Consider the following 113,128-nt stretch of genomic DNA (forward strand, 5'->3'; position numbering starts at 1 on the left):
GCCTGCCCGGTCGAGTAATCCTCCCGCAGGGGCGCTGCCACGCGCCGCGCCCCCGCACCGCAGTTCGGATCGCGCACCGGTCCGAACTGCCCAAATTCTCATTGATACACCGCGCTTAGGCGTAAACCGGGGGGCGGCACATGAACCCGCGACTACTACCCTATTTCCTGATCTTGCCGGTCACGCTCTTTCTTTGCCTGTTTTTTCTCTACCCGTTCGTTCTGGTGGCACAGCAGGCGTTCAGCAACGGCTCCGGCTTCACCATGGACAATTTCCGGGACGTGACCACGCACTGGAAATTCCCGATCTCGCTCAAGAACACCTTCCTGCTGGCCCTGGCCGTTGTGCCCGTGCAGCTGGCCCTGTCGCTTCTGATGGCGACCATGGTCACGAAGATGAAAAAGGGCCGGGACATGATCCTGTATATCTGGACGATCCCGCTGGGGATCTCGGATCTCGCGGCCGGCATCATCTGGCTCGCGATCTTCGAGCAGTCCGGCTTCCTCAACTCGATGATGGGCGGTCTGGGACTGATCGACAGCCCGACGAACTTCCTCAGCTATACCAGCCCCGTGATGGTCTTCGTGGCGATCATGCTGGCCGAGATCTGGCGGGCGACCGCGATCATGCTGGTCATTCTCGTGGCGGGCATCGGCCTGATCCCCAAGGAATACTACGAGGCGGGCGAGGTCTTTGGCGCCACGCCCTGGCAACGCTTCCTGAAGATCACCCTGCCCATGCTGCGGCCCTCGCTGCAGACGGCGCTGGTCCTGCGCGTGATCCTCGCCTTTGAGGTCTTCGCGGTTGTCCAGGCCCTTGGCGGAACGCTGTTTCCGGTGCTCATGGGCGAGACCTATGCCTATCAGTTCGAGCTGCTCAATAGCGGCGCGGCGGCAGCCATCGCGTTGATCATCCTCGTGATCTCCATCGCCTTCACCCTCATCATCATGCGTGCGCTGCGCGTTCCGAAAGGAGCCACGATATGACCGCTGCAACCACAGATGTCGTCGAAAAGGCGGCGGATTCCAGGAAGGCGGGACGCTATGTCTATATCACGGCCGTGGTCCTGCTCTGCGCTTGGGTGCTTGTTCCGCTCTACTTCCTGCTGATCAACACCCTGAGTTCACCGGAAGCGGTGAACTCCTACCCGAAGGCCTTCGTGCCAGAGTTCGACCTGAGCAGCCTGACCTTCTTTGCCAATTTCGAGGGCATCCTGACGGCGCTCAAGAACTCGATCCTGGTGGCGGCGATGACCATGGTCATGTCCATCGTCATCGGGGCACCCGCAGGCTATGCGCTCTCGCGGTTCGAGTTTCGCGGCAAGGAGCTGTTCCGGCTCCTGATCCTGCTGACCCGGGCCTTTCCCCTGCCCCTTTTGGCGCTGCCGCTTGCGGTGATGTTCATCCGCACAGGGATCGACGACACGGTGTTCGGGCTCGCCCTCGTGCACACCACGCTCGCCATTCCCTTCGCGGTGCTGATCACCTTCTCGCTCTTCTCGGGGATCCCAATCGAGCTGGAAGAGGCCGCATGGACCCTGGGGTGCAACCGGCTGACGGCCTTCCAGAAGGTCATCCTGCCACTGGTTCTGCCCGGGATCACAGCCTCGGCGATCTTCGCCTTCGTGATTTCGTGGAACGAGGTCTTCGCGGCCGCCGTTCTGACCATCGAGAACCGAACGCTCACCGCGTTCCTTCTGCAGAACCTCGACACCTCGCCCCTGCACCTGAAATTCGCAGGCGGCTTCATTCTCGTCGTGCCGGCGCTGATCTTCATCTTCGCCGTGCGGAAATACCTCTTCGCGATGTGGGGCATCGCCAACCGCTGATTACGCGGTTGCCAGATAAAGGAGCCTAGAGACATGGCTGTTATCGAAATCAAGAACGTCGCGAAACGCTTTGGGGATTACCAGGCGCTGCATGACATCAACCTCACCATTCAGGACCAGGAGTTCATGGTCCTGCTCGGGGCCTCGGGCTGCGGCAAGTCCACCCTGTTGCGGATCATCTGCGGGCTGGAGACGGCCTCGGAAGGCGAGATCTGGATCGGGGGGCGCCGGGTCGATCACCTGGCGCCGAAGGATCGCGGGATCTCGATGGTGTTCCAGAACTACGCGGTCTTCCCGCACCTGACCGTGTTCGAAAATATCGGGTTCGGCCTGCGCATGCAGAAACTGCCCGATGACGAGGTCACGCGCCGGGTGGAGCGTACCGCCGGTCTGATGCATATCGACCAGCTTCTGAGCCGCTATTCCGGCGAGCTGTCGGGGGGTCAGCGGCAGCGTGTGGCCGTGGCCCGCGCGCTGGCGATGGAGCCGGACGTGATCCTGATGGACGAGCCGCTCTCGAACCTCGATGCGCTCTTGCGGATGGAGATGCGGGCCGAGCTCAAAGGTGTGCTCGCCGAGAGCAACACGACCGCGATCTACGTGACCCATGATCAGGTCGAAGCCATGTCCATGGCCGACCGGATCAGCGTCATGCATCAGGGGCGAATCGTTCAGGCAGCCTCCCCGATCGAGGTTTATCGCAACCCGGCTGCCGAGTTCGTGGCGGGCTTCATCGGCAACCCGCCGATGAACTTTCTTTCGGCCACACCGCAGGGCGGTGGCAAGTTCTCGGTGGCGGGTCATTCCTTTGACGGGCCTGCGGCGGCGAATGCCAACCTGCAATTCGCCATCCGTCCCGAGGATATGCGTCTGTCCGAGGACGGGCTGCCGGCAGTGGCCAAGGTGGTCGAACCCCTTGGCGCGCATCTGCTGGTGACCTGCGATCTGGACGGCAACCTCTTCCGGGCGATCCTCGACAGCGAGATGCAGGTCAAGCCGGGCGAGACGCTGAAGCTTTCGCCCATGCCGGACCGGATCCGCTGGTTCGACCCGGAAACCACCCTCGCGGTGGCCTGACCCTCAGGAGTGACATGAATAGCATGAACCATACCGACATGCTCCAGCACGCGCGGCAAGTGCTGAGCGACAATGACAGGGGCACCTATACGGTGCCCACCCACGGGCTCTACCCGTTCCAGTGGAACTGGGATTCCGCGCTCAGCGCCCTGGGGTTCGCGCATTTCGACGAACCCCGGGCCTGGGGCGAGATCGAGACGCTCATGGCGCATCAATGGGAAGACGGGATGGTGCCGCACATCATCTTTCACCAGCCCGATGATGGCTACTTCCCCGGCCCGGATGTCTGGGGGACCGGTCGCACGGTCCCCACGACGGGCATCACCCAACCCCCGGTCACGGGCTTTGCGGTCCGCCGCATCCATGACCGGGCCCGCGACAAGGCGCTGGCCCGCGCGCAGGCCCGCGCCCTGCTGCCCAAGATCCACGCCTGGCATGAGTGGTTCTATCGGGCCCGCGACCCGGAGGGGACCGGGCTAGTCGCCCTGCTCCACCCCTGGGAATCCGGGCGGGACAATTCGGTGGACTGGGACGCCGCGTTCGAACGCGTGCCCACCGAGGGCGTCGGCGCCTTCGTGCGCCGCGACACGACCCATGCCAACCCGGCCCACCGGCCCACGGATGAGCAGTACAAACGCTACATCTGGCTCGTGCAAAAGTTCCGCAGCCTCGGCTGGGACAATACGAAACTGCATGACGCCTCCCCCTTCAAGGTGGTGGATCCCGGCTTCAACGCGATCCTGATCCGGTCCTGCGAGGATGTGGCCGATCTGGCCGCGCGGCTCGGCATGGACGAGATCGCCGAGGCGTCCCGTGCGATGGTTGCCAAGGGCGTCGCCGCGATGGAGACGCTCTGGAGCGACGAGATGGGCCAGTACCTTTGCTATGACCGTTGTCAGGGCGCGCTGATCCAGAGCCCCTCGATCAGTGGGATCCTCGCCACCTTCGCCCCGATCCCCAGGGCACGGGCCGCGGCTCTCGTCCGCCGGATCGAGACACTGGCCGAAAGCTGCAACTACCTGATCCCCAGCCATGACCCGACCCATCCGGCCTTTGACGGGCTGCGTTATTGGCGGGGGCCGGTCTGGCTGATCGTGAATTACATGGTCGCCGATGGCTTTGCCCGGGCGGGCGAGACCGAGATCATCCCGCGCATCATCAATGACTGCCTGCGGCTGATCGAGACCAGTGGCTTTGCGGAATATCACGACCCGATCACCGCCGAGCCCTGTGGCGGCCCCCATTTCACATGGACCGCCGCCATGGTGATCGAGATCCTCAACACCTACGAGCTGGCCGCATGAAACGATCGCGTATCAACGAGGTCCTGACCGAGGGCGCGGCCTTCATGGCCAGCCATGGCGTTGTCCTGCCCCCCTTTGCCGACTGGGCGCCCGAGACCTTCCGCACCCGCACCGATATCGGTCGGATCACCGGGGCCCGGCTCGGCTGGGACATCACCGATTACGGTGCGGGCCGGTTCGACGAGATGGGGCTGTTCCTCTTCACCCTGCGCAATGGGGAGCTCGCCAATCTCGAACGCGGGCGCGGCATGGTCTATGCGGAAAAACTGCTGATCTCGCAGGCGGATCAGCTCTCGCCGATGCACACCCATATCGTGAAGACCGAGGACATCATCAATCGCGGCGGCGCGACGCTGGCGATCGAGCTCTATGGCTCCGACGATCAGGGCAACTTCGCCGAGGATCGCGGTGGCGAGGTGATCTGTGACGGGATCGCGCGTCGTTTTGCACCGGGCGAGGTGCTGAAACTGGCCCCGGGCGAGAGCATTACCCTGCAACCGGGCGACTGGCACGCCTTTTGGGGCGAGGGCGGACCGGTTCTGATCGGCGAGGTTTCGACCGTGAATGACGACCTGACCGACAACATCTTTCGCGAGCCCATCGGGCGTTTTGCCAAGGTGGAAGAGGACGAGGCCCCGCTCCGCCTGCTGGTCTCGGATTACGACGACTTGCCCAATTGATCGGTGCAGGCCCCCTGCTCGGCCAGAAAGCGCACGAACAGCATGGTCAGGTTCTCGCGGCGCGACTGGTCCGGCCAGACCGCGAAGATGCCAAGCGCCTTGAGCGACCAGTCCGGCAGGACATGCACCAGATCCCCGCGCTCAAAGCCGCGACAGGCCAGATGCTCGGGGATCGCCGTCACCCCCAACCCGCGCGCCGAGAACTCGTAAAGCGCATCCGCCGAACTGACCGTGACATGGGATTGCCCGGTCACCGAGACCACGGTCCCATCCTCGCCTGTCAGCTCGGTCTGGTCGGGGCGCACCGCGAAACGCACCCAGTCCCAGCTCTCCAGATCGCTGGGATGGGTCGGCGCGGGTTTCGAGGCGGCGTAGTCCGGGCTCGCCACCAGAAGGCGGTCCGCATCGCCGATCTTGCGGGTCAGATGCTCGCTATCGGACAGCCAGCCTGCGCGGATCGCCACGTCGAACCGGTCCTTGATCAGGTCATGCTGTTGGTCGGTGAAATAGAGCTCCAGCGCGACCTTGGGATAGGTCTTGGCGAAGGCTGCCATGTCGTCGATCAGCGCGGTCTGGGTCACGAAGGCCGGGGCCGACACCCGCAGCGCGCCGCTCGGCTCGGTCGAGAGCGGGTTGATCGCGTCAAGCCCGGTCTCGGCGGCGGCCAGCATCTCCTGCGCCTTGGCGTGGAGGATCCGCCCCTCCTGCGTCAGGGACAGCTGCCGGGTCGAGCGATAGAGTAGCGTCACCCCGAGATCCCGTTCCAGATCCGAGACCACCGCACTTACCCGCGAAGGGGCCAGCCCCAGATGCAGCGCCGCGCCGCGGAACGTCCCCTGATGCACCACGGTCGAGAAAATCGCGATACTGCGCAGCTTGTCGATCATTGTTCACCTCAGCGGAATAGTTCCCTCCGCAATCACTGTCTAATCCAGAACGACCCCCGTCAATAGATTGGCTCCGAGGCGCTAGGGACAAAGGCCCGCCGCGCCGTCGTTTCGACCTGTGACCCAGAACCGAACAAGATCGGAGTATCCGCGATGACACAGCCCTCTTCCCCTGACCTGTCCCGCCGGGACCTGTTGAAAGGCACCGCGCTGACCCTCGGGGCGGCGACGCTTCTGCGCAGCGCGCTGGTCCCCTCGGTTGCCCGCGCGCAAGGCGCCCTGCCCCCCGGGACCGTGCACAGCTTCGCCACCGGCGGCGTGACCTTCCACACCTATGTGTCGCCACCGCAAGCGGTGCATGTCACCTCCCATGTGGTGGAATTTGCCGACCGGCTGCTGGTGGTGGATGGCACGATGCTGCCCCCCACCGCGCAAGAGGTGTCGGCGCTGATCCAGTCCACCGGCAAACCCATCGCAATGGCCGTGCTCAGCCATGAGCACCCGGACCACTGGGGCGGCTCGCCCCTGATCGAAGGGGCCAGTTTCGCCACCCTGCCGCAGATCCGCGAAGCCGTGGCCGCCGAGGCCGCAGGCGGCCAGTTCGGCACCCCCTCGAGCGTGCTCGACGGTCCCGATCTCGAGATCGGGATGACCGAGATTGGCGGCGTTCCCGTGGAGTTTCGCCACTACGAGAACAACGAGGCCCCGCATATGGTCGTCACCGTCCTGCCCGAGCAGAAGGTCGCGATCGTGCAGGACCTCGTCTATAACGGCGTGTTCTTCGCCCCGGGCATTGATCGCAAAAACTGGATCGCGACCCTCGAAGGGCTGCGCGATGATCCGGCCTTCGACACGCTGCTGGTCGGCCACGGCCTGCCGACGACGCGCGGCGATCTCGACACGGCCATCGCCTATGTCACCAAGATGGATGAGGTGATCACCGCCGCCGCCACCCCGGACGACGCCATCGCGGGCATGAAGGCCGCCTTCCCGAGCTATGCGGGCGAGTTCCTGCTGTCGCTCATGGCGGACTACTGGACCAAGTAACAACCGAGCCGGGGCCGGCAGGTGATGCCGCCCCGGCTCTTCCCCCCACTGCCAGATGCGGAGATCCCCATGCAGCGCAGAACCCTGATCAAGACCACCCTCGGCGCGGCCCTGGCCCTGAGCCTCGCCTCCCATGCGAGCGCCCAGTCCATGGATGCCACCTCGCAGGCCAGCTTCGACACCGTCATGGCCTTCATGGGCGCCATGGGCAGCGGCGACATGGAGGCGATGTCCGCCCTCATGGCCGATGACATGGTCTGGCATAACGAAGGCGATACCAGCTTGCCCTGGATCGGCGAGACCGTCGGCAAGGAGGCGATCTTCGAATTCCTCGGCGTCTTCTCGGCCAATCTGCAGGTCACGAAATGGGAAAATCAGGATGCTTTCGCCTCGGGCGATACGGTCGCCGTGTTTGGCCGCATGAACGGCATCACCACCCATTCGGGTCAGGAGACCGGCGAGTTCACCTTTGCCCTGCGCGCCAAGGTGCGCGACGGTCAGGTGGTGCTCTGGAACTGGTTCGAGGACAGCTTCGCCCTCAGCCAAGCCTATCACGGCAAATAAGGAGAGCGGCAGACGGGCAAAGGGCTTAAGAACGTGCATCGGATCTATCTCGAGGGGATCGCGGGCGGCAATGCGCGCGAGGCGGTGCAGGCCTATACCGGGCATCGCTATACCCAGCACTCGACCGGCGTAGGCGACGGGGTCGAGGGGTTCCTCGCGTTCTTCGAGCCCTTCGTCGCCCGCAATCCCAAGCGCGACATCCGGATCCTGCGCAGCTTCGAGGACGGGCCCTGGGTGTTTTGCACCGCTTATCAGTCGCTCAATGACGGGGCCGCGCAATGGGTGACCATGGACATGTTCTACACCGATGCAGACGGGCTCATCCTCGAGCATTGGGACACCATCGCCGCCTATGAACCCAAGACAGCCTCCGGCGCGGATATGGTTGGCGGCGCGACAGAGGTCGATCCGGCGGCGGATACGGCGGCCAGCAAGGCGCTGGTTCTCGAATACACCAAGCAGGTCCGGCAGGAGCGCGGCTTTGACAAGATCGCCGAATTCGTCGCCGAGGATCTGATCCAGCATGCGCCCACCATCGGTACCGGGCGCGCCGGGCTCACGGATTGGCTCGGCTCGGACCAAGCCGGCCGCTACGAGATGCTGTTCCAGATTTTCGGACAGGGCGATTTCGTCGTGACCTATGGCAAGCGCCACGCCCGTGGCAAGGACATCGCCGTCTTCGACCTCTACCGCGTTGCAGGGGGGCGGATTGTCGAGCATTGGATGAACGAGGAAGAGATCAGCCCCCTGGAGATGTGGGGCAATTCGGGCAAATTCTAGCGGCGAAACAGGTACGAGAGCAGGAGATCGGAGATGGGCGTCTTGAGCGGTTTGAAACAGGCAGTGCAACAGGTCGCCAAGCGCCCGGGGCCGCGGATCCTCACGGTGGCGCGCGCCGGGCGGCTGACCCCGAACATGATCCGCGTGGTCTTTGCGGGACCGGCGCTGGACGGCTTTCCCGAAGGCCGCGAAGGGGCGAATTGCAAGCTGCTGATCCCGGAGCCGGGCGAAACGCGCGACGCGTTTGCCGCCCGTCTCAGCGCGGGACCGGCGCCGGTGAAGCGGACCTATACGGTGCGGGCCTATGATGCCGCGCGGCAGGAGCTCAGCATCGATTTCGTCGCCCATGGGGATGAGGGACCCGCCTCTCGCTGGGCGAGCCACGCGCAGCCCGGGGATTTCCTCGGATTTGCCGGGCCGAGCACGCCCAAACTCTCCCATTTCGAGGCCGATTGGTATCTGGTGGCCGCTGACCCCTCGGCCCTGCCCGTGGCCGCTGCCGCGCTGGAGGCCATGCCCCGCGATGCCAAGGGCGTGGCGATCTTCGAGATCACCGCCCCCGAGGACCGGCAGGAGATCGACATGCCCGCCGGGATCGAGGCCCACTGGCTGGTCCATCCCGATCCGCACAGCGCCTCGACCGCGCAGGAGGATCTGATCCGCAGTCTCGATTGGCCCGCCGGGCGGGTGCAGACCTGCATCGCCGGCGAAAGTGGCGTGATCCGGGCCCTGCGGGCGTTCCTCGCGCAGGAGAAAGCGCTGCCACGCAAGGACACCTATATCTCTGGCTACTGGAAGATCGGCCTCGTGGAGGATGAGCACCAAAAGGTCAAACGCGCCGAGGGTTGAACCCCGGCGTGCGCGTCAGCTTACCCGTGCGCCCCGGGACCAGACGCCCCGGATCAGGGGCGTGCCCCCCGGTGCCTGCACCCGCAGGACATCGCCCCGCAAGCCCGGCTCAAGCCCGCCGCGATCGGCGAGACGGGCGGCGCGCGCGGGCGTGCGCGTCACACAGGCCACCGCCCGAGGCAGATCCTGCCACAGCGCCGCCAGCCGGAAGGTCGACAGCAAAAGTGCCGAGGGCACGTAATCCGACGAGACGATATCCAGCAGCCCCGCCTCGGCAAGCTCCAACGCCGAGACATTGCCCGAATGGGAACCACCGCGAATGATATTGGGCGCGCCCATCATCACCGCAATGCCATGGGCGCGGCAGGCCTCGGCCGCCTCGACCGTGGTCGGAAATTCGGCAAACTGCACGCCATTATCCTTGGAGGTCTCCACATGCGCGGCGGTGGTGTCGTCATGGCTGGCCAGCGCGGCACCCAGCCGGGCGGCCTCAACCACCGCACCGGCCTCGTGCTTGGTGCCGTAGAGCCTCTGCAATTCCTTGAGATTGGCCATGTGCTCGATGAAATCGGCCTCGGTCATGCCCCGTTTTTTCGAGACATAGGTCCGCAGGGCCGAGACATCGCGGAACTGTCGCTGACCCGGGGTGTGATCCATCAGGCTGACAATCCCGATGCGATCCGCAGGACCGAAGGCGGCCAGTTCCTCCAACAGGGTTTCGGAACAGATTTCCGCCCGCAGATGGATCAGGTGGCTGATCTTGAACATGCCATCGGCCCGGGCGCGCAGCAGCTCATCCGCAAGACCGCGCGCATAGGGTTTGTAGCCTGATTTGGAATTGTGGATCGAGCCCACGCGCAGCGCGTCAAACACCGTGGTGATCCCGGTCGAGGCCAGCTCGGCATCATGGGCGATCAGCGCGGGCAGATGGGGCCAGCCCACGCCCGGGCGCGGCTCGATATGCCGTTCGAGATTGTCCGTATGCAACTCGACCAGCCCCGGCAGCACAAAATCACCGCCGCAATCCACGGCACCGCCGGGCACGCGATCCCCTTCGGTCACGGCGGTGATCACCCCATCGGTGATCTCGACCGCACCGAGAAGCACGCGATCCGGCAGGACAAGCTGCGCGTTGGCAAGACAAACGGAGTCTGCCATGGACATGTCGGATCCATCAGGCACAGGACTGGGCACGAAAGGGGAGTTCATGGGCTATTCTCGGTTTGCGGTTTACTACATAGCCCCGGAGGGCCCTCTTGCGAGCTTCGGCGCGCGTTGGTTGGGATGGGACGTGATCACCGGAACACCCGCGGATCCATTGGATCTTGCCGGGCGGGCGGAGGCGACCGAGACCCCGCGAAAATATGGCTTCCATGGCACCCTGAAGCCGCCCTTCCGACTGGCCGAGGGCATGGATCTCGCGGCGTTGCAGACCGCCATGGCCACGCTGGCGGCGCGGCAGGGTTCGGCCCGGTGCGATGGGCTGCAGCTCAGCCGCCTTGGCCGGTTTCTGGCGCTGACGCCGGTGGGAGAGACTGGCGCGCTGGCCGCGCTGGCCGAGGCCTGTGTGACCGAGCTCGACCGCTTTCGCGCCCCGCCCAGCGCCGAGGAACTGGCCCGCCGTCGCGGTGCCGGGCTGAGCCCCGCGCAGGAGGCGAACCTCGTGGAGTGGGGCTATCCCTATGTGCGCGACCAGTTCCGCTTTCACATGACCCTGACCGGGCGGCTTCGCAAACCCGACCTTCCAAGCTGGGAGGACACCCTCCGCGCTGCCCTGCCCCCGTTGCCGGCGCCCTTCGTGATCGACAGCCTCGGGCTTGTCGGCGAGCGCGCAGATGGGCGGTTCGAGCTGATCCAACGCTACGCCCTCACCGGTTGAAGAGCCGCCAGCGTGCGGGCCACGGTCTCGTCCAGCGCGCCATCATTGCTCAGGGTGATCACGTCGAGCCCCGGAGGCAGCGCCTTGTCCGCCTGCGCCAGCCGCTGCGCGATCACCTGCGGCGTCTCGCGCCCGCGTGTGGCGAGCCGCGCGGCGAGGGTTTCGGGCGACGCGGTCAGGTTCAGCACCGTGAGCGCCGGAAAGATCCGGGCCGCCTCGACCAGCGCATCGCGGGAGAAATTCGCAAGACACCACTGGCCTGCTCGGACCTGATCAAAGGCCGTCGACGGGATCCCGTAGCGCAGGGTATGCGCGCCCCAATGGACGCAGAACGCACCCTCTGCCACCATCCGCTCAAAGGTCTCGGGGCTGACCGCCTCATAGGCCTCGCCGCCCAGATCCGGCGCGCGGGTGATGACCCGGCGCAGCAGACACAGCTCGGGCCACTGCGCGACCAGTTCCGCCATCACGCTGTCCTTGCCCACCCCGGACGGGCCGACCACGGCGATGAGACGCCCGGCGCTCATGCGGCCCCGCCCTCCCGGCGGCGCCCGGGATACGTGACCTCAGCCGGATCAGACATCCGGACCGGTCGGCGGGCCAGCTCACCGTTGCACACGCGCAGAGCATCCCGCATCACAAGAGCCCCTGCGCCACCAGATCGGCCTCAAGCGCCTCCGGCGTGGTGAAGTGGACGGCATCCATACCCGCCGCTCTGGCCCCCGCCACGTTTTCATAGGTGTTGTCGATGAAGAGGCACGCGCGCGCCGCGACCCCGGCGCGGTGACAGAACAAGGCAAAGATCTCCGGCCCCGGTTTCAGTAACCGCTCGACCCCGGACACAATCAGCGTGTCAAAGACCTCCCCCAGCCGGGGATGGGCCCTGACCCCTTCGGGCCAGGTCTCCGCCGACCAGTTGGTGATGGCGTGAATGCCGTGCCCCTTGGCCGCCAGCCGGTCGAGCAGATCCCATGTCCCCGGAATGACTTCAGGCACCGTTCGTCCATACCGCGCGACATATTTCGCAAAGAGCGCGCGGTCCGTGGGGTCCGCAATCTCGGCGGCCAGATCGGCAAAGGACGCGCCCCCATCGGCCCGCGTGTTGCGCGCCATGAAATCGGTCCGGGCGATGAACTCGGCGACGGCGTCGCGGGATCCCAGATCTTCGATCCAGGCGAGATGGGGGTCCCAGTCCACAAGCACACCGCCAATATCAAAGACGATCTCTGTCGCGCTCATCCCGCACCCGCCCGCGGGGCTTCACGAAAGGACAGCGCGATGCCGCCACCCTGCGCGGTGCGCCCGGCGCCTTGGGGATCGATGGGGTCTTTCATCTCGACAACTTTCGAATTTACTATACAACTAGACACATCCTATCAGCACCCGAGCCAAGACCCAATACAGAAATGCAGGACAGGCAAGACTCTTTGCGCCGCAGCGGGCGCACACCGATCTGGAAAGCCATCGCCAGCGCCCTGCGCAGCGACATCGCCGAGGGGCGCTATGGCACCGGGGACAAGCTGCCGACCGAGGCCGCGCTGGCCGAGCGGTTCGGGGTCAACCGGCACACGGTGCGGCACGCGCTCTCGGCTCTGATCGAGGATGGTCTCGTGCGGACCCGGCGTGGCGCGGGGGCCTTCGTGGCGGCGCAGCCCACGGATTACCCGATCAGCAGCCGGGTGCGTTTTCACGAGAACCTGCTCGCTGCGGGCCGTCGGCCCGAGAAACGCATCCTTCACATCGAGGAGCGGGCCGCCACCGCAGGCGAGGCGCAGGCCCTTCAGGTGCCCGAAGGCGATCAGATCTGCGCCTATTTCGGCCTCTCCCTCGCGGATGCCCAGCCGATTGGTCTGTTCGAGAGCGTCTTCCCCGCCACGCGCTTGCCCGGGATCCAGAACGCTCTTCTGGCCGAGCGCGGGGTGACCGATGCCCTGCGCTCGGTGGGCGTCGAGGACTACACCCGCGCCTCGACCCGTCTGACCGCTGTGCTGGCGGATGCGACCCAGGCGCTGCATCTGCAGATGCGCGAGGGCGATCCGCTGCTGAAATCGACCGGGGTCAATGTGGATCCCCAGGGCCGGCCCATCGAGTTCGGGCGGGCCTTCTTTGCCGGAGACCGGGTGACCCTGACGCTGGATCTCTAGGCCCTGTGCGCCTGCGCCAAGGCCCATCGGGGGAACACGGGCGCTCCTAGACTTCCTCAAGCCGGTCCGTGGCCGGTGCCGGGCGCGGCGACAGGGCCGAGATCCGCGCATGCAGCGTGTCGGAGAGCGGGTAGGTCAGCGCCGCAAGCGAAGGGCGCAGCTGTGCCTCCGAGCGCGCGCTGACAATCGGGGCCGAGATCGCCTCATGCGCCATGACCCAAGCCACCGCCAGGGTCGCTGGATCCACGTCCAGTTCATCGCCGAGCGCGGCGAGCCCGGCTGCGGCCTCGTGCATCCAGGCCAGACCATAGCGCGCCGCGTAGCGCGGATCGGTCGAAAGCCGACCGACATCACCGCGCGCGTATTTCCCGGTCAACAGCCCCCCACCCAAGGGTGAATAGGGCAGCACCGCGATCCCCTCGGCGGCGGCCATGGGCAGAAGCTCCACCTCTGCCTGACGCTTGACCAGTGAATACATCGGCTGGATCAGGTCGATCCGCGTGCCCAGCGCCTGCGCCACGCCTTGCGCCTTCATCACCTGCCATGCGGCGAAGTTCGACACGCCGATATGGCGGATGCGGCCCGAGGATTGCAGGCCCGCGAGCGTCTCGAAGGTCTCTTCCAGCGGGGTCGCCCCGTCCCAGCGGTGCAGGTAGAGGATGTCGACCATATCGAGCCCGAGCCGCGCGCGGCTTTCGTCGAAGCTCGACAAGATATTCGCGCGCCCGCTGCCGCCCGTGTACCCCACCTTGGTGGCGATCAGCAGGGCGTCGCGCCGCGGGCCGATCATCTCGCCCAGCCAAGTCTCGGACCGCCCCTCGGTATAGAGATGCGCCGTGTCAAATATGTTGATCCCGGCGGCAGAGGCGGCGTCGAACATCGCGTGGCTTGCGGCGCGGTCCGCGGTGCCGCCGAACTGCATACAGCCGAAACACTGGCGCGACATGGGCGTGCCATCCAAGGTCATCAAACGGGTCATCTAAATGCTCCAAGCGGGGTCGGGACGGATGGCAGGGCCGGGCGAACACACAGGTCAGGCATCGATCATGCGCCGGATCCGGCCCGCACCGGGCGCAGCTCGACCCGTGCACCGAACCGGCTTTGACCGACGGAGAAGGGAAAGGCACCGAGGGCCGCCTCGGGTAGGACCGCGCTGGCATCGGTCAGGGCATTGAGCCCGGGCCAGCCATCGCGGATCCAGACCAAACCGGCCGGGATGCGCGGCGTGACCTTGGCCTGCGCCGTGAAACATCCGCGCGCATTGTGCATCTCGACCGCCGCGCCATCCTCGATCCCGCGCTCTGCCGCGTCCGTGGGCGCGATCCAGAGGGCGGGCGCGGCCTCCCGCGCGGCCAGGGTCGGCAGGGCGCGCGCATGGTCAAAGAAGGAATGGAAATGCGCGAAGGTCCGACCATGCGCGAGCACGAGCCCCCCCTCCTCCGCCGGGTCCGGCATCTCCGGCAGCGCGGGCAAGCCCATCTCGACGGCACGGGCGGAGGCGAATTCGATCTTGCCCGAGGGCGTGGTGAAGGCATGGGTCGGATAGGCCACATGGGAGACCGCGAGCGCCGCGCGCCCGCCCGCCGCCCGCAGGCTGTCAACCGTGGTATGGCCCGTGGCCGGATGGTCGAGCACCGCGTTCACCGCCGCCTCCTGATCCGTCCAGGGGTAGACATCCTCTACGCCCAGCCGCGCGGCCAGCCCGATATAAATCTCGTGCACGGGGCGGGCCTCTCCGGCGGGGGGCAGCACCCGGTCGCAGAGATGAACATGGGTGTTGGTGGATTTCGCCCCGATCTCTTCGAGCCAGATCGTCCCCGGCAGGACGATATCCGCCGCCTCCCGGATCGTCTGGTTGGGAAAGATGTCGTGTGTCACGACCAGCTCGGCCCGGGCCAGAGCCGCCCGCGTCCGGGCGGTGTCGGGAAAGGAGGAGAGCAGGTTCGAGCCAAGCGAGACGAGGACCTTGACCGCGCCGCTTTCCAGCGCTTCGAGGATCGCCTCCATCTGGTTAGGGATATAGGTGCCCGGCAGCCGACGATCCGCCGCCGAGACATCGACGAACCCGACCCCATGGCTGCGCCCGCCATGGCGCGGGCCGATCCCGCCCCCGGCGCGCCCGAAATTCCCGGTCAGCGCCGGAAGGCAACCGATGGCGCGCGCCGCCTGCCATGTGTTGTCGCCCTTATGCACCGAAGAGCCCCCCAGAACGATCATCGCCGCCGGGCTGGCCGCGTAGCGCCGGGCGAGATCGGCGATCTGCTCGGCGGGCAGGCCGGTCCGTTCCGCGGCCCAAGCCGGGGTGTTCCGGGTCAGGTGATCGGCGAGCGCGTCGACGCCCACGGTATGGGCGGCCACGAAATCGCGGTCCCAGAGCCCCTCGGCCAGGATCACCTGCATCATCGCCAGCGCCAGCGCCGTATCGGTTCCGGGCCGGAGCAGCAGGACCTCATCCGCCAGCGCTGAGGCCTCGGTCCGGCGCACATCGACCACGACCACCCGCGCGCCCCGGCGTTTGGCGATCTCCACATGGCGCAGGGTGTTGGCTTGGCTGACCGTGTTCGCCCCCCAGAGGATCACCATCTCGGAATGGGCGCTCAGATCCTCCTTGGTGGAGGTTTCGATCGCACCGGTCAGGCCCAACCCGAACGCACCCAGCCCCCAGCAGATCATCGCCGGGTTCCACGCCTGACAACCATAGAGGTTCGCGAAGCGGTCCATCTGGGCTCGTTTCAGCCCAAAGGCATAGTCATTGCCCCAATTCCCATGTCCCTGCCAGAAGCCCACCGCCTCGCGGCCCACGGCCTGCATCTGTGCGGCGATCCGGTCCAGCGCCCTGTCCCAGCTCAGCGTCTCCCAGGTGTCCGAGCCGCGCTGCGTCCGGGCCATCGGCTGCAAAAGGCGCTGGTCGTTGCCGACGATCTCATGGGCGGCCTTGCCCCGCATACAGAGAAAGCCCGCGCTGTCAGGATTGCTCTCGTCACCGGTGATCGTGACCGCGCCCGCCGCGTCCCGGGTCACCTCCATTCCGCACAGGGTCGGGTGACAGTTCATGGGGCACATGGTCCGAAAGGTCTGTGTCATGGCGGCTCTCTGCTGGCTCTTGCGGGGTCCAGTCTACGCAGGCAAGCCCCGCGCAGGCCAGTCCGCAGGGGTCAGAGGACATCGCTCCGAACGGCTATACGCGGTTTTGCCCGGCAAAGCGGCGCGCGGCGGGGTCAGCTGTTTTGTTGTCCGTGGACGGTCAGGGCCGATTCCCCGATGCCGATCACCAGCGTCTGTTGGGTCCAGTACCAGCGCCGGGTGGTCCATGTCCCCTCGAGCAGGATCGCGTCGCCCCGCACCGTGCCGTACCAGACCACCGTGTGGGGGGCTTCGTCACAGACGGTCGTCGTGGTGAAATGGACCACATCCTCTTCGAGCCATGTCTGGTAGTCGGTCCAGCCGAAATCGCAGTAGATCTGGGCGCGCGACGACTGAAACCGGCCGTCGAAGAACCGCAGCGTGTCATAGACCACCTCTCCGGTCTCATCGATCGTATCGCGGGTCACGAAGATACGACCATCCAACGCACCAGATTGGGCCCAGGGCAATGCAGGAACGGACAGATCCGGCAGATCATCGTTCATCACGCTCACCGTGCCCGCACCGGTGCCAATCACCACGAAGGCGACCCCGGCGGTCTTGAGGAAATCGGACATGGCATGCGCCTTCCTGTTCTGGCCCCGGCATACAGTAAATGCATGCATAGGTTGCACTCCACGCCCCGCTTAAACCCTAGTATACTTTTCAGGTTTGCGCACGCGAATTCGCGCGCAGGCCAAAGCGCTGCGCCGCGCATCAGGAATTTTGCAAAATCAGATGCCGGAGGCCGCCCGGGCCACATAGGCGCGCAACATATGGGCGTCGAACAAGGGCATGGCCACAACATCCCCGCCGATCTCGCTGGTGACTGGCGAGAGGTAGCGGACACCCGGGGCGTTGGTCTGGCACCCCGGTCCTACGCGGATGCCCCGCGTGGTCGGGCAAAGTGTGATCAACCCCTGGCGCAACATGTCTTCCGACAGCGGATCGAATCGCGAGTTTGGCCCTGCTCCGGCGCAGTTCACGACAAAGCCGGTCTCGTGGCGATGCTCCTGCCCCTGCGCGTCACGCAAGAGGACGGTGGCCCCCTCGGCGCCGGGTTCGATCGCGGAGACCATGGCTTTGATCACCCGCGCCGAGCCCGCCGCGACGAAGCGGTGCATATCCGCGATCGTGTCGCGCGTTCCGCCCCGCAGCCAGAGCCGCAGCTTGCCGGGTACATGGCGCGCCTCTTCCGGGTCGGGCACATAATCGGTCAACGGGTTGGCGAGGAAATGCGCCCGGAACCCGGCCCGGATCTCGCGCATCTCGTCGCCTGCCTCCGCAGCACGGGCAATCTCGGCGGCGACTTCGGCCAGAAAGGTCTCGGCCCGGGCATGGCCCTTGGTCAGACGCGGCTCGGTCAGCTTGCGCGGCAGGCGCGGGACCAGCGGCGCGGGGATCTCGCCATCGGGCGTGCAGGCCACGAAGCGCAGATCCGCCTCATCCCGCAGGCTCTGGCACAGGCGCAGCACATCGAGCATGGCCGCGTTCCCCCCGACGCAGAATATCTCGGCCCCGCGCCGAATATGGGCGGCGATCCGGTCCTCGTGACCAAAGACCGAGGGCGCGCTGAACGCGCTGTCATCCCCGGCGAACCGCATGGTCGACGGACCGCCCGGCGCCACGTCGAGCCTGCTGGCCACGATCTCGCGCCCGGCCTTTGTGCGCAGGGTGACACCCTTACCGCTGACCTCAAGGGCCAGCGCCTGATCATTGATCAGCTCGACCGTCGCGCCCTGCGCCGCGAGGCGCGCGATGGCGGCCTCGGCCCGTTCGGCCATGAAATCCCCGTAAAACTCCCGTGGCGCGTTTACACCGTAGAGATCTCCACGCGCGATCAGCGGTTGTGCCGCGCCCAGCCAGTCCGGCGCGCGCCCCTCCATGGTCTCGGTGATCTGGTCCCAGCGCGCCGCCAGCCATTTCGCGAAATCGGGATCGATATCGTCGGCGGGCGAATTCAACAGATAGGCGTAGCGCCAGGGCGTGCCCGGAGTGCCCTTGGCATAGGCCAACCCGCGGCCCAGATCCGAAGCGGCCTCCCCCAGAACCACCACCTGCTGTCCGGGCGCGGGTGCGCAGATTTCCAGGAAGGCCAGCGCCGTAATGCCATCGCCAACAATCACATGGGGTCGCTCTTCGGGCAGCACGCGCATCGCTTTCTCTGAGTTCGGGACATGCGAGCATTAGTCCCGCGCGCCCCCTCTGGTCAACTCGGCGCCGTGCCGCCGGTGCCCCGTGCCGCAGGATCGCGACAGGTGCCACCGACAACACGGCGCCCCACTCACCCCGGGAACAGGCGGATCTCGGCGATCTCCGCGTCCTTGGCCGGGGTCAGGGTCAGGGCCACCGGCGTCTTGGAGCCGAAGTGATCGAGACTGCCAAAGACGCTGTGGGACCGCATCTCAACCGGGACAGCGCGCCGCCGCCGGAGCGAGACCTTGCCCGTGGATCCGTCGTCAAAGCGCAGCTCGAGCCGCATGTCCTGATGCTTGAGGCCCTGGGTCACGATCTCGATCCCGCCCGGTGCGCCACCCGAAAGAGGGATGTCGACCGATTTACCCGGGGTCACGGCCACCGGCACAGCGCGTTGCGACGCCCCGGCGGCCTGCAACGCCCCCAGAAGCTGGCGCAGGAAGGAGGTCGAGTTGAAGCTCTCGGTATAGGGCAGCTCCCAGACGACCATGGCGTGGTCGCGCCGCTCCAGCGCACCCGAGAGGACATAGGCCTCGATCGCGCCGATCGGCCCGCCGCCAGACACCGACAGGTTCTCGACATCCGCGTCAAACGCCCGGGCCAGGGCATCGCCGAACCGGTAATCGTCGGACTTGTTGCGGTTCGAGAAGCTGCTGCCCAGCAGGGCGATGGACGGACCCGCCTGCGTGTCATCCAGCAGGTCCAGCGCCGTGGGCCGGGTCAGATCGTAGAGCTGGACCTCCTCGACCCCTGGATCCTGATCACAGGCCTTGCGCAGGATCTCGGCGAGCGAGCCCTTTTCACGATAGCTCTCATCAGCCTTGGCCGCAGGGACAAAGGATGCCGCCGCCGGAAACAGACCCGGACGCTGGGTCGCCGTCAGCGCCGCGAGGCGGGACGCGCTCGCCGCAGCCCCCAAGGGGGTCCAGTGGGTATCACGGCGAAAATAGAAGCGGTCGCGCAACGCCGGATCTCCGAGCGCCAGCGCCTGCAGGTCGGGGACAATCGCGCCGGTCTCGGACAGCTGGGCGAGCAGCGCGGCAAACGAGGCCTGCGCGGCGGCCACATCGTAGCGCTCGCCCCCCATGGCGGCATCGAGCTGCGCCTGCCCCGCCACGACGGGACGCGGCGGCGCGATCAGGATCGCGAGCGCCACATCCCGCGCCGCGAAGGCTTGGGCGATTTCCCCGACCAGCGTCGCTGCGCTGCGTTTCATGTCGTAGCGGTCCTTGAGCTGGTCGCGGGTAAACATCCAGCCGCTCTGCTGATCGCTGTAGATCGGCGCAACCTTGGCATAGCGCTTCGGCAGGCTCTCGGCCTCCAGCAGCGCGGAACAATAGGGCGCTGCCTGCGCGTGGGGCGCGGCCAGAAGCGCGGCGGCTCCGATCACCGAGGCGAGTTTGGCGCAGTATTTCGCGGTGTGTTTCAGGGCGGTTTTCATGATTGGGGGCTCCTGGCTGTGAGGTAGCGTTCCGGGATCTCCCAGAGCACGAGGGTTGGCGGGGTGCCGAGCGTATCGAGCTCGGCGAGAAAGGCGTCCATGGGGGCAAAGGGGCCCTGCCCCACGGCACTGGCATTGAGCAGATCGACCTGCAGCGCCTGGCTCAGGAACCCGGCGAAGTGGAAGGCAGGCTTGGCGGAGAAGCTCGTGCCCACCAGCGCCACGGGGATCTCCGCCGCGCCAAAGAGGCCCCCTGCCGAGGTTACCGTGGTGTCATAGGTCCGGATCAGGTCGGGATGGGGGCCGACATGCGGGCGCAGCGCACCGGTGGCGACGAACCCGGCCAGATCCCCGTCGAAGGCGCGGAACCCGGTTTTGCGGGTCTCGACATTGCTTTGGGCCAGCGGGGTATCGGCGAGCGCGGCGGCGATGGCCTCGGCGGCGCGATGGGCGCCCTCGGGGCTCCAATGGGTGTCACTGCGCAGAAACGACGTGTCGAAATCGAGCGCGGGCCGCAGGTCGATCACCGGCAGGCCGGCTGCCGCGACCGTGGTCAGCGCCCGGTCATAGCGTCCGGCGAACCCGGCGGAGCGCCCGCGCGGCAGACGGTGGGCCTGCATCCGCGCCTTGTCGGGCACGATGACCGGGGCCAACTGAATGCCGCGCGCCGCAAGTACCGACCGGGCATGGGCGAGCTCCGCCGCCAGATCCCGGAGGGCCTCGGGCTCGGCGAATTCCTCAGCCGTGAAAAGCCAGCCCCCCTGCCCCGCAACCGCCCCCTGAGCGGGTTCGCGGAAAAGCTGCCAGCGCAGGGCGGCCCAAAGCTCCACCGCCGCGGACTGGGTCGGCAGGGCGGTCTCGAACCGCGCCTCGAAGCCTCGCTGATAGCGGCCATCGGCCCAGCCCTCCAGCGGCGTACCCGCGTCCACATTGATCAGGGCCGCAACGGACAGGGCCGCGAGGCCAGCGGTCAGGGCCAGGGGAATGATGGTATCGGATTTCGGATCCATCGCTCGTCTCCTCAAAACTGGAAATACAGGAAGGGGCTCTCGGTCCGGGCCTGCACCACAACGCAGCACAGGAGGGACAGAACCGCCGGTTTCAGGCGCTGCGCGAGGCTCGGGACCTGCCAGCGACCGGGCCGCCGCAGGGACAGGCCAAGCCCGATGATCAGGAAGATCGCCTCGGTCGGCGCGGTCAGGGTGATCAGCTCGGGCCGCAGGGCGACGCCGTTCAGCCCGACCATGCCGCCATAGATGGCCAGCGCATCGGCGAGCGTTTCCGCCCGAAACACCACCCAGCCGAGGATCACGAAGACCATGGTCAGCGGCCATGCGATGGCGCGCGGCCAGACCGTGTCGCGGGATTTCGCGCCCAGCGCGCGCTCCAGCGCCATCAGTCCGCCATGCCAGATCCCCCAGACCACGAAGGTCCAGTTTGCCCCGTGCCAGATCCCGCCCAGCACCATGGTCAGCAGCAGGTTGCGATAGGTTTTCGCCGCCCCGCCCCGGTTCCCGCCCAGCGGCACGTAGAGATAGTCACGCAGCCAGCGCGACAGGCTGATATGCCAGCGCCGCCAGAACTCGGTGATCGAGCGGCTGGTATAGGGGGCGTCGAAATTCTCCGGAAAGCGGAAGCCGATCATCAGGCCAAGCCCGATGGCCATGGCCGAGTAGCCCGCGAAGTCGAACAGCAGCTGCACGGAATAGGCCAGCGCCCCGAGCCAGGCCTCGGCGGCCGTGGGGTCCGGCAGGGCAAAGATCCGGTCCGCAAGCGGCGCGACACTGTCCGCAACCAGCAGTTTCATCGCCACCCCTTCGACGAAGCGGCGCACGCCCCGGGCGAAGATCGACAGGGAATGGCTGCGCGCCTCGAACTGATGGGCGAGGTCCTTGTAGCGCAGGACCGGCCCGGCAATCAGCTGCGGGAAGAGCGACGAGAAGGCGAGGAAATCCACCAGCTTGCGGGCGGGCGGCGCGTCTCCGCGCGCCACGTCGATCACGTAGCTGATCGACTGGAAGGCCAGGAAGGACAGGCCAATCGGCAGGATGATCTCAGGCACGGTGAGGGCATCGCCCCCCAGCGCCGTGTTGAGGTTCCCGAGAATGAAGGTCGTGTATTTGAACCAGCCCAGAACGGCGAGGTTGAACCCCACGCCCAGACGCACGGCCCATTTCCGAACCTCGGGCCGGGTTGCTCCGGCTGCGACGCGACCGGCGACGAAGCTGCCCCCGGCAATGGCGTAAAGCACGATCAGCGCATCCGCCCGCCACCAGGCGTAAAACAGGGTCGAGGCCAGCAGGATCAGCCAGTTCCGCGCGGCTTTGGGGACGACGTAGTAGGTCGCCAGAAAGACCGGCAGGAACCCGAAGAGGAAGATGGGTGTGGAGAAGACCATGGATCAGTCCGCCAGCGTGGGGCCAAAGCGGTTCTCGATCAGCTGCGCGCCGTCCGGACGCGCCACGAAAGTCACGTTCTGACCGCGCCGGAGGCTGACCTCGAACCGGCCCAGATCCGCGCCATCGGCCGTGACCACGGCAAGCGTGACCGCCACCGGGTTCACGGCGCGGGCGGCGGCGGCCCCCGTCTCGGTCTCGGCCACGACAACCATGGCAGGCTCGGCAACTTCGAGCCGGACCGGCGCATCTGCGAGGTTCACCAGCGTGAGCTGCACCTTGCTGCGATCCGGGCGGGCGGGTTCCTCGATGACGACCACGGCGCCACCGGCATCCCGGGCGGCGGTGTAATAGACCCCCGGCTGCGCGCCGCTCGTGGCGGCGGCAGAGACCGGGTGGAAGACATCGCCCTCGGCACCGAGCGCGGCAATGCCATAGATCTCGGGCGCGGGCCCCGGCTCGATCCAGCGCAGGAAGGCGGCATCCTCGGGCGGGGGCGCGTCATAGAGCGTGTTGTCCGCAGCAATGCCGGTGGCAGCGGTGGACAGAAACACCCCAAAAGCAAGAGACACGGGGGAAAATCGAACTGGCATAACAGGCTCCTTTGTTGGAACCGGCATACCGGAGACGCGGTGCGCCCGAGCTGCGCAAAAGTATAGCCGTCCCTCTCGGAGGGCTACACCACTGCCCCTTGGGACAGGCGGGCAAGGCCCCACCCCACGTGAAAACGCCGCCCGAGAGGGGGACCCTCGGACGGCGCTGTTCGAAGATGTGGACCCTGTCAGGCGGCGGCGCGGATCGCCTCGCTCAGCTCGAGGACACGCGCCCGCAGCAGGTCGGGACAATCCAGCGTCTCGACATTCAGACGCAAGAGCGGCTCGGTATTCGATGCCCGCAGATTGAACCGCCAGCTGTCGAATTCCATGCTGATCCCGTCGAGCCCATCGACCGTTTCGGCGCAGCCCTCATAGCGGGCCCGCAGGCTGGCGGTCACCTCGTCGGTGCTCTCGACGCGGAAGTTGATCTCGCCCGAGGAGGGGTGGCGCTGACGCATCTCGGCCACGAGGCTCGAAAAGCAGGTCTTGGCGCGCGACAGACGCTCCAGCATCAAAAGCCAGGGGATCATGCCGCTGTCGCAATACATGAAGTCGCGGAAGTAGTGATGGGCCGACATCTCGCCGCCATAGAGCGCGCCCTCGGCCCGCATCTTGTCCTTGACCAACACATGGCCGGTGCGGGACATGATCGCTTCGCCGCCGCAGTCGCGCACGATGCGCCGTGTGTTCCAGACGACGCGAGGGTCATAGACGATCTTGCCCGCCGGGTTGCTTTCCAGAACTGCCTCGGCCAGCAGACCGACGACGAATTCGCCGGGGATGAACCCGCCCGCCTCGTCAAAGAAGAAGCACCGGTCGAAATCCCCGTCCCAGGCCACGCCCAGATCCGCGCCATGGGCGGTCACCGCCTCTGCCGTGACCGGCTGGTTCTCGGGCAGGAGCGGGTTGGGAATGCCATTGGGAAAGTTTGCATCGGGGGCATGATGCAGGCGGGTGACGCGGATCTGTGCGCCGCGCGCCTGCAGATGGTCGATGATCGCATCGAAGGTCGGCCCGGCGCAGCCATTGCCTGGGTTGGCCACCAGATGCAGCGGCCCGATGGCCGCCGGATCCACAAAGGCGCAAACCCGTTCCACATAGGCCGCGCGGGCCGAGACCGGGCTGTGCCCGCCCCGTGTTTCCGCCTTCGGCCCGAAGGCCGCCGTTGCCGCCACGCGCTCGATCTCGCGGAAGGTCGTATCACTGAGGGGGCGCGCGCCCGCCCCGACCATCTTGACCCCGTTATAGTCGATCGGGTTGTGCGACGCGGTGACCATCACCCCGGCATCGGCGCCGAAATGGTCGGTGGCGAAATACACCTCCTCCGTGCCGCACAGCGCTATGTCGAGCACCTCCGCCCCCGCATCGCGCAGCCCCTCCACCAGCGCCGCCAGCAGAACCGGCGAGCTCTCGCGGATATCGCGGCCCACCACCACCGAGCGCGCCGAGAGGGTCTGCGCCAGCGCGCGCCCGATCCGGTAGGCGATATCGGCATCCAGATTGTCGCCCACACGGCCGCGGACATCATAGGCTTTGAAACAGGTCAGGGTACTCATCGGCTCACACTCCTTATGAAACTGACCTTGGGATAAACGGTACATCCGCGCCCTGAGAAGCCTTTTCGCGCCGCTCTATACCGATGCATCGGGACTATACTTTCGAGACCTCCGCTATCCCTCCGCACCCGCCATCTGCGCGGGTCCAGCAGGTAGAACGCCCTCAGTTTTCCAGTTTCAGAGGCCCAGTTCCGTGAAGATCCGCCACGAAAGACCCATGTCCGACCTGTCCTTTCAGGTCCGCGCGCCGCTCGGGCTCGAGCTGGCCACGGGCGATGTCGTGGCCGTGGCCGAGTGGTCTCTGAGCGGGCTGCAGTTCCCCGGCGACAGCGATGTGCTGCCCAGCAAGGGTATCCTGTCGATCCCGTTCCAGGGGGTGGATATCCGCTTTCCCGTGCAATTCAAACCTGGGGCGGAGGGGCGCGAGCTGCTCTTTGACGGGCTGACCGGGCGCCAGCGCGAAACCCTTGCGGTCTTTTATCGCTCGATCCTGTCAGGCCGGATGGCCAGCACCGAAGAGGTGATCACCAGCCTCGACACCCCGGTCGATCTCGTCCCCATGGAAGAGACCGAAGAGGAAAAGACCGTCGCAACCCAGGGCAAGACCCCGCGCAGCCTGCGGGTGGTCTGGAACCTTCTGGTCTATTGCCTGATCGGGGTGGTGGTCTTTGGCCTGCTGGGTCAGCAGATCTGGACACGGCTCAGCTCGATCCCCGTGGGCCAAGCCCGGGTCGTGGCCGAGCTGGTCGAACATCGCGCCCCCACCGGGGCTTATGTGGACGAGATCCGCGTGGCTCCGGGCGAGGCCGTACGCCAGGGTCAGACCCTCGTGGTGCTGTCGAGCCCGGGCCATGGCGGCACCCTGACCGAGATCCGCACGGATCTGCGCCGGGCCGAGGCCGATGCCCGCCAAAGCCGCAAGGCGCTCGCGCTGCATATGGAAGGTCTGGCCGATGCGCGCCGCCCGTTCGAGGCGGCTCTGGCCCAGACCATCGCGGCGCGGCGCGTGGGGGATTTCCTCGGGGATCACACGCTGCAGGACATGCGCCGCGCCCAGCAGGCGCTGGCCCTGTTCGACGCCGAAATCTCGCAACGGGCCGACGACTTTCATGCGCGGCGCGAATACCTGCAGGACATGCTGCGCGCCCAGAAGGACGACATCGCCCAGCTCAAGCGCGAACTCAGCGCCGAAAAGGATGTGGGCGGGGCTGCGGATATCGTGGCACTTGCCGATGGCATCATCGCCGAGATCCCCGCCTTCGAGGATCAGTTTCTCGCCCGGGGCGACATGGCCCTGACGCTGGAAGAGGCCGGCCCGCGCCGCGTGATCGGCTGGCTGGATGAGGGCATGGCCGCGGCGGTCTATCCCGGCATGATCGCCAAGCTGACCGCGATCAGCGGCGGCCAAACCCGCCAGATCCGCGGCGTCGTCGAGGATGTGGTCGCGATGGCCAATCCCGACCGCGCCGGCAGCTTCGGGCTGCGGGTGTCGGTCCTGCCTGCGGATTGGGTGATGCGGGATGCGCCGGAGCTTTTGCGCCCGGACGCGCCCATGGAGCTGCGCCTCGCGCGCAACCCGGCCTGGCTTGCCGCGCTGAAGGAGCTGATCGATGTACGCCCCTGAAAGCGAATACGCCTTTGACAAGGATCTGACCCAACGGCTGCGCGGCTATCAACGCCCGGCCAAACGGGGTCTCGCCAAATGGTCCTTTGGTCAGCTCTTTGCCTTTGCCGTGGGGATGACCGGGCTGGTCTATCTGGTGGTCAGCACGCAGAACCGGTTCTTTCAGCCCGATGTTCTCCATGTGACGCTCGTACTCGGCACGCTTGGATGCTGGCGGTTCGGCTGGTGGTTCACCCATGCGGTGCGCGCCGAGATCTACCGCCGGGTGAAATGGCCGCGCATGCGCGCCAAGGCCGATGCGGTCTGGCATTCGGGCTGGAGGCCCCGGCGCCTGCATATCCAGATGACGACCTATTACGAGGAACCGGCGATCACCAAGCGGGTCATCGGCTCGATCCTCGGCCAGATCAAGCGCGAGGGGATCCCTACGACGCTCTATATCGGCACGGGCTCGGCCTACGACGAGCTGATCATCCGGTCCTTTGTCGAAACCCACGCGCAGGACATCCCCGATGATCTGGCCGAGCTCGTCTTCATCCGCCAGAACCAGCCGGGCAAGCGCATGGCCATTGGCCTGATCCTGCGGGCGATCAATCGCAACGGGGTGGATCCCGACGATCTGGTGATCTTCATGGATGGCGATGCGCTCTATGGGCAGGACGTCATGGAGAAGACCCTGTCGATGTTCGGCGCGGATCCCGAGTTGCAGGCCCTGACCACCGATGAAGAGGTGATCTGCTATGGCCCGAAATGGATCGCCAACTGGCTCGACATGCGCTTTGCCCAGCGCCGCCTCGCCATGCAGAGCCATGCCATGTCCGACAAGGTGCTGACCCTGACCGGCCGGATGAGCGTCTTTCGCGCCCAGCATATGCTGAGCGAGCGGTTCATCCGCACGATCGAGGCGGACCATCTGGACCACTGGCTCTGGGGGCGGTTCCGCTTCCTGTCCGGGGACGACAAGTCGACCTGGTATCACATGCTGACCTGCGGCTCGAAGATGACCTATGTGCCCGACGCCACCGTCTACACGATCGAGGTGATCAAGGAGAACGGGCTGGAGCGGATGATCCAGAACTTCCGCCGCTGGTCCGGCAACATGCTCCGCAACGGGACGCGCGCCATCGCGCTCGGGCCGCGCCGGGTGAAGCCGTTCATCTGGTGGTGCATCGTGGATCAGCGGATCGCCATGTGGACCATGATGGTCAGCCCGACGCTGGCGATCCTCGCGGCCTTCGTCGATCCGATGTATCTGGTGAGCGCGCTGATCTGGGTGATCTTCAGCCGGGTGGTGCTGTGCCTGTTCCTGTTCCGCTACAGCCGGACCGTGGATCTGAGCTGGCCGTTCATCCTGTATTTCAATCAGGTGATCAACGCCTCGGTGAAGATCTTCATGATCTTCCACCTGTCCAAGCAGAAATGGTCCAATCGCGGCAACCAGAGCGCGGGCGGCGGCGGCGGGCTGATGGCGCGGATGCAGAACTGGACCGCCAAGGCCCAGCTGGTGATTGCCGTGGCGGCCTTTGTCTCAGGGCTTGCGATCTATATCGGCGCCCTGCCCGCCCCGAGCTGGTTTTGAGCGCGCGCGTACCCGTCCCCCCCGCCTCGAGACCCGGCCTATCCCAAAGGATAGCGCTGGTCTCGAAAGGGCGCGGGTTCGATCCTCTCGGACAGACGATTTTGTCGCCCCGGACCGGCATGGTCTTTCCAAGAGATCAAGCAAAGGAGTTTTCGTAATGATCATCCCCGTTATCCTCGCTGGTGGCTCCGGTACCCGTCTTTGGCCCGCGTCGCGCAAAAGCTACCCCAAGCAATTCACCGAGCTTGTGGGCGCGCGCAGCCTGTTCCAGGACACCGTGACCCGTCTGCAGGGGGCGTCCTTTGCCGCCCCGACCATCATCACCGGCAACGATTTCCGCTTCATCACCGCTGAACAGCTGGATGATGCGGGCATCGAGGGCGCGTCGATCCTGCTCGAGCCTGCGGGCCGCAACACCGCCCCCGCGATCCTCGCCGCCGCCCTGCGCCACGAGGCGACCCCGGATGCGGTCCTGCTGGTGTCGCCCTCCGATCATCAGATCGCCGACACCGAAGCCTTTCTCGAGGCCGTGGCCGCCGGCGAAGCCGCAGCCCAGGACGGTCATCTCGTGACCTTCGGGATCAAGCCCACCGCGCCCGAGACAGGCTATGGCTATCTGGAACTGACCGGCGCGCCGGAACTGGGCAAACCGCAGGAGCTGAAATCCTTCGTCGAAAAGCCCAAGAAAGCCCTGGCGCAGCAGCTTCTCAAGGATGGCCGCCACATGTGGAATGCCGGGATCTTCATGTTCAAGGTCCGCACCATCATCGAGGCCTTCGAAGTGCTGGCCCCGCGCCTCGTCATGCCGGTCCGCGCGGCACTGGCGGCGGGCAAGGACGATCTGTGCTTCTTCCGCCTCGGCGAGCAGGCCTACGATCGCTGCGAGGACATCTCGATTGACTACGCGATCATGGAAGCCGCTGAAGCCCTGCAGGTCATCCCGGTGTCCTGCGGCTGGACCGATCTCGGCTCCTGGCGCTCGGTGCATGGCGCGTCGGATCAGGACGCGGCGGGCAACACGGTCGAGGGCGACGCCCTGCAGATCGATTGCAAGAACACCCTGCTGAAATCCAACGCGACGGATACCAAACTCGTGGGTCTCGGGCTCGAAAACATCGCCGCCATCGCCACCGATGACGCGATCCTCGTGGCCAATCTCGACGACAGCGAGCGCGTCAAGGAGGTCGTGGCCGAGCTCAAGATCCAGGCCGCGCCGCAGGCCGAGGGCTTCCGCCGCTGCCACCGCCCCTGGGGCTATTACGAGACGCTGTCCCTGGGCGAACGCTTCCAGGTCAAGCGGATCATGGTCAAGCCGGGCGCCGCGCTCAGCCTGCAGAGCCATTTCCACCGGGCCGAGCACTGGGTCGTGGTCGAGGGCAGCGCCCATGTGACCGTGGATACCGACGTCTCCCTCGTGAGCGAGAACCAGTCGGTCTACATCCCGCTCGGCGCCGTTCACCGGCTCGAGAACCGCGGCAAGGTCCCGCTCAACCTGATCGAGGTCCAGTCCGGCGCCTATCTCGGCGAGGACGATATCATTCGCTACGAGGACGTCTACGCACGCGCCCCCGAGCAACAAGTCGCCTGACCCCACTCACGGACATCAGGCTTGGCCCGCGTTACCGGATTGCCGGTAGCGCGGGCCTTTTTTTATGCGCCAATCCCATCCGCGCGCCCCTCCTATCCGAAAGAACAGGGCGGCGATGCTTTTGCGGAAAGATCTAGTCTTTCAGTTAAAATACTTCGCGAATTCAGCACGTTAAAACCTCATCAACGGTAACAAGAGTTTACGTGAAAGGGTTTTCACCATGCTGGACATCGCATCTTTCGACTTCGCCCGCGCCGGGTTCGAGGCCGCCCTCCCCGTCACCGCCAAACTGGCCATCTCCGTCGTCGGACTGGGCTATGTGGGCGCGGTCTCGACCGCCTGCCTGTCCAGCCTGGGCCACAAGGTGGTGGGCGTGGATATCGATGCGGCCAAGGTCGCCGACATCGCCGCGGGCCGCTCGCCAATCCATGAAAAGGATCTGGGCAAGCTCCTGGAGGAAGGGGTTCAGAACGGGCTCGTCTCGGCGACCGCGGATCTGGCCGAGGCGGTGTTCGGCACCGATGTGACCTTCGTCTCCGTCGGCACGCCGACCGCGCCGGATGGCGGCTGCGACTACCGGTTCATCGAGGCCGCCGCCCGGACCATGGCCGCCGGGCTCGCACGGAAGTCCGAGTTCCACGTCTTCGTCATGCGCTGCTCGATCCCGCCGGGCACCACCATGAAGGTGATGACCCCGATCCTCGAAGAGGTCTCTGGCAAGAAACTGGGCGTCGATTTCGGCGTGGCCTTCAACCCCGAGTTCCTGCGCGAGGGCGTGGCCGTCGCCGATTTCTATGCTCCCCCCAAGACCGTGATCGGCGCCACCTGTGCGCGGACGGCGGAGATGCTGCGCGAGATCTACGCGCCGGTGGATGAGCAGCCGATCCTGACCTCCATCGAGACCGCCGAGATGGTCAAATACGTGGACAATGTCTGGCACGCGACCAAGGTCTGCTTCGCCAATGAGGTCGGCCGGCTGGCCAAGTCCCAGGGCGTGGACAGCCACGCGGTGATGGATGTGTTCTGCCAGGACACCAAGCTGAACCTGTCGCCCTACTACCTCAAGCCCGGCTTTGCCTATGGCGGCTCCTGCCTGCCCAAGGAGGTCCGCGCCGTGGCCCATATCGCCAAATCCGCCGGGGTCTCGCTGCCGATGATCGAAAATCTCGGCACCTCCAACCGCGAGCAGATCGAGAGCGCCGTGCGCATGGCCCGCGAGACCGGAGCGCGCCGCGTCGGGATCCTCGGACTGGCCTTCAAGCCGGGCACCGATGACCTGCGCGAGAGCCCGATCCTCGAGGTGATTGCCGCCCTGCGCGACGAAGGGATCGAGATCGTCGTGCACGATCCGGCCATCACCGCCGACACCGCCATCGAGAGCCAGCTCGGCTATGTCAAACATGGCAGCCCCGGCCTCGCCGCCCTCGCAGGGGAGCTGCGCGATTTCCTCGTGGCGCGCCCCGAGGATGTGGCCGCACAGGCGGATGCGCTGATCGTGACCCAGTCCAACCCCCATTACGCCCAGATCGCCCATGATGCCGCGACCCGGTGCGAAACCCCGATCATCGATGTTGTGCGCCTCTTTGAGGAGTGCCCGAAAACCGAGGCCTATCAAGGCATTGGATGGTGAAGTTGTGATTGAACAAGAGAGGAATAATCATGCCAGATACAACCACATCTGACCGCACCCAAATCCTGGGAACCGGTCAAACCGAGACCCTGCAGGGCACCTCGGGAGCGGACGAAATCCTGGCCCTGGCCGGCGATGACGTGATCGAAAGCGCCGGGGGCGAGGATGTTATCTATGGCGACTTCATCGGGCAGAACCTGCTCGAGGGGGCCGACACCGCCACCAGCTTTGCCCAATATGGCGAGACCGGAGCCTGGACCGTGCGCGACGAAGGCAATGGCCATTCCAGCATGACCCAGTCCGTCGACACGCTCGCCGGGGCCACCTACGAGATCAGCTTCGAGCTGGCCGCAAACTACGGGGCCAACGTGCTCAGCGGTGCAGTCGAGGTTCTGTGGAATGGCGAAGTCATCAGCACGTTCGACACCAACAGCGCGGTGTTTCAGGATCAGATGGTGGCCTTTAAGGGCACGGGCGGCCCGGGCGAGCTGACTTTCCGTTCGGTCGAGTCCACCGCATCAAGCGGCCCCGAGATCCTGACAGATCTGCCGGTTTTCTACTATGAGACCGACAAGGAGATCGGCGGCGAGACCGTCACGGTCAAGAGCATCGCCGAGGGTCAATCCCACATCTATCAGGTGCTCAACGGCAAGCTGCATATCTTTGACCCGCTGACCGAAACCTACACGCCCGCCGGGGCCGAGGCGACCGTGGTGGTCAATGCCATCGGGTTCAACCAGCAGGACAACCTGATCTACGGCCTCGCGGTCAAGCCCGGCGTGGACGCGCTCGGCAACGCGGTCGCCGAAGCGGATCTGATGATGTATGACGCCTCGGGCGCGGCCTACCGGATCGGCGAGACCCCCTATCGCAGCTGGACCGCCGATATCGATGATGACGGCAATCTCTGGGCGTTTCACTCCAGCATGGACCGCGTCACACGGATCGATCTCGACCAGCTCGACGCGGAGGGCAACCCGGTCACCGAGACCTACAAGTTCCCCAAGGACATGATCACCGACAAGGTCTGGGATGTGGGCTTTGATGCGGCCACGAACACCTTCTACGGCATCGTCAAACCCGAGGTGGCCGGCGACGCGGCAAAGCTGTTCCAGATCGACATCTCGCAGGTCGAAAGCGGCGGTGAGCCGATCTTCTCGACCACGCCGATCAGCGGCACGGTGATCGACGGCGTTCTGCTGGACGGGGTGCCCGCGATCACCTTCGGGGCCTTCGTGGTCGATGGCGATGGCAACCTCTATGCGGGCGGCAATAGCGGCGACCATGACATGGACAGCAGCACGAACTCTTCGGGCGGGATCTATCAGGTTCTCACCGATGCCCAGACCGGGGTCGTCACGCTGGAGCTTGTCTCGGACGCGCCCAAGGCCAGTTCCAATGACGGCGCGGTGGATCCGCGCACCATGGATCCCTTCGCCGACAAGGACCAATACGCCCAGGTCCTGATCCGCTCGCCCGAAGTGGTCGAGACCCCGGATGACGCGACCACTTACGACGATCAGATCCATTCCGGCGCTGACGCAGACACGGTCTATGGCGGCTATGGCGAGGACACGATCATCGGCGCGGGTCGCGGCGACACCCTGAGCGGTGGGGCCGAGAACGACGCGATCTATGGCGGTGCGGGCCCGAACAGCACCTCGACAACGGTCTCGACCTATGACGCGGACGGGGTGCGCTACGACGCCGACGGCAACATCCTGCCCGAGGATGACGACACGCTCTATGGCGGCGAAGGGGATGACTACCTCAGCGGCTCGGCGGGTCACGACAAGCTCCATGGCGGGGTTGGCAATGACACGCTGGACGGCGGCACCGGGTTCGACGAGCTCTATGGCGATGCCGGCGACGACATCCTCAACGGCGGCAGCGATCAGGACACGCTCTGGGGCGGTGATGGCGCCGACACCATGAATGGCGGCTCGGGTCACGATACGCTCCATGGTGAGCTCGGACAGGACGTCATGATCGGCGGCAGCGGGGATGACACCCTCTCGGGCGGCGCGGACGCGGACGACGTCAAGGGCGGTTCGGGGGCCGATATCCTCCATGGCGATGCCGGGGACGACAAGCTCGATGGCGGGACCGGCGATGACGAGGTCTTCGGCGGGGACGGCGCGGACTATATCAAGGGCGGCTCCGGCAATGACCTGATGGTCGGCGGCGAAGGCAAGGACAAGCTCTCGGGCTATGTCGGGGATGACATCCTCGATGGCGGCGCAGGGGCGGACCGGCTCTATCTCGGGGCCGGGGCGGATATCGCCTCGGGCGGGTCGGGCAGCGACCGGTTCATCTTCCGCGCGGATGACCTCGATGGCAGCCAGGATCAGATCACCGATTTCCGCAATGCGGGCGGCGAATCCGATCGGCTGGACCTGCGGTCCCTGGACCTTTTGTCCGATGCCATGACCGAGGATCTCTGGATCGCGAGCTTCGTGGCCCAGGAGCAGGATAACAGCGTCTCGGTGGATCTGGGCGGCTGCACGATCAGCTTCGATGCTCGCGACGGAGGGCCCGCCGACGCGCTCTATCTCGAGATTTGCGACGGCATCCTGTTCTGACACCCTATGGGGCGGGCTTCAAAAGAGGCCCGCCTCCTTCGCGATCATCGCCGCCTGGGTTCGGTTCTTGGCGTCGATCTTGCGGCAGAGCGTTTTGACATGGAGCTTGATCGTCACCTCCTGCAGATCCAGCTCCCGCGCGATTTCCTTGTTGGACAGGCCGCGACACAAACCGCCCAGCACCTGATGCTCCCGCTCCGAGAGCTGCTTGGCCAGGGGGATCTCGGCGGTTTCCTCCTCGGCATTGAGGAAATCGAGGGGGACATAGGTTTCCCCCATCGCCATGAATTTCACCGCGTTCACCATGGATTTCGCCGCCATGGTCTTGGGCAGAAAACCGATCGCCCCCGCATCGATGGCATCCTGTGCGATCACCTTGGAGGCCGTCCCGGACATCATCGCCACGGGCCGCCCGAAGGACGCATCAATGGCCTTTTTCAACCCGTTGAGCCCATCCATCCCCGGCATGGTGTAGTCCAGCAGCACGAGGTCATAGGCGATATCATTGCTGATCTTCTCGCAGGCAGCGTCCAGAGATCCGCAGGTTTCCACCTCGAACCCGCCCTCGGCCTTCAGGAAGGAGGCGAGCGTTTCCAGAACGAGATCATGGTCGTCGGCGAGCAATACACGCATGGCAGAAGCCTCAGTTGGGGTCTCCATGATATTCCGAAAGAACAGAAGATAAATGGTTAAGGTCCGTCGGTTTGGCCAGAACCATGTCGACCGTACCGTTTGTGACACGCGGATCGGACAGGCGACGGGCCAATGCGGTTACAAGGATCACCGGGATATCCGGGTTCGCGCGCTTGACGCGCTCGGCCAGATCGCCGCCATTCATCTCGGGCATGTCGTAATCGGTGACCACGGCCGACCACGCCTCGGGCGCGTCCTCGACCGCCTCCACCGCGTCGCGCGGATCGATGCAGACGGCAACCTCGGCGCCCTGCGCCTCGAGATAGGCGGCCGCGACCGTCGCCACATCCTCGTCATCATCCACGAGGATGATGGTCTGCCCGCCCAGATGGTGCCCGGCGGCCGCTGGGCCCGCCTGCCCCGCCTCCTCCGGCGAGGCGATGGGCCAGTAAACCGAGACGGTTGTCCCCGTCCCCTTGACGGAGCGGATGCCGACCGCGCCGCCAATCGCCTGCACTTGCAGCGACACCATGGCAAGGCCCAGCCCCGTACCGTGGCGGCCCTTGGTCGAGAAATACGGCTCGAACACCGCTTCGAGCTGGCCGGGATCGATCCCGCTACCCGTATCGGACACGTCGATCCGCACATAGCGTCGCGCGGGCAAAAGCTCCCCCACATGGGTGCCGTCGATGCGACGCCCGGACAGGGAGGACACCTCGAGCGCGATCTGCCCATCGCCCGACCCGATGGCATCGCGGGCATTCAGCACAAGGTTCACAATCGCCTGTGTCAAAGAGCCCGGATCACCCGAGAGCGCATAGCTCCCCTCCCCCGCTGCCATGGAGAGCGATACGCCCTGGGGCAGGCTCGGCTCCACCAGCGCGGGGATATCCGCGATGGCCGAGCGCAAATCGAACGTGCCCTGCGCGTCGTTATTGGCGCCGATATCGAGCAGGCGATTGACCAGTTTTGCCGCCTGGGTCCCCGCGGTCGAGATCCGGTTCACATGGGCCTTGAGGCTGTCGGTCAGCTGCTCTTCGAGCCCGATCAGCGTGGCCGAGCCATTGATCGCCGAAAGCAGGTTGTTGAAATCATGGGCGATCCCCGCCGTGAGCTGAGCCGTGGCCTCCTGCCGCTGCAACTGCCGCAATCCCTGTTTCAGATCCGCCTCGCGGGTCTCGTATTCCAGCCGGTCCGTGATGTCGCGGAACACGATCACCGTCCCGCCACTGTCGAGCACCGTGCCGGTCACCTCATGGGTGCGGGTCTTGCCCTTCTCCTGACGCTCCAGCGTCATGTCGAAGGGCTCCTGATTGGCGGACTGGGTCTGGCTGTCATAGCGGGTGTACCAGGTCTTGCCCAAGGCCGCCGTCGGCGAGGCGAAGCCCAACAGCTCGGAGGCCGCACGGTTCAGGAAGGTCAGTCGCCCGGCCACATCGGTCACAGCGATGCCGTCCTGAGCGGCCTCGATCGCCGCCAATCGTTGGGACAGCAGCCGCTGCGCGGATTTCATCGGGGTCACATCCGTCGCCGAGAGCACCATGCCGCCATCGGCAAAGCTCGAGGCGCGGATCAGCACCGTATGGCCATCGGGCAGATCGATCTCGCGCCCGTTGGGCAATTGTGACAGCGCCTCCAGATCCGGCTCGGCCAGCAGGGTCGTGACCCGCCCCGGCAGATCGTCCGAGGCCATCAGATAGGCCGCCCAGTTTTCCCCGAAGGTCGAGCCAACGGACCAGTCCACATTGGGCGCAAAGAAGATGTCCCGCGTGGCGTCATTGGAAAACGCCACCACATGGCCGGGTTCGAGCACGAGGAAGGCATCCTCGGTCGCAGTCAGCGCACGGGCCATCTGCGCCCGGGTCTTGTCGCGCTCAGCCGCCGCCTCGACCCGCCCACTCACATCGTTCTGGGTCGCCACGAGGTTGACGATCCTGCCCGCCTCATCTTCCACCGGAAAAAGGGTCAGCTCGTTCCAGAACAGACTGCCATCCTTGCGTTGATTGCGCAGCAGGAACTGACCCGGCGCATTGTCCCGCACCGCCGCGCGGAGCCGACTGCGCTCCGCCCCGTCGACGGGTTCGGCCGAGAGAAAGCGACAGTTCTCGCCCAGAACCTCCTCCGCCGTGTAGCCGGAAATCTCTTCAAAGGCGCTGTTCACATAGATCAGCGGGCGTTCGGGTCGCGTCGCATCCGCAATGGCAAAGCCCGAGGAGGAGCCCTGGATCGCCGCCGCCAGAAGCTTGTTTTCCGTGGCGATCTTGCTGCCCTGGAGCGCGCGCAGGGCGAGCCCGGCGAGCCGTTCCACAAGGCTGAGCGAGCCCCGGGCAAAGGCCGGCGGGGATGCTTTGAACACCGCAAGCGCATAGCGCCGCCCATCCGAATGGAGCGGCGCGCATTCAAAGCCCGTATAGCCCGAGATGTCGAGATCCCCGCCCCAGGCCCCGGTTACGGACAGATCGATGATGTCCCGCGCGCGGGCCCCCAGATCAAAGGGCGGCACAAGCCGCTTGCCGATCATGCGGGCCTCGTCGCTGGCCGAGATCAGGAAGCTGCCATCGCTGTCGATCTCGCCCAGAACGGCAAGGTCGGCCCCGATCTTGTTGCGCAGAGAGACAAAGATGCTGCCCAGCGCGTCACCGGGCGTGCGCGCACTGGAATAGGCCTCAAGGCATTCGAGAAGCTTGCGCGTCTCGTTGAGAGATTTCGCCTCGCGTTCGCGCAGGAGCTGCAATTCGAGCAGCGCCTCGCGCAGCCGCTCATCTTCGGCCATGATCGGGTCCCTTAAGCTGGGCTATCCGAACACTATGCAGGAAATCATTAAGTTTCCATGGCGGTTTCCGGCCCCGATGATCTGGCCCTGCTCCCCAAAGGTGAAGGTCCCGAGGAAGGGCGCCGGACCGAGCGAGCCTGCTACACCGGCCACGACCTCTTCAAGACGATCACGCACCGAGAGCATGCAGCCCCCGCAATAGACCATGAGGGCCCCGGCAATCGGCGATGTCTCCATGCCGCCCGCGGCGCGCGCAAGGGCCGCCACCCGGCCGGCCCGGTCGATCAGCCCGGCCTGGGTGCCGGTCATGCAGGTCAGAACCTCGCCCTCTTCCACCGTTGCAAAAAGCTCCAGCGCGCCGGCGGTGTTGGCCGCCGCCGGATGAGCCAGCAGGTAGGAGGGCAAACCATCGAGTTCGGCCACCCTGCGCCCGAGTGGGGCGAGAGTGCTGTCCGACAGGATCGACTGCATCCCCGGATCGCCCGGGTCCAGCGAAACGGCGCCCTCACACCATTCGCGATAGACCTCGAAGGCCGGGCGATGATCGATCTCGATCACGCGGCGCCCCTCGATCCGGGTGACGGTCCCGGATTTCTCGGTGGGCGAGTAGCCGTTGTGATAGGCAAAGGAGACCGGGCGCGAAGGGAACATGACCGTCACGACTACGCCCGCGGCCTCGCGCCGGGACTTGTCGAAGACGAACCACTGGCCGCTGACATCGTTGTCCGCTGCACTGCCGCCGATGATCGGGACATCCGTGCCGATCACGGATTCGATCCCGGCGAGAATCGCCTCCTCCGTGCCCGGCGTGCTGGAGACCCAGACTAGCTCGGGCTTCTCGCCGAGCCGGTCCGCAGCCGCCAGCGCCTGCATCGTCGCCGCCCGGGCCGCGCTGTAGCTGTCGGGATCGAAGGGCAGCATGGCCGTGCCATAGGCGCCGTCCGGATCGTCGATCGCGAAGACCGCGACCCCGTCTGTCACGCCCGCATGGCTCATGGCCCCCAGACAGGAGGTCGCCCCATGCACTTGGCCCTGCAATTCGACCAGTCCAAGGGCGTGGGGATCCAGGCTGCATGTGCCATGGACCGCGACGAAACTGGCCGAGCGCAGCTCTTGCACTGCCTCGGCACCGGCTTGCGCCGTGATGGAAAGAACTCTGATCTTCATATCCGCCAACCTGTCTACACCCGCGCACCCTACGGCGCGGTGCTGTCGGGCGGATCATCAACTCGGTATAGCGGCCTATACCAACGTATAGTTTAAGCCGGGTAAGCGGCCTGAACCATCGCCTCGGACAACCCGCCATAGATCTCGGCCCAGGCGGCTTCGTCCTCGGGACTGAACTCGGTGCCCAACACATGTTTGAGCGACTTGATCAGCGCCGCCCCGACCGAGGCGTATTGGTCTGCCGTTACGCCATAAGCCACATGGCGGATCGCAAGATCCCGCGCCGCGGGCAGCAACGCGTCGGGATCCTCCAGATGATCCACCACAAATCCAAGGGTTTGCACGAGCTTGCGCCCCTGAAGCTCCAGATTGCCGACAAAGAGCGGCTTGGTCGTCGGATCGCCGCGAAACAAGTTCGCGTAGAAGATACGCGCCACATCCTCGGACAGAGGGGCGACCTGGGCCCAGGTCTTTTGAACGCGGTGGGTGGGGGATGTGGTCACGGTGCTCTGGCTCCTTGGGTGGCTCAGCATCGGGGTTGGGCGAGTTAAACAGTGCCGCACGGGCATGTCCATGGCCGGATCGGGCGATGGCCGGGCGGGGTTATGCGAATGCGCGCGCCCCTATCCCGATGGCTAGGCGCATTCGGGACACGTGCGGCGATAGATTGGGCTCAAACAATGAGGTTCCGATGATGAAAAAGCTGTTTACGACCCCGTTTCTGACCCTGACCCTGTGCGCGGCGCTGTCTGGCGCGGGGGCCCTGGCCGACACCGATGCCGAGACACGCAAGCTCCACAAGGCGCGCTATTCCGAGGCGATGGCCCTGCGCGAGACCGCTCCGGATGCCGCGGCAACCGCCATACGCGCCTTGGCCGAGGCCGGTTATCCGCGGGCCATGGATCGGCTCGCCTATTTCCACACGAAAGGGCATGGCGTGCCACTGGATCTCGGCGCGGCGCAGGCGCTTTATGCGCAAGCAATCGCCGCAGGCTATGACCGGTCCCTCGTCTCACTGGGCAAGCTGGCCCTGAAAACCGGGGACCTCGCTCTGGCGGAGGACAGCCTGGAACAGGCGATCGCCCAGGGATTGGACAGCGCGGCACCGGTGCTGAGCTGGGCCCATGCAACAGAACGGCTCGGGGCGCGGTCGGATCCCGCGCGGGGCTTGGCCACGCTGCGCGCATTGGCGGCGCAGGACAGCCGGGATGCGCAGATCTTTCTGCTTGCGGGTTTGTTGAAGCAGCCGCAAGAGCCCGGCGCGACGGAGGCTGTGCTCGCGCGGCTCGAGACGCGCGCTGCCGAGGGGGACGCGAAAGCGGCCGAGGGGCTCTTGCGCTATTACCGGTTGCGCGGTCTCGGGGCCGAGACCGCGCGGACCCGCGCCGCCCTGCTGGAGACGCCCGGGATGCGCGCGAAGATCCGGATCGAGGAAGGGCTCTACCTGGCGGTCGAGCGCGAACCGGCGCGCTTCTGGCTGGCCTCCGAAGCTCTCTTGCAGGAGGCGCCGAACCCGGTCTTTGCCCGGGCGCTGACCGTGACCTCTAAACTGAACAAGAACGCCTATATCCGCGTGCTGCAGGCGGAACTGACGGCGCTCGGTTACCGGACCGGGCGGCCCAGCCCCTATCTCAACGCGCCACTGATCCGGGCGGTGAACCAGTTCTGCCGCGATACCGGGATCAGCGAGAGCTGTCGCCTTGGTCCGCTGAAATCGGTCACCATCAAGGCCGTGGCCGCCGAGCTTGCCACCCGCCGCGCCCCGCCCGTGACCGGATGAGCGCGGCCTCCGGCCCCCTGCCGCCGCCCGTTTGGGGCCGGCGGCAGGGCATATCCCGGCCGAGACACGCCGCCCCATGCGGGCGCTGCCCAAGGCGCTTGCCTTAACCCACTAAATCTGTCAGGATTAGAACAACCCAGCCAAGCACCTGCCTGAGCCCGGTCCGAACACGTACCGAGACCCGATGCGCCCCGCGCGCATCGCACCGGCGGAGGCCCTGCTTGCTGTATCTACTGACCCTTTCCGAAACACCGCGCCCCAGATGGGGGTTTGACGCTTTCTGGACACCGGAAACCTGCGATTTCTGGAGTGTGTCCCATGGTGGCTAAACCCAAACCCGCCGGCGACGCCTGCTGCAGCCGCGCGCTTGAAACACAGGCCACCCGCCTCGATGACACGGATTTCGGCCCGCGCGAGCTGATCATCCTGCAAACCGCACGCTACTTCTTTGACAGTTTCGCCTATCCTCAGGGGCAAAGCTGGATCCTCGGCTTTGATTGCCCCAGCGTGCATTACGGCGAGGCCGAGGGCGCGCGGGTCGCCGCGCTTGTGCTGGACAGCGTGCAAACCATGCGACTGTCGCGGCAGTCCTGCTTTCGGTTCAACAATCCCCATTGCGTGACCTGCTCGCAGATCCTGTCAGAGCATGAGCGGCTTTTCATGCGCAGCTTTGTCGCCCTGCGGGACGACCGCCGTCCGGTGGCGTTCTCCTACGCGATGCTGCTGTGCGAAATGAACCCGGTCGACTCCTTTCTGGCCGCACAGCTGCGGCTGGTAAATGCCACCGCGGATCGCACGCTCGCGCCGACGCCATGATCCACCATGCCCAACGCCCAAAGCCACCACTGACCCTTGGGGGACCCCATGCTTGATGCCCATGAAATCCGCGAAGCCCGCACCCAGCGTCCCGGGCGGGCCCGGGATATTGCCGATGCGCTGGGGATCTCGGAGGCGGCGCTCGTCGCGGCAGAGGTCGGGCATGGCGCCACCGCGCTCCATGCCCATCCCAACGCGCTGATCCCGTCCCTTGGCGCGCTGGGCCCAATGATGGCGCTGACCCGGAACGATGCCTGCGTTATCGAGAAAGACGGCGCATACACCGACTATCACGGCGGCGAGCATGCAACGATGACCCTGAACGCGGGGATCGATCTGCGCATGTTCCCACGTCACTGGCGCCACGCCTTTGCCCTCTCCGAGGAGGTGCGCAGCGGTCTGCGTCACAGCCTGCAGGTCTTTGATGCCGCCGGGGACGCCGTCCACAAGGCCTATCTGCCCCAGGACGCGGATCTGACCGGATGGGAGGCGTTCAAGACCGCCTGCGCCCTGCCCGAGCAGACCGACAGCGTCACACTGGCCGAACGCGAGCCACCCGAGGCCGCGAAGATCAATCTCGAAAAGCGGGACATCCTGCTCAAGGAATGGGCCCGGCTGACGGACACGCACCAGTTCCTGCGGCTCTGCGCCAAGCTCAAGATGAACCGGCTCGGGGCCTACCGCATCGCCGAAGCGCCCTTTGTCCGCGCCCTCGCCCCCGAGGCGGTCGACACCCTGCTGCAGGGCGTTCAAAGCGCGGGGTTCGACATCATGCTCTTTGTGGGCAATCGCGGGTGTATCGAGATCCATACGGGCCCGATCCGCCGGCTGGAGCCCATGGGTCCGTGGCAGAATGTGCTCGATCCCGGGTTCAACCTGCATCTGCGGCGGGACCGCATCGCCGAGGTCTGGCAGGTCGAGAAACCCACGCAACGCGGCGCAGCGATCTCGGTCGAGGCCTTTGACGCCCAGGGCATGCTCATCCTTCAGATCTTCGGCGTGCCCAAGGACGGCAATGACACCCGCGCCGCCTTCGCTGAACTGGCCCATGGCCTGCCCGGACAGGAGCCCGTGTCATGATGTTTCGCCTGACCCTTCTGGTGTTCCTGCTGGCCGGTCCGGTGCTGGCCTCGGACCGGGTGCTGACGATTGGCGGTGCCCTGACCGAGATCGTCTACGCCCTCGAAGAGGAGGCCCGGCTCGTGGGGCGGGACACGACCTCGACCTTCCCGCCCGAGGCAGAGACCCTGCCCGATGTGGGCTATATGCGCGCCCTGTCCCCGGAGGGTGTCCTGAGCCTCGCCCCCGATCTCATCATTGCCGATGAAGGGGCGGGCCCGGCGGAGGCGCTTGATGTTCTTTCTTCCGCGCGTGTTCCGATTGTCATGGTGCGCGATGAGCCGAGCGCGGACGGCCTCATCGCAAAGATTTCTCAGGTCGCCGAGGCGCTCGGTGTGCCGGATCGCGGCGCGGCGCTGGCGGCACGGGTCGGCGCGGATCTCGCGGCTGCGCGCACCCAGGTCGCCCAGCTTTCCGGGGAGGCCCCGAAACGCGTGCTTTTCGTGCTGTCGACCCAGGGCGGGCGGATACTCGCCTCGGGGACGGACACGGCGGCGGCGGCGATGATCGAGCTGGCTGGCGGCGTGAACGCGAATACCGGGTTCGAAGGCTACAAGCCGCTGACCGACGAGGCCGTGGCCGCCATGGCCCCCGACCTGATCCTGATGATGGATCGCGGCGGAGATCACGGCATTGCCACCGATGCGCTGCTGGCCCTGCCCGCCTTCGCGGCCACCCCGGCGGCGCAGAACCGCGCGGTGGTCCGGATGGACGGGCTGTTCCTTCTGGGTTTCGGGCCCCGGACGGCGCAGGCGGTGCGGGACCTCTCCGGCGCGCTCTATGGCAGCTGACCTGACCCAGAGCCCGGCGGTGCAGGCCCCCCGTGGCAGCCGCCATACACGGGCCATGCGGTTGCATCTCTGGCTCTGGGCATTCCTGATCCTCGTGTCGCTCTTTTCGCTGGGGATCGGTGCTGCAGGCACACAGGTGAGACTGGCGCTGCTCGACTGGATCCGCACGGGCACGCTGGATGCGGGCGCACAGGTGATCCTGTTCGACATCCGCCTGCCCCGCCTCGCATTGGGGTTGCTGGTGGGGGCGGCTCTCGCGGTTTCGGGGGCGGTGATGCAGGGGCTCTTTCGCAACCCGCTGGCCGACCCGGGCCTAGTGGGGGTCAGCGCCGGGGCTGGTCTCGGCGCGATCCTCGCGATCGTGCTGGGTGCGGCGCTGCCCGTGGCCTTGTTGGATGTGGCCGGGGACTACCTTGTCCCGATCGCCGCCTTCGCCGGGGGCTGGGGCAGCACGATCCTGCTTTACAAGGTGTCGACCCGGCGCGGGCGGACCTCGGTCGCAACCATGCTGCTGGCCGGGATCGCGCTGGCGGCCCTGACCGGGGCGCTGTCGGGCATTCTGGTCTATATCGCCGATGACCGTCAGCTGCGGGACCTGACCTTCTGGGGGCTGGGCTCGCTGGCGGGGGCGACATGGACCAAGGTGCTGGTGGCCGGGCCGCTTATTGCGCTGGCCTTCCTGTCGGCACCGCTTCTGGCACGGGGGTTGAACGGGCTGGCCCTTGGAGAGGCCGCGGCCGCCCATATGGGGGTCGCGCTGGAGCGGTTGAAGACCGGTGCGATCCTGATCGTGGCCAGCGCCACCGGGGCGGCAGTGGCGGTCTCGGGCGGGATCGGCTTCGTCGGGATCGTGGTGCCGCATCTGCTGCGGATCGCGGTCGGACCGGATCACCGGACGCTTCTGCCCAATGCCGCGGTTCTGGGGGCGAGTCTGCTGGTGCTGGCCGATTGCATCAGCCGCACGATCATCGCGCCTGCGGAGCTGCCGATCGGGATCGTCACCGCCGTACTGGGCGCGCCGGTCTTCCTGTGGATCCTGCTGCGGGCGCGCGGAGTGGTGGATCTATGAGCCTCGACGCACGCCAGATCACCGTGCGTCGAGGCCGGCGCGACGTCCTCTCGCGGGTGGATTTCTCTGCGCGCGCGGGTGCGCTTACCGCCATTGTCGGGCCCAACGGATCGGGCAAGACCACGCTCCTGCGCGCATTGGTCGGAGAGATCCCGGCGCAGGGTCAGGTGTATCTGAACGGCGCGGACATCACCGCCGCCAAGCCCTGGACACTGGCCACCCGACGCGGGGTGCTGCCGCAAGCCGCCGCACTGGCCTTCCCCTTCTCGGTGATCGAGGTGGTCACCATGGGGCTCGAGGCCGGACGTCACGCGGCGCGGCGAACCCTGCCGGCCCAGGCGCTACAGCGGGTCGGGCTGCGCGGCTATGAGGATCGCTATTATCAGGAGCTCTCGGGCGGCGAGCAGCAAAGGGTGCAACTGGCCCGGGTCCTCTGTCAGGTCTGGGAGCCGGTCTGCGACGGCGTGCCGAGCTGGCTGTTTCTCGATGAGCCGGTCTCAAGCCTCGATATCGGGCACCAGCTCAGCATCATGCAGATCGCGGCGGATTACGCCGCGCGGGGCGGCGGGGTGATCGCCGTGATGCATGACCTGAACCTGACGGCCATGTTCGCCGATACGGTGGCCCTGCTGAAAGACGGCGCAGTGCAGGCCCATGGCGCGCCGCAGGCCGTGCTGACCGATCACAATCTTAGCCTTGCTTATGACTGCCCGCTGCGGGTCAACACGGCGCCGCCGACGGATACGCCTTTCCTTCTGCCGCACGCCGCCGGGCACGCCTGAGCCGCTGGGCCCCTGGGCCCCGGAGACCGCCCGACGGTGCCCCCAAGGCCAGACGCCCCGCGCGCACGGCGGTGCGCGGGGCTCTGAAACCGCGACCCGAGGCTGTTCAGGGCCTGCGCTCCCCCGGCGGCCAAGGCTGACACACCCAAATGTCAGCCCCAGCCTGCGGGGATCTAGCCGGGAATGATCGGTTGCACCGGCTCGTCCTGGGCTTGCATCAGGGCTTCGAACTCGGGAAGACCAAGGGTGCCGAGGGTTTCCCCATTGGGCCCCAGGATCTCGTAGATCACCCCATCGGTGCCCTTGTTGCTGAACCACGCGATGCATTCCTCCGCACCGCCCCCTTCCGTATGCGGGGCGCCGCCACCGGGCTTCTGGACAAAGCTCGCGGTGGGACGGATCTCTGTCAGGGTGCCTTCGGCGTCATAGAGGCGCAGCTCGCCCTGGATGATGAAGGTGCTGTAATCCGCGTGGTGCTTGTGCAGCACGACCTTCTCATTGGCTGCGAATTTCAGCAGCAGGTCCACGACCTTCTGGTCCCGGTCCACGTTCAGCACGTGATACCAGAGGTGGTCGATCCCCTCGAGGGTGTTCCATGTGACGTTGCGATCGTCAAAAGCCGCGGCCACTTTGGTGGCGGCCTCGCTGGCATTCGCCCCGAGAACCACGGCGGATACCGCGGTTCCGATGGCTGCCAGACCGTCCCGGCGTGTCAGTGATGTCATCTTGTCCTCCCTTTGGATCGTGATGTTGGTGCGTGTTCAGGTCGGGCCTCGCAGCCCCGGCACGGGCCGCATCCCGCAGGGCGCGCCGCGGGGCCGCGCGCTCAGAAGAGCGGTGCGTATTTCCAGTTATCCGCGTCCGGAGTGACCTCATCGAGATCGTAATCCACCCCCTGCAACCGCTTGGCGACCTGCAGCCCGTCCCGGGCAGCCTCATCGATGAAAGCCCGGCCCAGCGCCTCGTCCTGGGTGGTGCCATGGCCGCGCATCAGGTTGAGCCCGTGGTTGAACTTGCCAATCGGATCGCCCGCTTCGGCGGCCTTGCGGTCCCACTCGGCAGAGGCGTCGGGATTGTAGGGTCCGCCGAGCCCGTTATTTTCCAGATGGCTCATCCAGGTCATCGCCTTGGTGATCCCCGCATCGGCGCATTTCCGGATCAGCTTGCGCGACAGAACCGGATCGTCCTTTTTCGTCACATTAATCCCCAGCGAGCAGGTGACGCTGTCGACGACCCCCATCTCCAACTTGCGCACGATCATGTCCTTGCCGGTGTCATCCGGGTTCAGGATGCCGTGGTCATCCTCGGCGGTGACCGGGACCTCCGCCGCCGCCCCTGAGGCAAGCGAGGCGAGGCAAAGCGCGAGAACAAGGGGTGTTGCGGTCGGTGTCATGGGGCCCTCCATCTGGTCTGGCAGGGCTCAGCGGAGCGTATCGGGGTCCCGGATGTGTGAGATTTCCGCAAGCGAGTTGCAAAAAATCTGCAAAAACCGGATCAGGTGACGAGCCGGTAGCCGACCCCATGGACCGTCTCGATCAGCACGGGGCGCGACTTGTCCGGGTCGAGCTTGCGTCGCAGATTGACGATATGCTGGTCCAGCGCCCGGGAGTTCGGCATGTAATCCCGCCCCCACCCGGCATCATAAAGCTCGTCCTTGGTCACCACCGCGCCACCGCGTTCCTCGAGAAGGGTCAGCAGTTTCAGATCGCGCGGGGTCAGCGACACCTCGAGCATATCGCGGATGGCCATGTGCCGGTCCCGGATCAGGCTGAACCCCGCGGGCGGAGATACCTCCCGGCGTCGCAACCAGAGACTGGCACAGGCCAGCAGGAGACCCGCCGCCCCCAGCAAGAGCGCCGCGCCGCGCGCGGACCCCGCCGAGGCCAGAGACCCGGGGCGCAGTTCCAACGCCTCTTCCAAGGCCACGCGTTCGTAGATCACGCAGGCCGCAGGCATGGCCCGGCAATAGACAAGCTCATTGCCCGAGACGTCGAAGGGCGCCCAGGCCGCCGTATCGACCTCGGCCATGAAGGCGTTCAGCCATCGTTCCGCATCATCCGAGAATTCATAGGGCAAGGGGGCCATGCCGTCCGGCGGCGGATAGCGGCGCGCACCCTCCGCATCCCAGAGCATCGTGCGGACGAGCGGGATATCCTCCATCAGACGCCAGCTGACTTTATCGGGGCTGACCAGAAGGGCCGACAGTCGCTCGGCATCCTCGGCAGCGCGTTGCTCGGCCTTGGCCCAAGGGTCCGGAAGACCGAGCGCGACAGAGGCGCCGATGACGCAAACCATGCTCAGAATTGCCAGCAAGCGGATCATGGCCGGAGTTATAACGGAAAACCGACTCCTGTCGAACGTGGACATTCGTGCCGTCCCCACGCTGCATTTCGCTGGTCAGAGGGGGATTGTGGACGCTGGCGCGATGACCCGGTCGTGGGGGCGTGGCATGCTGCGCCGTTGCGAGATCCATGCGCGGATGCGGGGCCGAAGTCCTGTGTCCGGCGCGCCGATGCCGCCGCCGCGCCGCAGGGTCCAGCAGGCCGAAAGGCCATGACAATCGCGTCACGCATAGACCGGGCCGAGGCCCCCCAGCACATCGCGCGACAGGCTTGTGTCAGGTCTCAGCTTCTCCGCCGGCACCACGGTCGATGGCTTCCTGCAGCAAGGATTGAATATGGACCTCCACGGCATCGATCACCGGGAAAGGCAGGCTGTGCCCGTCAAAGGCCAACCCCAGATCGGTGCCCGCGAGCAGGATCGCCTCTGCGCCCTGCACCTCGACCATGCGCGTGGCCGTCTCCAGAAACATCTGCCTCTGGTCATCGCTGCAGGTCCCGGACCGGGCCAGCGCCATATAGGCCTCGCCGATCTTGTCCAAGCCGGTGTCGGGAACCACCGTCTGCACCCGATTCAACCGGTGAAACAGATGTGAAGACATCACGGGCGGGCTCCCCAGCAGCCCCAGAACCCGAATGCACTGTGCCGCACAAAACCGGTCGATCACTTCCACCCCGTCGAGCATGGCGATCCCGGCGAGGGCCTGGGTCTCGTCAAAGCAGAAATGACCGGTCAGCGCCGTGATCAGAGCGATGTCACAGCCTGCCCCTTCGAGCGCTGCGAGATGGCGGGCAAAGACCCTGGCCTGCCCGGCGCGATCATCGGCTTTGGCATGTGCCGCGAGATCCTCGATACTGGCATGGGATATGGTCAATGAAAGCGGCAGCTGTGCAGCGCCGAACGCCGCCACGAGGCGCTGGTAATACAGGACCGTCGCAGCCGGGCCTATTCCACCGATCAGTCCAATATGCATCCGCCATGTCCTCGCCCGGGCCCGTCGCGGGGACCGTGCATTCTATATTTACATGTGTCAATATAGCGGTCCCCGACGGATAGGACCGGATGTCCACTGACCTTCAAATCCTCAAGGCGCTCTCGAACGAGAAGCGGCTGTTGATCATGGAATGGATCTCGTCCCCGCGCGCTCATTTTCCCGAGCAGCGGGACGGAGACCTCGTCGAGGACGGCGTGTGCGTCGGCTTCATCACCCAGAAGATCGGGTTGTCGCAGCCGACGGTCACCTCCCACATGAAAATCCTCGAAGCCGCGGGGCTCGTCACCGGAAAATCCATCAAGAACTGGGTGTTCTACAAACCGAACAAGGCGCTGGCCCGCGCCACGCTGGCACAGCTCGCCGGAAAATTCGCAGACGCAGATGCCCCCACGCCATCGCAGAACCCACGCGCGGGGGACGCCCGGCCAGACTAGCTGTCGAACGCGAACCCCGTTTCATCCGCCAGATAGGCCTCAAAGAACTCCGTGAAGGTCGCCACGAGCGGCGGGAGCGCTTCATAGGGCGGGTAGTAGAGCGAGAGCCACAAGGAGGGCAGATCCCAGTCCGGGAGGATGACATCGACCTCCCCGCGCGCGACACCCTCGGCCACGTGAAATTCCGGCAGGACGGCGATCCCGAGGCCTTTGCGCGCCACCCGGTACAACAGATCGCCGTTGTTCGAATGCAGCGACTGCCCGGCGGTCACCAGCCGTTTGGCGCCCGCTTTCTCGAAGCGCCAGACCTCTCGGTCCGCTGTGTCGCCGTAGGACAGGCAGATCTTCGGATCCAGATCCTCCGGCGTCTGCGGTCGGGGATAGCGGTCAAACAGGGAGGGTGCCGCCACGGCGCGCATCGGGATCTCGCACAGCTTGCGCCAGATCGTGGACTTGTCCGTCGGGGGCTCGGACACCCGGATCGACAGATCGCAGACCTCCGCCACGATATCCACCAGCCGGTCCGTGAGCCGGACATTCAGATCGATGTTCGGATAGGCCAGTTTGAAGCTGTCGATCAGCCCGGGCATGAGCCGCAGACCAAAGGCCATCGGCGCATTGATCGAGAGCCGGCCGCGATGGGGCTGCATCTCGCGATCAAGGTCGCGTTTCACCTGATCGAAGGCCTCGAGAATGGGTTTGTAGCGCGCCGCGACCAGCGCCCCGGTGGAGGTCAGCGACACCTGCCGGGTCGTGCGCAGAAGAAGCTGTTGGCCGAACTCCTCCTCCAGCCTGGCGACGATCCGGGTGGCCGAGGCCGCCGTCATCCCAAGGGATTTCGCGGCGGCGGCAAATCCCTGGAGGCGCGCCACCTCGAGAAACACCCGAATGGGTTTGAGGTCCTGATGCATCGTTATTAGTGATCCAAATCAGCATAGTTTCTGAATTTTCATTGATATAGTTTTTCTCAATCCAGCGTCTACCTCTGTCTCAACTGATGTCACAAGCTTTGAGGCGGACCATGGAAAAACTGATCAAGGGGCTGCATCACGTCACGTCGATGGCTGCGGATGCCCAGCAGAACAACGCGTTCTTCACGCAGACGCTCGGACTGCGACGGGTCAAGAAAACCGTGAATTTCGACGCGCCGGAGGTCTACCACCTGTATTACGGCGACGAGGTGGGCACGCCAGGCTCGGTCATGACCTATTTTCCCTTCGGCGCCATGCCCCGTGGCCGACGGGGGGCGGGCGAGGTCGGCGTCACTGAATTCGCCGTTCCGAACGGGGCGCTGTCGTTCTGGAAACCGCATCTGGCGGCGCAGGGCGTCACCGGCCTGTCGGACAGCACATTTCTGGGCGAAGCCCGCCTGACCTTTGACGGGCCTGACGGGGACAGTTTCGCCCTCGTCGAGGCGGATCCCGATGGCCGGACCCCGTGGACGGGCGGGGCCCTGTCGGCAGAGACCGGCGTGCTGGGTTTTCACGGTGCGCGGTTCCGCCTGCGGGACACGGCTGCGACCGGCGAGCTTCTGTCCTTCATGGGATACCAGAGAGAGGCCATTGAGGGTTCCGTGACCCGCTACCGGATCGACGGGGGCAACGCCGCGAGAACGATTGATCTCGAAGAGTTGCCCGACGCCCGGCACGCGACCCAGGGCGCCGGATCGGTCCATCACATCGCCTTCGCCGTCGAGGATCGCGCCGCGCAGCTCGAAATGCGCAAGGCCCTGATGGACACCGGCTATCAGGTCACGCCCGTGATCGACCGGGATTACTTCTGGGCGATCTATTTCCGGACGCCGGGTGGGATCCTGTTCGAGATCGCCACCAACGAGCCCGGCTTTGATCGCGACGAGGACACCGCCCATCTCGGTCAAGCGTTGAAGCTGCCGGACCGCTACCAGCCCTACCGCGCGCAGATCGAGCGGACCCTGCCCGAGATCGCCTGAGGAGACATGCCCATGACCGACACCTCTTATACCGCATTGACCAAACCGCCTGCGCAGGGCGCGCCCCTCGTGCTCGCCCTGCACGGCACCGGCGGGGACGAGCACCAGTTCTTCGCCCTCGCGCAGGACCTCGTGCCCGAGGGCGGCGTGATCTCGCCACGCGGTGATGTCTCCGAACGGGGGGCCGCCCGGTTCTTTCGGCGCAGCGGCGAAGGGGTCTATGACATGGCGGACCTGCGGCGCGCCACGGCGAAGATGATCGCCTATGTGGAAGACTGGAGATCCCGGTTCCCGAAGAGCCCGGTCTTCGCCTTCGGCTATTCGAACGGGGCCAATATCCTGGCCTCGGTGATGATGGCGCGGCCCGACCTGTTCGACCGGATCGGGCTTCTGCATCCGCTGATCCCATGGAAGCCGGGCCCGTCCGAGGGGCTGGACGGGCGCAGGATCCTCATCACCGCGGGGCGGAATGACCCCATTTGCCCCTGGCCCCTGAGCGAGGAACTGATCCGCTGGGCTGAGGCCCAGGGCGCCCATGTGGCAACCTCGATCCACGAGGGCGGGCATGAGCTGCGGCGCGAAGAGGTTCTGGCCCTCGCCGCCCTGTTCTCGGGCCACGCCCGGGAGGCCGCGGCATGAGCTGGACCCCGTACCTGTTGTCCCTCGCTGTCGGCGTGGCGGTGGGCGGGCTCTATGGCCTGCTCGCGGTGCGCTCGCCCGCCCCGCCCATCATCGCGCTGCTCGGGCTTCTTGGGATGCTGGCGGGCGAGGCCGGCGTGCAATGGCTGAAAGGCCATTCGCAACCCGTCGCCGAGGCCCTGCACCTGAAGTCCTTCGCGGTCGGCGAGACCCGAGATACCCGCCCGAACCGCGAGCAACAGGACACCTGAGCCCGAGCCCACGCGCCTCGCAGATCAGCCGGGCGTGCATGCCCTTCCCCGACAGAGAAAGGAAAACCCTATGTCGATCCTCGAAGTGCTGACACCGCAGAACAGTCAGCTGATCTTTATCGACCACCAGCCGCAGATGGCATTCGGCGTGCAATCCATCGACCGCCAGACCCTCAAGAACAACACGGTTGCGCTCGCGAAGGCCGGCAGGATCTTTGACATTCCGACCGTGATCACGACCGTCGAAACCGAAAGCTTTTCCGGTCATACCTATCCCGAACTTCTGGAGGTGCAGCCCGACGCGCCGCTGCTGGAACGCAGCTCGATGAATTCCTGGGATGACCAGAAGGTGCGCGATGCGCTGGCCGCGGGCGCGCGGGATGGGCGCAAGAAGATCGTCGTGTCCGGTCTGTGGACCGAAGTGTGCAACCTCACCTTCGCCCTGAGCTGCATGAACGACACCGATTACGAGATCTACATGGTCGCGGACGCATCCGGCGGCACCTCGGTCGATGCCCATAACTACGCCATGGACCGGATGGTGCAGGCAGGGGTGATCCCCGTCACATGGCAGCAGGTTCTGCTGGAGTGGCAGCGGGATTGGGCCCGCAAGGACAGCTATGATGCCGTGATCGGTCTGGTTCAGGAGCATTCCGGCGCCTACGGGATGGGCGTCGATTACGCCTACACCATGGTTCACAAGGCGCCCCGGCGCGGCACGCATATGGGGGAAACCCTCGCGCCCGTTCCCGCGACCTAGCGCCCTGTGCGCGGCGGGGTGCAGGGCCCCGCCGCTCCGATCCTGACCCGGACTGGAGGCCAGCCTTGACCGATCTCATCTTGCATAACGGGCGTCTGACGACGCTCGATCCCGAAACGCCCGACGCCACCGCGATCGCGATCCGGGATGGCCGGATCGCCGCCGTCGGGCGGGATGCCGACATCATGAAACTGGCTGCGGACGGGACAACGGTGATCGATCTTGGCGGCAAAAGGGTCATTCCCGGCCTGAACGACAGCCACACCCACCTGATCCGCGGCGGGCTGAGCTATAACATGGAGCTGCGCTGGGAAAACGTGCCCTCGGTCGCGGATGCGCTGGCCATGCTGCGCAAGCAAGCGGACAACACGCCCGCGCCGCAATGGGTTCGCGTGGTCGGTGGCTGGTCCGAGTTTCAGTTCGCCGAGCGGCGGATGCCGACCCTGGACGAGATCAACGCAGCCGCCCCGGAGACACCGGTCTTCATCCTGCATCTTTACGCGCGTGCCTTGCTGAACCGGGCCGCACTCAGGGCGCTGGGGATCGACAAGGACACCCCCAACCCGCCCGGCGGCGAGATCGCGCGGGACGCAAACGGCCATCCCACGGGGATGCTGATCGCGCGGCCCTCGGCCCTGATCCTCTATTCGACACTGGCGCAGGGGCCGAAACTCCCGCTGGAGGACCAGATCAACTCCACCCGCCATTTCATGCGCGAGCTGAACCGGCTCGGGGTCACGTCGGTGATCGATGCCGGGGGCGGCGGACAGAACTATCCAGAGGATTACGACGTGGTGCAAAAGCTCCATGACGAGGGGCAGCTCACCCTGCGCATTGCCTATAACCTCTTTGCACAAACCCCCGGGCAGGAGCTGACGGATTACGAAAAATGGGTCGCCATGACCGAGCCCGGCGCAGGCGATGACTGGCTGCGGATGAATGGCGCCGGGGAAAACCTTGCCTGGTCGGCAGCGGATTTCGAGAACTTTCTGGAGCCGCGCCCGGATCCGGCACCGGTCATGGAGGCGGAGCTTGAAAAGATCGTCGAGCTTCTGGCGACGCGTGAATGGCCCTTTCGGATCCATGCCACCTATGATGAGACCATCGACCGGTTCCTGACCGTGTTCGAGCGCGTGAACCAGAACCAGCCCTTCAAGACCCGCTTCATCATCGACCATGCCGAAACGATCTCGCCGCGCAATATCGCGCGCATCAAGGCGCTGGGCGGCGGGATCGCCACGCAGCACCGCATGGCCTTTCAGGGGGAGTATTTCGTGGATCGCTACGGTGCGCAGGCGGCGCGCGCCACGCCGCCGATGCGCGAGATGCTCGACGCCGGTTTGCCGGTCGGCGGGGGCACCGATGCCACCCGGGTGGCCAGTTATGATCCCTGGGTGGCCATGCACTGGCTCACCACGGGCAAGACCGTCGGGGGGCTGACCCTTTACGGCGACGAGAACATGCTGACCCGGGAAGAGGCGCTGGCCATCTGGACCACCGGCTCCGCGTGGTTTTCCGGCGAGCAGGAGGTCAAGGGCAGCTTGCGGGCCGGGATGTATGCCGATCTTGCGGTTCTGTCTGCAGATCTGATGCAGGTCCCGGACGACCGGATCCGGTCGATCACCTCCGTGATGACGGTTGTCGGAGGGCGGATCGTCTTTGCGGAGGGCGAGTTTGCAGATCACAACCCGCCGCTTCCACCCGCAAGCCCCGACTGGTCCGCCAACGCCCTCTTCGCGAGCCCGGCGGAGCGCGATGTCCCCCTGGCACCGGCCAAGCTGAACATGCGCGCCTGCCATGACGGCTGCGCCTCGGGCTGCGGATTGCACGGGCACCAGCATGGCATCGCGTGGGCCTCCCCGATCCCCGTGCGGGACAAGGGCGCCTTCTGGGGGGCGCTGGGATGCTCCTGCTTTGCGGTCTGAGCCAACGCGGTCAGCCCTGAGCAATCCCGGCACCTGCGCCCCATCCTCCCCGCTTCGAAGAAAGACACATCCATGAGTGACCTGCACATCACCCGCAGCGATACAGACAGCAAGGCGCGGTACCTTGCGACCATCGACGGTCTGGAGGGCGCGGGCGAACTCACCCTGTCGAAAGCCTCCGCGACCCTGATCGTGGTCGATCACACGGCGGTTCCCGACACGATGCGCGGGCGGGGCGTTGCCAATGCCCTGGCCCGGGCGGTGATCGCGGATGCGCGCGCCGCCGGTCAGAAAATCGTCCCGCTATGCCCCTTCTTCAAGGCCTATGTCGCGCGCCACAGGGAGGACACTGCCGATGTCATCGCCTGAGACGCCTGGCGCCTTCACCCCGTTCAGGCACCGGGCCTTCGCGCTGCTCTGGACCGCGACGCTGATCTCGAACATCGGCACCTGGATGCATGATGTGGGCGCGGGCTGGCTGATGACGACGCTCAATTCCAGCCCCTCGGTCGTCACGCTGGTGCAGGCGGCAACAACGCTGCCTGTTTTCCTCTTTGCGCTCTTCGCCGGCACGCTGGCGGACCGGCTCGACAAAAGACGGATGCTGATCCTCATCAATGTGGCAATGACGGTGGTGATCAGCCTTCTGACGTTGCTGGTCTGGCAAGAGGCGATGACGCCGCTTCTGCTGATCCTCTTCACCCTTGCGATTGGCACCGGGGCGGCCTTCATGGCCCCGGCCTGGCAGGCGGTCGTGCCGCAGCTTGTGCCGCGCGACACGCTCAAACCCGCGATCGCGCTGAACTCCATGGGGATCAATATCAGCCGCGCGATCGGACCCGCCCTGGCCGGGGTGCTGATCGCGGCGATTGGCCTTGCCGCGCCCTTTGCCCTGAACGCGCTGAGCCATCTGGTGATCATTCTGGCGCTCATCCTGTGGCGACCTGATGCGCCGACCCCGCGCAGGAAAGGCGGCTCGATCCCCGCCGAGATGGCCACGGGCCTGCGCCACGTGCGCCACAACCCGGCGATGCTGGCGACCCTGATCCGGGCCCTGACCTTCTTCCTCTTCGCGTCGGCCTATTGGTCCCTCCTCCCGCTCATCGCCCGGCAGGCCGAGGGCGGCGGGTCCGCCCTTTATGGCAGCCTGATGGCCCTGATCGGGGCGGGCGCGGTCACCGGCGCGCTGGTGCTTCCCCGGCTGCAGGGCCGGTTCACCTCTGACCGGACCGTGATGGGCGGAACCATTGGCACGGCGCTCGCGCTGATGACACTGGCCGCGGCGACAACGCCTGAGGCGCTGATGCTGGCCGCGTTTCTGGGCGGGCTGAGCTGGATCGCGGTTCTGACCTCGTTCAATGTCTCTGCCCAGATGGCCCTGCCCGATTGGGTCCGTGCGCGGGGTCTCGCGGTCTTTCTGATGGCATTTTTCGGCGCAATGGCCCTCGGCTCGGTCCTCTGGGGGCAGGTGGCAAGCCTCACCTCCGTTCCCGTTGCGCTTGGGATTGCAGCCCTCGGACTGATCCTTGGTCTGCTGGTGACGCGGCGTTTCGAGGTTGGACAGGGCGAGGCGCTGGATCTGTCCGCCGCCGCGCTTTGGCCCGAGGCCCCTGCCCTTGCAGATCCCGAAGCCCGGGACCGCCCCGCCCTGGTGACCGTTGAATACAGGATCGCCGCGCAGGACCGGGACGCGTTCACCACCGCGATCCGGGCGTTCTCGAAGGAGCGATACCGCGATGGCGCAACGCGCTGGCACCTGCACCAAAGCGTCGAAGAGCCCGAACTCTGGATCGAGAGCTTTCACCTGCCGAGTTGGGCGGAGCATCTGGCGCAGCATGAGCGTGTGACCCAAACCGATGCCGACCTGCAGGCGCGCGTCACACGGTTCGATCAACGGGAAGGGGGGCCCGTGGTCAGGCACTTCGTCGCCTGACCCGCCGCAAGGGTCCGACCACAATTGGCCAACGCCCCCCTGCGGCTCGGCCAGAGAGACGCGCCGCGCGCCAAAAGGCACAGGCGGACCGGCCCAAGTGACCGGATCACGGGGCTCCGCGCAGGCCAGACCTCAGTGGACACGCGCCTGAAAGGACATCGCCGTGAGGGACACATGGGCCTCCAGAGGCGGACGGAGCTCGAAAGCCTTCGGGGCACGCGCGAAGTTCCATACTCTGAACAGGCACCACTCCCGACAACGTTTTTCGGCGACCGCCAACTCGTTGCGCGACAGGTGAAACGGGGTCCGCTCCCACCCATTGGTGGTTTTCACCTCGATCAGGCGAGATCGACCATCCGGCGCAAAGCTTGCGATGTCATAGCCCGCGCCATCGCCATCTTCTTTGGACACCCAACGCACCTTGCGGGCGAGATCCTCGCGCCCTGCGGATCGCAGAGTGCTCTGCTCATGGGCCAGAACGCGCGCCTCGCCCGCCTCCCCAAGTGCGCGGTTCCTGTCGTCGCGCGCGGCCACGTCGAACTTGCGCGCAATCTGCAGCATCTGCTCCAGCTCCTGCGGCGGCGGGTGGTTCGACACCGTGGGCGCGGGCCCGACCCAGAGAGGCGCAGCCTCCTGCAACCCTCCTGCCACCGCCCCGTTCCGCGTGGGATTGAGCCAGACCGGGTGCGCCGCCAGCCACCGCGCGACGGCGTCGACCAGCGTCATCTGGAAATTGAACGCGGGCTTGTATCCGGGAATCCAGTCCTCGCCGAGCCCTTTCAACACCGCACTGATGTTCTGGTGCTTAAACTCGACCGATCCCTCCGAGCGATCATTGAGCCTCGGCAAAAGCGCACGACGATGCGCGGCCTTGTTATACGGGTGTCCCGCGATATCCTCGGCCAGCATCGCGAAGTAATCCGCAACGATCAGGTCATTCTCGCCATCTGTCCAGGGGCCGTTTGTCATGGGGCCAGGCTAGGCAGAGACCGCAGAACTGTCACCAGAGGTTTTGCGCGCTGGAGCATCTCGTGGCGCGCCCCCCGCTGGGTGAAGCCCCGTCGCAACCGAGCAGAACCTGGGTTTATGAAACGGCAAGCCCAACTGGGTAGGGTTTGGAAAGCCGGCGCCTGCGCTTTCAACTGACCGCTTAGGCAACTCTCTGCGCGTGTGGCAGGTGGATCAGGCCGCCGATCCTCGCCGAGAAGCGCGTCAGAACGCGCAAGCGACGCCCCCTCTGACAAACAGGACCAAGCCCGGCCACAGAACCTTGGGATGCGAGGGAAAATGGCGGAGAGACAGGGATTCGAACCCTGGGAACGCTCTCACGCTCAACGGTTTTCAAGACCGCCGCATTCGACCACTCTGCCACCTCTCCGGCGCAGGCTGTTGGTACTGCGCCACCCGGCCCGCGTAAAGCCGCAAAAACAGCCCCGTTCGGGCCCCGCCCGGGCGCTGATCAAAACTTGGGCATATCAGCGGCCTCCGACCGATCCCCCCGGTCGAGGCGCTTTTCATTGCAGCGGCGAGGCAGTATGACAAAACAGAGCAGCGGACCCAGAGCGCAGGCAAAACGGCACGAGCAAGACCGTGCCCGCGCGGGTCGAGGATGAGGGGCGACATATGGGCTGGATGGTCGGAACACGCAGTGCCTTGGGGCTTGTCCTCATGGTGTCACTGGCGGGGTGCGACAGCGTCCCGTCCTTCGACTTCCTCAAGCCCGGCGACGAGGCTGCCGCCCCCGCCGAGGCCAGCGCGCCGCGTGATGGCGAGACCCGCGATGTGGAAGCGCCCGAAATCTTTGCCGAGGCCGAGGCCGGGCTCTGGGACGGGCGCCCATCTCTGGGCGGGGTCTGGGTGGCCTATCCGGACGTGCCCGAGCCCGAGCGCGTGGTCATTCGCAATGTCGAGAACGGCAGCTCTGTCATCGGTGCCCTGTTCCGGCGCGAGCGGGACAATCCGGGGCCGCGCTTCCAGATCTCGTCGGATGCGGCCGAGGCACTGAATATCCTGGCCGGCGCGCCGACCGAGATCGAGGTGATCGCCCTGACCCGCGAGACAGTCGCTCCGCCGCCCGAAACAGAACCTGCGCCTGCGGCGGATCCGGTCGACCCCACAGCGCTCGCCGCGGCCGCCATTGCCGAGGTGGAGCTGGGCGAGACCGAGGCGGCCGCAGCGCCCTTGCCGACCCCGGCGCCCCAGGCCTCGTCTCTCGACCGGCCCTATATCCAGATCGGGATCTTCAACGTGGCAGCCAATGCCGAGGCGACCGAGGCGCAGCTGCGTGGTGCGGGGCTGGCGGCCCAGACCTTTACCCAGGAAAGCCAGGGCCGCACCTTCTACCGCGTGATCGTCGGCCCGGCCCAAAACGAGAGCGCCCGGGCTGCGGCGCTTGAAAGCGCAAAGTCCCTGGGCTTTGCCGACGCCTATTTCGTGACCAACTGACGGAGACTGTTCGATGCGCCTTTCGCTTTGCCTGCGCCCTGTTGCGCTGACGCTCCTGTCCCTCGGCCTGCTTCTGGGCCAGCCCGCCAGCGCCGCCTTCGAGACACGCGCCACGGCGGCCTATGTGGTCGATCTGACCACGGGGACGGTCCTGCTGGAAAAGAGTGCGGATATCCCGCTGCCCCCGGCCAGCATGTCGAAGCTGATGACGCTCTACATGCTGTTCGAAGCGCTGCACAAGAACCCTGCCGTGACACTGGACACGACCTTTCGGGTTTCGGCCCGGGCCATGGCCAAGGGCGGCTCGACCATGTTCCTGACCGAGCGTGACCGTCCCACAGCCGAAGAGCTGATCAAGGGCATCATCGTGCAATCGGGCAATGACGCGACCGTGGTGGTCGCCGAGGGGCTTGCCGGCACCGAGGAGGCCTTCGCCCGCCTGATGACCGAAAAGGCCCAGACCATGGGCATGACCCACTCGACCTTCGCAAATGCGTCCGGCTGGCCGCATCCGCTCCACCGGATGAGCATGAAGGATCTCGCGATCCTGACCGAGCGGATGATCGAGGATTACCCGGAATACTACGGCTACTTCTCCATGTCCGAATGGGGCTATGACGGGCGCGCGCCGCAGAACCGGTTCAATCGCAACCCCTTGCTGAAGCTCGGGATCGGGGCCGATGGGCTCAAGACCGGCCACACGCAGGAGGCGGGCTATGGCCTCGTGGGCTCCGCCCAGCAAGGGGCACGGCGCATTGTCTTCGTGATCACCGGGCTGGAAACCGACCGGGCCCGGGCCGAGGAATCCGAACGCATCGTCAGCTGGGCCTTTCGGCAATTCGTCCAGAAAGACCTCGCCGCCGCCGATACGCAGCTCGCGGAATTGCCGGTCTGGGTCGGGGAACAGGCCATGGTGGGACTGGTCTCGCCCACGGATGTACGCCCGCTCGTGCCGCTGGTCGCCTCCGGCAGCCTGATCGCCGAGATCGAGGCCGAGACCCCGATCAAGGCCCCCATCGCCGCCGGGCAGCAGCTGGGCGAGCTGGTGATCTCGGGACCCGAGATGCCGCCGCAGCGCTTCCCCCTCGTGGCCGAACAGGCCGTTGCCAAGGGCGGCGCCTGGGTTCGGATGCAGGCCGCAGCCAAGGTGCTCTACCGTGAGCTGACCGAAGAGGACCCCGCCGAAAGCGGTGCCGCCGAGGCCCAGTGACCCCCGCGCCGGACCTCTCCTGATGACCGCCCCCGGTCGGCTGATCAGCTTCGAAGGCATTGATGGCAGTGGCAAGTCCACGCAGGCGCGCCTGCTGGCCGAGCATCTGCGGGCCGTGGGCCGTGATCCGGTCCTGACCCGCGAGCCCGGCGGCTCTGCCGGGGCCGAGGAAATCCGCCGCCTCCTGGTCGAGGGGGATCCGGACCGCTGGTCGCCCGAGACCGAGCTTTTGTTGTTCACCGCCGCGCGGCGCGACCATCTGGAGCGGACGATTGCCCCCGCGCTCGCAGCCGGGCGCGACGTGATCACCGACCGCTTCGCGGACAGCACCCGGATCTATCAGGGGGCCACGCGGGGCGATCTGCGCGGGCTTGTGGACGAGCTCCATGCGCTGATGATCGGGCGCGAGCCGGATCTGACCGTGATCATCGACATGCCGCCCGAACTGGCCCTGCGTCGCGGTCTTGCCCGGCAAAGCGGCGAGGACCGGTTCGAGGAGTTTGGCCTGCCCTTCCAGACAGCCCTTCATGCCGGGTTCCGCGCCCTGGCCGAGGCCGCGCCGGAGCGCTGCGTTCTGGTCGATGGCAATCGCGCGCCCGAGGCCGTGGCCCGGGATGTGCGCACCGCCTGGGAAGGGATGCACGCATGAGCAGCGCAACCGAGGTGCCCCGGGACGATGCCCTGCCCGAGGCGGATGCCCTGCCCGGCGCGCCCCATCCCCGGTTTGCCGAGCAGGTCTTTGGCCACGACGCGGCTGAGGCCGCGCTGCTCGACGCGATCGGCTCCGGTCGTTTGCACCATGCCTGGTTGCTGACGGGTCCCAAGGGGATCGGCAAGGCGAGCTTTGCCTGGCGCGCGGCGCGCGCCCTTCTGACCCTGCCGACCGAGGATCCGGGGCCGAGCCTCTTTGGCGATCCTGAACCGCTGGCCGCTCCGACCAGTCTCGATCTCGATCCCGACCACCCGGTGGCGCGCCGGGTGGCGGCGCTGTCCGAGCCGCGCTTGTTTCTCTTGCGGCGGCCCTATGACGCCAAGCTGGGACGGTTCAAGCAGGACATCCCGGTGGATGCGGCGCGCGGGCTCAAGGGCTTCTTCTCGATGGCGGCGATGGATGGCGGGCGCCGGGTGGTGATCGTCGATGCCGCGGACGAGATGAACGCGAACGCCGCCAACGCGCTCCTGAAGGTGCTGGAGGAACCCCCCGCCGACACGGTGATGTTCCTGATCTGCCACGCGCCCTCCAAGCTCTTGCCGACCATCCGCAGCCGGTGCCGCACCTTGCGAATGGCCGCGCTCAGCCCCGAGGATCTGGGCGCAGCCCTGGCCCAGGCCACGGGCGCGCCCCTGCCCGAGGCCGAGATCCAGAGCCTCCTGCCCCTCGCCGAAGGATCGGTCGGCCAGGCCCTCAGCCTGCGGGATGCCGGCGGACCCGAAGCCTATGAGAGCCTGCTGCGGCTGCTGGGGGATCTTCCCCGGCTCGACCGGCAGGCCATGGCCGCCCTCGCCGATAGCGCCAGCGCGCGCGGTGCCGAGGGGCGGCTCGACCTGCTCCTGAGCCTGACGGAGGTCTTTCTCCACCGGCTTGCGCGCACCGGTGCGACCGGTGCGGCCCCGGCGCTGGCCAGCCCGGCGGAGGCCGAGCTTCTGACCCGCCTCGCCCCCCATCCCCGCGCCGGACAGGCCTGGGCGACGGCCCATGCAGAACTTGTCCCGCGCGTGCGCGCCGGGCGCGCTGTAAACCTTGACGCCTCGATGCTTCTGCTGGATATGTTCCACGGACTGCAGTCGGTGGCATCCGGACCCGCCGCTGCCTAATCCCTTAGCGATTTCAGGCATTCCATGGCTTCCATTCCGACCCAGCCCACGCTCGTTGACAGCCATTGCCATCTCGACTTCCCGGACTTTGCCGACACCCTTCCGCAGGTGATCGACCGTGCCGTGGCGGCAGGGGTGGCACGCATGGTCACGATCTGCACCAAGCTGCGGACTGAGCCGCAGGTCCGCGCGATTGCCGAGGCCCATGCGCCGGTCTTCTACGCGGCGGGCACCCATCCCATGAGCGTTGCATCCGAGCCCATGGCGACGGTCGAGGCGCTGGTGGCCCTCGCCGCCCATCCGAAATTCGTCGGGATCGGCGAGACCGGGCTCGACTACCACTACACCGCCGAAAGCGCGGCTGTGCAGCAGGAAAGCCTGCGCCTGCATATCGAGGCGGCGCGTCAGACCGGCCTGCCCCTGATCATCCATGCGCGCGACGCGGATGAGGACATGGCCCGGATCCTGACCGAAGAGCACCGCGCCGCGCCCTACGCGTGCGTGATGCACTGTTTCTCGTCGACCCGCGCGCTGGCTGAGGCCGCGCTGGATCTGGGGTTCTACCTGTCCATGTCCGGCATCGCCGCCTTCAAGAAGTCGACCGAATTGCGCGCGATTTTCGCCGATGCGCCCGTTGACCGCGTGCTGGTGGAAACCGACGCGCCCTATCTCGCGCCCCCGCCCTATCGCGGCAAGCGCAACGAGCCCGCCTATGTCGCCCATACGGCCGCCGCCGGGGCCGAGGTCTATGGCCTGAGCCCCGAGGCCTTTGCCGCCCAGACCAGCGCCAATTTCGACCGGCTCTTCGCCAAGGCCGCTGCCTGGACGCCGGAGGCTGCTGCGTAATGGGCATGCGCTTCACGATCCTCGGCTGCGGCTCCTCGGGCGGGGTGCCGCGTCTTGGCGGGCTCTGGGGCGATTGCGACCCCGAGAACCCGCGCAACCGGCGGCGGCGCTGCTCGCTTCTGGTCGAGCGGGACGGGCCCGAGGGCACCACCAGCGTGCTGATCGACACCTCGCCCGACATGCGCGCCCAGCTTCTGGATGCAGGGATCGGGCGGCTCGACGGGGTGGTCTATACCCATGCCCATGCGGACCATACCCACGGGCTCGACGATCTGCGGATGATCGTGTTCAACATGCGCGCGCGCCTGCCCGTCTGGGCCGACGCCCCGACGCAAGAGAGCCTCTTTGCCCGCTTCGGCTACGCGTTTGAACAGCCCGAGGGCAGCCCCTATCCGCCCATTCTTGAGATGAACGACCTCGACGGCCCCGTGACGATTGACGGGCCCGGCGGTCCGATCTCCTTCACGCCCTTCCCGGTCAATCATGGCAGCATCGACAGCCTCGGCTTCCGGATCGGCGATCTGGCCTACCTGCCGGATGTGGCCCAGCTTCTGCCTGAAAGCCATGCGGCCCTGCGCGGGCTGGAGGTTCTGATCCTCGACGCCCTGCGCCGGGATCCCCATCCGACCCATGCCCATCTGGCGCAATCCCTCGACTGGATCGCCGAGTTCGCACCAAAGCAAGCCGTGCTGACCAATATGCATATCGATCTGGACTACGCGACCGTGGCCGCCGAGACGCCCGCCCATGTGACCCCCGCCTATGACGGCATGGTCCTGGAACGCCCGGCGCCCGACCTTACCGCATGAGTGTCCTGCTGGAGGTCACCCTCCCGGTCTTTCTCGTTATTGCCGCAGGCTATGTGGCGGTCTGGGCCAAGGTGTTCTCGGATGACAATGTGGACGCACTCATGCGCTTCACGCAGAATTTCGCGATCCCCTGCCTGCTCTTCGCGGCGATCTCGACCCTCGATCTGAAGGCGGTCTTCGACTGGCGGCTGCTGACCAGCTACTATGCCGGGGTGCTCTGCTCCTTCGCGATCGGCATTCTGGGCGCAAGGCTGCTCTTTGGCCGTCCCATGCAGGATGCGGTCGCCATCGGGTTCTGCTGCATGTTCGCCAATACGGTGCTGCTGGGCCTGCCGATCATGGAACGCGCCCATGGGGTGGCCGCCCTGGAGCCGATGTTCGCGATCATCTCGATCCACGCGCCCTTCGTCTACATGGTCGGGATCACCACGATGGAGATCGTGCGCGCCTCCTCCAAGGGCCTGTTCAGGACCATGTGGTCGATCGCGAAAACCATGTCCCAGAACGCGCTGATGATCGCGGTGGCGCTGGGGTTCACGGTCAATCTCAGCGGGTTGGTGACACCGGTGGTGGTGGAAGAGGCGGTTACCCTGATCGCCCGCGCGGGCCTGCCCGCCGCGCTCTTCGGGCTGGGCGGTGTCCTCTATCGCTACAAGCCCGAGGGCAATCTGCGCGAGGTCGTCTTTGTCTGCCTCGTCTCGCTCATGGTGCATCCGGTGATCACCTGGGGGCTGGGGCGCGGGGTGTTCGACCTGTCCGACCCGATGCTGCGCGCCGCCGCCCTGACCGCGGCCATGGCGCCCGGCGTGAACACCTATATCTTCGCCAATATGTACGGTGTCGCAAAGCGCGTGGTCGCCACAGCCGTCCTCGCCGGCACCGCCGTCTCGATCCTGTCGGCGGCCTTCTGGCTCAGCGTCCTGCCCTGAAGGGGACACCGCCCCCTTCATTGTTCTTCAAATACTCAACTCCTGCCGCGCGCCATCCTGCGCGACGACGATCCCCTACTCTGCGGGCTGCCCCTGCAGGTCCGGCGACACCGCCTCCTCCGGCTCCGGTGCCACAAGGCACAGACGCAAGAGCGGCGGCACCGTGAGCAGCGTCAGGAAGGCCGACATCGACAGCCCCCCGACCACGACCGCCCCGAGCCCGCGATAGAGCTCGGACCCCTCGCCCGGGAACACCACCAGCGGCAGCATCCCCATGATGCTGGTCAGCGTCGACATGAAGATCGGCCGGATCCGGTTCTGGGTCGCCTCCTCGATGGCATCGATGGGCGACATCCCCTCCTCGCGCAGATGATAGAGCGACTGGTGCACGATCAGGATCGCGTTGTTCACCACAATCCCCACGAGGATGATGAATCCGAGCAGGGTCAGCATATCGAGCGGTTGGGTCTGGAACATGTTCAGCAGCGCAAGCCCCCCGACCCCGCCCGCCGCCGCAACCGGCACCGAGATCAGGATCACCAGCGGCAGCACGAAGCTCTCGAACAGGATCGCCATGACAAGGAACACGATGACCAGCGCCACCACGAGGTTGATCTGGATCGCCTCCCAGGTCTGGCTGAGCTGATCGGCGGTCCCGGACACGCTGAGCCGGATACCCGGCGGCACGCCCTGATCCTCCAGCACGGCGACAACCTGCGTCTCCAGCATCTCGACCGCCGTCTCCAGCGGCAGGGCATCCGAGGGCCGCACCTCAAGGGTGACGGTCCGCAACCGGTCCCGGTGACGGATCTCGGTGGGCCCGGCCGTGACGACCACATCGGCGAGGGCCGAGACCGGCACGATCCGCCCCGAAGGCGTGACCACCGGATAGGCGCCCACATCCTGCGTCCGGAACCCCGCCGCGAGCGAGGTATCGCCCTTGAGAACGAGGTTCAGCCGATCCGCGCCCTCGGTGATCTCGGCCACGCGCAACCCGTCATTATAAGCATCCACCGTGGCCGCCAGCGCGCCCGCATCGACGCCCGCATCCGCAAGCCGCAGCCGATCCGGCACCAGCCGCACCTCCGGCGCGCCCAGCTCAAGCCCCGGGATCGGGCGAAACTGATGCCCCTCGGCGCGCGGCAAGAGGCCCGAGACCAGCCCGGCAGCCCGCCCCGCCACGCCGAGGATCTGCTCCAGATCCTGACCCGAGACGTTGAGCTCGATGGTCCGACCGCCGCCGACCCCGCGCCCAAAGAGCGAGGGCTGGGTCATGAAACCGAACGTCCCCGGCTCGGCAAAGATCGGCCCGGAGAGAAGCGGAATGAGCTCGGCCACCCGGGGCCCGTCCAGCGCGGTCGCCCCGACAAAGGAGTTCCCCGGGGTGGCCACGAAGAAGAAGTTCTCGATGGTCGGCCCGCCCTCGGGCGTCTCGAGTTCGGGGGCGGCCTCCCACATGGGTTGGGCCGCACGCTCGATCCGCTCGGCGATGGTCTCGGTCGTGTCGAGATTGTAGCCCGGCGGCGGAATGATCAGACCGAAGACGAGATTGCGGTTCCCCTCGGGCAGGTATTCGAGCCGCGGCAGGAACACCACCGTGGCCACCGCCGCCGTCCCCGCGATCGCGCCAACCATCAGGATCCCCAGCAACCGAACCCGCACGGTCATCCGCACATACCACATCACCGCCGCCTTGAAGCCACGCGCCAGATGGTCGATCCCCCAGAGCGGCAGCGTCGTCTGCTGCCCGTCCTTCAAAAGCCGCTTGGCCAGCGCCGGGATCACGGTGACCGCCACCACCAGCGACAGCAGCACCGAGACCGAGATCGCCACGGCGATGTCGCGAAAGAGCTGCCCGGCCTCCAGCTCCATGATCAGGATCGGCACGAAGACCAGCACCGTGGTCAGGGCCGAGACAAGGATCGCACCCCAGACCTGCCGCGCCCCGTGATAGGCCGCCTCGGATCGGGATCTGCCCTGCTCGCGCAAACGGTAGATATTCTCGAGCACCACGATGGCCGCGTCCACGATCATGCCCACGGCAAAGGCGATCCCCGCAAGGCTCACAACGTTGAGGGTCCGGCCCGTGGCGGCCATGGCCACGAAAGTCGCCACGATGGAGACCGGGATCGCCAGGCTCACCACCAGCGTCGCGCGTGGGCTGCGCAGGAAGATCAGCAGCACCAGCGCCGCCAGCGCCCCGCCGATCCAGATGTTCTGGGTCACCAGATCGATGGCACCCTCGATATAGATCGTCTCGTCATAGACCTGTTCGAGCAGCAGCCCCTGCGCCGCCACGGGCCCCGCTTGCAGCTCGCCCAGAACGCGGCGGACCTCGCCCATGGTCTCGATCACATTCGCACCGCGTTCGCGCACGATGTTGAAGGCCAGACCGGACTCGCCCTTGAAACGCAGGCGCGCCTGAGGCTCGCCAAACGAGAATTGCACCCGCGCCACATCGCGCACGAGGACCCGGCCCAAAGTGCCGGTCGCCGCCTCCGAGCGCAGCACGACGCCGCCCACGGAGTCCACTGTATCGAGGGCGCCCTCGGCGCGCACGATATAGCGGCGTTTGCCCTCTTCGACATCGCCCGCCGAGAGTGAGATGTTCTCGGCCCGCAGCCGCGCGACCACCTCGGGCACGGTCAGCCCGAACCGCGCGAGACGGCGCGGATCGACCACGATCTGCAACTCGCGGCTGACCCCGCCAAAGACATTGACCGCCGAGACCCCCTCGATCCGCTCGATCCGGTCCTTGACCACGTCCTCCATGAAATCGCCATAGGTCGGCAAGGGGCGCTCGGCACTGCCCGCATCGGTCACGATCACCCAGGCGATCGGGCTGTCATCATCGCCGGACGTGTCCAGCGACGGCTCGCTCGCCTCGTCGGGGTAATCCCCCACCCGGTCGAGCCGGTTCGACACCAGAAGCAGCGTCTGGCTCATATCCGTGCCCGGCGAGAATTCCAGCGTTATCTCGCCAGAGCCCGAGCGCGACCGCGAGGTCATGATGTCGAGCCCCTCGAGACCGCGCAGGGCCTCTTCCTGCGGGTTTATGATCTCGCGCTCGATCTCGGCAGGTGCGGCGCCGGGCCACTGGGTCTCGACCACGACCACGGGCTTGCGCACATCGGGCGCCAGCTGGATCGGGATGCGCGACAGGGCGATCACGCCAAAGAGCACGGCCATGATCACGGCAGCGATCACCGCGATGGGCCGCTCGATGGCGAAGCGAATGGGGTTCATGACCGGCCTTTCCTCAATTCGATTGCGGCTGCGGCGCGCCGCCGCCCATGGCCTGCAAGGCCTGGCCCGGGCGCAGGCGCTCGTTGCCGCGCACCACGACCGCGTCGCCCTCGGCAAGCCCACTCAGCACCTCGAAACGCTCGCCCATGGCCACCCCGATCTGCACGGGGCGCGGCTGGGCCACGCCATCGGCATCGACGAACACGGTCCAGCCCTGCGCGCCCTGCACAAGGGCATCCTTGGGCACGCTCAGGGCCTCGCGCGGCGGGCTGACCGGCACCAGAAGCGTGATCGACTGGCCCACGGCCAGCGTCGCGCCGAGCCCGGTGAAATCCCCCGACAGGCGCACGGGCCGGGTCCGGGTCGACAGGCTCTCGGTCGGCAGGATCGCCCGCACCCGCAGGTCGAGCACCGTGCCCGCCTCGCTCTCGGCGACGACCTGCACCCCGTCGGGAATGGCCGGTGCGAACTCGGCCGGGACTTGTGCCTCGACCTCGAGCGCGCTGATATCGATCAGCCGTGCCACCGGCGCACCGACCGAGATGAACTGCCCCGGATCGGCCTCGACCGACAGGACAACCCCTTCGAAAGGCGCGGTGATCCGGGCCCGGTCCAGCGTATAGCGGGCGCGCGCCTCGGCGGCCTCGGCATTGAGCAAGCGCGCCTGGGCCTGGTTGATCTGGCCCGTGGCCGCCGCCCGGTCGCTGGTGGCATCGTCAAACCGCGCTGAGCTGAACGAGGTCGTATCGCGCAGCCCTTCGGCCCGGTCCAGCGCATCCTGCGCCCGGCGCAGCTGTGCCTCGGCGATGGCGATGCCCGCGCGGGCCTCCTCGATCTCGGCCAGCGCCTGTTTCAGCTCGATCTGCGCAAGCTCCGTGTCCAGCACGGCCAAGGTCGCGCCGGCGACCACGGTATCGCCCACCAGCACGGCTACCTCGTCCACGATCCCGGCCACGCGTGCGGCGACCTCGCTGTCACGCGAGGCGACGATCTGCCCGAAAACCGGCAGGGTTTCAGCCAGCGAGCGCCGCTCCACCAGTTCGGTCACAACGGCTGCGGGGCGCCCCTGAGCCTGCGCCGACCCGACTGTCGCGACAAGCGAAACAGTGGCCAATAAATATCCACAAAACCTCAACAACGACATGGGCGGTACTTTCCAAACGACTCCGGAGGCTGAGGGTAGCACGTCTGCTGCAGGTGCAAAGGGAGATCCTCCTTGCACTCGATCAATTTCGCGCCTAGGTCTTGGGAACTTACCGTTGGGGTGCCCGGGTTCGGGCTGAGAGACGCGATGCGTCAACCCATGGAACCTGATCCGGGCAATACCGGCGGAGGGAACGGTTCGCGCATGCGATAACGAGCACGGCGCCCCCACTCCCGAACTCGCCGGAACGGCCCGCCCAAATGAGGCGTGCGATGGCGACCGCATTGACAATTGCAGGCTCGGACTCCGGCGGCGGCGCGGGGATTCAGGCGGATCTAAAAGCCTTCTCTGCCCGGGGGGTGTATGGCGCGAGCGTGATCACCGCCCTGACAGCGCAGAACACCCGGGCCGTCACCGCCGTCGAGATCACACCGGTCGAGATGATCCGGGCGCAAATGGCCGCTGTCTTCGATGACATTGCGGTTCACGCGGTCAAGATCGGCATGCTGGGCACGCCCGAGGTGATTGCCGCCGTGGCGGACGGGCTGGCCGGGTTCGACGGGCCCGTTGTGCTCGACCCCGTGATGGTGGCGAAATCCGGCGATGCCCTTCTGGCGGCGGAGGCCGAGGCGGCACTGGCCGACCGGCTCTTGCCGCGCGCGACGGTGCTGACCCCGAACCTGCCCGAGGCCGCGCGGTTGCTGGGCCGCGACGAGAGCGATGATCCCGCCGCGATGCTGGAAGCTGGACAGGCCCTGCGGGCAATGGGCCCTGCGGCAGTGCTGATGAAGGGCGGGCATGGGCGCGGCGAGACCTGCGTGGATCTGCTGATCGACGGGGATGACATGCCCTTGCGCCTGGAGGCCGCGCGCATTTCGACCCGCAACACCCATGGCACGGGCTGCACCCTGTCGGCGGCCATCGCCGCGGAGCTCGCCAAGGGCGCCGATCTGCACCGCGCCGTGACCACGGCCCATGGCTATCTGCAAGGTGCCATCGCAGCAGCCGATACGCTGGAGATCGGATCCGGGCATGGCCCGGTCCACCATTTTCACGAGATGTGGACATGAGCCGTTTCGCGGTTCTCGGGGCCGGAGTGGCCGGGCTGTGCGTGGCGACCGAGCTGGCCGCACGCGGGGCGCAGGTCACCTTGCACGACCCGGCGGGCGGACCGGGCGGGCATGGCTGTTCCTGGTGGGCGGGCGGCATGCTAGCCCCGTGGTGCGAGTATGAGAATGCCGAAGAGCCGGTGCTGGTCCACGGACAGGCGGCCCTCGGTTGGTGGGCGGAGAAGACCGCAGTGACCACGCGCGGTACGCTGGTGGTGGCCCATGCGCGCGACCGGTCCGATCTGGATCGCTTTGCCCGCCGCACCCATGGGCATGCGCCGGTCTCGGGCGCACAGATCGCCGCGCTGGAGCCGGATCTGGGCACGCGCTTCCCAGCCGGGCTCTACTTCGCCGAAGAGGCCCATCTCGACCCACGCCGGGCGTTGCGGGACCTCACGGACAGCCTGGCCGCACGGGGCATGCCCGTGCGGGATGACGCGCCCCCGCCCGGCGCGCAGATCGTGGATTGCACCGGTCTCGCTGCGCGCGAGGCCCTGCCCGAGCTGCGCGGGGTCAAGGGCGAGATGCTGGTGATCCGGGCACCTGAGCTGACGCTCAGCCGCCCTGTGCGCCTTCTGCACCCGCGGATCCCGCTTTATATCGTGCCGCGTGGCGATGGGGTCTACATGCTGGGCGCGACCATGGTCGAGGCCGAGGACAGGGGTCGGATTTCGGCCCGCGCGATGCTGGAGCTGCTCAGCGCAGCCTATGCGCTCAACCCCGCCTTTGCGGAGGCCGAGATCCTCGAGATCGGCACGGATCTGCGCCCGGCCTTCCCGGACAACCTGCCCCGGGTCACGCGGCAGGGTGATGTCACTTATGTCAACGGCCTTTACCGCCACGGCTATCTGCTCGCGCCCGCCATGGCGCAGCAGGCGGCCGAGGCGCTGCTGGGCCCCCATCTCGTGGAGACAGCCGATGCAGCTTGTCATTAACGGCACCGCCACGGAGGTCACCGCGACCACGCTGAGCGATCTGCTCACCGAGCTGGGCCATACCGGCACCGTGGCCACCGCGCTGAACGAGACCTTCGTGCCCGTGGGCGCGCGGGCAACCCAAACCCTGTCCCCCGGCGACCGGATCGAGATCCTCGCCCCGATGCAAGGCGGCTGAGCCATGCCAGATATTCCGACCCCGACCACCAGGCCGTTTTATGGCACGATGCTGAGCCACCCGCTGATGCTGGGGACGGCGCAATACCCCTCGCCCGCCATTCTGGCCGAGGCCTTCCGCGCGTCGGGCGCCGGGGTGGCGACGGTGTCGCTCAGGCGCGAGGGCGCGGGCGGGGCGGGCCAGACCTTCTGGGCGATGATCCGCGATCTCGGCGTGGCCGTCCTGCCCAATACCGCCGGCTGTCACTCCGCGCGCGAGGCGATCACCACGGCCCAGATGGCCCGCGAAGTGTTCGCGACCGACTGGATCAAGCTCGAGGTGATCGGCAATACCGACACGCTGCAGCCGGATGTGTTCGAGCTGGTGGAGGCGACGCGGATCCTGACCGAGGAGGGCTTCAAGGTCTTTCCCTATTGCACCGAGGATCTGGTGGTGGCTGAGAAACTGCTGGCCGCCGGGGCGGAGGTCCTGATGCCTTGGGGCGCGCCGATTGGCACCGGGCTGGGGCTGAACAACCCCTACGGTCTGCGGACCCTGCGGGCGCGTTTTCCCGAGGTGCCCATGGTGGTGGATGCGGGGATCGGCCTGCCCTCGCATGCGGCAGCAGCGATGGAGATGGGCTATGACGCGGTGCTGCTGAACACGGCCGTCGCCAAGGCGGGCGACCCGGTGGCCATGGCCGTGGCCATGGCGCGCGCGACCGAGGCCGGGGCACTGGCCTGTGCGGCCGACCCGATGGAGGCGCGCGACATGGCCGCCCCCTCGACCCCGGTCATCGGACAGGCGTTTTTGTCATGAGCACGCTGCATCCGTTTTACCCGATTTTCGACCGGGCCGAATGGCTCATCCGTCTGCTGCCGCTGGGCATCAAGCTCGTGCAGTTGCGCATCAAGGATCAACCACCCGAGGTGGTCCGCGCCGAGATCCGGGCGGCCAAGGGGCTGTGCGGCGAGCATGGCTGCACATTGGTGGTGAATGACCATTGGCAGATCGCCATCGCCGAGGGCTGCGACTGGGTGCATCTGGGTCAGGAGGATCTCGACACGGCGGATCTGGGCGCGATCAAGGCCGCCGGGATCAAACTGGGCCTGTCGACCCATGACGAGGCCGAGCTCGACCGGGCGCTGGCCTGCGATCCGGATTACGTGGCGCTGGGGCCGATCTATCCGACGATCCTGAAGAAAATGAAATGGGAACAGCAGGGCATCGACAAGCTCAGCGAGTGGCGCGGGCGGATCGGGGATCTGCCGCTGATCGCCATCGGGGGCATGACACCGGAGCGCGCCGCGCTCGCGCTGGAGGCGGGGGCGGATGTGGTCTCGGCGGTGACGGATATCACGCTGAATGACGACCCGGAGGCGCGGGTGCGCACCTGGCTGGAGCAGCTGGGATGAGCCTTGGACCCGAAGCGCGCGCCGGTGACCAAGGCGCTGCACGCATGCGCGCTGCGCGGACCCGCGATATGGCCAGCGTTGCGTTCGGGGCACCCTGCACGCAATGGGAGCCCGCCCCATGACCCGCTACGCGCGTCAGGTTCAGCTCCCGCAGGTGGGAGTGGACGGGCAGGCCCGACTGGCCGCGGCCCATGTTCTGGTGATCGGCGCGGGCGGGCTTGGCGCACCGGTTCTGAGCTATCTTGCCGGGGCCGGGATCGGACGGATCACGGTGATGGATGCGGACCGGGTCAGCCTGAGCAACCTGCACCGTCAGACCCTGTTCACGGTGACCGATATCGGCGCGCCCAAGGCAGAGAGTGCCGCCGCGCGCCTGAGCGCACTCAACCCCGAGTGCCATGTCACCCCTGTTATAGAGGCGTTCAGCCCCGAAACCGGCCCTGCCGCCCTAGCGGCGGCGGATCTCGTGCTGGATTGCGCCGACAGCTACGCGGCGAGTTACAGCGCGTCGGATCTCTGCGGGGCCACGCCCCTGATCACCGCGTCTGTCCTTGGCATGTCCGGCTACGTGGCCGGGTGCTGCGGCGGCGCGCCCTCCTTGCGCGCCCTCTTCCCCGATCCGCCCGACAGCGCGGCCTCCTGCGCCACCGCCGGGGTCTTTGGCCCCGTGGTTGGCGCGCTCGGCGCGTTGCAGGCGCAGATGGCGCTAAGCGTCTTGCTGGACCTCAACCCGTCGCCGCTCGGACAGGTTGTGACGCTTGATACCGCGAACTGGCGCGTCGCAAGCTTCCGCTTTGACACCGCGCCCGAGCCCGCACGCGCCCTGCCCTTCATCGCGCCGGATCAGATCACCCCTGAAGACACGGTGATCGAGCTGCGCCCCGAGGCCGAGGCTCCGCGCCCGGTCGCGCCCCATGCCCGCCGCATCACGACCCCGGGTCCGGGAGATCTGCGCCCCGGGCACCGCACCGTTCTTGCCTGCACCTCCGGCCTGCGGGCCTGGCGCGCGGGCACCGCCCTTTGTGACACCTGGCCCGGCGAGATTGTCCTCGCGGCCGATCCCCAACAGGAGACCACCCCATGAAATACCTGGCATTTGCCGCGGCCATGACGGCCGCGACCCCGGCACTGGCCGCAGACAAGATGACCCTGCTGCTGGATTGGTTCGTGAACCCCAATCACGGGCCGATCATCCTCGCCGAGGAGCGCGGCTATTTCGCCGAAGCGGGGCTCGAGGTCGAGGTGATCGCACCGGCGGACCCCTCTGCCCCGCCGAAACTGGTGGCTGCTGGTCAAGGGGATCTGGCCGTCAGCTATCAGGCCCAGACCCATCTGCAGGTCCATGAAGGCTTGCCCCTGCTGCGCGTGGGTACGCTGGTGGCGACCCCGCTGAACTGCTTGCTGACGCTAGAGGATGGCCCGATCAAAAGCCCGGCGGATCTCAAGGGCGGCAAGATCGGCTTCTCGGTCGCCGGGGTCGAAGAGGCACTGCTGCGCGCGGTGCTCGGCAAATACGGCGTGGCCTTCGAGGAGGTCGAGCTGGTGAACGTGAACTTCTCGCTCTCGCCCTCGCTCATGTCCGGGCAGGTCGATGCGGTGATCGGCGCTTACCGGAATTTCGAGCTCAACCAGATGGAGATCGAAGGCATCGCGGGCAACTGCATCTATATCGAGGAAGAGGGCGTGCCGCCCCATGACGAACTGATCTATGTGGCCCATGCCGAGACCATGGACACCGACAAGATCACGCGCTTTCTGGGCGCGGTCGAGAAGGCCACGCAGTACATCATCAACCATCCCGAGGACGCGTGGGAGATCTTCTCCGGCACCTCGGCGGAGCTGGATGACCGGTTGAATGCCATGGCCTGGGAAGACACCCTGCCCCGCTTTGCCCTGCGCCCGGCCGCCCTGGACGAGGGCCGCTATGCGCGGTTCGAGGAGTTCCTCAAGGACTCCGGCCTGATCGATAGCGTGAACCCGGTGGCCAAGATCGCCGTGGACGTGACCGCGCAATGACCGGCTATGGCGCGGCCTTTGGCCTCTGGCGTGCGGCGTCGCCCGATTGGGACGCCTATACGCGCCACGCCTTTGTCGAGGGGCTGCGCGACGGCACGCTGCCGCGCGCGGCGTTCCTGCACTATCTCGCCCAGGATTACGTGTTCCTGAAGCATTTCAGCCGGGCCTGGGGTCTGGCGATTGCCAAGGCCGATACGCTGGACGAGATGGAGGCCGCAGCCGCCACGGTACACGGGCTCCTGCATCACGAGATGGGCCTGCATGTGGAGATTTGCGGCGCGGCCGGGATTTCCGAGGCGAAGCTGCGGGCCACGCCCGAAGCGCCCGGCAACATGGCCTATACGCGCTACGTGCTGGAGGCCGGGTATTCCGGCGATTTCCTCGATCTGCTGGCGGCTTTGGCGCCTTGCGTGCTGGGCTATGGCGAGATCGGGCAGCGGCTCGCGCAGGATCATGCCCCGGACTACGCAGACTGGATCGCGACCTATGGCGGGGCCGAGTATCAGGAGATCTGCGAGAGCGTCGGCACCCTGATCGATGGCGCGCTGACCCATCGGCTGGGCCCCGATTACAAGGACCTGCCCCGGTTTGCCCAGCTCGGCACGCGGTTTGCCCAAGCTACGACGCTGGAAGTCGGGTTCTGGGATATGGGGCTCGCGCCCGCATGAGCATCCCGGCCCCCTCCATCCGCATCACCGGCGATGCGCGGAGCGGGGCCGACCTGCTGTTTCGGGGGCTCGACCTGACGCTGGAGGCCGGGCGCTGGACCTGCCTGCTGGGCGCGTCCGGGGCGGGGAAATCCACCATCCTGCGGATGATCGCGGGGCTCGACGCCCATGTGACCTTTGACGGCCAGATCACTGCGCAGGATGGCGCGCCCCTCGCCGGGCGCGTGGCCTATATGGCCCAGAGCGATCTTCTGCTGCCCTGGAGCAAGGTGATCGACAACCTCTGCCTCGGGGCACGGCTGCGCGGGACCCGTCCGGACCGCGCCCGGGCCGCGCGCCTACTGGAACGCGTCGGGCTGGCAGAGCATGCCGGGAAACGTCCCGATGCCCTGTCGGGCGGGCAGCGTCAGCGGGCGGCATTGGCCCGGACGCTGATGGAGGATCGCCCTGTCATCCTGCTCGACGAGCCGTTTTCGGCGCTGGACGCGCGGACCCGGTCCGAGATGCAGGATCTGGCGGTAGAACTTCTGGCCGGGCGCACAGTTCTGCTGGTGACCCATGATCCCGGCGAGGCGGCGCGGCTCGGCCATGCCATTCAGGTGCTCGGCCCGAATGGGTTGACCGAGGTGGCACCGCCTGCGGGCACCGTGCCCCGTTCGGTCGACGACCCGGAGACGCTCGCCATGCAGGGCGCCCTGTTGCGACGGTTGCGGGAGGAGGTCGCGTGAAGCTCGGCCATGCCCTCGCCGCGACTCTGTTCCTGCTGGCCCTGTGGCAAACGGTGGTCAGCCTGACCGGGCTGCCATCCTTCATCCTGCCCGGTCCCGCGCGGGTCTGGAATACGTGGTGGGAGAGCCGCGCCCTGATCGGCGAGCATGCGCTGGTCACCCTGACGGAGGTGGCGCTCGGGCTGCTGATTGGCGGAGGCTTGGGGATTTTCACCGCGCTGAGCCTCGCCATGAGCCCGCTGGCCCGGGTGCTGATCCGGCCCTTGCTGGTGTTTTCACAAGCGCTGCCGGTCTTTGCGCTGGCGCCGATCCTGACGCTCTGGCTCGGCTATGGGCTGGGCTCGAAGGTGGCGATGGCCGTGCTGATCATCTTCTTTCCGATCACCTCGGCGTTTTTCGACGGGCTGATGCGGGTGCCGAAAGGCTATCTCGATCTGGCCCAGACCATGGGCGCGAGCCGTGTCGCGATCCTGTGGCGGATCCGGGTGCCCAACGCTTTGCCGAGCCTTGGCTCGGGGCTGAAACTGGCGGCGGTTTATGCGCCGATTGGCGCGGTCATCGGGGAATGGGTTGGGTCGTCTCAAGGGCTGGGCTATCTGATGCTGCTGGCCAATGGCCGGGCCAAGACCGACCTGATGTTTGCCGCCATGCTGACCCTCGGGGTGATGTCTGTGCTGCTTTATATGCTGGCGGACCGGGCGGCGCGTCGCTTGTCGCGTTAGCGCGGGTGGCCCCTGCGGGAGCCTTCGGCGAGGATATTTGGAGACTTAAGTTTGGGGGTCGCGCCCTCAGGCCAGTGGTTCGTCCTTGGGGCGCGTGCGCCAGACCACGAAGAACCGCGCGGCGGTCATCAGGACAAAGGCGGTCATCAGGCCGGTTTCCGGGCTGAGGGCTTCGCGCCAGATCACGAAGACCGTGCCACCGCCGAGGGAGATGGTCGCGTAGAGATCCTCTTTCAGGATCGAGGGTTGCAGCCCGCAAAGGACATCGCGGATCATCCCGCCCGCCACGCCGGTGGTGCAGCCGAGGATCACCGCGATCACCGGCGAGAGGCCCGCGCCGAGGGCAATCTGGACCCCGACCAGGGTGAAAAGTGCCAGCCCCACCGCGTCGAGATAGAGCAGCAGCCGGAGCCGCCGCCCACCGCCGGCCCGCATACGGGTCGCGGCCAGATAGGTCAGCAGGGCGACCGGAACGGCGGTGCCGAGATAGGTCAGGTCGTTGATCCAGAACACCGGGAAACGCCCGATCAGGATGTCGCGCAGTGTCCCGCCGCCCACCGCCGTGACAATCGCCAGCACCGTGGCACCGAACGGGTCGAACCCCTGGCGCGCGCCCTGGATCGCGGCCGATGCCGCCATGACCGCCGTGGCCAGCACGGTCAGCGCGAACACGATGGGGCCATGCGAGGTCAGCAGCATGGGGCCTGCCTCGCGGTCCATGTGCCCGCCCCCGCGGACGGGCTGCGAAAAGGGGCCCTCGCCTGATCTGACATGTGGTGCATCGTGGTCTCCTCCCCGGTGCCGGAGCGTCATGATCCGCGTGAAGCCCATTGGGGTCAAACGGATATCTGCGGATGCTCAGGCGTCCAGCGGAGCGATCAGCCCGGGACCCGTGGCGCGGTTGGAGTTCACCGCCGGATCCACCCGGTAGAAGCTGAAGGTCTCATCCGGGGCAGGCTCCATCAGGCGCGCGGCCCCCTTGCCGGCCTCGCCGAGCCAGAGCGCCCAATCCTCGGGTGGCAGCGTCACCGGCATCCGGTGGTGGATCTTTGACATGGGCTGGTTTGCGCGGGTGGTGACGATGGCGCAGGTGTCAAAGGTCTGATCCTGTCCCTCCCAGGCCTGCCAGACCCCGGCAAAGGCGATGGGCGCGCCGTCGGTTCGGTGGATATACCAGGGCAGGCGCGCGCCCTCGGGCGTCTTGGTCCATTCATAGAAGCCCGTGGCCGGGATCAGGCAGCGCCGCGCGCGACAGGCCGCCCGAAAGGCCTGTTTCTCGGCCAAGGTCTCGGCCCGCGCGTTGATCAGGAGGGGGCCGTCGGTCGGGCTCTTGTACCAATGGGGCAGAAAGCCCCAGCGCATGGGCCGCAAGTGCCGCGCGCCGTCATCCGAGGTGACCGCGGCCACCGCGTTGGTGGGGCAGATGTTGAACCGCTCCGTCTCGGGCAGATCATTGGCAGGTGTCGCGGCAAAGAGCTGCGCCATGGCGTCGGTGGGCAGGGTGATGGCAAAGCGTCCGCACATGGGCCGAGGCTAGCGCACGCCCGGACCGAGGTACAGCCGCCATGCCGCAGCCTCCGGCAGAGGTTGCCCCTAGACGGCGCGCGCCAAAGCCCCTACACGCAGCGGGTTCATCGGGCGCTTGGGGAGAGGCGCCACCCCATCTGCCGAAAGCTGACCCGTGCCGAGTGACCAAAGCCAGACACCGCCCCTGCCCCCTTTGCCCAGCCCGATTGCGCAGGCGCTGGAGGAAAAGGGCTATGACACGCTGACCCCCGTCCAGATCGCGGTGTCGGATCCGGGTCTGACCGAGGCCGACCTGCTGGTCTCGGCCCAGACCGGCTCGGGTAAGACCGTAGCCTTCGGGCTGGCCATTGCGCCGACGCTTCTGGGCGAGGACGACACATTCGGCAAGCCGGATGCGCCGCTGGGCCTTGTGATCGCGCCGACGCGGGAGCTTGCAATGCAGGTGCGGCGCGAGCTCACATGGCTTTATGGGCCTGCGGGCGCGGTGCTGACCTCTTGCGTGGGCGGCATGGACGCGCGGGACGAACGGCGCGCGCTGGCACGCGGGGCCCATGTGGTCGTCGCGACCCCGGGGCGCCTGCGTGACCATATCGAACGCGGCAATCTCGATCTGAGTGCGGTGCGGGCAGTGGTGCTGGACGAGGCCGATGAAATGCTTGATCTAGGCTTTCGCGAAGACCTCGAGTTTATCCTCGGCGCAGCCCCCGAGGAGCGGCGCACGCTGCTCTTCTCGGCCACGGTGCCCCCGGCGATCGCCAGCCTCGCGCAGCTCTATCAGCGCACCGCCCAGCGGATCACCACCCGAGCCGAGACGCGGCAGCACGCGGATATCTCGTACCGGGCCATGGTCGTCGGGCCACGCGATGAGGAAAACGCGATCATCAATGTGCTGCGGTATTACGAGGCGGCCAATGCCATCGTGTTCTGCAACACCCGCGCCATGGTCAACCGGCTGACGACACGCTTCTCGAACCGGGGGTTCCAGGTCGTGGCCCTGTCGGGCGAGCTGACCCAATCGGAGCGGACCCATGCCCTTCAGGCGATGCGGGACGGGCGCGCGCGGGTCTGCGTGGCCACGGATGTGGCCGCACGCGGGATCGACCTGCCCAATCTCGAACTGGTGGTCCATGCCGAGCTGCCGACGAGCTCGGACACGCTTTTGCACCGCTCGGGCCGGACCGGCCGCGCCGGGCGCAAGGGCGTCAGCGCGATGATCGTGCCCGTGCGGTTCCGCAAGAAGGCCGAGCGGCTGTTGAAATGGGCCAAGGTCACGCCGGATTGGGTCACGCCCCCCACCGCCGATGAGGTCCGCGCCCAGGATGAGGCCCGCCTGATGGAGGATCCGGCCTGGGAGGCGGAGATCCCCGAGGCCGAAGCCGAGATGATCGCCCGCATGGTCGACCGGTTCACGCCGACGCAACTGGCGGCGGCGGTTCTGCGCGCCGGCGCGACCCAGCGTTCGGCACCCGAGGATATCAGCGCGGGCGATGCCGCCCCGGCGCCGCGTGCGCCTTTCGGGCCCAGCGTGTGGTTCACCCTTTCGGTCGGGCGCAACAGCCGCGCCGAGCCGCGCTGGATCCTGCCCCTGCTCTGCCGGGTCGGCGGGTTCGATCGCGAACAGATCGGCGCGATCCGCATCCAGCAGACCGAGACCTATGTGGAAATCCTCGAATCCGCCGTGCCGGACACGCTGCAGGGCGACGGGGCCTCGATCAAGCTGGAGGACGAGGCCGTGCTGACGCGGATGAGCCAAGCGCCGGACCTGTCCCAGCGGGATGGCTCGGGCATGCAACGCAAGCCGCGCGAGGGACATCCCGGGCGCGGCAAGGGCCCCGGACCGCGACCCAGCCCGCGCCCGCCGCGCGAGGACCGCAAGGCCCATGGCAAGCCGCCGCGCAAAGCCTATGGCGACAGCTCTGAACGACGCGGCCCCAAGCCCCAGCGCGACGACCGTCCTGCACCCGGCCCGAGCCCAAGCCCAAGCGCGGAGGCCGCCGAGGCCCCCGCGCCGCGCAAGCCACGCCATAAAAGCGACGGGCCAGCCGCCAAGGGCGGGCCCGGCAAGCCTCCCTATGACAAGCGGGCGCGCGACGGTGAAGGTTCGGATCGGGGCAAAACCGGCAAACCCTTTGGCAAACCGGCCGGGAAATACGCGGGCAAGCCCGGCGGAAAACCCGGCGGAAAGCCCGAAGGACATCGCGGTGGGAAGCCCGCCTTCCGCGACACAGATCGCGACGCGTCCGGGCGACCGCCCCGGGGCGAGGGTGGGCGGGGCAAACCCGGCGGACCGTACAAATCCGGCGGCAAGGGCGGACCGAAAGAAGCGCGCAGCGCTGACGCTCCGCGCCGGTTCAAGGCCGCCAGCGACCCCTCGCAGAAGCTGGGACCCGATGGCAAACCCGTGCGCCGGGGCGGCGGAAAGCCCTCTGGCGGGCCCGGGCGCAAGACCTTTGCCGGCAAGGGCGCCAACGCGGTCCCGAAACGCCGCGGCCCGAAATCCTGACACAGGCACCGGCCTGACAGACATGAAAAAAGGCGCCCCGCAGGGCGCCTTTTGCGTTGAAAGAGCGGTGATCTACTTCGAGGTGATCCGACCGTCCGTATAGGGCCGGTAGGTGCCGCTTGCCTCGAGGAAGGCCGCGGTCACATCGGCGAGGTCCGGGCCGAAGTCATAGGCGTTCTTGTCGTCGCCTGCGAACATGCCATAGCCATCGCCGCCATTGCGCACGTAGTTGTTGGTCACCACGAGATAGGTCTTGGCCGGGTCGATGGCGACGAACCCGTCCCCTTCGGCGACCATCACGTCCGAGACGCGGCTGCCCGGCTCGGATGCCGGATCCCATGTGAACTTCATGCCGGCCACTTGCGGGAAGCGCCCAGCGCCTTCCTCGACCTTGCTCACACCGTTCTCCAGCGCATCGACCAGCATCTGGCCCGTCGCCTCGAAGGTCGACAGCGTGTTCTGGAAAGGCAGCACGGTCAGCACCTCGCCCATGGTGATCTCACCCGCATCGATGGAGGCACGCAGACCGCCGCCGTTCTGGAAGGCGATGGTCACGCCCTGGTCCGCCACGCGGTCGAGCATGGCATCCGCCACCAGATTGCCCATCGGGCATTCCATGGCCCGGCAGACCGAGCGGTCGCCCTCGATGGCCTCGGCGGCGTCAGAGACCGGACGCGCCTTGAGCTCTTCGATGGGGCCGGCCAGTTCGGACACACGGGCGATGATCGCCTCATCCGGCGTCACCGATGCGTCGAGCACGATGGTATCGCCGGTCGCCGAGGTCACATTGCCCGCATCGTCAAAGGTCAGCACGAGATGGCCGACATATTTCGAATAGGCATAGGCCTGCACCACGGGCGTGTCGCCCACCATGGTCGGGTACGGCCCCGAGGCACGCTCGGCGGTGTTGCTCAGCAGGGTGTGGGAATGCCCGCCCACAACCGCGTCCAGCCCCTCGACCGCCTCGGCAATCGCCAGATCCTTGGGCAGGCCCACATGGGTCAGCGCGATGATCTTGGTGACCCCGTCCGCCTCGAGCGTGGCGACATCCTGGCTCAGGGCGTCGATCTCGTTCTGGAAGACCACGTTGGGACCGGGCGAAGAGGTTTCGACCGTGTCCGTGGCCAGGGCCGAGACGATGCCGATCTTCTCGCCGCCGACTTCAAGCACCACGTGGTTGGCGACCTTGTCTTTCAGCAGATCCTCGGAGGTCAGGTCCAGATTGCCTGAGATCACCGGGAAGCTCACCTTGTCGATGAACTCCGACAGCTTGATCGGGCCATCATCGAATTCGTGGTTGCCCACGGCCATGGCGTCGAAACCGATCGCCTCCATAAACTCGGCCTCGACCGCGCCCTTGTAGGTCGTATACATCAGCGAGCCCTGGAACTGGTCGCCCGCGTCGAGCACGATCACATTGCCGCCCTCGGCGGTGATCTGGTCCCGCAGCTCGTTGATCTTGGTGGCCACGCGGGCCACGCCGCCAAAGCACTTGCCTTCGGCCTCGCCCTCGGCGTTGCAGGTGCTGTCGAACCGGTTGATCGACTCGATCCGGCTGTGCAGGTCGTTGATGTGGATGACATGCAGCGTATACTCCGCCGCCGCCATCCCGGTGGTCAGCGCAAGCGCCGCCGCCGAGGTAAGAATCCGAGACATCATTGTGTCTACCCCCTGTTATGACTGAGGGCAGGTTAACCACTCCGCAGGGGGTGTCAAAGCGATCCTTACGACAGGTTCGGGCGGATCTTGACCATGGGGGCCGGACACGCGAGAGAAGGGCCATGGTGATCTATAAAATCTTCAGAACGCCCGAACATGAGGCGTTTCTTGCCGCAGGTGAGACGGCTGGGGCGCCGGTGGATCTGGCCGATGGCTTTATCCACTTTTCCACCGCCGCGCAGGTGCGCGAAACCGCGGCCGAGCATTTCGCGGGCGAGACCGATCTGGTGCTTCTGGCGCTGGAGGCGGACGCCCTCGGCGAGGCCCTGAAATGGGAGCCCTCGCGTGGCGGGGCGCTCTTTCCGCATCTCTATCGCAGGATGACACCGGATGATGTGCTCTGGACCGCCGCCCTGCCCATGGGCGACCGGGGCCATGTCTTTCCCGAGGCCTTGCCATGAGCGCGCTGGAGCGTTTGGGGCTCGCGGCCCTGACCCGGTTTGATCCGGAAACCGCCCATGGTCTGGCCCTGCGCGCCCTGCGCACGGGGCTCGGGCCCTCGGGCGGGCCGGTCTCGACACCCCGGCTCAGCACGCAGATCGCCGGGCTGCGCCTGCCCAATCCCGTGGGTCTGGCCGCCGGGTTCGACAAGAATGCCGAGGCGCTCGCCCCGCTGGCCAAGACAGGGTTCGGATTTCTCGAAGTGGGCGCCGCCACCCCCCTGCCGCAACCGGGCAATCCGCGTCCGCGGCTTTTTCGGCTGACCGAAGACCGCGCGGCCATCAACCGGTTCGGCTTCAACAATGACGGGGCCGAGGCCATCGCCGCCCGCCTTGCGGCGCGACCAAAGGGGACAGTGATCGGCCTGAACCTCGGAGCGAACAAGACCAGCGAGGACCGCGCGGGCGATTTCGCCCGGGTGCTCGCGACCTGCGGGGCTCATGTGGATTTCGCGACGGTGAATGTCTCGTCCCCCAACACCGAGAAGCTTCGCGATCTGCAGGGGGCCGCCGCGCTTGAGGCGCTGCTTGCCGGGGTGATGGACGCGCGCGCGGCGTTGGCCACGCCAATCCCGGTCTTTCTCAAGATCGCGCCGGATATGGACGCGGCTGGGCTTGCCGATATTGCCGCCGTCGCCAAGTCCAGCGGGATCCATGCGATCATCGCCACGAACACGACCCTGAGCCGGGACGGCCTCGCCTCCGCCCATCGGGACGAGGCGGGTGGGCTCTCGGGCGCGCCGCTCTTTGAGCGCTCTACGCGGGTGCTCGCGCAGCTCTCGCAACAGACCGGAGGCGCGATCCCATTGATCGGGGTTGGCGGCGTGGACAGCGCGGAAACCGCCTATGCCAAGATCCGGGCCGGGGCGTCGGCGGTCCAGCTCTACACCGCGCTGGTCTATGGCGGCATCAGCCTCGCCAGCGAGATTGCCCGGGGGCTCGACGCGCTGCTCGCCCGAGACGGGTTTTCCACCGTGGCCGAGGCCGTGGGCACAGGACGAGAGGATTGGCTATGACGGATGTTCTGCTGTGGCATAACCCACGCTGCTCGAAATCGCGTGAGGCACTGAAACTGCTCGAAGAGGCCGGGCATGACGTGACGCTGCGCCTTTATCTCGGCGAAGAGCCGGACGAGACGGAGCTGCGCGCGGTCCATGCCCGCCTCGGGGGTCCGGTGCGCGAGATGATGCGGACCAAGGAGAAAGCCTATGGCGAGGCCGGGCTCGACGCCGAGAGCAGCGATGCCGAGCTTTTCGCTGCCATGGCTGCCAATCCCAAGCTGATCGAGCGGCCCATCGCCTTTGCCGGCGGCAAGGCGGTGATCGGGCGTCCGCCGGAACAGGTGCTCGAGATCGTCTAACCGCCCGCCGCGCGTTCCAGCGCAGGGTATTTCGCGCCCAGCGTGATCGCGCGGATCACGAACATCACCGTGATCGCCGCCCAGAGCCCATGATTGCCGAAGGGTGGCAGGAGAAGCGCGACCGTGATGCAATAGATCCCGAAGGACAGCGCCATCATGTTGCGCATGTCCCGGGTGCGGGTTGCGCCGATGAAGATCCCGTCCAGCATCCAGGCCGCCACGCCCAGCACAGGGGCCGCGACCATCCAGGGCAGGAAGCTTCGCGCGGTCTCGCGCACGTCGGGGGCCGTGGTCATCACGTCGATCACCATCGGTCCCAGCAGGGCAAAGGCCAGCGCCAGTGCCAGCGCGGTCCCCCCGCCCCAGAGGCTTGTCATCCAGGCCGCGCGCCGCAGCCGCGCCACCGCCCCGGCGCCGTAAGCCTGCCCCACCAGCGCCTCGGCGGCAAAGGCAAACCCGTCCAGCGCATAGGCGGTCACATGCAGGAATTGCAGCAGCACCTGATTGGCCGCCAGCGTGACATCCCCCAGATCCGCGCCCAGAAACAGGAAAGAGACGAAGGCCGCCTGCAACAGGACCGAGCGGATCAGGATATCGCCATTCACGGCCGCCATCTGCACCAGCCGGTCTCGGGCAAAGACAAGGTCTTTCTGTCGCCATGCGGGCCGCGCGAACGCATCCCGGCAGAGCCACAGGCCCAGCGCCAGCCCCGTCCACTCCGCCAGAAAGGTCGCGAAGGCCACGCCGGAGACACCCCAGCCAAGCCCGAGCACGAACCACAGGTCGAGCGCGATGTTCAGCCCGTTCATCCAGAGCTGCAGGACCAGAACGCCCTTGGTCCGCTCTGCCGCGATCAGCCAGCCGGTCAGGCCGTAGATCGCGATGGCCGCCGGGGCAGACCAGATCCGGATCTCCATATAGTCGCGGGCGAGGCTCTCGACCTCCGGACTGGCGGGCGAGACCTGAAACGCGCCCCAGAACAACGCGGCTTGCAGCGCGATCAGCGCGAGCCCCGCGCCAAACCCGATGAGCAGCGCGCGGGTGAGCAGCGCCGAGACCTCGTCCTTCTGCCCGGCGCCCAGCGCCTGCGCGACGAGCCCGCTGGTGCCCATGCGCAGAAATCCGAAGATCCAGTAGATCGCCGTCAGAATGATCGCGCCGATGCCCACGGCCCCGATCGGAGCCGCCTCGCCCATCTGTCCGACCACACCGGTATCCACCGCCCCGAGGATCGGCACCGTCGCGTTGGACAGCACGATGGGCACCGCGATATGCAGCACCCGGCGATGGGTCAGGGGCCGCTCAGGCGCGGCAGGGGTAGGCTCAGCCATCGGTCCGGGACGTGGTCTCCTGAGCCTCACGGCGCGGCATGAGGAAATGCACCGTGGCCTGCGCGATGGGACGTTCCCGATTGTCCTGCCAAGCCTCGACAAAGACCGTCGCGTAGCGCCGCCCGGACCTCGTCACCCGCGCGCGGGCATAGGCATCGCGCGGCAGGCCCGAACGCAGGTAGTCCACGGTCAGGTCAATCGTTTTCGGCATCCGCGGCAGCGAGGACGGGCTGAGGGTGTCGGGGTCGATCGCGCCGCGCTCCAGATCATCCCAGAGCATGGCCCAGCTCACCTCGATCTGCGCGGTAACCTCGAGAAACGCCGCCGTCACACCGCCATGGATGGCCGGCAGCATCGGGTTGCCGATCAGCTTGTCGTCAAAAGGCAAGAGCGCCGTCAGCTCATCCCCACGCCGGTCCACCGAGACGCCGAGGAACTGGATGTAGGGCACCCCTTCGACCAGCGCGCGCAGGGCCGCATCGCGCCGTTGCTTGACCACCTGCATGGGTTCGGGACGTGCGCGGCTCATCGGGCCTGCTCCACGGTGAAGGCGCCGGTGGCCATGGCCACGGGGTGCTCGGGGTCGCCATCCATGGCCACGGCCCGGACAAAGGCCACGTTTCGGGTGATATGATGACATTCGGCCCGGGCGGTAATCCGGTCGCCGGGCTTGGCCGCGCGCATGTAGTCGATGCGCAGGTCTATGGTCGCCGTCCCGCCCGGCGCGCTCGGATGGCTCATCACCGCCGCCCCGCCGCAGGTATCCATCAGGGCCGAGACCGCGCCGCCATGGATGACGCCGGTCTGGATGTCGCCCACGAGCTTCGGGTCATAGGGCATCGAGATCACGGCGATGCCATCGCCGATCTCTTCCACGGTCATGCTCAGGGCACGACCATGGGGGATCATCTCGATGAATTGCTGCGCGATCCGCGCCTTGTCGGTCTGGGGGTCTGAGGTCATGGGGCCCTTCACTTGCTTGCCGTGGCCAGTCCGGCCCCTTGCACAGACGCCGCCGGGCGGGCACAAAAGAACTCGGACAACACCGCAGCCTTGGGGAGGGAGCATGGCGGAGGACACTCTGAGCTTCAAGGAGATGTGCGCGGCCTTTGACGTCACGCCGCGGACGCTTCGCTATTACGAGTATATCGAACTCCTCTCTCCGATCCGCGAGGGCCGCAGCCGGTTCTATGCGCCGCGCGACGTGGCGCGGATGAAGCTGATCATGCGCGGGCGGCGCTTTGGCTTCTCGCTCGAGGAGATCCGGCAATGGCTGCTGATCTATGAAAACGAGGGGACCGAGGCCCAGAACCGGGTCTGGGTCGAAGGCGCGACCGAAAGGCTTGACGCGCTCCACAAGGAACGCGCGGATCTCGATGCCGCAATCGACGAGCTGACGGAGTTGCGGGACAAGGTCGCCAAGACCCTGCCCTGAGCCCGCCCGACAGGGTCAGGCGGAGGGCCGGAACGCCATCGCCGCCAGCCGCGCCCGGGACGGGCCCGCGCCGGGCTCGGGATGAAACATCAGGTCAGGCTCCACCGTCTTCGCCTCGGACGTCCAGGCGGTGGTGATCGTGCTGCCCTCGGGCACCGAGAGCGGCGCGCCGATCATGTTGGGCAGATAGGCCGCCAGCATCATCTGCCAGTTGCCCGCCCCCACCGTGCAACGCGCCGAGAGCGTGACGGTTTCCTCCCCGACACTCAGATCGACGGCCCCGCCTTCGGGTACGGCCATGAAAACCACGGCCTCCAGTTCCAGATCCCCGGCGGGACGCCCCTCGGGCGGCAGGCTCACACCTGGCTGCCACAGGGTGGTCTCGACCACACGGTTCTTGAACAACTCCGCCGCGCCCTCGGGATCGAACCGGTTGACGACCATCAGCTTGCGCTCGGGGTCCACATAGACAGGATCCCCTTCCGGCAGTCTGGCCAGCCCGGCATCCACTGCCTCGGCCGCCAGACCGCCGATATAGCGGCTCATGTCCGAATTCGCATGCATATGCCCGGTGGCGTTGAAAAAATGGCGCGGGATCTCGGGCAGGCCCGTGTCGCGCTCATATTCCTCGGTAATGTCGACCCAGGCGAGGCCGTAATGGTTGAACAGCTCGAGCAACGCATCCTTGTAGGGGCGCTGATCCTTGTTCATATCCGCGTTCCAGGTATCGATCAGGATCGGCAGGAACGTGGCCCCGCACTCGGCCACATGGCGGATCATCTCTTCGAGATAGGCCAGAAGACTGCCATCCTGGAACCCGCCCGCCGTGAGCGCCGTCGCATCCGCGACGCATCCCGACCACAGCACGATATCGCCGGGCTCGTAGGGCGCTTCCTGTTTCATGCGAATGAGAGACATCAGCGTGCTGGCCGCACTGATCGCGGAATTCCGCACCGCGTAGCGTCGCACCATTTTCAGGGCGAACTGGTCAGCCCAACCGCCATGCATCACGGTGGAGGAACTGCCCACAATATAAATCGTCATCAAATCTAGCCTTCACACTCTTCACCCGCAGTACACAACATGGGCGGGCCACACACGTAACTAGGTCAGATTTTCAGAAACGTTAAGACAGATATTCGTCTGCATCACTCTGAGCGAAGATCCGCGCCAAACCGCTTTGACACCCCTCGGGCGCGACGCTCTGCAGGGGATCTGGGTCGCGGTTGCTCCATGCTTCTGCCCCACTTGCTCACCGGATCGCGCTGCGCCAGTCTAGATGGCCCTGCCCCCAGCGCGCCGGGAGCGTGTTCAGGCTCGGACGCACCCGGCGCCGCCCCGAACTCCGGCCACGCAACCACGCCCGCCCTGTTGCGTCGGCCCACCGCCCTGCCCTTGGGGCAGGGTCGCGGGCAACTGGCAAAAAGCCGCTCAAAAAGGGCCATGACGGAGCGTCAGAAACGTGCCGATTCTCGCGTTTACCTTAAGAAAATGACTTAACGCCGGGTCGTCTGCGAAATGACGTGACGTCCCTGTTACGTAAACGTCAACTGTTCTTGTAACCTAATCGCAGTCGGGTCACATCCAGCATGTACCTGACAAGTGAGATGTAACATGACCCAGACTGACTACACCACAATCCGCGACATGTGCGATATCTACGACGTGACACCGCGCACGTTGCGGTTTTACGAGTCCAAGGAACTGCTCTTTCCCGTCCGTGAAGGCCAGAAGCGCCTCTTCACACGTCGGGACCGGGCACGCCTGAAGCTGATCCTGCGCGGAAAGCGCTTTGGTTTCAGCCTCGAAGAGATCCGGCAGCTGCTCGATCTCTATGACCGGGGCGACCGTCAGCTCACGCAATTGTCAAAGACCTATGAGATCGCGCAGCAACGGCTCGCGGATATGGAGCGCCAGCGCGAAGAGCTGGACGAGGCCATCGACGATCTCAAAGAGCAACTCGATTGGGGGGCGAAGATGATCGACTCCCTGAAGGAAAAAGAAGCCGCCGCCTGAGCGCGCGCGACGATCAACGGAGAGGCCCATGCCCAGCTACACCGCCCCCACCAAGGATATGCAGTTCCTGCTGCACGACGTGCTCAACGTCTCGCAGACCGGCATTCCCGGCTATGACGAGCTTGATGCCGAATTCACCGGCGCCGTGCTCGACGAGGCGGGCAAGCTGGCGACCGAGGTCCTGCATCCGCTGAACACCGTGGGCGACGCCCAGGGGTGCAAGCTGGAAAACGGGGTCGTGCGCACGCCGGAGGGGTTCAAGAACGCCTACAAGCTGATGTGCGATGGCGGCTGGACCGGCCTCGACATGGACCCCGACTATGGCGGTCAGGGCATGCCCTATATCCTGCAGACGGCCACGGGCGAGATGTTCTCGGCCGCCAACATGGCCTTCCAGATGTATAACGGCCTGACCCATGGCGCGATGTCCGCCCTGTCCGAGCATGCCTCGGATCAGCAGAAGGCGACCTATCTGCCCAACATGATCGCGGGCACCTGGACCGGCACCATGAACCTGACCGAGCCGCAATGCGGCACGGATCTCGGGCTGATCCGCACCAAGGCGGAACCGCAGGAGGATGGCAGCTACAAGATCTCTGGCCAGAAAATCTGGATCTCGGCGGGCGAGCACGACATGTCCGAGAACATCATCCATCTGGTTCTCGCCAAGATCCCCGGCGGCCCCGACGGCGTGAAGGGCATCTCTCTGTTCATTGTGCCGAAATTCATGGTGAACGAGGATGGCAGCCTCGGCGATCGCAACGCGGTCACTTGCGGCGGGCTCGAGCACAAGATGGGTATCCACGGCAACGCCACATGCGTGATGAATTATGACGAGGCCACGGGCTTCCTCGTGGGTGAGATGCACAAGGGCCTGCGCGCCATGTTCACCATGATGAACGAGGCCCGCCTCTCGGTGGCGCTGCAGGGCTATGCCCAGGGCGATATCGCCTATCAGAACGCGCTCGGCTTTGCCCGCGACCGGCTGCAGGGCCGCGACGTGACCGGCGTGCAGGCGCCCGAAAAGCCCGCCGATCCGATCATCGTCCACCCGGATGTGCGTCGGAACCTGATGGACCAGAAATCCTTCGTCGAGGCCGCCCGCGCGCTGGTCTTCTGGGGCGCGACCCTGATCGATCAGGCGCACCGGTCCAAGGATGCCGAGGCAGACGCAATGATCTCGTTGCTGATCCCGGTGATGAAGGGTTTCCTGACCGACAAGGGGTTCGAGACCACGGTTCTGGCCCAGCAGACCCTCGGCGGGTCTGGTTTCACCAAGGAATGGGGCCTCGAGCAGTTCGTCCGCGATGCCCGCATCGCCATGATCTACGAGGGCACGAACGGCATCCAGTCGCTCGACCTCGTGGGGCGCAAGCTGGGCCTGAATGGTGGCAAGACCGTCATGGCCTTCTTTGATATGATCAAGAGCTTCCTCAAGGAAAACGAGGACAATGCCGCCCTGAAAGAGGGCTTCCTCGATCCGCTCAAGACCGCGTCCAAGGACCTGCAGGCGGCTGGCATGTATTTCATGCAGAACGGCATGAAGAACCCCAACAACGCGCTCTCGGGCAGCTATGACTTCATGCATCTCTTCGGGCATGTCTGCCTCGGACTGATGTGGGCGAAGATGGCCAAGGCGTCCATGGCGGCGCTGGAGGCGGGCGACACGGACACCCAGTTCCACGAGACCAAGATCGCCACGGGCCGTTACTACATGTCCCGCCAGCTGCCCATGACCGGCACCCATCTGGCGCGGATCACCACCGGGGCCGAACCGGTGATGGCGCTGGACGCCGCCAACTTCTGAGATCGGATCGCCCCGCGCAGCTGCGGGGCGACACACAGGGAGGGGAGCGGGAAAGCCAAGGCCTGTCGCGGCGAAAAACGCAGCGTCACAGCCCGGGCTTTCCCGATCTTTGAGATACTCAAACGGGGGTGGCAACGACCATACTCCGGACAGCACAACAACACGGCGGGCCGGACCGACGCGGTCCGCGCATAAAGGGGAGAGCCGCGATGACCACCACCTGGATGACCGACGAGCACAAGATGCTCGCCGAGATGACCAACAGCTTCATCACCACCGAGTGGGCCCCGAAATTCGAACGCTGGCGCGCGCAGGGCGAGATGGATCGCGAGATCTGGCAAGAGGCCGGCGAGCTCGGTCTGCTCTGCCCTTCGGTGCCCGAGGAATATGGCGGACCGGGCGGGGATTTCGGCCATGAAGCGGCGATCCTGACCGAGATTGCCCGGGCGAACCTGTCATCCTGGGGCGCCGGACACGGGATCCATTCGGGGATCGTCGCCCATTACATCCTCGCCTATGGCTCTGAGGAGCAGAAGAAAAAATGGCTGCCCAAGATGGTCTCCGGCGAGATGGTCGGCGCGCTGGCCATGACCGAGCCGGGCGCGGGCTCGGATCTGCAGGGGATCAAGACCAAGGCGGTGAAGGACGGCAACGCGTACCGGCTCAGCGGCTCCAAGATCTTCATCACCAATGGTCAGCACGCGAACCTGGTCGTGGTGGCCGCCAAGACCGATCCCTCGGCCGGGGCCAAGGGCGTCTCGCTCGTCGTGCTGGAAACCGACGGGGCGGAGGGCTTTTCGCGCGGGCGCAACCTGCACAAGGTCGGGCTGCACGCTTCGGACACTTCGGAGCTCTTCTTCGACAATGTCGAGATCCCGCCAGAGAACCTGCTGGGCGGCGAGGAAGGCCGCGGCTTTTACCAGATGATGACCCAGCTCCCGCAGGAGCGTCTGATCATCGCCGCCGGTGCCGTGGGGGCCATGGAGGGCGCGGTGGAGCGCACCATCGCCTACGCCAAGGAGCGACAGGCCTTCGGCGGTCCGATCCTCAAATTCCAGAACACCCGGTTCAAGCTGGCCGAGTGCCAGACCAAGACCACCGTGGCCCGCGCTTTCCTGAATGAATGCATCGCCGAGCATCTCGAGGGCAAGCTGAGCGTCGAGAAAGCCGCGATGGCGAAATACTGGATCACCGACACGCAAGGCGAAGTGATCGATGACTGCGTGCAGCTCCATGGCGGCTATGGCTACATGGCCGAATACGACATCGCCCAGATGTGGACCGATGCCCGCGTCCAGCGGATCTATGGCGGCACGAATGAGATCATGAAAGAGCTGATCGGGAGAGCCCTGTGACCCGGCCGAACCGGATGGGAGCGGCCCTTCGGTTGGCATACGGGGGAGCGGACAACCGAAGGGCCTTGCAAGAACCCGGTCAGGGGCATCTGAACCTGGTCCATGTCTCTGGTGTACCCATGGTCGCCTTAAAGAGAGGTAAAGCCATGTCCCAGACTCTCATTTATTTCGCAGCGCCCAGCGCGGCCCTGACAGGAGTGGCCCCATGACCCTCAGACTGCATTGCTTCGGCGAATCCGGCCATTCCTACAAGGTCGCGCTGGCCCTGAACCTCGCAGAGCTCGACTGGACCCCGGTCTATGTGGATTTCTTCAAGGGCGGCACCCGCGCGCCTGAACATCTGGCCCTGAACGAAATGGGCGAATGCCCGGTGCTGGAGGATGGCGAGACGACCCTGACGCAATCCGGTGTCATCCTCGATCACCTGTCGGAAAAAACCGGACGTTTCGGCCTGCACGACCCTGCAATCCGGCGCGATGTGCTGCGCTGGGTGCTGTGGGACAATCACAAGATGTCCTCGATGGTCGGCATCACCCGGTTCCTGATGAACTTCGTGCCCGAGGCCAAACGCCCCGCCGAGGTGATCGGCTGGGCCCAGGGCCGGTGTGCCGGGGCCTACAAGACCCTCGATGCCGCTCTTGCCGGGCGCGACTGGCTGGTGGGCGACGACGTCACCGCTGCCGACCTCTCCTGCTGCGCTTACCTCTATTATGATGAACCGTTCGGCTTTGACCGCGCGGCTTTCCCGAATATCGACCGCTGGCTCGACGGCATCGCCGCCCTGCCCGGTTGGAAACACCCCTATGATCTGATGCCCCGCGCCTATGGCGTGGCGGCATGAACGGAGGACCCATGACCGAAGCCTATATTTACGACGCGATCCGCAGCCCCCGGGGCAAGGGCCGCAAGGATGGCAGCCTGCACGAGGTGACCGCGGTCAGCCTCTCGGCGCAGACGCTCAACGCCCTGAAGGACCGCAACGGGCTCGACGGCCACGCGGTCGAGGACGTGATCTGGGGCAATGTCACCCAGGTGATGGAACAGGGCGGCTGCCTCGCGCGGACCGCCGTGCTGGCCTCGGATCTGGACGAGCGGATCCCGGGCCTCGCCATCAACCGCTTCTGCGCCTCGGGGCTCGAAGCCGTGAACCTCGCCGCGAACCAGGTGCGCGGTGGCGGCGGGCACGCCTATATCGCGGGCGGGGTCGAGATGATGGGCCGTGTGCCCATGGGATCCGATGGCGCGGCAATCGCCGCTGACCCGAGCGTCGCGATGAAGACCTATTTCGTGCCCCAAGGGATTTCTGCGGATATCATCGCCACCGAATACGGGTTCTCGCGCGATGACGCCGATGCGCTCGCGGTTGCCAGCCAGCAGCGCGCGCAAGCCGCCTGGGACGACAAGCGGTTCGAGAAATCGATCTTCACCGTGCGCGACCAGAACGGTTTGAGCATTCTCGACCATGACGAGTACATGCGCCCGCAGACGGACATGCAGTCCCTCGGCGGCCTGAAGCCTGCCTTCAAGGATATGGGCGAGCAGATGCCGGGTTTCGACAAGATCGCCCTGATGAAATACCCCCATCTCGAGAAGATCGAGCATATCCACCATGCCGGGAACTCCTCCGGCATTGTGGACGGGGCCGCAGCGCTTCTGATCGGCAACAAGGAATTTGGCGAGGCCCATGGCCTCAAGCCCCGCGCCCGCATGAAGGCGACCTGCAAGATCGGCACGGATCCCACGATCATGCTGACCGGGCCTGTTCCCGCCACTGAAAAAATCCTGGCCGATTCCGGAATGAACATTTCGGATATTGATTTATTCGAGGTTAACGAGGCCTTCTCGTCGGTCGTGCTGCGCTTCATGCAGGCCTTCGATGTGGACCATGACAAGGTGAACGTGAATGGCGGCTCCATCGCCATGGGCCACCCGCTGGGCGCAACCGGCGCGATGATCCTCGGCACCCTGCTCGACGAGCTGGAACGCACGGGCAAGGGCACCGGCCTCGCGACCCTCTGCGTCGCCTCCGGCATGGGTGCCGCCACCATCATCGAGCGGATCTGATAGGAGGCTTGGGCATTGCCTTATCACTTCTTTTGGAAGGGCCCGCTCAGCCAGTGGCATCCTTGCCGGATACAAATCTGGGACAGGACGTTCAACTGTGCTGAACAGGCAATGATGTTTGGCAAGGCCCAACTCTTCGGAGACACCGAAACCGCAGAACAGATCGTTCAGGCCAACGAGCCAGGAAAGCAAAAGGCACTCGGAAGGACGGTGCGGGGTTTCGATGACGACATCTGGGACGCCGAAAAGGAGGCGCTCGTGTTCGCTATCAACCTCGCGAAGTTCGAACAGAACAAAGGTTTGCGAAGAAAACTCTTCCAAACGCTGCCGAGTGATCTGGCCGAAGCGAGCCCGTTGGACACGGTCTGGGGCATCGGCCTCGACAGCTCTCAGGCTACCACGACACACCCTGACCTTTGGCCAGGTCAGAACTTGCTCGGCCGAGCGCTTACGAAGGTTCGAGACACATTGATACGGCGCCACCCCGCAGAAGCCCAAGCCTGCGCTGGCGCACCGCAAGGAGACACACCATGACCGATTTTACCATGAGCACAGACGCCGACGGCGTCGCCACCATCACCTGGGATGTCCAGGGCAAGTCCATGAACGTCATGAACCAGCAGGGGTTCGAGGATCTCGACGCGCTGGTGGATCAGGCGCTGGCCGATGAGGCCGTGAGGGGCATCATCATCACCTCTGGCAAAGACAGCTTTGCCGGCGGCATGGACCTCAACGTCATTGCCAAGATGAAAGAGGATGCTGGCGACGATCCGGCGCGCGGGCTCTTCGAGGGCGTGATGGCCATGCATGGCATCCTGCGCAAGATCGAGCGCGCAGGCATGGACCCCAAGACCAACAAGGGCGGCAAGCCGATTGCCGCCGCCCTGCCCGGCACAGCACTTGGCATCGGGCTCGAGATTCCGCTAGCCTGCCACCGGATCTTTGCCGCAGACAATCCCAAGGCCAAGATCGGCCTGCCGGAGATCATGGTCGGCATCTTCCCCGGCGCGGGCGGCACCATGCGTGTCTCGCGCAAGCTGGGCGCGATGCAGGCGGCTCCTATCCTACTCGAGGGCAAGCTGAGCGAGCCGAAGAAAGCCAAGCTGGCGGGCATCGTGGATGAGGTTGTGCCCGCAGACGAGCTGCAAGCCGCCGCCAAGGCCTGGGTCCTGTCGGCCAAGGATTCCGATATCGTCAAACCCTGGGATCAGAAGGGGTATAAGTTCCCCGGTGGCGCGCCCTATCACCCGGCGGGCTTCATGACCTTTGTCGGCGCGAGCGCCATGATCCATTCCAGGACCATGGGCGTCTACCCGGCGGCCAAGGCGCTGCTGAGTGCGGTCTATGAGGGCGCCATGGTGCCGTTTGACACAGCGCTGAAGATCGAGGCGCGCTGGTTCACCAACGTGCTGATGAACCCGTCCTCCTCGGCGATGATCCGGTCGCTTTTCATCAACAAGGAAGCACTGGAAAAAGGGGCCGTGCGTCCCGCGGATGTGGCCGATCAGAAGGTCAAGAAGGTTGGCATTCTCGGTGCGGGCATGATGGGGGCGGGCATTGCCTATGTCTCGGCCAATGCCGGGATCGAGGTCGTGCTGATCGACGCCGCGCAAGAGAGCGCGGATCGCGGCAAGGCCCATGCCGAGGACATCCTCGACAAGGGGATCTCACGCAAGAAGGTCACGCCTGAGAAGAAAGCGCAGGTCCTGGACCGCATCACGGCCACCACGGATTACGCCGCGCTTGAAGGCTGCGATCTGGTGGTCGAGGCGGTGTTCGAGGATCCCGGGGTGAAGGCCGAGGTGACTGCCAAGGCCGAAGCCGTGATCCCGTCGGACGCGATCTTTGCCACCAACACCTCCACCCTGCCGATCTCCGATCTGGCCAAGGCGAGCACCCGGCCCGAGCAGTTTATCGGCATCCACTTCTTCTCGCCCGTGGACAAGATGCTGCTGGTCGAGATCATCAAGGGCAAAGAGACCGGTGATGTGGCCGTGGCCAAGGCGCTCGACTTCGTGCGCCAGATCCGCAAGACGCCGATCGTGGTCAATGACGCGCGCTTCTTCTACGCCAATCGCTGCATCATCCCTTATATCAACGAGGGCATCCGCATGGTCGCCGAGGGCGTCACCCCGGCGCTAGTGGAGAATGCTGCGAAACTGGTGGGCATGCCGCTGGGGCCGCTGCAGCTGGTGGACGAGACCTCCATCGATCTGGGCGTGAAAATCGCCAAGGCGACCAAGGCCGCCATGGGCGATGCCTATCCGGACGAGGCCGTGGACGAGGTTCTGTTCTGGATGGCCGATGAAGGACGTCTCGGGCGCAAGTCCAATGCAGGCTTCTACAGCTATGACGAAAAGGGCAAGCGCGGCCTGCTGTGGGAGGGTCTGGGCGACAAGTTCGCGGAGACCGCGGATCAGCCGGAGCTCACCAATGTCCAGCATCGCCTGCTGATGGCGCAGGTGCTGGAAGCCGTGCGCGCGCTGGAGGACGGGGTCCTGATGGATATCCGCGAAGGCGATGTGGGGGCCATCCTCGGCTGGGGTTTCGCGCCCTGGTCCGGCGGCCCTCTGAGCTGGCTCGACATGATCGGGGCCGCCCGCGCGGTCGAGATCTGCGACGCGCTGACCGAGACCCATGGCGCGCGTTTCTCCACCCCCGCGCTCCTACGGGAGATGGCCGAGAAGGGCGAGACCTTCTATGGCCGCTTCGGGACGCGCCCCGCCGCTGCGGCTGCCTGACCCGGTGGCGGAGCCAGCCTCCGCCCCGCGATTGCGCGGCGCCGTACTGCCCTGGCGGATCCTCTTGGCGATCCTCGGGGCCTGGGCCCTGCTCTTGGCGCCGATCATTGCGCTTTATGGCCCCGCCTCTGGCGGGGTCACTTTGGTTGTGGGGCTGATTCCGGCCTTTGGCGGGCATGTGCTGGGCCAACGCCGCATGGCCTATCTGGCCTCGGCTGCCCTGCTGCTGGCAATTGGGGTCCTGGCCGTGCTGCCCGGCCTTCTGACGATCTGGATCTGCACATTGGCCTTGATCGCGGGCTGCGCGCGCGAGGCCTGGAGGCCCGGAGGCCGCGCCTTTGTCCTCGCGCTCTATGGCTGGAGCGCGCTGGTCCTTGCCCCGACCATGCCCCCGCCGGTCGAGGCCCTGCCCTTCGTCGCGGCCGGGCTTGGCTGGGGCGCGCTGATCACGGCCCTTTTGAAATTCGCGGGCCAGGCCGCGCAACCGCCCATGCCCGGGCAGGTCGCACTGTCCCTTGCGGTGTTTCTGGGGGTGGGGATCTTCCTGTCGGTGCAGGTCACGGCCTGGATCGATCAAAGCTATGGCTATTGGGTCGTCCTGCTCTTCATCCTGCGCGCCCTCTCCCCGCCCCATCAGAGCCGGCAGAGTGCGGTGAGCTATGGGCTGGGCGCGGTGCTCGGCTCGGGCTGCGCGCTTCTCGTCACCTGGTTCGCGCCGGTCGCGGCGATCACCCTGCCGCTGGCGCTGATCCTCGTCGCCCTCGGTCTGCGCTACTTGCCCCACCCGGCCCCGTGGTCCACGGCGGCCTTCACCTCGGCGGTGTTGCTGATCAACGCCCTCGGCTCGGAGGGGGTCTTGCTGCGGGTCGAGGCGGTGCTTCTGGCGCTGGTCATCGCCCTGGCCTTGGTGAGCGCGATCAGTCTCGGCTGGCGCCTGATCGGTCGGAGCAATCCGGGCCTCGCCGCGCCCCTCCGCCCGGCCCCGGCACCTGACGACCGCGCAGAATGATCACTAGGCCCGCCACGAGAATGCAGCAGATCCCCCCGAAGGCCAGCGCACCGGGAAGCTCCGCCCAGAGCACATAGCCCCAAATCCCCGCAAACAGCAGGAAGCTGTATTCAAAGACCGAGGCGTAGCTCGGATCCGCGATCTGATAGGCCCGGACGAGAAACCCGACCGCAACCAGCGAACCCGCCGCCTGCACCACGGTGAGGGTGAGGAATTGTCCGGTAAAGGGCTGCCACCCAGTGCCAAAGAAGCTCGCCGTGCCGGGCGCGCCGCCCCAGCCGGTTGCGGCCAGCACGCCCGCCCCCACCACGCCGTAGACCAAGAGCAGAGCAAAGAACCACCATGTGAGACAATAGGGGCTTTCCTCGGCGCAGAGTTGCCGCGTGGCCAGGGATCCGGCGGCATAGAGCGCGCCGGCCAGCACCGGGACGATCGCCACCGGTGTGAACGCGTCGCCCCCCGGCTGCAGCACCAGAAGCACGCCGGCGAACCCGATGGCCACCGCACCGGCCCGCCATGGCCCAATCCGCGCCCCGAAAAGCCCGATGCTGAACACCAGCACGAAGATTGGCGAGGTAAAGAGCCCCGCCCCCGCGGTCGAGATCGGCAGGACCGCCACCGCCCCAAAGTAAAGCAGGAGCGAGGTCGCCATCAGGGCCGAGCGGATCAGCACCGCCCAGAGCCGTCGCGCCCTGAGCGGCCAGCCAAAGATCAGCGCCAGACCGCCCAGCACAGGCAGCACCATGGCGCTGCGCACCGCATGAAACTGCCAGAGCCCCGCATCCTCGGCGATGACCCGGACGAAGTTGTCGATGAACCCGATGATCAGCATGGCCGCCAATATGAGCCCGGCCGCCGCCGGAACGCGGTTCGCTGATTGATGCATGACAGGCCCTTTCGTCTCGCGCGGAGTTGACCATGGGCCGCTCTCCACGTCTATTCGGAAAAAAGCTCTGGGAGGACATGATGGGATGGCTGGCTGACGAAACCGGGCTGGGGAAATGTGCGGCAAATCATGTGCCCCTGACACCCCTGAGCCATTTGCAACGCGCGGCGCATGTCTTTGCGGATCACGATGCCTGGGTCTATGGCGCGCGGCGCAGCACCTATGGCGAGTATCACGCCCGGGTCAGTCGGCTGGCCTCGGCGCTGGCGCAGGCCGGGATCGTGCCGGGGGACGTGGTCGCCACGCTCCTGCCCAATGTGCCCGCCATGGTCGAGGCGCATTTCGGGGTGCCCGCCTGCGGCGCGGTGCTCAATACGATCAACATCCGGCTCGATGTGGACACGGTCTCTTACATCTTCTCCCATGGCGGGGCGAAACTGGTGCTGGTGGATCCGCAATTCCTGCCGCTTGCTGTCGCGGCCTGCGAACAGATGGACGGCCCGGCCCCGATGCTGATCGAGGTGGCCGATGACGCCGCCGGGGTCCATGCGACGGGCACCTATCCGGAATACGAGGCGTTTCTCGAGGGCGGCGATCCGGACCATGCCTGGCACATGCCCGAGGATGAATGGGAAAGCCTCGCGCTCAACTACACATCCGGGACGACCGGGCGACCCAAAGGCGTGGTCTATCACCACCGGGGGGCGTATCTGATGACCATGGGGACCGTGGTGTCCTGGCGCATGGTGCTCTACCCGCGCTGGATGGCCATCGTCCCGCTCTTTCATTGCAATGGCTGGAACCACAGCTGGATGATGCCGATGCTGGGCGGCACGGTCGTCTGCTGCCGCGATGTCACGGCGGACGCGATCTATGGGGCAATTGCCGATCATGGCGTGACCCATTTTGGCGGTGCGCCCATCGTGCTGAACATGATCGTCAACGCGCCCGAGACCGCCCGGCGGCCGTTCGAGCACACGGTCGAGGTGATGACCGCGGGCGCGCCCCCCGCCGCCGCCACCCTCGCCGCCATCGAGGAGCTCGGCTTCAACGTGATCCAGGTCTATGGGCTGACCGAGACCTATGGCCATGTCACAGAATGCGTCTGGGACCCGGCCTGGGATGCGCTGCCCCAGGATGAGCGCGCGGCCATCAAGGCGCGACAGGGCGTGGCCCTGCCCCAGATGGATCATATCACCGTCATGGACTCCGAGATGAACCAGATCCCCATGGATGCCAGCACCACGGGTGAGATCATGGTGCGCGGCAACTCGGTGATGAAGGGTTATTTCAAGAACCCGACGGCCACCGAAGAAGCCTTTGCCGGGGGGTATTTCCATTCCGGCGACATCGCCCTGCAACATCCCAACGGCTATATCCAGATCGCGGACCGGGCCAAGGACATCATCATCTCGGGCGGCGAGAATATCTCGTCGGTCGAGGTCGAGGGGGTGCTCATGCACCACCCGGCGGTGCTGCTTTGTGCGGTGGTGGCGAAACCGGACCCCAAATGGGGCGAAGTTCCCTGCGCCTTTGTCGAGCTGAAGGATGGCGCGCAGGCCGAGGAGGCCGAGATCATCGCCTTCGCCCGCGAGCGTCTGGCCGGCTTCAAGACACCAAAGGTTGTTGTATTTCAGGAGCTTCCCAAGACCTCGACCGGGAAGATCCAGAAATTCGCCTTGCGCAAGACAGCCGCTGCGATCTGACCCCGCAGAGCGCTTTGCCCGCTGAGGTCGCTGCTTGTGATTGAGGCTGCCCGGACAACCCGCTAGGGTGCCGGGCAACGCATATCCAACAGGCAATTTCGGCAGAGTGACCGCCCTCAAGGACTATATCCGGCTGGAATCCACGGGCCTTTGGCGCGCGGGGGAAGAGGCCCAGCGCCGCGATGTCTATGTCTTCGTGGGCACGGCCTCGCTGGTGATTGCCGACAAGACCGAGGCCCCCCTGTCGCACTGGTCCCTGCCCGCCATCGAGCGGCAAAACCCCGGCGTGCGGCCCGCGCTGTTCACGCCCGGACCGGATGCGGATGAGACCCTCGAGATTGCCGATCCCGACATGATCGACGCCATCGAAAAGGTGCAGCAGGCCGTGCGCAAGGCTGAGCCCAAGCCCGGGCGCTTGCGCCTGCTGAGCGCGGTAAGCGCGGCGGTGGTGGTGGCCACGCTCGGGGCGCTCTGGCTGCCCGATGCGATCAAGGACCACGCGACCTCGGTCGTACCCATCGCCCAGCGCGCGGCCATCGGGGTCAATGTGCTCGGCGCGCTGGAGCCGATGACCGGCCCGGTCTGCACCACGCCCGAAGGCAGCCGCGTGCTCACCCAGTTGGTGCAGCGCGTCGCCCGACCGGACGCGCCCCGGGTCCATGTGGTGCGCACGGGGGTCGAACAGCCGCTCTTGCTGCCCGGCCCACTGATCGTGCTGGGGCGCAGCAGTATCGAGGATCACGAGACCGCGGATGTGGCCGCCGGGCATATCCTCGCCAAGCTCGCCCAGGCCGAAAGCTCGGATCCCCTGCGCGTCATGCTGGAGGAGCTTGGCACCTTCACCACCTTGCGCTTTCTGACCACCGGGCACTTCCCGGACATCGCCCTGTCTCGGTATGCGCGCCACCTGCTGACGGCCCCGGCGCCCGACGTGTCAGATGCCGCCCTGCTCAACCGTTTTGCCCGGGCGCGGGTGGCGACAACGCCCTATGCGCGCGCCTTGGATGTGACGGGCGAGACCACGCTTGCCCTGATCGAGGCAGACCCCTACCGCGACGCAGAGAGCCCTATCGTGCTGGACGACAATTCCTGGATCGTGCTGCAGGCCCTCTGCGAAGGCTAACCCCTATTTGGTGCCGAAGAGCCGGTCGCCCGCATCCCCGAGACCGGGCACGATATAGCCCTTTTCGTTCAGGTGACTGTCCACGGCGGCGGTGACCACGGGCACATCCGGATGGGCCTCTTTCATGCGCGCCACCCCTTCGGGCGCGGCCAGTAGGCACAGAAAGCGGATGTCCGTCGCGCCAGCCTCTTTCAGCAGATCAATCGCCGCTGCCGAGGAATTGCCCGTGGCCAGCATCGGGTCCACCGCGATCACCCGGCGTTCGGACAACGCGTCGGGGACCTTGAAGTAGTACTGAACCGGCTCAAGCGTTTCCTCGTCCCGGTAGAGCCCAACAAAGCCGACCCGCGCCGAGGGGATCAGCTGCAACACCCCGTCGAGCAACCCGTTGCCCGCCCGCAGGATCGAGATCAGCGCGAGCTTCTTGCCCTCCAGCTTGGGCGCATCCATGGGCTGGATCGGCGTCTCGATCTGCTCACTCTTCAGCGGCAGGTCGCGCGTGACCTCATAGGCCAGCAGCAGCGAAATCTCCTGCAGGAGGCGCCGGAACTCGGAGGTGGAGGTCGCCTTGTCCCGCATCAGGGTCAGCTTGTGCTGCACAAGCGGGTGATCGACGATTGTGCAATGCTCGGTCATGAGAGGTCTCCGAAAGTGGCGTCCAGTTTGGCGCGCAGGGTGGTCTTGGTCTCCGCGTCGCAGAAGGCGGCGTCGAGGGCGGTGTCGCTGATGGCGGCAAACTCGGGCAGGTCCCAGCCGAAATGATGCGCGAGGTTCTCGTATTCGCGGGACATGGTCGTGTGGAAAAACGGCGGATCATCTGTGCTGACGGTGACGGGCACGCCGGCCCGGCGCAGACGGTCGATCGGGTGGTCGCGCCAGGCCTCGTAGACCTTGAGCGCGATGTTGGAGCCCGGACAGACCTCGAGCACGACACCGGCCTCGGCCAGCGCCTCCATCAGGGCCGGATCCTGGATCGCGTGGACCCCGTGCCCGATCCGAGAAACCCCGAGATCCTGCCAGGCATCGCGCACTGATTGCGGACCGCCCCACTCGCCCGCATGGGCCGTCAGGGCAAGCTCGGCCTCGCGCGCCATGTCGAACGCATAGGCGAAATCCTTGGGCGCGCCCATGTTCTCATCCCCCGCAAGCCCCAGCCCGGTGATGAAATCGCCCGCCGTCTCGGCGGCACAAAGTGCGGTTTCCTTCGCCTTGTCCGGGCCGAAATGGCGGATGCAGGTCACGATCCCGCGCAGGACGATCCCGTCGGCAGCCTCAGCATCGCGAGCGGCCTCCTCGATTGCGGCCAGATAATCGCGCCAGGCGACCAGATCCCGCCCCCCGCAGAAATCCGGGCTGAGGAAGGCTTCGGTATAGATCACACCCTCTGCGGCCGAGGCCGCCAGCACCGCCCGGGTCAGGCGGTAGAAATCCTGCGGCGTCTGCAACACGGTGCAGGCAGCCTCATAGACCCGCAGGAAATCCACGAAATCCTTGTAGCGATAGGCCCCGGTCTCATCGAAAACACCGGTCAGGTTGACGTGTTTCTCGGCGGCCAGCTCGCGGATGACCTCCGGCGGGGCTGCGCCCTCCAGGTGGAGGTGCAATTCCAGTTTCGGAAGCTCTTTCACGGCAAAAACACCTTGTCTTTTTCCAACATTTCCAATCCCAGATGCGCCGCCACACTGGCCCCGACATTCTGAAATCCAACATGACCGATGGATTTGGCCCCTACACCCCAGCCAATCACAGGGACCCGCTCGCGCGTGTGCTCACTGCCCTGCCAGGTCGGATCATTGCCATGATCGGCGGTAAAGATCGCCAGATCCCCGGGGCGCAGCGTGGCCAGAAACCGGGGCAAGGCGGCGTCGAACCATTCCAGCGCGCGGGCATAGCCCGACACGTCGCGACGGTGGCCATAAAGGCTGTCGAACTCGACGAAATTCGCAAAGACCAGCGCACCCTCTTCGGCCACCTCCCCGGCAGCGATCAGCGCCTCCATCAGGGCCGCATCCGTGCCCTTGACCACGGTATCGATGCCCTGGCCCGAGAAGATATCCTTGATCTTGCCGATCGCATGGACCCGGCGACCGGCCTCTTGCGCCCGGTCGCAGAGCGTCGCCCCGGGTGGCGCGATGGCGTAGTCGCGGCGGTTCTGGGTACGGGTAAACCCCTCGGCCTCGGAGCCGAGGAACGGGCGCGCGATCACCCGCCCGACCTTCATCGCATGCAGCGTCGGCGCGAGCGTCTCGCACAAGCTCAGCAGCCGCTCCAGCCCGAACGCCTCTTCATGGGCGGCGATCTGGAACACGCTATCGGCGGAGGTGTAGCAGATCGGCCAACCGCTGCGCATATGCTCCGCGCCGAGCCGCGAGATCACCTCGGTCCCCGAGGCATGGGCATTGCAGAGCGTACCCTCGGTGCCTGCTAGCGCGGCGGTCTGCGCCAGAAGATCAGCCGGGAAAACCGGATCGCTTGTGGGAAAGACGGTCCAGTCCCAGGGCACCGGCACGCCCGCCAGTTCCCAATGCCCCGTGGGCGTGTCCTTGCCCGGCGAGATCTCGGTCGCAGCCCCCCAGAGCCCCCGCGGCGTGGCGCCGAGCCCTGGCGCCTCCATCCCCGAGGCCAGCGTGATCGCCGCCCCAAGGCCAAGCCCATCCAGAACCGGCATGCGCAATGGACCGCTGCGCCCCTCTTCGGCGCGGCCCTCGGCGCAGGCTTGCGCGATATGGCCGAGCGTGTTCGCACCCGCATCTCCGAAGGCGACGGCATCCGGCGCCCCGCCGCAGCCGACACTGTCCATCACGATCAGAAAGGCCCGGGTCATGGTCCCACCTCGCCAAGAATGAGCGGTTGCGGCGTGAAATCCGCACCTATGGTGAACGCAGACTGCAGCTCGGCCACAGCCCGGTCGGCGGCATCCTCGCGCGCTGCATGGACCCGTGCGAGGGGCTGACCCGGGGCGACCTCGGTGCCCAGCGGCAGGATCTCGGACAGGCCCACTGCCGGATCCACCCGGTCCGCTTCGGTCTGGCGCCCGCCGCCCAGGGACACGACGCTCCAGCCCAGCGCCCGCGCATCGCAGCCGTTGAGCACGCCTGCATGCGGCGCGGGCACCTCGCGCAGGATCGGTGCCTCGGGCAGGCCCGCGAGCCCTTGGGACACCACATCGCGCGGGCCGCCCAGCGCGGCGACCATCCGTTCGAACACCTCGGCGGCACGCCCGTCACGCAGGGCAGTCTCGATCGCAGCTTCCCCGGCCGCCGTGTCATCGGCCAAACCGCCCAGCGACAGCAGCGCCCCGCCCAGCGACACCGTCGCGGCGCGCAGGCGCGGGCTCGTGGCCTCTCCGCGCAGGATGCGCAGCACCTCGGCGAGCTCCAGCGCGTTGCCCGCCGCAGTCGCCAGCGACTGATCCATATCCGTCAGCAAGGCGCGCGTCGGGCAGCCGGCCCCATTGGCCGTCTCGACCAGCGCCTCGGCCAGCGCCTTTGCCGCTTCGGGCGTCGGCAAAAACGCCCCGGAGCCGCATTTGACATCTAGCACCAGCCCACCGAGCCCCGCCGCCAGTTTCTTGGACAGGATCGAGGCGGTGATCAGGTCGATACTCTCCACCGTGGCGGTCACATCGCGCACCGCGTAGAGCCGCCGATCCGCCGGGGCGATCCGGCCCGTCGCCCCGACGATCGCGCAGCCGGTCTCGGCCACGACCTTGCGCAGCTGCGCTTCGGAGATATTGGTGCGGTAGCCCTCAAACGCCTCGAGCTTGTCCAGCGTCCCCCCGGTATGGCCGAGCCCCCGTCCCGAGATCATCGGGACATAGGCTCCGCAGGCCGCCAGCGCCGGCGCCAGCAAGAGCGAGACCGTGTCCCCGATCCCGCCGGTCGAATGTTTGTCCAGAACCGGCCCCGGCAAGTCCCAGCTCAGGACATCGCCGCTGTCGCGCATGGCTTCGGTCAGGCGCACGCGGCCCGCGGGTCCGAGCCCGTTCAGAAGGGCGGCCATGGCAAAGGCCCCGACCTGCGCATCCGAAACCGACCCGTCCGCAAGCCCCGTTGCAAAGCTCCGCAAGGCCCCCGAAGGCAGCGGGGCGCGATCGCGAACGGCCTCAATCACGGTGCGGGTGGTCAAGATCCCTCCAGATGGCCGGGATCGAACGCGCCCGGCAAAAGCTCGCCCAAAGTCATCGACAACTCGGCCCCCGAGGTCGTGGCCATCAGCACCGGCACCTCCGCCGCGCCGAATTCCTTGAGCTTCTGACGGCAACCGCCGCAGGGCGGCACAGGATCCGGGCTGCCGGCGATCACCGCGACCTCGACCAGCGCGGTTTCACCGGCGGCGACCATGGCCGCAATCGCGCCCGCCTCGGCGCAAGTCCCTTCGGGATAAGCAACATTTTCCACGTTGCACCCGGAATAAACGGCGCCGGAGGCCCCGCGCACCGCCGCGCCGACCTTGAAATTCGAATAGGGCGCATAGGCCTTTTCACGCACCGCGCGAGCAGCGTCCAGAAGCTCCATTCCACACCCTCCTTGATCCGGAGCAAGAGTGCGGCGCGGCGCGGCGGTTTGCAAGCCCGCAACCGCAGCCTATGGTCGGCTCAGCCCCCTGAGTGGATCCGCCGCAAGCTGCGCAGAGGGATTTCCGTTCCCTAGGGGAATGAGATGGTTTAAGTCTAAACTAATTTGAGAATGGGGAGGGGTCCCGTGTCCACCAGCAAAGACGACAGCGCCCGCCAGGCGGCGCTTCACTATCATTCGCATCCGCGTCCCGGCAAGCTGGAGGTCCGCGCCACCAAGCCGCTGGCCAACCAGCTCGATCTTGCGCGCGCCTATTCGCCGGGCGTGGCCGAGGCCTGTCTCGAGATCAAGGCAGATCCGAGCACGGCCGCCAAGTATACCGGGCGCGGCAACCTTGTCGGCGTGGTCTCGAACGGGACCGCGGTGCTGGGGCTGGGCAATATCGGCGGGCTTGCCTCCAAGCCGGTGATGGAAGGCAAGGCGGTCCTCTTCAAGAAATTCGCCAATATCGACTGTTTCGATATCGAGCTGAACGAGAAGGATCCCGAGAAGCTAGCCGAACTGGTCTGTGCGCTGGAGCCGACCTTTGGCGCGATCAATCTTGAGGACATCAAGGCCCCGGACTGCTTCATCGTCGAGAAGATCTGCCGCGAGAAGATGAACATCCCGGTCTTTCATGACGACCAGCACGGCACGGCCATCGTGGTCGGCGCGGCGGCCACCAACGCCCTGCGCGTCACGGGCCGCAAGTTCGAGGATCTCAAGATCGTCTCGACCGGCGGCGGCGCGGCGGGCATCGCCTGTCTGAACATGCTGCTCAAGCTCGGCGTGCGGCGCGAGAACGTCACGCTCTGCGACATTGCGGGCGTGGTCTACAAGGGCCGCACCGAAGAGATGACGCCCCAGAAAGAGGCTTTTGCCCAGGACACCGAGGCGCGCAGCATCGATGAGGTGATCGGCGGCGCGGACATGTTCCTCGGCCTCTCGGCCCCCGGCGTCATCACGCCCGAGATGGTCGCCCGCATGGCCGACAAGCCGATCATCTTTGCCCTGGCCAACCCGACGCCCGAGATCATGCCCGAGCTGGTCAAGGAAACCGTGCCGGACGCGATCATCGCCACGGGCCGCACGGACTATCCCAACCAGGTCAACAACGTCCTGTGCTTCCCCTTCATCTTCCGCGGGGCGCTCGATGTGGGCGCGACCGAGATCAATGACGCCATGCAGCTCAGCTGCATCGAGGGGATTGCCGAGCTCGCCCGCGCCACGACCAGCGCCGAGGCAGCGGCGGCCTATCGCGGCGAACAGATGACCTTTGGCCCCGATTACCTGATCCCGAAACCCTTCGATCCGCGCCTGATGGGCGTGGTGGCCACCGCCGTGGCCCGGGCCGCGATCTCCTCCGGCGTGGCCGAGCGCCCGATCGAGGACCTCGAGGCCTACAAGGCCGCGCTGGACGGGTCGGTTTTCAAATCCGCCATGATCATGCGCCCGGTCTTCGATGCCGCGGCCCAAGCCGAGCGCAGCATCGTCTTTGCCGAGGGCGAGGATGAGCGCGTGCTCCGCGCGGCCAATGCGATGATCGAACAGACAACGGACAAGCCGATCCTGATCGGACGTCCCGAGGTGGTGATTGCCCGCTGCGAACGCGCGGGCCTGCCGATCCGCCCGGGCACGGATTTCGAACTGGTGAACCCGGAAAACGACCCGCGCTACCGTGAATACTGGGAGACCTATCACGGCATCATGGAGCGCAAGGGCGTGACCCCCGACATCGCCAAGGCCGTCCTGCGCACCAACACCACCGCCATCGCGGCGATCATGGTGCGGCGCGGTGATGCGGACAGCCTGATCTGCGGCACGTTCGGCCAGTATCTGTGGCACCTGAACTATGTCTGCGAAACGCTCGATGACGGTCAGGGCGGGCGCCACCCGGTGGGTGCGCTCAGCCTGATGATCCTCGAGGACGGGCCGCTTTTCATCGCCGACACCCATGTGCACGCCACCCCGACGCCCGAGCAGATCGCCGAGACCGTCTGCGGGGCGGCCCGCCATGTGCGCCGCTTCGGTCTGGAGCCGAACATCGCGCTCTGCTCGCATTCGCAATTCGGCAATCTGGACATCGATTCCGGGCACCGGATGCGTGCGGCCATGCGGATCCTCGACGGCCAGAACGTGGATTTCTGCTATGAGGGCGAAATGCATACCGACAGCGCGCTCGATCCTGAACTGCGCGACCGGATCTTCCCCCATTCGCGGATGCAGGGTGCGGCCAATGTGCTGGTCTTCGCCAATAGCGATGCGGCCTCGGGGGTGCGCAACATCCTGAAGATGAAGGCAAACGGTCTCGAGGTCGGGCCGATCCTCATGGGGCTCGGCAACCGTGCCCATGTGGTCACCCCGTCGATCACCGCGCGCGGCCTTCTCAACATGTCCGCCGTCGCGGGCACGCCCGTGGCCCATTACGGCTAGGCTTTGGGCGGCGCGGGTCCTCCCGCGCTGCCTGCCCCGCGGGCACGCCCCTGCCCCGTCGCGTTTGCGCAATCAGTCGCAGGTCCGGGCCTTGCCCTCGCGGGGCCCCGCACTCAAGAATGCGCGCGACGTAGAGGAGGCCCACATGACCTATGCAAATACCTATGCCGCTTGGAAATCTGATCCTGAGGGGTTCTGGATGGACGCCGCGCAGGCCATTGACTGGGTGACCCCGCCGACCAAGGCCCTGAACGACGAAAACGCGCCGCTCTATGAGTGGTTCACCGATGCCGAGGTGAACACCTGCTACAACGCGGTGGACCGGCATGTGGAGGCTGGCAATGGCGACCGGGTCGCGATCATCTATGACAGCCCCGTCACCCATACCAAGCAAGAGATCACCTTTGCCGAGCTGCAGGAGCGGGTCGCTATGCTGGCTGGCGCGCTGCGCGCCAAGGGCGTGGAAAAGGGCGACCGGGTCCTGATCTACATGCCGATGGTGCCGCAGGCGCTGGAGGCTATGCTGGCCTGTGCGCGGCTGGGAGCGATCCACTCGGTGGTGTTTGGCGGCTTCGCGGCCAACGAGCTCGCCGTTCGGATCGACGATGCGACGCCCAAGGCGATCATCGCGGCCTCCTGCGGGATCGAGCCGGGGCGCGTGGTGCATTACAAGCCGCTGCTGGACGGGGCGATTGATCTGGCCGAGCACAAACCCGAGTTTACCCTGATCTTTCAGCGCGAGCAGGAGGTCGCCCATCTCGAAGAGGGGCGCGATTTCGACTGGCACGAGGCGCTGTTCGGCGTCGAGCCGGCGGAGTGCGTTCCGGTCTCGGGCGATCACCCGGCCTATATCCTTTACACCTCCGGCACGACCGGCCAGCCCAAGGGCGTGCTGCGCCCCACGGCCGGGCATCTGGTGGCGCTGAACTGGACGATGAAGGCGATCTACAACGTGGAGCCGGGCGAGGTGTTCTGGGCCGCCTCCGATGTGGGCTGGGTCGTGGGCCATTCCTATATCTGCTACGGGCCGCTGATCCACGGCAACACCACCATCGTGTTCGAAGGAAAGCCCGTGGGCACGCCCGATGCGGGCACCTTCTGGCGCGTGATCTCCGAGCACAAAGTGACCTCGTTCTTCACCGCTCCCACCGCCCTGCGCGCGGTCAAGCGCGAGGATCCCAAGGGCGAATTCATCAGCAAATACGACCTGTCGCATCTGCGCTGCATCTACCTTGCGGGGGAGCGCGCGGATCCGGACACCATCGAGTGGACCATGGACAAACTGGGCGTGCCGGTGATCGACCACTGGTGGCAAACCGAGACCGGCTGGGCCATTGCCGCCAACCCGATGGGGATCGAGCATCTGCCCGTCAAGATCGGCAGCCCCTCGGTCGCCATGCCCGGCTATGACGTGCAGGTGCTGGATGAGGGCGGCCACCCGGTCGCGCCCGGCACCCTGGGCGCCATCGCGATCAAGCTGCCCCTGGCCCCCGGCACCCTGCCCAACCTGTGGAAGGCCGAGGCGCGCTTCGTCAAAAGCTATCTGACCACCTTCCCGGGCTATTACGAGACCGGGGATGCGGGCTATATCGACGAGGACGGCTATCTCTACATCATGGCCCGCACCGATGACGTGATCAACGTGGCCGGGCACCGCCTGTCCACCGGCGCCATGGAAGAGGTGCTGGCCAGCCATCCGGATGTGGCCGAATGCGCGGTGATCGGCGTGGCGGATGCCCTGAAGGGCCAGATGCCCATGGGGTTCATGTGTCTCAGCGCCGGGGTGAACCGACCCCATAACGAGATCGTCGGCGAATGCGTCAAGCTCGTGCGCGAGAAGATCGGGCCGGTCGCGGCCTTCAAGCTGGCGACGGTCGTGGACCGCCTGCCCAAGACCCGGTCGGGCAAGATCCTGCGCGGGACCATGGTCAACATCGCGGACGGAACCGCCTGGAAGATGCCCGCGACGATCGATGATCCCGCCATTCTCGACGAGATCACGGAAGCGTTACAGCAGATGGGCTATCCGAAAGGGTAAAGTTTCCGCAGCGTTGGCTTTTGAAAGAACGTTTTTCGTTTTGTAAATCCGGCTTTCTGGCTTAGGTTTTGCGATACAACCCTGCGCTGAACATGATAAGCAGGGCTCAACGCGACCAACCGGCTGGATGACGCAAAACACGTGACCTCAGGGGATGCCACATTCGTTCGCACCGGAGACGGCCTGGCCGTCGCCGCGTCGGATCAAATCTCCATGCTGTCCCACGATGTGCGCGGGGCAATGTCTGACGTCATTGGAGGATTGCGTTTGGTGGATCTGGACGCGCTTGACCCCGAAACCCGTGCCCAGCTGGACCGCGTCCGATCCTCGGGCGAGGTGCTGGCGAGACTGGTCGAAGACATCCTGTCCTGGGCGAATGAGGGCCATGACGCGCCGCGCAACCCGGGACAGAAGTTGAGCCTCGGGCGGTTTCTGCATGATCTGGACTCGCGCTGGTCCGGGCGGGCCATCGCCTCGGATCTCGCCTTCGAGATGTCGATTGCCGATGACGTGCCCACGGTGGTGTCCCTCGATCGGGTCACGCTGGAACGGGTGCTGGGCAACCTGATCAGCAACGCGATGAAATATACCGAGCGCGGGAGCGTCCGTCTGGATGTCGCCCTGCTGCCCGGGCGGGATCTGCAGTTTCGGGTGCTGGATGACGGGCCGGGCTTTTCGGATTCCGCGCTGGCCCTTCTGTTCCAGCTGCGTGGGCGGCCGGACGACGCGCAAAAACCCGGCACCGGGCTGGGCCTGCACATCGCCAAGGAACTGTCGGATTCCATGGGGGCCCGGCTTCTGGTGTCGAACCGCGCCAAGGGCGGCGCACTGGTATCGCTCAGCGTGCCGGAATTTGTCTGGACCCCGGGCGAAGCGACCCTTGAGCAAGGCGTTGTGCCCACCTTTGCGGGCAAGCACATCCTAGTGGCCGAGGATAACGAGACGAACCAGATCCTGACGACCCAGATGCTCGAAGCGATGGGCGCGACCTGTGACATCGCCGCCGACGGGGTCGCCGCGCTCGAGGCGCTGGAAGAGCGGCGCTACGATCTGGCGCTGGTGGATATCGAGATGCCCCGGCTCAACGGGATCGAGGTGATCCGCACGATCCGGGCCCGCGAGGACGAGATCGCCAAGATGCCGCTTGTCGCGCTGACGGCTTATGTGCTGCGCTCGAACCGCGAGGCGATCTATCAGGCCGGAACGGATGCGATCATTGCCAAGCCGATCATGTCGCTGGAAAGCTTTGCGGAAACCCTCGGACAATATCTCGGCGCGAGCCCGCCGCCCCTGTCCCAGAGCCAGGGCGATGGCACCCCGCTCGCCGATCGCAGCCGGTTTGAACGGCTGCTGGAAATCGCCGGAACCGAGGGCGCTGCCGAGCTTCTTACACGGCTGGCTGCAGATTTGCGTCGGGTGGACAGCAATCTGCGGGCGGCAATCCCGGTCATGGACCAATCGGCCCTGCGCGCCGAGACCCATGTGCTGATATCGCTTGCGGGCGCGGTCGGCGCGGACCGGCTACATACTCTGGCCTCGACGTTGAACGCCGCGGCCCACCGAATGGATGAATGCGAAATCGTTACGCTGGGGAGCGAGGCGAAAACGCGGATCGACGAATTGTTGACAGTGATCGACCGCGAAGCCGCTGAAAGGACCACCTCTTCATGAGTGCGCCGCCTATCCTGCTGATCGAGGACACCCCCTCGCTGCAACTTGTTTACGACGCGATTATTCGTGGCGCCGGTCACAAGGTGACCTGTGCCGACACCGCCGATAACGGCCTGGCCGCCTTCAAGCGCGAAAAGCCGCGCGTGGTGGTGCTCGATCTGATGCTGCCGGATCGCGACGGGCTCGACCTGATGCGGGAATGCCTAGAACTGGCGCCCGAGGCGCGCTTCGTGGTGATCACTGCCAATGGCTCGATCAACCGCGCCGTGGAGGCGATGCGAGTCGGGGCCTATGAGTTTCTGGTCAAACCCTTTGACGAGGGCCGGTTCCTCGCCGCCATCGACAACGCCCTGCGCGATCAGGCCCGCCCCACCGGCGAGACGCCCGAAGTGCTGAGCGATTTCCGCGGCTTCATCGGCAGCTCGGAGGCGATGCAGGATGTCTATCGCCGGATCCAGTCGGTCAGCCGTTCCATGGCGACGGTCTTCATCACCGGCGAGAGCGGGACGGGCAAGGAGGTCTGCGCCCAGGCCGTCCATGACAGCTCGACCCGGGCCGAAAAGCCCTTCGTGCCGCTGAATTGCGGGGCGATCCCATCGGACTTGCTGGAATCCGAGGTGTTCGGCCATTTGCGCGGCTCCTTCACCGGGGCGATTGCCGACAAGATCGGCGCAGCAGCGGCCGCGGATGGCGGCACGCTGTTTCTCGACGAGATTTGCGAGATGGATCTCAACCTGCAGACCAAGCTCCTGCGCTTTCTGCAAACCTCGACGATCCAGCCCGTGGGCGCGACCCGGGCCCGCAAGGTCAATGCGCGCATCATCTGCGCCACCAACCGCAACCCGCTGGAGGAGGTGCGCAAGGGCCGCTTCCGCGAAGACCTGTACTACCGGTTGCAGGTGGTTCCGATCCATCTGCCGCCCCTGCGCGAACGCGGCGATGACGTGATCTCGATTGCCCGTCACGCGGTCCAGACCTTCTCAAACGAAGAAGGGCGCAGCTTCAAGGGCCTCTCGCCCGAGGTCGAGCAGCTCTTCCGCACCCTGCCCTGGCCCGGGAATGTCCGGCAGGTCATCAATGTGATGCGCAATGTGGTGGTCCTGAATGATGGCCCGATGGTCACCCAGACCATGTTGCCGCTGGAGATCCTGCACCATCACGAGGCGATGACCAGCGGCGAGGATCCCCTGGCCGCGAACTCGCCGAACAAACCGGTGGTCTCGCTGGACGGGCTGGTCGGGCGGACCATGGCCGAGATCGAGCGTATGGTGATCGAAGAGACCATCGCCCGCCATGGCGGGTCCGTCCCCAAGGCGGCGCGGGTGCTCGACCTGTCACCCTCGACGATCTATCGCAAGCGCGAGAGCTGGATGAAGGACGCGGCGGAGTAGATCCGCGACGGAGCATAGCCAAGGCCCCGGCGCTCCGCCCTGCCCCCTCGCCTAGACGAACTGTTCGCGGATCAGCCGCTCTTCGAGCCCATGGCCCGGATCGAACAGCAGACGATGCCGCACGCTCGGCTCGCTCCGGATCTCGACCGAGACAACCTCGTGGTTCGAGCGGCTGTCAGCATCGGCCATGACCGGGCGCTTGCCCGGCTCCAGCACATCGAACCGCACCATGGCCGTTTTCGGCAGAAGTGCTCCGCGCCAGCGCCGCGGCCGGAAGGCCGACATGGCCGTCAGGGCCAGCACATCCGAGCCGATC

General features: G+C 66.3%; 106 protein-coding genes, 1 tRNA gene and 1 riboswitch (2 of these 108 only partly in view). Of the genes, 67 read left to right on the forward strand and 40 right to left on the reverse strand.

The genetic code is table 11. From position 1 onward, the window contains the following. The 6 genes from ACP150_RS01545 to ACP150_RS01570 form a co-directional block, all read left to right on the forward strand. A protein-coding gene (locus tag ACP150_RS01545; RefSeq protein WP_424964778.1) for an ABC transporter substrate-binding protein crosses the window boundary here: on the forward strand, positions 1-18 show its 3' end. It extends 1,248 nt beyond the left edge of the window; the window shows 18 of its 1,266 coding nt (coding positions 1,249-1,266); the start codon falls outside the window, past its left edge; it ends in the stop codon at positions 16-18. 122 nt (positions 19-140) lie between these two features. Beyond that, complete coding sequence (locus ACP150_RS01550) at positions 141-986, forward strand: carbohydrate ABC transporter permease (protein ID WP_424964779.1); 846 nt, start codon at positions 141-143, stop codon at positions 984-986. Further along, on the forward strand, positions 983-1,828 hold the full coding sequence (locus ACP150_RS01555; protein WP_424964780.1) for a carbohydrate ABC transporter permease: 846 nt from the start codon (positions 983-985) through the stop codon (positions 1,826-1,828). The genes ACP150_RS01550 and ACP150_RS01555 overlap by 4 nt, the downstream gene beginning before the upstream one ends. Positions 1,829-1,861: 33 nt before the next feature. Next, positions 1,862-2,905 carry an ABC transporter ATP-binding protein gene (locus tag ACP150_RS01560; RefSeq protein ID WP_424964781.1) on the forward strand — a complete coding sequence of 348 codons (1,044 nt, stop codon included), beginning with the start codon at positions 1,862-1,864 and terminating at the stop codon, positions 2,903-2,905. A gap of 23 nt (positions 2,906-2,928) precedes the next feature. Then, positions 2,929-4,209 carry an MGH1-like glycoside hydrolase domain-containing protein gene (locus tag ACP150_RS01565; RefSeq protein ID WP_424964782.1) on the forward strand — a complete coding sequence of 427 codons (1,281 nt, stop codon included), beginning with the start codon at positions 2,929-2,931 and terminating at the stop codon, positions 4,207-4,209. Beyond that, positions 4,206-4,889 carry a D-lyxose/D-mannose family sugar isomerase gene (locus ACP150_RS01570; RefSeq protein WP_424964783.1) on the forward strand — a complete coding sequence of 228 codons (684 nt, stop codon included), beginning with the start codon at positions 4,206-4,208 and terminating at the stop codon, positions 4,887-4,889. The genes ACP150_RS01565 and ACP150_RS01570 overlap by 4 nt, the downstream gene beginning before the upstream one ends. On the opposite strand, the gene ACP150_RS01575 is transcribed toward ACP150_RS01570, so the two are convergent. Beyond that, positions 4,868-5,776: a LysR family transcriptional regulator gene (locus tag ACP150_RS01575; protein WP_424964784.1), complete on the reverse strand. Its 909-nt coding sequence runs from the start codon at positions 5,774-5,776 to the stop codon at positions 4,868-4,870. The two genes, ACP150_RS01570 and ACP150_RS01575, sit on opposite strands and share 22 nt — an antisense overlap. 153 nt (positions 5,777-5,929) lie before the next feature. On the opposite strand from ACP150_RS01575, the gene ACP150_RS01580 reads away from it, so the two are divergent. From ACP150_RS01580 to ACP150_RS01595, 4 genes are all read left to right on the forward strand, one after another. Next, positions 5,930-6,823, forward strand: a complete 894-nt coding sequence (locus ACP150_RS01580) for an MBL fold metallo-hydrolase (RefSeq protein ID WP_424964785.1) — start codon at positions 5,930-5,932, stop codon at positions 6,821-6,823. A 69-nt stretch (positions 6,824-6,892) separates the two neighbouring features. Then, entirely contained in the window at positions 6,893-7,387 is a 495-nt protein-coding gene (locus tag ACP150_RS01585) for a nuclear transport factor 2 family protein (RefSeq protein ID WP_424964786.1), read from the forward strand. A 33-nt stretch (positions 7,388-7,420) separates the two neighbouring features. Then, the gene (locus ACP150_RS01590; RefSeq protein WP_424964787.1) at positions 7,421-8,167 is read left to right on the forward strand and encodes a nuclear transport factor 2 family protein; all 747 of its coding nucleotides are present in this window, start codon (positions 7,421-7,423) and stop codon (positions 8,165-8,167) included. 33 nt (positions 8,168-8,200) lie between these two features. Then, complete coding sequence (locus tag ACP150_RS01595; RefSeq protein ID WP_424964788.1) at positions 8,201-9,016, forward strand: siderophore-interacting protein; 816 nt, start codon at positions 8,201-8,203, stop codon at positions 9,014-9,016. Positions 9,017-9,031: 15 nt separating this feature from the next. On the opposite strand, the gene ACP150_RS01600 is transcribed toward ACP150_RS01595, so the two are convergent. Next, positions 9,032-10,174 (reverse strand): alpha-D-ribose 1-methylphosphonate 5-triphosphate diphosphatase, encoded by a 1,143-nt coding sequence (locus tag ACP150_RS01600; protein WP_424964789.1) that lies wholly within the window; start codon positions 10,172-10,174, stop codon positions 9,032-9,034. Between the two features lie 4 nt (positions 10,175-10,178). On the opposite strand from ACP150_RS01600, the gene ACP150_RS01605 reads away from it, so the two are divergent. Beyond that, complete coding sequence (locus tag ACP150_RS01605) at positions 10,179-10,895, forward strand: DUF1045 domain-containing protein (RefSeq protein WP_424964790.1); 717 nt, start codon at positions 10,179-10,181, stop codon at positions 10,893-10,895. Here ACP150_RS01605 and phnN read toward each other — a convergent pair. Together phnN and ACP150_RS01615 are read right to left on the reverse strand one after the other, a co-directional pair. Then, on the reverse strand, positions 10,877-11,422 hold the full coding sequence (phnN, locus tag ACP150_RS01610) for a phosphonate metabolism protein/1,5-bisphosphokinase (PRPP-forming) PhnN (RefSeq protein WP_424964791.1): 546 nt from the start codon (positions 11,420-11,422) through the stop codon (positions 10,877-10,879). The genes ACP150_RS01605 and phnN overlap by 19 nt on opposite strands. Before the next feature lie 109 nt (positions 11,423-11,531). Further along, entirely contained in the window at positions 11,532-12,134 is a 603-nt protein-coding gene (locus ACP150_RS01615; protein WP_424964792.1) for an HAD family hydrolase, read from the reverse strand. A gap of 188 nt (positions 12,135-12,322) precedes the next feature. Here ACP150_RS01615 and phnF point away from each other — a divergent pair, with 188 nt between their 5' ends. Then, complete coding sequence (gene phnF, locus ACP150_RS01620; protein WP_424964793.1) at positions 12,323-13,039, forward strand: phosphonate metabolism transcriptional regulator PhnF; 717 nt, start codon at positions 12,323-12,325, stop codon at positions 13,037-13,039. Positions 13,040-13,085: 46 nt separating this feature from the next. Here phnF and ACP150_RS01625 read toward each other — a convergent pair whose 3' ends face one another. The 9 genes from ACP150_RS01625 to ACP150_RS01665 all read right to left on the reverse strand — a co-directional run bounded on the left by ACP150_RS01625 (position 13,086) and on the right by ACP150_RS01665 (position 24,347). Then, positions 13,086-14,018 (reverse strand): aldo/keto reductase, encoded by a 933-nt coding sequence (locus ACP150_RS01625; RefSeq protein WP_424964794.1) that lies wholly within the window; start codon positions 14,016-14,018, stop codon positions 13,086-13,088. Between the two features lie 65 nt (positions 14,019-14,083). Further along, positions 14,084-16,123 carry a molybdopterin-containing oxidoreductase family protein gene (locus ACP150_RS01630; RefSeq protein ID WP_424964795.1) on the reverse strand — a complete coding sequence of 680 codons (2,040 nt, stop codon included), beginning with the start codon at positions 16,121-16,123 and terminating at the stop codon, positions 14,084-14,086. A 134-nt stretch (positions 16,124-16,257) separates the two neighbouring features. Then, the gene (locus ACP150_RS01635) at positions 16,258-16,740 is read right to left on the reverse strand and encodes a hypothetical protein (protein ID WP_424964796.1); all 483 of its coding nucleotides are present in this window, start codon (positions 16,738-16,740) and stop codon (positions 16,258-16,260) included. 156 nt (positions 16,741-16,896) lie between these two features. After that, positions 16,897-18,318, reverse strand: coding sequence for an FAD/NAD(P)-binding protein (locus ACP150_RS01640; protein ID WP_424964797.1), 1,422 nt, complete (start codon positions 18,316-18,318; stop codon positions 16,897-16,899). A gap of 128 nt (positions 18,319-18,446) precedes the next feature. Beyond that, positions 18,447-19,799: an alginate O-acetyltransferase AlgX-related protein gene (locus ACP150_RS01645; RefSeq protein WP_424964798.1), complete on the reverse strand. Its 1,353-nt coding sequence runs from the start codon at positions 19,797-19,799 to the stop codon at positions 18,447-18,449. Next, the gene (locus ACP150_RS01650) at positions 19,796-20,809 is read right to left on the reverse strand and encodes an alginate O-acetyltransferase AlgX-related protein (RefSeq protein ID WP_424964799.1); all 1,014 of its coding nucleotides are present in this window, start codon (positions 20,807-20,809) and stop codon (positions 19,796-19,798) included. Before ACP150_RS01650 ends, ACP150_RS01645 begins: the two co-directional genes overlap by 4 nt. Positions 20,810-20,820: 11 nt before the next feature. After that, positions 20,821-22,197: an MBOAT family O-acyltransferase gene (locus ACP150_RS01655; RefSeq protein WP_424964800.1), complete on the reverse strand. Its 1,377-nt coding sequence runs from the start codon at positions 22,195-22,197 to the stop codon at positions 20,821-20,823. A 3-nt stretch (positions 22,198-22,200) separates the two neighbouring features. After that, positions 22,201-22,788, reverse strand: a complete 588-nt coding sequence (locus ACP150_RS01660; RefSeq protein ID WP_424964801.1) for an alginate O-acetyltransferase AlgF — start codon at positions 22,786-22,788, stop codon at positions 22,201-22,203. A 188-nt stretch (positions 22,789-22,976) separates the two neighbouring features. Further along, on the reverse strand, positions 22,977-24,347 hold the full coding sequence (locus ACP150_RS01665) for a phosphomannomutase (protein ID WP_424964802.1): 1,371 nt from the start codon (positions 24,345-24,347) through the stop codon (positions 22,977-22,979). Positions 24,348-24,564: 217 nt separating this feature from the next. On the opposite strand from ACP150_RS01665, the gene ACP150_RS01670 reads away from it, so the two are divergent. The 5 genes from ACP150_RS01670 (at position 24,565) to ACP150_RS01690 (ending at position 33,350) form a co-directional block, all read left to right on the forward strand. Further along, entirely contained in the window at positions 24,565-25,971 is a 1,407-nt protein-coding gene (locus ACP150_RS01670) for an HlyD family secretion protein (protein WP_424964803.1), read from the forward strand. Beyond that, on the forward strand, positions 25,958-27,550 hold the full coding sequence (locus ACP150_RS01675) for a glycosyltransferase (RefSeq protein WP_424964804.1): 1,593 nt from the start codon (positions 25,958-25,960) through the stop codon (positions 27,548-27,550). The genes ACP150_RS01670 and ACP150_RS01675 overlap by 14 nt, the downstream gene beginning before the upstream one ends. A gap of 157 nt (positions 27,551-27,707) precedes the next feature. Further along, positions 27,708-29,138 (forward strand): mannose-1-phosphate guanylyltransferase/mannose-6-phosphate isomerase, encoded by a 1,431-nt coding sequence (locus ACP150_RS01680; RefSeq protein WP_424964805.1) that lies wholly within the window; start codon positions 27,708-27,710, stop codon positions 29,136-29,138. A 220-nt stretch (positions 29,139-29,358) separates the two neighbouring features. Then, complete coding sequence (locus tag ACP150_RS01685) at positions 29,359-30,768, forward strand: nucleotide sugar dehydrogenase (protein ID WP_424964806.1); 1,410 nt, start codon at positions 29,359-29,361, stop codon at positions 30,766-30,768. A 29-nt stretch (positions 30,769-30,797) separates the two neighbouring features. Further along, positions 30,798-33,350 (forward strand): calcium-binding protein, encoded by a 2,553-nt coding sequence (locus ACP150_RS01690; RefSeq protein ID WP_424964807.1) that lies wholly within the window; start codon positions 30,798-30,800, stop codon positions 33,348-33,350. An 18-nt stretch (positions 33,351-33,368) separates the two neighbouring features. Here ACP150_RS01690 and ACP150_RS01695 read toward each other — a convergent pair whose 3' ends face one another. The 4 genes from ACP150_RS01695 to ACP150_RS01710 form a co-directional block, all read right to left on the reverse strand. Further along, the gene (locus ACP150_RS01695) at positions 33,369-33,983 is read right to left on the reverse strand and encodes a response regulator (protein ID WP_424964808.1); all 615 of its coding nucleotides are present in this window, start codon (positions 33,981-33,983) and stop codon (positions 33,369-33,371) included. A gap of 10 nt (positions 33,984-33,993) precedes the next feature. After that, complete coding sequence (locus ACP150_RS01700; RefSeq protein WP_424964809.1) at positions 33,994-36,756, reverse strand: PAS domain S-box protein; 2,763 nt, start codon at positions 36,754-36,756, stop codon at positions 33,994-33,996. Positions 36,757-36,777: 21 nt separating this feature from the next. Next, on the reverse strand, positions 36,778-37,923 hold the full coding sequence (locus ACP150_RS01705; protein ID WP_424964810.1) for an FIST signal transduction protein: 1,146 nt from the start codon (positions 37,921-37,923) through the stop codon (positions 36,778-36,780). Positions 37,924-38,015: 92 nt separating this feature from the next. Beyond that, positions 38,016-38,426: a globin domain-containing protein gene (locus ACP150_RS01710; protein ID WP_424964811.1), complete on the reverse strand. Its 411-nt coding sequence runs from the start codon at positions 38,424-38,426 to the stop codon at positions 38,016-38,018. 191 nt (positions 38,427-38,617) lie between these two features. Between ACP150_RS01710 and ACP150_RS01715 the strand changes: the two genes are divergently transcribed. The 6 genes from ACP150_RS01715 to ACP150_RS01740 all read left to right on the forward strand — a co-directional run bounded on the left by ACP150_RS01715 (position 38,618) and on the right by ACP150_RS01740 (position 44,280). Further along, positions 38,618-39,703 (forward strand): hypothetical protein, encoded by a 1,086-nt coding sequence (locus ACP150_RS01715; protein WP_424964812.1) that lies wholly within the window; start codon positions 38,618-38,620, stop codon positions 39,701-39,703. A gap of 318 nt (positions 39,704-40,021) precedes the next feature. After that, positions 40,022-40,519, forward strand: coding sequence for a hypothetical protein (locus tag ACP150_RS01720; protein WP_424964813.1), 498 nt, complete (start codon positions 40,022-40,024; stop codon positions 40,517-40,519). A gap of 48 nt (positions 40,520-40,567) precedes the next feature. Further along, positions 40,568-41,599 carry a hemin-degrading factor gene (locus ACP150_RS01725; RefSeq protein ID WP_424964814.1) on the forward strand — a complete coding sequence of 344 codons (1,032 nt, stop codon included), beginning with the start codon at positions 40,568-40,570 and terminating at the stop codon, positions 41,597-41,599. Beyond that, on the forward strand, positions 41,596-42,429 hold the full coding sequence (locus tag ACP150_RS01730) for a heme/hemin ABC transporter substrate-binding protein (RefSeq protein WP_424964815.1): 834 nt from the start codon (positions 41,596-41,598) through the stop codon (positions 42,427-42,429). The genes ACP150_RS01725 and ACP150_RS01730 overlap by 4 nt, the downstream gene beginning before the upstream one ends. Further along, positions 42,419-43,498, forward strand: coding sequence for a FecCD family ABC transporter permease (locus ACP150_RS01735; RefSeq protein WP_424964816.1), 1,080 nt, complete (start codon positions 42,419-42,421; stop codon positions 43,496-43,498). Before ACP150_RS01730 ends, ACP150_RS01735 begins: the two co-directional genes overlap by 11 nt. Further along, positions 43,495-44,280: a heme ABC transporter ATP-binding protein gene (locus ACP150_RS01740; protein ID WP_424964817.1), complete on the forward strand. Its 786-nt coding sequence runs from the start codon at positions 43,495-43,497 to the stop codon at positions 44,278-44,280. Before ACP150_RS01735 ends, ACP150_RS01740 begins: the two co-directional genes overlap by 4 nt. Positions 44,281-44,453: 173 nt before the next feature. On the opposite strand, the gene ACP150_RS01745 is transcribed toward ACP150_RS01740, so the two are convergent. From ACP150_RS01745 to ACP150_RS01760, 4 genes are all read right to left on the reverse strand, one after another. Next, positions 44,454-45,005: a hypothetical protein gene (locus ACP150_RS01745; RefSeq protein ID WP_424964818.1), complete on the reverse strand. Its 552-nt coding sequence runs from the start codon at positions 45,003-45,005 to the stop codon at positions 44,454-44,456. A gap of 101 nt (positions 45,006-45,106) precedes the next feature. Continuing rightward, positions 45,107-45,673 carry a tetratricopeptide repeat protein gene (locus tag ACP150_RS01750; protein ID WP_424964819.1) on the reverse strand — a complete coding sequence of 189 codons (567 nt, stop codon included), beginning with the start codon at positions 45,671-45,673 and terminating at the stop codon, positions 45,107-45,109. Between the two features lie 101 nt (positions 45,674-45,774). Beyond that, positions 45,775-46,602 carry a winged helix-turn-helix domain-containing protein gene (locus tag ACP150_RS01755; protein WP_424964820.1) on the reverse strand — a complete coding sequence of 276 codons (828 nt, stop codon included), beginning with the start codon at positions 46,600-46,602 and terminating at the stop codon, positions 45,775-45,777. Positions 46,603-46,897: 295 nt separating this feature from the next. Continuing rightward, positions 46,898-47,593, reverse strand: a complete 696-nt coding sequence (locus ACP150_RS01760; RefSeq protein WP_424964821.1) for an aspartate/glutamate racemase family protein — start codon at positions 47,591-47,593, stop codon at positions 46,898-46,900. 89 nt (positions 47,594-47,682) lie between these two features. Here ACP150_RS01760 and ACP150_RS01765 point away from each other — a divergent pair, with 89 nt between their 5' ends. Beyond that, the gene (locus ACP150_RS01765; protein ID WP_424964822.1) at positions 47,683-48,048 is read left to right on the forward strand and encodes an ArsR/SmtB family transcription factor; all 366 of its coding nucleotides are present in this window, start codon (positions 47,683-47,685) and stop codon (positions 48,046-48,048) included. Here ACP150_RS01765 and ACP150_RS01770 read toward each other — a convergent pair. Next, positions 48,045-48,959, reverse strand: a complete 915-nt coding sequence (locus tag ACP150_RS01770) for a LysR family transcriptional regulator (protein ID WP_424964823.1) — start codon at positions 48,957-48,959, stop codon at positions 48,045-48,047. The genes ACP150_RS01765 and ACP150_RS01770 overlap by 4 nt on opposite strands. A 110-nt stretch (positions 48,960-49,069) precedes the next feature. On the opposite strand from ACP150_RS01770, the gene ACP150_RS01775 reads away from it, so the two are divergent. The 7 genes from ACP150_RS01775 to ACP150_RS01805 all read left to right on the forward strand — a co-directional run bounded on the left by ACP150_RS01775 (position 49,070) and on the right by ACP150_RS01805 (position 55,507). Continuing rightward, positions 49,070-49,999 carry a VOC family protein gene (locus ACP150_RS01775; protein WP_424964824.1) on the forward strand — a complete coding sequence of 310 codons (930 nt, stop codon included), beginning with the start codon at positions 49,070-49,072 and terminating at the stop codon, positions 49,997-49,999. Between the two features lie 12 nt (positions 50,000-50,011). Further along, a complete protein-coding gene (locus tag ACP150_RS01780) occupies positions 50,012-50,638 on the forward strand; it encodes an alpha/beta hydrolase (RefSeq protein ID WP_424964825.1) in 627 nt (208 codons plus the stop codon). Beyond that, on the forward strand, positions 50,635-50,889 hold the full coding sequence (locus ACP150_RS01785; protein ID WP_424964826.1) for a DUF1427 family protein: 255 nt from the start codon (positions 50,635-50,637) through the stop codon (positions 50,887-50,889). The genes ACP150_RS01780 and ACP150_RS01785 overlap by 4 nt, the downstream gene beginning before the upstream one ends. A gap of 70 nt (positions 50,890-50,959) precedes the next feature. Next, on the forward strand, positions 50,960-51,649 hold the full coding sequence (locus ACP150_RS01790) for a hydrolase (protein ID WP_424964827.1): 690 nt from the start codon (positions 50,960-50,962) through the stop codon (positions 51,647-51,649). Between the two features lie 65 nt (positions 51,650-51,714). Beyond that, on the forward strand, positions 51,715-53,574 hold the full coding sequence (locus ACP150_RS01795) for an amidohydrolase (protein WP_424964828.1): 1,860 nt from the start codon (positions 51,715-51,717) through the stop codon (positions 53,572-53,574). Positions 53,575-53,646: 72 nt separating this feature from the next. Beyond that, positions 53,647-53,943: a GNAT family N-acetyltransferase gene (locus ACP150_RS01800; RefSeq protein ID WP_424964829.1), complete on the forward strand. Its 297-nt coding sequence runs from the start codon at positions 53,647-53,649 to the stop codon at positions 53,941-53,943. Beyond that, positions 53,930-55,507 (forward strand): MFS transporter, encoded by a 1,578-nt coding sequence (locus tag ACP150_RS01805; RefSeq protein WP_424964830.1) that lies wholly within the window; start codon positions 53,930-53,932, stop codon positions 55,505-55,507. Before ACP150_RS01800 ends, ACP150_RS01805 begins: the two co-directional genes overlap by 14 nt. 132 nt (positions 55,508-55,639) lie before the next feature. On the opposite strand, the gene ACP150_RS01810 is transcribed toward ACP150_RS01805, so the two are convergent. Both ACP150_RS01810 and ACP150_RS01815 read right to left on the reverse strand, forming a co-directional pair. After that, a complete protein-coding gene (locus tag ACP150_RS01810; protein ID WP_424964831.1) occupies positions 55,640-56,476 on the reverse strand; it encodes a DUF3883 domain-containing protein in 837 nt (278 codons plus the stop codon). A 319-nt stretch (positions 56,477-56,795) separates the two neighbouring features. Next, positions 56,796-56,885 (reverse strand) — tRNA-Ser (locus tag ACP150_RS01815). A gap of 245 nt (positions 56,886-57,130) precedes the next feature. Here ACP150_RS01815 and ACP150_RS01820 point away from each other — a divergent pair. The 7 genes from ACP150_RS01820 to ACP150_RS01850 are packed head-to-tail and all read left to right on the forward strand — an operon-like array spanning position 57,131 to position 63,561. Further along, on the forward strand, positions 57,131-57,952 hold the full coding sequence (locus ACP150_RS01820; protein WP_424965413.1) for an SPOR domain-containing protein: 822 nt from the start codon (positions 57,131-57,133) through the stop codon (positions 57,950-57,952). 13 nt (positions 57,953-57,965) lie between these two features. Beyond that, on the forward strand, positions 57,966-59,162 hold the full coding sequence (locus ACP150_RS01825; RefSeq protein WP_424964832.1) for a D-alanyl-D-alanine carboxypeptidase family protein: 1,197 nt from the start codon (positions 57,966-57,968) through the stop codon (positions 59,160-59,162). Between the two features lie 22 nt (positions 59,163-59,184). Beyond that, a complete protein-coding gene (gene tmk, locus ACP150_RS01830; protein WP_424964833.1) occupies positions 59,185-59,811 on the forward strand; it encodes a dTMP kinase in 627 nt (208 codons plus the stop codon). Then, positions 59,808-60,977, forward strand: a complete 1,170-nt coding sequence (locus ACP150_RS01835; RefSeq protein ID WP_424964834.1) for a DNA polymerase III subunit delta' — start codon at positions 59,808-59,810, stop codon at positions 60,975-60,977. The genes tmk and ACP150_RS01835 overlap by 4 nt, the downstream gene beginning before the upstream one ends. A 24-nt stretch (positions 60,978-61,001) precedes the next feature. Continuing rightward, complete coding sequence (locus ACP150_RS01840; protein WP_424964835.1) at positions 61,002-61,823, forward strand: TatD family hydrolase; 822 nt, start codon at positions 61,002-61,004, stop codon at positions 61,821-61,823. Next, positions 61,823-62,632, forward strand: coding sequence for an MBL fold metallo-hydrolase (locus ACP150_RS01845; RefSeq protein ID WP_424964836.1), 810 nt, complete (start codon positions 61,823-61,825; stop codon positions 62,630-62,632). Before ACP150_RS01840 ends, ACP150_RS01845 begins: the two co-directional genes overlap by 1 nt. Next, complete coding sequence (locus ACP150_RS01850; protein WP_424964837.1) at positions 62,629-63,561, forward strand: AEC family transporter; 933 nt, start codon at positions 62,629-62,631, stop codon at positions 63,559-63,561. Before ACP150_RS01845 ends, ACP150_RS01850 begins: the two co-directional genes overlap by 4 nt. Positions 63,562-63,636: 75 nt before the next feature. Here the strand turns inward: ACP150_RS01850 and ACP150_RS01855 are convergent, their stop codons facing one another. Both ACP150_RS01855 and ACP150_RS01860 read right to left on the reverse strand, forming a co-directional pair. Beyond that, complete coding sequence (locus ACP150_RS01855) at positions 63,637-66,807, reverse strand: efflux RND transporter permease subunit (RefSeq protein WP_424964838.1); 3,171 nt, start codon at positions 66,805-66,807, stop codon at positions 63,637-63,639. 13 nt (positions 66,808-66,820) lie between these two features. Next, positions 66,821-67,921 carry an efflux RND transporter periplasmic adaptor subunit gene (locus ACP150_RS01860; RefSeq protein WP_424964839.1) on the reverse strand — a complete coding sequence of 367 codons (1,101 nt, stop codon included), beginning with the start codon at positions 67,919-67,921 and terminating at the stop codon, positions 66,821-66,823. A gap of 136 nt (positions 67,922-68,057) precedes the next feature. Then, a riboswitch (TPP riboswitch) is annotated at positions 68,058-68,161 on the forward strand. A gap of 62 nt (positions 68,162-68,223) precedes the next feature. On the opposite strand from ACP150_RS01860, the gene thiD reads away from it, so the two are divergent. The 10 genes from thiD (at position 68,224) to ACP150_RS01910 (ending at position 75,701) form a co-directional block, all read left to right on the forward strand. Further along, positions 68,224-69,021 carry a bifunctional hydroxymethylpyrimidine kinase/phosphomethylpyrimidine kinase gene (thiD, locus tag ACP150_RS01865; RefSeq protein WP_424964840.1) on the forward strand — a complete coding sequence of 266 codons (798 nt, stop codon included), beginning with the start codon at positions 68,224-68,226 and terminating at the stop codon, positions 69,019-69,021. Next, positions 69,018-69,995 carry an FAD-dependent oxidoreductase gene (locus tag ACP150_RS01870; RefSeq protein ID WP_424964841.1) on the forward strand — a complete coding sequence of 326 codons (978 nt, stop codon included), beginning with the start codon at positions 69,018-69,020 and terminating at the stop codon, positions 69,993-69,995. Before thiD ends, ACP150_RS01870 begins: the two co-directional genes overlap by 4 nt. Next, positions 69,979-70,173, forward strand: a complete 195-nt coding sequence (gene thiS / locus ACP150_RS01875) for a sulfur carrier protein ThiS (RefSeq protein WP_424964842.1) — start codon at positions 69,979-69,981, stop codon at positions 70,171-70,173. The genes ACP150_RS01870 and thiS overlap by 17 nt, the downstream gene beginning before the upstream one ends. A gap of 3 nt (positions 70,174-70,176) precedes the next feature. Next, entirely contained in the window at positions 70,177-70,971 is a 795-nt protein-coding gene (locus tag ACP150_RS01880; protein WP_424964843.1) for a thiazole synthase, read from the forward strand. Beyond that, on the forward strand, positions 70,968-71,567 hold the full coding sequence (locus tag ACP150_RS01885; RefSeq protein WP_424964844.1) for a thiamine phosphate synthase: 600 nt from the start codon (positions 70,968-70,970) through the stop codon (positions 71,565-71,567). Before ACP150_RS01880 ends, ACP150_RS01885 begins: the two co-directional genes overlap by 4 nt. A 118-nt stretch (positions 71,568-71,685) precedes the next feature. Next, positions 71,686-72,651 (forward strand): HesA/MoeB/ThiF family protein, encoded by a 966-nt coding sequence (locus ACP150_RS01890; protein WP_424964845.1) that lies wholly within the window; start codon positions 71,686-71,688, stop codon positions 72,649-72,651. Continuing rightward, positions 72,648-73,583, forward strand: a complete 936-nt coding sequence (locus tag ACP150_RS01895; protein ID WP_424964846.1) for an ABC transporter substrate-binding protein — start codon at positions 72,648-72,650, stop codon at positions 73,581-73,583. Before ACP150_RS01890 ends, ACP150_RS01895 begins: the two co-directional genes overlap by 4 nt. Further along, a complete protein-coding gene (tenA, locus tag ACP150_RS01900; protein ID WP_424964847.1) occupies positions 73,580-74,251 on the forward strand; it encodes a thiaminase II in 672 nt (223 codons plus the stop codon). The genes ACP150_RS01895 and tenA overlap by 4 nt, the downstream gene beginning before the upstream one ends. Further along, on the forward strand, positions 74,248-74,979 hold the full coding sequence (locus ACP150_RS01905; RefSeq protein WP_424964848.1) for an ABC transporter ATP-binding protein: 732 nt from the start codon (positions 74,248-74,250) through the stop codon (positions 74,977-74,979). The genes tenA and ACP150_RS01905 overlap by 4 nt, the downstream gene beginning before the upstream one ends. Then, positions 74,976-75,701 carry an ABC transporter permease gene (locus tag ACP150_RS01910; RefSeq protein WP_424964849.1) on the forward strand — a complete coding sequence of 242 codons (726 nt, stop codon included), beginning with the start codon at positions 74,976-74,978 and terminating at the stop codon, positions 75,699-75,701. Before ACP150_RS01905 ends, ACP150_RS01910 begins: the two co-directional genes overlap by 4 nt. Positions 75,702-75,767: 66 nt before the next feature. Here the strand turns inward: ACP150_RS01910 and ACP150_RS01915 are convergent, their stop codons facing one another. Next, entirely contained in the window at positions 75,768-76,421 is a 654-nt protein-coding gene (locus ACP150_RS01915) for a trimeric intracellular cation channel family protein (protein WP_424964850.1), read from the reverse strand. 138 nt (positions 76,422-76,559) lie between these two features. Then, positions 76,560-77,225 carry an SOS response-associated peptidase gene (locus ACP150_RS01920; protein WP_424964851.1) on the reverse strand — a complete coding sequence of 222 codons (666 nt, stop codon included), beginning with the start codon at positions 77,223-77,225 and terminating at the stop codon, positions 76,560-76,562. Positions 77,226-77,382: 157 nt separating this feature from the next. Between ACP150_RS01920 and ACP150_RS01925 the strand changes: the two genes are divergently transcribed. Then, on the forward strand, positions 77,383-79,731 hold the full coding sequence (locus ACP150_RS01925) for a DEAD/DEAH box helicase (protein WP_424964852.1): 2,349 nt from the start codon (positions 77,383-77,385) through the stop codon (positions 79,729-79,731). A gap of 72 nt (positions 79,732-79,803) precedes the next feature. Here ACP150_RS01925 and ACP150_RS01930 read toward each other — a convergent pair whose 3' ends face one another. Next, positions 79,804-81,390: a bifunctional metallophosphatase/5'-nucleotidase gene (locus tag ACP150_RS01930; protein WP_424964853.1), complete on the reverse strand. Its 1,587-nt coding sequence runs from the start codon at positions 81,388-81,390 to the stop codon at positions 79,804-79,806. Between the two features lie 122 nt (positions 81,391-81,512). Between ACP150_RS01930 and ACP150_RS01935 the strand changes: the two genes are divergently transcribed. The 3 genes from ACP150_RS01935 to arsC are packed head-to-tail and all read left to right on the forward strand — an operon-like array spanning position 81,513 to position 83,250. Continuing rightward, positions 81,513-81,851 (forward strand): DUF952 domain-containing protein, encoded by a 339-nt coding sequence (locus ACP150_RS01935; protein WP_424964854.1) that lies wholly within the window; start codon positions 81,513-81,515, stop codon positions 81,849-81,851. Next, a complete protein-coding gene (locus ACP150_RS01940) occupies positions 81,848-82,906 on the forward strand; it encodes a quinone-dependent dihydroorotate dehydrogenase (RefSeq protein ID WP_424964855.1) in 1,059 nt (352 codons plus the stop codon). Before ACP150_RS01935 ends, ACP150_RS01940 begins: the two co-directional genes overlap by 4 nt. After that, a complete protein-coding gene (arsC, locus tag ACP150_RS01945; RefSeq protein WP_424964856.1) occupies positions 82,903-83,250 on the forward strand; it encodes an arsenate reductase (glutaredoxin) in 348 nt (115 codons plus the stop codon). Before ACP150_RS01940 ends, arsC begins: the two co-directional genes overlap by 4 nt. On the opposite strand, the gene ACP150_RS01950 is transcribed toward arsC, so the two are convergent. The 3 genes from ACP150_RS01950 to ACP150_RS01960 are packed head-to-tail and all read right to left on the reverse strand — an operon-like array spanning position 83,247 to position 85,544. Beyond that, complete coding sequence (locus tag ACP150_RS01950; RefSeq protein WP_424964857.1) at positions 83,247-84,581, reverse strand: MATE family efflux transporter; 1,335 nt, start codon at positions 84,579-84,581, stop codon at positions 83,247-83,249. The two genes, arsC and ACP150_RS01950, sit on opposite strands and share 4 nt — an antisense overlap. Next, positions 84,574-85,110 (reverse strand): PaaI family thioesterase, encoded by a 537-nt coding sequence (locus ACP150_RS01955; protein WP_424964858.1) that lies wholly within the window; start codon positions 85,108-85,110, stop codon positions 84,574-84,576. The genes ACP150_RS01950 and ACP150_RS01955 overlap by 8 nt, the downstream gene beginning before the upstream one ends. Further along, a complete protein-coding gene (locus ACP150_RS01960; RefSeq protein ID WP_424964859.1) occupies positions 85,107-85,544 on the reverse strand; it encodes a PaaI family thioesterase in 438 nt (145 codons plus the stop codon). The genes ACP150_RS01955 and ACP150_RS01960 overlap by 4 nt, the downstream gene beginning before the upstream one ends. Before the next feature lie 103 nt (positions 85,545-85,647). On the opposite strand from ACP150_RS01960, the gene ACP150_RS01965 reads away from it, so the two are divergent. Further along, the gene (locus tag ACP150_RS01965) at positions 85,648-86,016 is read left to right on the forward strand and encodes a MerR family transcriptional regulator (RefSeq protein WP_424964860.1); all 369 of its coding nucleotides are present in this window, start codon (positions 85,648-85,650) and stop codon (positions 86,014-86,016) included. 15 nt (positions 86,017-86,031) lie between these two features. On the opposite strand, the gene ACP150_RS01970 is transcribed toward ACP150_RS01965, so the two are convergent. Next, positions 86,032-87,060 carry an SGNH/GDSL hydrolase family protein gene (locus ACP150_RS01970; RefSeq protein ID WP_424964861.1) on the reverse strand — a complete coding sequence of 343 codons (1,029 nt, stop codon included), beginning with the start codon at positions 87,058-87,060 and terminating at the stop codon, positions 86,032-86,034. Positions 87,061-87,630: 570 nt separating this feature from the next. Here ACP150_RS01970 and ACP150_RS01975 point away from each other — a divergent pair. The 8 genes from ACP150_RS01975 to ACP150_RS02010 all read left to right on the forward strand — a co-directional run bounded on the left by ACP150_RS01975 (position 87,631) and on the right by ACP150_RS02010 (position 97,008). After that, entirely contained in the window at positions 87,631-88,032 is a 402-nt protein-coding gene (locus tag ACP150_RS01975; RefSeq protein ID WP_424964862.1) for a MerR family transcriptional regulator, read from the forward strand. A gap of 28 nt (positions 88,033-88,060) precedes the next feature. After that, complete coding sequence (locus ACP150_RS01980) at positions 88,061-89,839, forward strand: acyl-CoA dehydrogenase C-terminal domain-containing protein (RefSeq protein ID WP_424964863.1); 1,779 nt, start codon at positions 88,061-88,063, stop codon at positions 89,837-89,839. A gap of 209 nt (positions 89,840-90,048) precedes the next feature. Next, on the forward strand, positions 90,049-91,194 hold the full coding sequence (locus ACP150_RS01985) for an acyl-CoA dehydrogenase family protein (RefSeq protein ID WP_424964864.1): 1,146 nt from the start codon (positions 90,049-90,051) through the stop codon (positions 91,192-91,194). A 205-nt stretch (positions 91,195-91,399) separates the two neighbouring features. Next, entirely contained in the window at positions 91,400-92,035 is a 636-nt protein-coding gene (locus ACP150_RS01990) for a glutathione S-transferase family protein (protein ID WP_424964865.1), read from the forward strand. Between the two features lie 11 nt (positions 92,036-92,046). Next, positions 92,047-93,258, forward strand: a complete 1,212-nt coding sequence (locus ACP150_RS01995) for an acetyl-CoA C-acetyltransferase (protein ID WP_424964866.1) — start codon at positions 92,047-92,049, stop codon at positions 93,256-93,258. A 15-nt stretch (positions 93,259-93,273) separates the two neighbouring features. Then, positions 93,274-93,792: an NADAR family protein gene (locus tag ACP150_RS02000; protein ID WP_424964867.1), complete on the forward strand. Its 519-nt coding sequence runs from the start codon at positions 93,274-93,276 to the stop codon at positions 93,790-93,792. Continuing rightward, the gene (locus ACP150_RS02005; protein ID WP_424964868.1) at positions 93,789-95,999 is read left to right on the forward strand and encodes a 3-hydroxyacyl-CoA dehydrogenase NAD-binding domain-containing protein; all 2,211 of its coding nucleotides are present in this window, start codon (positions 93,789-93,791) and stop codon (positions 95,997-95,999) included. The genes ACP150_RS02000 and ACP150_RS02005 overlap by 4 nt, the downstream gene beginning before the upstream one ends. 31 nt (positions 96,000-96,030) lie before the next feature. Continuing rightward, entirely contained in the window at positions 96,031-97,008 is a 978-nt protein-coding gene (locus tag ACP150_RS02010; protein WP_424964869.1) for a hypothetical protein, read from the forward strand. On the opposite strand, the gene ACP150_RS02015 is transcribed toward ACP150_RS02010, so the two are convergent. Next, entirely contained in the window at positions 96,917-97,894 is a 978-nt protein-coding gene (locus ACP150_RS02015; protein WP_424964870.1) for a DMT family transporter, read from the reverse strand. The two genes, ACP150_RS02010 and ACP150_RS02015, sit on opposite strands and share 92 nt — an antisense overlap. Positions 97,895-97,974: 80 nt before the next feature. Here ACP150_RS02015 and ACP150_RS02020 point away from each other — a divergent pair, with 80 nt between their 5' ends. Next, a complete protein-coding gene (locus tag ACP150_RS02020; RefSeq protein ID WP_424964871.1) occupies positions 97,975-99,600 on the forward strand; it encodes an AMP-binding protein in 1,626 nt (541 codons plus the stop codon). A gap of 106 nt (positions 99,601-99,706) precedes the next feature. After that, entirely contained in the window at positions 99,707-100,723 is a 1,017-nt protein-coding gene (locus ACP150_RS02025) for a hypothetical protein (protein WP_424964872.1), read from the forward strand. Positions 100,724-100,726: 3 nt separating this feature from the next. Here ACP150_RS02025 and upp read toward each other — a convergent pair whose 3' ends face one another. The 5 genes from upp to ACP150_RS02050 are packed head-to-tail and all read right to left on the reverse strand — an operon-like array spanning position 100,727 to position 105,240. Further along, positions 100,727-101,359, reverse strand: a complete 633-nt coding sequence (upp, locus tag ACP150_RS02030; RefSeq protein ID WP_424964873.1) for a uracil phosphoribosyltransferase — start codon at positions 101,357-101,359, stop codon at positions 100,727-100,729. After that, on the reverse strand, positions 101,356-102,351 hold the full coding sequence (locus ACP150_RS02035; protein WP_424964874.1) for an adenosine deaminase: 996 nt from the start codon (positions 102,349-102,351) through the stop codon (positions 101,356-101,358). Before ACP150_RS02035 ends, upp begins: the two co-directional genes overlap by 4 nt. Beyond that, positions 102,348-103,547 (reverse strand): phosphopentomutase, encoded by a 1,200-nt coding sequence (locus tag ACP150_RS02040; protein WP_424964875.1) that lies wholly within the window; start codon positions 103,545-103,547, stop codon positions 102,348-102,350. Before ACP150_RS02040 ends, ACP150_RS02035 begins: the two co-directional genes overlap by 4 nt. Beyond that, complete coding sequence (locus ACP150_RS02045) at positions 103,544-104,851, reverse strand: thymidine phosphorylase (protein ID WP_424964876.1); 1,308 nt, start codon at positions 104,849-104,851, stop codon at positions 103,544-103,546. Before ACP150_RS02045 ends, ACP150_RS02040 begins: the two co-directional genes overlap by 4 nt. Further along, positions 104,848-105,240 (reverse strand): cytidine deaminase, encoded by a 393-nt coding sequence (locus ACP150_RS02050; protein ID WP_424964877.1) that lies wholly within the window; start codon positions 105,238-105,240, stop codon positions 104,848-104,850. Before ACP150_RS02050 ends, ACP150_RS02045 begins: the two co-directional genes overlap by 4 nt. Before the next feature lie 171 nt (positions 105,241-105,411). Between ACP150_RS02050 and ACP150_RS02055 the strand changes: the two genes are divergently transcribed. The 4 genes from ACP150_RS02055 to ACP150_RS02070 all read left to right on the forward strand — a co-directional run bounded on the left by ACP150_RS02055 (position 105,412) and on the right by ACP150_RS02070 (position 112,812). Continuing rightward, positions 105,412-107,712, forward strand: a complete 2,301-nt coding sequence (locus ACP150_RS02055) for an NADP-dependent malic enzyme (protein WP_424964878.1) — start codon at positions 105,412-105,414, stop codon at positions 107,710-107,712. Between the two features lie 145 nt (positions 107,713-107,857). Further along, positions 107,858-109,750, forward strand: coding sequence for a propionate-CoA ligase PrpE (gene prpE / locus ACP150_RS02060; RefSeq protein ID WP_424964879.1), 1,893 nt, complete (start codon positions 107,858-107,860; stop codon positions 109,748-109,750). A gap of 240 nt (positions 109,751-109,990) precedes the next feature. Then, positions 109,991-111,421: a response regulator gene (locus tag ACP150_RS02065; RefSeq protein WP_424964880.1), complete on the forward strand. Its 1,431-nt coding sequence runs from the start codon at positions 109,991-109,993 to the stop codon at positions 111,419-111,421. After that, entirely contained in the window at positions 111,418-112,812 is a 1,395-nt protein-coding gene (locus ACP150_RS02070) for a sigma-54-dependent transcriptional regulator (RefSeq protein WP_424964881.1), read from the forward strand. The genes ACP150_RS02065 and ACP150_RS02070 overlap by 4 nt, the downstream gene beginning before the upstream one ends. Before the next feature lie 51 nt (positions 112,813-112,863). Here ACP150_RS02070 and ACP150_RS02075 read toward each other — a convergent pair whose 3' ends face one another. After that, positions 112,864-113,128 carry the 3' portion of an NAD kinase gene (locus ACP150_RS02075; protein WP_424964882.1) on the reverse strand. 503 nt of this gene lie beyond the right edge of the window, so the window shows 265 of its 768 coding nt (coding positions 504-768); its start codon lies beyond the right edge, outside the window — the gene reads right to left on this strand; its stop codon occupies positions 112,864-112,866.

Source organism: Dinoroseobacter sp. S375, from assembly GCF_049800775.1.
In the GTDB taxonomy this organism is placed as follows: Bacteria; Pseudomonadota; Alphaproteobacteria; order Rhodobacterales; family Rhodobacteraceae; genus Dinoroseobacter.

Excerpts from the sequence above, each read along its gene's own strand:
- ACP150_RS01550 (WP_424964779.1), top strand. The coding sequence starts at position 141 with ATGAACCCGCGACTACTACCCTATTTCCTGATCTTGCCGGTCACGCTC.
- ACP150_RS01555 (WP_424964780.1), top strand. The coding sequence starts at position 983 with ATGACCGCTGCAACCACAGATGTCGTCGAAAAGGCGGCGGATTCCAGG.
- ACP150_RS01560 (WP_424964781.1), top strand. The coding sequence starts at position 1,862 with ATGGCTGTTATCGAAATCAAGAACGTCGCGAAACGCTTTGGGGATTAC.
- ACP150_RS01565 (WP_424964782.1), top strand. The coding sequence starts at position 2,929 with ATGAACCATACCGACATGCTCCAGCACGCGCGGCAAGTGCTGAGCGAC.
- ACP150_RS01570 (WP_424964783.1), top strand. The coding sequence starts at position 4,206 with ATGAAACGATCGCGTATCAACGAGGTCCTGACCGAGGGCGCGGCCTTC.
- ACP150_RS01575 (WP_424964784.1), bottom strand. The coding sequence starts at position 5,776 with ATGATCGACAAGCTGCGCAGTATCGCGATTTTCTCGACCGTGGTGCAT.
- ACP150_RS01580 (WP_424964785.1), top strand. The coding sequence starts at position 5,930 with ATGACACAGCCCTCTTCCCCTGACCTGTCCCGCCGGGACCTGTTGAAA.
- ACP150_RS01585 (WP_424964786.1), top strand. The coding sequence starts at position 6,893 with ATGCAGCGCAGAACCCTGATCAAGACCACCCTCGGCGCGGCCCTGGCC.
- ACP150_RS01595 (WP_424964788.1), top strand. The coding sequence starts at position 8,201 with ATGGGCGTCTTGAGCGGTTTGAAACAGGCAGTGCAACAGGTCGCCAAG.
- ACP150_RS01600 (WP_424964789.1), bottom strand. The coding sequence starts at position 10,174 with ATGGCAGACTCCGTTTGTCTTGCCAACGCGCAGCTTGTCCTGCCGGAT.
- ACP150_RS01605 (WP_424964790.1), top strand. The coding sequence starts at position 10,179 with ATGTCGGATCCATCAGGCACAGGACTGGGCACGAAAGGGGAGTTCATG.
- phnN (WP_424964791.1), bottom strand. The coding sequence starts at position 11,422 with ATGAGCGCCGGGCGTCTCATCGCCGTGGTCGGCCCGTCCGGGGTGGGC.
- ACP150_RS01615 (WP_424964792.1), bottom strand. The coding sequence starts at position 12,134 with ATGAGCGCGACAGAGATCGTCTTTGATATTGGCGGTGTGCTTGTGGAC.
- ACP150_RS01625 (WP_424964794.1), bottom strand. The coding sequence starts at position 14,018 with ATGACCCGTTTGATGACCTTGGATGGCACGCCCATGTCGCGCCAGTGT.
- ACP150_RS01630 (WP_424964795.1), bottom strand. The coding sequence starts at position 16,123 with ATGACACAGACCTTTCGGACCATGTGCCCCATGAACTGTCACCCGACC.
- ACP150_RS01635 (WP_424964796.1), bottom strand. The coding sequence starts at position 16,740 with ATGTCCGATTTCCTCAAGACCGCCGGGGTCGCCTTCGTGGTGATTGGC.
- ACP150_RS01640 (WP_424964797.1), bottom strand. The coding sequence starts at position 18,318 with ATGCGCGTGCTGCCCGAAGAGCGACCCCATGTGATTGTTGGCGATGGC.
- ACP150_RS01645 (WP_424964798.1), bottom strand. The coding sequence starts at position 19,799 with ATGAAAACCGCCCTGAAACACACCGCGAAATACTGCGCCAAACTCGCC.
- ACP150_RS01650 (WP_424964799.1), bottom strand. The coding sequence starts at position 20,809 with ATGGATCCGAAATCCGATACCATCATTCCCCTGGCCCTGACCGCTGGC.
- ACP150_RS01655 (WP_424964800.1), bottom strand. The coding sequence starts at position 22,197 with ATGGTCTTCTCCACACCCATCTTCCTCTTCGGGTTCCTGCCGGTCTTT.
- ACP150_RS01660 (WP_424964801.1), bottom strand. The coding sequence starts at position 22,788 with ATGCCAGTTCGATTTTCCCCCGTGTCTCTTGCTTTTGGGGTGTTTCTG.
- ACP150_RS01665 (WP_424964802.1), bottom strand. The coding sequence starts at position 24,347 with ATGAGTACCCTGACCTGTTTCAAAGCCTATGATGTCCGCGGCCGTGTG.
- ACP150_RS01670 (WP_424964803.1), top strand. The coding sequence starts at position 24,565 with ATGTCCGACCTGTCCTTTCAGGTCCGCGCGCCGCTCGGGCTCGAGCTG.
- ACP150_RS01675 (WP_424964804.1), top strand. The coding sequence starts at position 25,958 with ATGTACGCCCCTGAAAGCGAATACGCCTTTGACAAGGATCTGACCCAA.
- ACP150_RS01680 (WP_424964805.1), top strand. The coding sequence starts at position 27,708 with ATGATCATCCCCGTTATCCTCGCTGGTGGCTCCGGTACCCGTCTTTGG.
- ACP150_RS01685 (WP_424964806.1), top strand. The coding sequence starts at position 29,359 with ATGCTGGACATCGCATCTTTCGACTTCGCCCGCGCCGGGTTCGAGGCC.
- ACP150_RS01690 (WP_424964807.1), top strand. The coding sequence starts at position 30,798 with ATGCCAGATACAACCACATCTGACCGCACCCAAATCCTGGGAACCGGT.
- ACP150_RS01695 (WP_424964808.1), bottom strand. The coding sequence starts at position 33,983 with ATGCGTGTATTGCTCGCCGACGACCATGATCTCGTTCTGGAAACGCTC.
- ACP150_RS01700 (WP_424964809.1), bottom strand. The coding sequence starts at position 36,756 with ATGGCCGAAGATGAGCGGCTGCGCGAGGCGCTGCTCGAATTGCAGCTC.
- ACP150_RS01705 (WP_424964810.1), bottom strand. The coding sequence starts at position 37,923 with ATGAAGATCAGAGTTCTTTCCATCACGGCGCAAGCCGGTGCCGAGGCA.
- ACP150_RS01715 (WP_424964812.1), top strand. The coding sequence starts at position 38,618 with ATGAAAAAGCTGTTTACGACCCCGTTTCTGACCCTGACCCTGTGCGCG.
- ACP150_RS01720 (WP_424964813.1), top strand. The coding sequence starts at position 40,022 with ATGGTGGCTAAACCCAAACCCGCCGGCGACGCCTGCTGCAGCCGCGCG.
- ACP150_RS01725 (WP_424964814.1), top strand. The coding sequence starts at position 40,568 with ATGCTTGATGCCCATGAAATCCGCGAAGCCCGCACCCAGCGTCCCGGG.
- ACP150_RS01730 (WP_424964815.1), top strand. The coding sequence starts at position 41,596 with ATGATGTTTCGCCTGACCCTTCTGGTGTTCCTGCTGGCCGGTCCGGTG.
- ACP150_RS01735 (WP_424964816.1), top strand. The coding sequence starts at position 42,419 with ATGGCAGCTGACCTGACCCAGAGCCCGGCGGTGCAGGCCCCCCGTGGC.
- ACP150_RS01740 (WP_424964817.1), top strand. The coding sequence starts at position 43,495 with ATGAGCCTCGACGCACGCCAGATCACCGTGCGTCGAGGCCGGCGCGAC.
- ACP150_RS01745 (WP_424964818.1), bottom strand. The coding sequence starts at position 45,005 with ATGACATCACTGACACGCCGGGACGGTCTGGCAGCCATCGGAACCGCG.
- ACP150_RS01750 (WP_424964819.1), bottom strand. The coding sequence starts at position 45,673 with ATGACACCGACCGCAACACCCCTTGTTCTCGCGCTTTGCCTCGCCTCG.
- ACP150_RS01755 (WP_424964820.1), bottom strand. The coding sequence starts at position 46,602 with ATGATCCGCTTGCTGGCAATTCTGAGCATGGTTTGCGTCATCGGCGCC.
- ACP150_RS01760 (WP_424964821.1), bottom strand. The coding sequence starts at position 47,593 with ATGCATATTGGACTGATCGGTGGAATAGGCCCGGCTGCGACGGTCCTG.
- ACP150_RS01765 (WP_424964822.1), top strand. The coding sequence starts at position 47,683 with ATGTCCACTGACCTTCAAATCCTCAAGGCGCTCTCGAACGAGAAGCGG.
- ACP150_RS01770 (WP_424964823.1), bottom strand. The coding sequence starts at position 48,959 with ATGCATCAGGACCTCAAACCCATTCGGGTGTTTCTCGAGGTGGCGCGC.
- ACP150_RS01775 (WP_424964824.1), top strand. The coding sequence starts at position 49,070 with ATGGAAAAACTGATCAAGGGGCTGCATCACGTCACGTCGATGGCTGCG.
- ACP150_RS01780 (WP_424964825.1), top strand. The coding sequence starts at position 50,012 with ATGACCGACACCTCTTATACCGCATTGACCAAACCGCCTGCGCAGGGC.
- ACP150_RS01785 (WP_424964826.1), top strand. The coding sequence starts at position 50,635 with ATGAGCTGGACCCCGTACCTGTTGTCCCTCGCTGTCGGCGTGGCGGTG.
- ACP150_RS01790 (WP_424964827.1), top strand. The coding sequence starts at position 50,960 with ATGTCGATCCTCGAAGTGCTGACACCGCAGAACAGTCAGCTGATCTTT.
- ACP150_RS01800 (WP_424964829.1), top strand. The coding sequence starts at position 53,647 with ATGAGTGACCTGCACATCACCCGCAGCGATACAGACAGCAAGGCGCGG.
- ACP150_RS01805 (WP_424964830.1), top strand. The coding sequence starts at position 53,930 with ATGTCATCGCCTGAGACGCCTGGCGCCTTCACCCCGTTCAGGCACCGG.
- ACP150_RS01810 (WP_424964831.1), bottom strand. The coding sequence starts at position 56,476 with ATGACAAACGGCCCCTGGACAGATGGCGAGAATGACCTGATCGTTGCG.
- ACP150_RS01820 (WP_424965413.1), top strand. The coding sequence starts at position 57,131 with ATGGGCTGGATGGTCGGAACACGCAGTGCCTTGGGGCTTGTCCTCATG.
- ACP150_RS01825 (WP_424964832.1), top strand. The coding sequence starts at position 57,966 with ATGCGCCTTTCGCTTTGCCTGCGCCCTGTTGCGCTGACGCTCCTGTCC.
- tmk (WP_424964833.1), top strand. The coding sequence starts at position 59,185 with ATGACCGCCCCCGGTCGGCTGATCAGCTTCGAAGGCATTGATGGCAGT.
- ACP150_RS01835 (WP_424964834.1), top strand. The coding sequence starts at position 59,808 with ATGAGCAGCGCAACCGAGGTGCCCCGGGACGATGCCCTGCCCGAGGCG.
- ACP150_RS01840 (WP_424964835.1), top strand. The coding sequence starts at position 61,002 with ATGGCTTCCATTCCGACCCAGCCCACGCTCGTTGACAGCCATTGCCAT.
- ACP150_RS01845 (WP_424964836.1), top strand. The coding sequence starts at position 61,823 with ATGGGCATGCGCTTCACGATCCTCGGCTGCGGCTCCTCGGGCGGGGTG.
- ACP150_RS01850 (WP_424964837.1), top strand. The coding sequence starts at position 62,629 with ATGAGTGTCCTGCTGGAGGTCACCCTCCCGGTCTTTCTCGTTATTGCC.
- ACP150_RS01855 (WP_424964838.1), bottom strand. The coding sequence starts at position 66,807 with ATGAACCCCATTCGCTTCGCCATCGAGCGGCCCATCGCGGTGATCGCT.
- thiD (WP_424964840.1), top strand. The coding sequence starts at position 68,224 with ATGGCGACCGCATTGACAATTGCAGGCTCGGACTCCGGCGGCGGCGCG.
- ACP150_RS01870 (WP_424964841.1), top strand. The coding sequence starts at position 69,018 with ATGAGCCGTTTCGCGGTTCTCGGGGCCGGAGTGGCCGGGCTGTGCGTG.
- thiS (WP_424964842.1), top strand. The coding sequence starts at position 69,979 with ATGCAGCTTGTCATTAACGGCACCGCCACGGAGGTCACCGCGACCACG.
- ACP150_RS01880 (WP_424964843.1), top strand. The coding sequence starts at position 70,177 with ATGCCAGATATTCCGACCCCGACCACCAGGCCGTTTTATGGCACGATG.
- ACP150_RS01885 (WP_424964844.1), top strand. The coding sequence starts at position 70,968 with ATGAGCACGCTGCATCCGTTTTACCCGATTTTCGACCGGGCCGAATGG.
- ACP150_RS01890 (WP_424964845.1), top strand. The coding sequence starts at position 71,686 with ATGACCCGCTACGCGCGTCAGGTTCAGCTCCCGCAGGTGGGAGTGGAC.
- ACP150_RS01895 (WP_424964846.1), top strand. The coding sequence starts at position 72,648 with ATGAAATACCTGGCATTTGCCGCGGCCATGACGGCCGCGACCCCGGCA.
- tenA (WP_424964847.1), top strand. The coding sequence starts at position 73,580 with ATGACCGGCTATGGCGCGGCCTTTGGCCTCTGGCGTGCGGCGTCGCCC.
- ACP150_RS01905 (WP_424964848.1), top strand. The coding sequence starts at position 74,248 with ATGAGCATCCCGGCCCCCTCCATCCGCATCACCGGCGATGCGCGGAGC.
- ACP150_RS01915 (WP_424964850.1), bottom strand. The coding sequence starts at position 76,421 with ATGGACCGCGAGGCAGGCCCCATGCTGCTGACCTCGCATGGCCCCATC.
- ACP150_RS01920 (WP_424964851.1), bottom strand. The coding sequence starts at position 77,225 with ATGTGCGGACGCTTTGCCATCACCCTGCCCACCGACGCCATGGCGCAG.
- ACP150_RS01930 (WP_424964853.1), bottom strand. The coding sequence starts at position 81,390 with ATGATGTCTCGGATTCTTACCTCGGCGGCGGCGCTTGCGCTGACCACC.
- ACP150_RS01935 (WP_424964854.1), top strand. The coding sequence starts at position 81,513 with ATGGTGATCTATAAAATCTTCAGAACGCCCGAACATGAGGCGTTTCTT.
- ACP150_RS01940 (WP_424964855.1), top strand. The coding sequence starts at position 81,848 with ATGAGCGCGCTGGAGCGTTTGGGGCTCGCGGCCCTGACCCGGTTTGAT.
- arsC (WP_424964856.1), top strand. The coding sequence starts at position 82,903 with ATGACGGATGTTCTGCTGTGGCATAACCCACGCTGCTCGAAATCGCGT.
- ACP150_RS01950 (WP_424964857.1), bottom strand. The coding sequence starts at position 84,581 with ATGGCTGAGCCTACCCCTGCCGCGCCTGAGCGGCCCCTGACCCATCGC.
- ACP150_RS01955 (WP_424964858.1), bottom strand. The coding sequence starts at position 85,110 with ATGAGCCGCGCACGTCCCGAACCCATGCAGGTGGTCAAGCAACGGCGC.
- ACP150_RS01960 (WP_424964859.1), bottom strand. The coding sequence starts at position 85,544 with ATGACCTCAGACCCCCAGACCGACAAGGCGCGGATCGCGCAGCAATTC.
- ACP150_RS01965 (WP_424964860.1), top strand. The coding sequence starts at position 85,648 with ATGGCGGAGGACACTCTGAGCTTCAAGGAGATGTGCGCGGCCTTTGAC.
- ACP150_RS01970 (WP_424964861.1), bottom strand. The coding sequence starts at position 87,060 with ATGACGATTTATATTGTGGGCAGTTCCTCCACCGTGATGCATGGCGGT.
- ACP150_RS01975 (WP_424964862.1), top strand. The coding sequence starts at position 87,631 with ATGACCCAGACTGACTACACCACAATCCGCGACATGTGCGATATCTAC.
- ACP150_RS01980 (WP_424964863.1), top strand. The coding sequence starts at position 88,061 with ATGCCCAGCTACACCGCCCCCACCAAGGATATGCAGTTCCTGCTGCAC.
- ACP150_RS01985 (WP_424964864.1), top strand. The coding sequence starts at position 90,049 with ATGACCACCACCTGGATGACCGACGAGCACAAGATGCTCGCCGAGATG.
- ACP150_RS01990 (WP_424964865.1), top strand. The coding sequence starts at position 91,400 with ATGACCCTCAGACTGCATTGCTTCGGCGAATCCGGCCATTCCTACAAG.
- ACP150_RS01995 (WP_424964866.1), top strand. The coding sequence starts at position 92,047 with ATGACCGAAGCCTATATTTACGACGCGATCCGCAGCCCCCGGGGCAAG.
- ACP150_RS02005 (WP_424964868.1), top strand. The coding sequence starts at position 93,789 with ATGACCGATTTTACCATGAGCACAGACGCCGACGGCGTCGCCACCATC.
- ACP150_RS02015 (WP_424964870.1), bottom strand. The coding sequence starts at position 97,894 with ATGCATCAATCAGCGAACCGCGTTCCGGCGGCGGCCGGGCTCATATTG.
- ACP150_RS02020 (WP_424964871.1), top strand. The coding sequence starts at position 97,975 with ATGGGATGGCTGGCTGACGAAACCGGGCTGGGGAAATGTGCGGCAAAT.
- upp (WP_424964873.1), bottom strand. The coding sequence starts at position 101,359 with ATGACCGAGCATTGCACAATCGTCGATCACCCGCTTGTGCAGCACAAG.
- ACP150_RS02040 (WP_424964875.1), bottom strand. The coding sequence starts at position 103,547 with ATGACCCGGGCCTTTCTGATCGTGATGGACAGTGTCGGCTGCGGCGGG.
- ACP150_RS02050 (WP_424964877.1), bottom strand. The coding sequence starts at position 105,240 with ATGGAGCTTCTGGACGCTGCTCGCGCGGTGCGTGAAAAGGCCTATGCG.
- ACP150_RS02055 (WP_424964878.1), top strand. The coding sequence starts at position 105,412 with ATGGGGAGGGGTCCCGTGTCCACCAGCAAAGACGACAGCGCCCGCCAG.
- prpE (WP_424964879.1), top strand. The coding sequence starts at position 107,858 with ATGACCTATGCAAATACCTATGCCGCTTGGAAATCTGATCCTGAGGGG.
- ACP150_RS02065 (WP_424964880.1), top strand. The coding sequence starts at position 109,991 with ATGTCTGACGTCATTGGAGGATTGCGTTTGGTGGATCTGGACGCGCTT.
- ACP150_RS02070 (WP_424964881.1), top strand. The coding sequence starts at position 111,418 with ATGAGTGCGCCGCCTATCCTGCTGATCGAGGACACCCCCTCGCTGCAA.